This window comes from Pontibacter indicus, assembly GCF_900156345.1.
GTDB classification, from domain to species: Bacteria; Bacteroidota; Bacteroidia; order Cytophagales; family Hymenobacteraceae; genus Pontibacter; species Pontibacter indicus.
In genome coordinates, this window is record NZ_FTPP01000002.1 from 403,701 (window position 1) to 519,043 (window position 115,343).

General features: G+C 53.0%; 105 protein-coding genes and 1 tRNA gene (2 of these 106 cut by a window edge). 67 read left to right on the forward strand and 39 right to left on the reverse strand.

The features are described from left to right. From B0B12_RS10375 to B0B12_RS10400, 5 genes are all read left to right on the forward strand, one after another. Positions 1–22, forward strand: the final stretch of a protein-coding gene (locus B0B12_RS10375) for a cystathionine gamma-synthase family protein (RefSeq protein WP_076668618.1). Its footprint begins 1,286 nt before the window's first position; 22 of the gene's 1,308 nt are visible here — the last part of the coding sequence; the start codon falls outside the window, past its left edge; its stop codon occupies positions 20–22. An 840-nt stretch (positions 23–862) separates the two neighbouring features. Next, on the forward strand, positions 863–2,632 hold the full coding sequence (locus B0B12_RS10385) for an ABC transporter ATP-binding protein (RefSeq protein ID WP_076668624.1): 1,770 nt from the start codon (positions 863–865) through the stop codon (positions 2,630–2,632). Continuing rightward, positions 2,629–3,150 carry a GyrI-like domain-containing protein gene (locus tag B0B12_RS10390; protein ID WP_076668626.1) on the forward strand — a complete coding sequence of 174 codons (522 nt, stop codon included), beginning with the start codon at positions 2,629–2,631 and terminating at the stop codon, positions 3,148–3,150. Before B0B12_RS10385 ends, B0B12_RS10390 begins: the two co-directional genes overlap by 4 nt. Before the next feature lie 80 nt (positions 3,151–3,230). Beyond that, a complete protein-coding gene (locus B0B12_RS10395; protein WP_076668628.1) occupies positions 3,231–3,842 on the forward strand; it encodes a TetR/AcrR family transcriptional regulator in 612 nt (203 codons plus the stop codon). 61 nt (positions 3,843–3,903) lie between these two features. Continuing rightward, a complete protein-coding gene (locus B0B12_RS10400) occupies positions 3,904–4,569 on the forward strand; it encodes a hypothetical protein (protein WP_076668630.1) in 666 nt (221 codons plus the stop codon). A gap of 146 nt (positions 4,570–4,715) precedes the next feature. On the opposite strand, the gene B0B12_RS10405 is transcribed toward B0B12_RS10400, so the two are convergent. Together B0B12_RS10405 and B0B12_RS10410 are read right to left on the reverse strand one after the other, a co-directional pair. Further along, the gene (locus B0B12_RS10405) at positions 4,716–5,135 is read right to left on the reverse strand and encodes a hypothetical protein (protein ID WP_076668632.1); all 420 of its coding nucleotides are present in this window, start codon (positions 5,133–5,135) and stop codon (positions 4,716–4,718) included. Between the two features lie 136 nt (positions 5,136–5,271). Beyond that, positions 5,272–7,056 (reverse strand): ABC transporter ATP-binding protein, encoded by a 1,785-nt coding sequence (locus B0B12_RS10410; RefSeq protein WP_076668634.1) that lies wholly within the window; start codon positions 7,054–7,056, stop codon positions 5,272–5,274. Positions 7,057–7,205: 149 nt separating this feature from the next. Here B0B12_RS10410 and B0B12_RS10415 point away from each other — a divergent pair, with 149 nt between their 5' ends. The 9 genes from B0B12_RS10415 to B0B12_RS10455 all read left to right on the forward strand — a co-directional run bounded on the left by B0B12_RS10415 (position 7,206) and on the right by B0B12_RS10455 (position 14,183). Next, entirely contained in the window at positions 7,206–8,306 is a 1,101-nt protein-coding gene (locus B0B12_RS10415) for a Glu/Leu/Phe/Val family dehydrogenase (RefSeq protein ID WP_076668636.1), read from the forward strand. 199 nt (positions 8,307–8,505) lie between these two features. Next, complete coding sequence (nusB, locus tag B0B12_RS10420) at positions 8,506–9,678, forward strand: transcription antitermination factor NusB (protein ID WP_076668638.1); 1,173 nt, start codon at positions 8,506–8,508, stop codon at positions 9,676–9,678. A gap of 80 nt (positions 9,679–9,758) precedes the next feature. Then, on the forward strand, positions 9,759–10,064 hold the full coding sequence (locus tag B0B12_RS10425) for a YtxH domain-containing protein (protein WP_076668640.1): 306 nt from the start codon (positions 9,759–9,761) through the stop codon (positions 10,062–10,064). 2 nt (positions 10,065–10,066) lie between these two features. Next, positions 10,067–11,065 carry an isocitrate/isopropylmalate dehydrogenase family protein gene (locus B0B12_RS10430; RefSeq protein WP_076668642.1) on the forward strand — a complete coding sequence of 333 codons (999 nt, stop codon included), beginning with the start codon at positions 10,067–10,069 and terminating at the stop codon, positions 11,063–11,065. A gap of 25 nt (positions 11,066–11,090) precedes the next feature. Next, complete coding sequence (locus B0B12_RS10435; RefSeq protein ID WP_076668644.1) at positions 11,091–11,630, forward strand: DUF1573 domain-containing protein; 540 nt, start codon at positions 11,091–11,093, stop codon at positions 11,628–11,630. Positions 11,631–11,663: 33 nt separating this feature from the next. Next, positions 11,664–11,966, forward strand: coding sequence for a preprotein translocase subunit YajC (gene yajC / locus B0B12_RS10440; protein WP_076668646.1), 303 nt, complete (start codon positions 11,664–11,666; stop codon positions 11,964–11,966). A gap of 12 nt (positions 11,967–11,978) precedes the next feature. Beyond that, complete coding sequence (locus tag B0B12_RS10445; protein WP_076668648.1) at positions 11,979–12,956, forward strand: YbbR-like domain-containing protein; 978 nt, start codon at positions 11,979–11,981, stop codon at positions 12,954–12,956. A 4-nt stretch (positions 12,957–12,960) separates the two neighbouring features. Beyond that, positions 12,961–13,566: a dephospho-CoA kinase gene (gene coaE / locus B0B12_RS10450; RefSeq protein ID WP_076668650.1), complete on the forward strand. Its 606-nt coding sequence runs from the start codon at positions 12,961–12,963 to the stop codon at positions 13,564–13,566. Between the two features lie 146 nt (positions 13,567–13,712). Beyond that, positions 13,713–14,183, forward strand: coding sequence for a hypothetical protein (locus B0B12_RS10455; protein WP_076668652.1), 471 nt, complete (start codon positions 13,713–13,715; stop codon positions 14,181–14,183). Between the two features lie 228 nt (positions 14,184–14,411). Here the strand turns inward: B0B12_RS10455 and B0B12_RS10460 are convergent. Continuing rightward, positions 14,412–14,486, reverse strand: a tRNA-Val gene (locus tag B0B12_RS10460). A 203-nt stretch (positions 14,487–14,689) separates the two neighbouring features. Here B0B12_RS10460 and B0B12_RS10465 point away from each other — a divergent pair. Next, on the forward strand, positions 14,690–17,188 hold the full coding sequence (locus B0B12_RS10465) for an AsmA-like C-terminal region-containing protein (RefSeq protein ID WP_076668654.1): 2,499 nt from the start codon (positions 14,690–14,692) through the stop codon (positions 17,186–17,188). A 403-nt stretch (positions 17,189–17,591) separates the two neighbouring features. Here B0B12_RS10465 and B0B12_RS10470 read toward each other — a convergent pair whose 3' ends face one another. Beyond that, positions 17,592–18,818, reverse strand: coding sequence for a Glu/Leu/Phe/Val dehydrogenase dimerization domain-containing protein (locus tag B0B12_RS10470; RefSeq protein ID WP_076668656.1), 1,227 nt, complete (start codon positions 18,816–18,818; stop codon positions 17,592–17,594). Positions 18,819–19,268: 450 nt separating this feature from the next. Here B0B12_RS10470 and B0B12_RS10475 point away from each other — a divergent pair, with 450 nt between their 5' ends. Continuing rightward, positions 19,269–19,565, forward strand: a complete 297-nt coding sequence (locus tag B0B12_RS10475; RefSeq protein WP_244554675.1) for an ArsR/SmtB family transcription factor — start codon at positions 19,269–19,271, stop codon at positions 19,563–19,565. A gap of 157 nt (positions 19,566–19,722) precedes the next feature. Here the strand turns inward: B0B12_RS10475 and B0B12_RS10480 are convergent, their stop codons facing one another. Next, positions 19,723–20,130 carry a hypothetical protein gene (locus B0B12_RS10480; protein WP_170871848.1) on the reverse strand — a complete coding sequence of 136 codons (408 nt, stop codon included), beginning with the start codon at positions 20,128–20,130 and terminating at the stop codon, positions 19,723–19,725. 289 nt (positions 20,131–20,419) lie between these two features. Between B0B12_RS10480 and B0B12_RS10485 the strand changes: the two genes are divergently transcribed. Continuing rightward, complete coding sequence (locus tag B0B12_RS10485) at positions 20,420–20,713, forward strand: Bor family protein (RefSeq protein ID WP_076668661.1); 294 nt, start codon at positions 20,420–20,422, stop codon at positions 20,711–20,713. 43 nt (positions 20,714–20,756) lie between these two features. After that, positions 20,757–20,942 (forward strand): hypothetical protein, encoded by a 186-nt coding sequence (locus B0B12_RS10490; RefSeq protein ID WP_076668664.1) that lies wholly within the window; start codon positions 20,757–20,759, stop codon positions 20,940–20,942. Between the two features lie 73 nt (positions 20,943–21,015). Here B0B12_RS10490 and hemA read toward each other — a convergent pair whose 3' ends face one another. Next, positions 21,016–22,290, reverse strand: coding sequence for a glutamyl-tRNA reductase (gene hemA, locus B0B12_RS10495; protein WP_076668665.1), 1,275 nt, complete (start codon positions 22,288–22,290; stop codon positions 21,016–21,018). 212 nt (positions 22,291–22,502) lie between these two features. Between hemA and B0B12_RS10500 the strand changes: the two genes are divergently transcribed. After that, positions 22,503–23,579 (forward strand): ATP-binding protein, encoded by a 1,077-nt coding sequence (locus B0B12_RS10500; RefSeq protein ID WP_342039366.1) that lies wholly within the window; start codon positions 22,503–22,505, stop codon positions 23,577–23,579. Between the two features lie 256 nt (positions 23,580–23,835). Further along, positions 23,836–24,771 (forward strand): GNAT family N-acetyltransferase, encoded by a 936-nt coding sequence (locus B0B12_RS10505; protein ID WP_076668669.1) that lies wholly within the window; start codon positions 23,836–23,838, stop codon positions 24,769–24,771. A gap of 31 nt (positions 24,772–24,802) precedes the next feature. Here the strand turns inward: B0B12_RS10505 and B0B12_RS10510 are convergent, their stop codons facing one another. The 3 genes from B0B12_RS10510 to dusB form a co-directional block, all read right to left on the reverse strand. Then, positions 24,803–25,255, reverse strand: coding sequence for a hypothetical protein (locus B0B12_RS10510; protein ID WP_076668671.1), 453 nt, complete (start codon positions 25,253–25,255; stop codon positions 24,803–24,805). A 189-nt stretch (positions 25,256–25,444) separates the two neighbouring features. Beyond that, a complete protein-coding gene (locus B0B12_RS10515) occupies positions 25,445–26,287 on the reverse strand; it encodes a DMT family transporter (protein WP_244554676.1) in 843 nt (280 codons plus the stop codon). A gap of 233 nt (positions 26,288–26,520) precedes the next feature. Continuing rightward, positions 26,521–27,516: a tRNA dihydrouridine synthase DusB gene (dusB, locus tag B0B12_RS10520; RefSeq protein WP_076668675.1), complete on the reverse strand. Its 996-nt coding sequence runs from the start codon at positions 27,514–27,516 to the stop codon at positions 26,521–26,523. A gap of 53 nt (positions 27,517–27,569) precedes the next feature. Here dusB and B0B12_RS10525 point away from each other — a divergent pair, with 53 nt between their 5' ends. The 6 genes from B0B12_RS10525 to B0B12_RS10550 all read left to right on the forward strand — a co-directional run bounded on the left by B0B12_RS10525 (position 27,570) and on the right by B0B12_RS10550 (position 33,231). Continuing rightward, positions 27,570–28,535 (forward strand): CPBP family intramembrane glutamic endopeptidase, encoded by a 966-nt coding sequence (locus B0B12_RS10525; protein ID WP_076668677.1) that lies wholly within the window; start codon positions 27,570–27,572, stop codon positions 28,533–28,535. 47 nt (positions 28,536–28,582) lie between these two features. Further along, the gene (locus B0B12_RS10530) at positions 28,583–29,410 is read left to right on the forward strand and encodes a phosphatidate cytidylyltransferase (protein WP_076668679.1); all 828 of its coding nucleotides are present in this window, start codon (positions 28,583–28,585) and stop codon (positions 29,408–29,410) included. 95 nt (positions 29,411–29,505) lie between these two features. Further along, positions 29,506–30,780 (forward strand): Glu/Leu/Phe/Val family dehydrogenase, encoded by a 1,275-nt coding sequence (locus B0B12_RS10535; RefSeq protein WP_076668681.1) that lies wholly within the window; start codon positions 29,506–29,508, stop codon positions 30,778–30,780. Positions 30,781–30,900: 120 nt separating this feature from the next. Further along, complete coding sequence (locus B0B12_RS10540; protein WP_076668683.1) at positions 30,901–31,584, forward strand: phosphatidylserine decarboxylase family protein; 684 nt, start codon at positions 30,901–30,903, stop codon at positions 31,582–31,584. Positions 31,585–31,832: 248 nt separating this feature from the next. Continuing rightward, positions 31,833–32,645, forward strand: a complete 813-nt coding sequence (locus tag B0B12_RS10545) for a metallophosphoesterase family protein (protein ID WP_076668685.1) — start codon at positions 31,833–31,835, stop codon at positions 32,643–32,645. A gap of 1 nt (position 32,646) precedes the next feature. Next, a complete protein-coding gene (locus B0B12_RS10550; RefSeq protein ID WP_076668687.1) occupies positions 32,647–33,231 on the forward strand; it encodes a hypothetical protein in 585 nt (194 codons plus the stop codon). Between the two features lie 78 nt (positions 33,232–33,309). On the opposite strand, the gene B0B12_RS10555 is transcribed toward B0B12_RS10550, so the two are convergent. After that, positions 33,310–33,792, reverse strand: a complete 483-nt coding sequence (locus B0B12_RS10555; protein ID WP_076668689.1) for a GAF domain-containing protein — start codon at positions 33,790–33,792, stop codon at positions 33,310–33,312. Positions 33,793–33,877: 85 nt separating this feature from the next. Then, entirely contained in the window at positions 33,878–34,930 is a 1,053-nt protein-coding gene (ribD, locus tag B0B12_RS10560) for a bifunctional diaminohydroxyphosphoribosylaminopyrimidine deaminase/5-amino-6-(5-phosphoribosylamino)uracil reductase RibD (RefSeq protein WP_076670232.1), read from the reverse strand. A 226-nt stretch (positions 34,931–35,156) separates the two neighbouring features. On the opposite strand from ribD, the gene prmC reads away from it, so the two are divergent. The 5 genes from prmC (at position 35,157) to rfbA (ending at position 39,773) form a co-directional block, all read left to right on the forward strand. Beyond that, positions 35,157–36,011, forward strand: a complete 855-nt coding sequence (prmC, locus tag B0B12_RS10565) for a peptide chain release factor N(5)-glutamine methyltransferase (protein WP_083704183.1) — start codon at positions 35,157–35,159, stop codon at positions 36,009–36,011. Positions 36,012–36,304: 293 nt separating this feature from the next. Further along, positions 36,305–36,613, forward strand: a complete 309-nt coding sequence (locus B0B12_RS10570) for a PH domain-containing protein (protein ID WP_212564613.1) — start codon at positions 36,305–36,307, stop codon at positions 36,611–36,613. A gap of 51 nt (positions 36,614–36,664) precedes the next feature. Continuing rightward, positions 36,665–37,696: a UDP-glucose 4-epimerase GalE gene (galE, locus tag B0B12_RS10575; RefSeq protein WP_076668691.1), complete on the forward strand. Its 1,032-nt coding sequence runs from the start codon at positions 36,665–36,667 to the stop codon at positions 37,694–37,696. A 2-nt stretch (positions 37,697–37,698) separates the two neighbouring features. Then, positions 37,699–38,748, forward strand: coding sequence for a dTDP-glucose 4,6-dehydratase (gene rfbB / locus B0B12_RS10580; RefSeq protein WP_076668693.1), 1,050 nt, complete (start codon positions 37,699–37,701; stop codon positions 38,746–38,748). Between the two features lie 158 nt (positions 38,749–38,906). Further along, entirely contained in the window at positions 38,907–39,773 is an 867-nt protein-coding gene (rfbA, locus tag B0B12_RS10585; protein ID WP_076668695.1) for a glucose-1-phosphate thymidylyltransferase RfbA, read from the forward strand. 107 nt (positions 39,774–39,880) lie between these two features. Here the strand turns inward: rfbA and chrA are convergent, their stop codons facing one another. Continuing rightward, a complete protein-coding gene (gene chrA / locus B0B12_RS10590) occupies positions 39,881–41,050 on the reverse strand; it encodes a chromate efflux transporter (RefSeq protein ID WP_076668697.1) in 1,170 nt (389 codons plus the stop codon). A gap of 136 nt (positions 41,051–41,186) precedes the next feature. Next, entirely contained in the window at positions 41,187–42,170 is a 984-nt protein-coding gene (locus B0B12_RS10595; protein ID WP_076668699.1) for an isopenicillin N synthase family dioxygenase, read from the reverse strand. Between the two features lie 98 nt (positions 42,171–42,268). Here B0B12_RS10595 and B0B12_RS10600 point away from each other — a divergent pair, with 98 nt between their 5' ends. Together B0B12_RS10600 and B0B12_RS10605 are read left to right on the forward strand one after the other, a co-directional pair. Continuing rightward, a complete protein-coding gene (locus tag B0B12_RS10600; protein WP_076668701.1) occupies positions 42,269–43,105 on the forward strand; it encodes a hypothetical protein in 837 nt (278 codons plus the stop codon). A gap of 155 nt (positions 43,106–43,260) precedes the next feature. Next, a complete protein-coding gene (locus tag B0B12_RS10605; RefSeq protein WP_076668703.1) occupies positions 43,261–44,004 on the forward strand; it encodes a PKD domain-containing protein in 744 nt (247 codons plus the stop codon). A gap of 61 nt (positions 44,005–44,065) precedes the next feature. Here B0B12_RS10605 and floA read toward each other — a convergent pair whose 3' ends face one another. The 3 genes from floA to proS all read right to left on the reverse strand — a co-directional run bounded on the left by floA (position 44,066) and on the right by proS (position 47,211). Next, a complete protein-coding gene (gene floA, locus B0B12_RS10610; protein WP_076668705.1) occupies positions 44,066–45,052 on the reverse strand; it encodes a flotillin-like protein FloA in 987 nt (328 codons plus the stop codon). A gap of 9 nt (positions 45,053–45,061) precedes the next feature. After that, positions 45,062–45,535 (reverse strand): NfeD family protein, encoded by a 474-nt coding sequence (locus B0B12_RS10615; protein WP_076668707.1) that lies wholly within the window; start codon positions 45,533–45,535, stop codon positions 45,062–45,064. A 197-nt stretch (positions 45,536–45,732) separates the two neighbouring features. Continuing rightward, entirely contained in the window at positions 45,733–47,211 is a 1,479-nt protein-coding gene (gene proS, locus B0B12_RS10620) for a proline--tRNA ligase (RefSeq protein WP_076668709.1), read from the reverse strand. A 263-nt stretch (positions 47,212–47,474) separates the two neighbouring features. On the opposite strand from proS, the gene B0B12_RS10625 reads away from it, so the two are divergent. From B0B12_RS10625 to B0B12_RS10640, 4 genes are all read left to right on the forward strand, one after another. Beyond that, positions 47,475–48,665, forward strand: coding sequence for a hypothetical protein (locus B0B12_RS10625; protein WP_244554677.1), 1,191 nt, complete (start codon positions 47,475–47,477; stop codon positions 48,663–48,665). Positions 48,666–48,682: 17 nt separating this feature from the next. Further along, positions 48,683–50,185, forward strand: coding sequence for an OmpP1/FadL family transporter (locus B0B12_RS10630; RefSeq protein WP_076668714.1), 1,503 nt, complete (start codon positions 48,683–48,685; stop codon positions 50,183–50,185). A gap of 162 nt (positions 50,186–50,347) precedes the next feature. Continuing rightward, a complete protein-coding gene (locus tag B0B12_RS10635) occupies positions 50,348–52,582 on the forward strand; it encodes a S9 family peptidase (protein ID WP_076668716.1) in 2,235 nt (744 codons plus the stop codon). Between the two features lie 212 nt (positions 52,583–52,794). Next, on the forward strand, positions 52,795–53,598 hold the full coding sequence (locus tag B0B12_RS10640; RefSeq protein ID WP_076668718.1) for a YybH family protein: 804 nt from the start codon (positions 52,795–52,797) through the stop codon (positions 53,596–53,598). 17 nt (positions 53,599–53,615) lie between these two features. Here the strand turns inward: B0B12_RS10640 and B0B12_RS10645 are convergent, their stop codons facing one another. The 3 genes from B0B12_RS10645 to B0B12_RS10660 all read right to left on the reverse strand — a co-directional run bounded on the left by B0B12_RS10645 (position 53,616) and on the right by B0B12_RS10660 (position 57,117). Beyond that, complete coding sequence (locus tag B0B12_RS10645) at positions 53,616–54,485, reverse strand: RelA/SpoT domain-containing protein (RefSeq protein ID WP_076668720.1); 870 nt, start codon at positions 54,483–54,485, stop codon at positions 53,616–53,618. A gap of 57 nt (positions 54,486–54,542) precedes the next feature. Continuing rightward, positions 54,543–55,988 (reverse strand): aldehyde dehydrogenase, encoded by a 1,446-nt coding sequence (locus B0B12_RS10650; protein ID WP_076668722.1) that lies wholly within the window; start codon positions 55,986–55,988, stop codon positions 54,543–54,545. Between the two features lie 340 nt (positions 55,989–56,328). Next, on the reverse strand, positions 56,329–57,117 hold the full coding sequence (locus tag B0B12_RS10660) for an SDR family oxidoreductase (protein ID WP_076668726.1): 789 nt from the start codon (positions 57,115–57,117) through the stop codon (positions 56,329–56,331). A 120-nt stretch (positions 57,118–57,237) separates the two neighbouring features. Between B0B12_RS10660 and B0B12_RS10665 the strand changes: the two genes are divergently transcribed. From B0B12_RS10665 to B0B12_RS10710, 10 genes are all read left to right on the forward strand, one after another. Next, on the forward strand, positions 57,238–57,777 hold the full coding sequence (locus B0B12_RS10665) for a 3-hydroxyanthranilate 3,4-dioxygenase (protein WP_076668728.1): 540 nt from the start codon (positions 57,238–57,240) through the stop codon (positions 57,775–57,777). Positions 57,778–57,791: 14 nt separating this feature from the next. Continuing rightward, positions 57,792–58,325 (forward strand): GNAT family N-acetyltransferase, encoded by a 534-nt coding sequence (locus B0B12_RS10670; protein WP_076668730.1) that lies wholly within the window; start codon positions 57,792–57,794, stop codon positions 58,323–58,325. Between the two features lie 124 nt (positions 58,326–58,449). After that, positions 58,450–59,538: an amidohydrolase family protein gene (locus tag B0B12_RS10675; protein WP_076668732.1), complete on the forward strand. Its 1,089-nt coding sequence runs from the start codon at positions 58,450–58,452 to the stop codon at positions 59,536–59,538. A gap of 87 nt (positions 59,539–59,625) precedes the next feature. Beyond that, positions 59,626–59,865, forward strand: coding sequence for a hypothetical protein (locus B0B12_RS10680; RefSeq protein ID WP_076668734.1), 240 nt, complete (start codon positions 59,626–59,628; stop codon positions 59,863–59,865). Continuing rightward, entirely contained in the window at positions 59,853–60,149 is a 297-nt protein-coding gene (locus B0B12_RS10685) for a type II toxin-antitoxin system RelE/ParE family toxin (protein ID WP_076668736.1), read from the forward strand. Before B0B12_RS10680 ends, B0B12_RS10685 begins: the two co-directional genes overlap by 13 nt. A gap of 65 nt (positions 60,150–60,214) precedes the next feature. After that, on the forward strand, positions 60,215–60,595 hold the full coding sequence (locus B0B12_RS10690) for a hypothetical protein (RefSeq protein ID WP_076668738.1): 381 nt from the start codon (positions 60,215–60,217) through the stop codon (positions 60,593–60,595). A 141-nt stretch (positions 60,596–60,736) separates the two neighbouring features. Beyond that, positions 60,737–62,014: a kynureninase gene (gene kynU / locus B0B12_RS10695; protein ID WP_076668740.1), complete on the forward strand. Its 1,278-nt coding sequence runs from the start codon at positions 60,737–60,739 to the stop codon at positions 62,012–62,014. Positions 62,015–62,400: 386 nt separating this feature from the next. Continuing rightward, positions 62,401–63,726: a mechanosensitive ion channel family protein gene (locus B0B12_RS10700; protein ID WP_076668742.1), complete on the forward strand. Its 1,326-nt coding sequence runs from the start codon at positions 62,401–62,403 to the stop codon at positions 63,724–63,726. A gap of 182 nt (positions 63,727–63,908) precedes the next feature. After that, positions 63,909–66,149 (forward strand): monovalent cation:proton antiporter family protein, encoded by a 2,241-nt coding sequence (locus tag B0B12_RS10705; protein ID WP_076668744.1) that lies wholly within the window; start codon positions 63,909–63,911, stop codon positions 66,147–66,149. Between the two features lie 47 nt (positions 66,150–66,196). Continuing rightward, on the forward strand, positions 66,197–67,138 hold the full coding sequence (locus B0B12_RS10710; RefSeq protein ID WP_076668746.1) for a mechanosensitive ion channel family protein: 942 nt from the start codon (positions 66,197–66,199) through the stop codon (positions 67,136–67,138). Positions 67,139–67,199: 61 nt separating this feature from the next. Here the strand turns inward: B0B12_RS10710 and B0B12_RS10715 are convergent, their stop codons facing one another. Continuing rightward, complete coding sequence (locus B0B12_RS10715; RefSeq protein WP_076668748.1) at positions 67,200–67,631, reverse strand: SRPBCC domain-containing protein; 432 nt, start codon at positions 67,629–67,631, stop codon at positions 67,200–67,202. 157 nt (positions 67,632–67,788) lie between these two features. Beyond that, the gene (locus B0B12_RS10720) at positions 67,789–69,177 is read right to left on the reverse strand and encodes an alanine/glycine:cation symporter family protein (RefSeq protein WP_076670238.1); all 1,389 of its coding nucleotides are present in this window, start codon (positions 69,175–69,177) and stop codon (positions 67,789–67,791) included. A gap of 243 nt (positions 69,178–69,420) precedes the next feature. Here B0B12_RS10720 and B0B12_RS10725 point away from each other — a divergent pair, with 243 nt between their 5' ends. From B0B12_RS10725 to B0B12_RS10735, 3 genes are all read left to right on the forward strand, one after another. Then, positions 69,421–71,133, forward strand: coding sequence for a cation:proton antiporter (locus B0B12_RS10725; RefSeq protein ID WP_076668750.1), 1,713 nt, complete (start codon positions 69,421–69,423; stop codon positions 71,131–71,133). Next, positions 71,102–71,713 carry an alpha-ketoglutarate-dependent dioxygenase AlkB family protein gene (locus tag B0B12_RS10730; protein WP_076668752.1) on the forward strand — a complete coding sequence of 204 codons (612 nt, stop codon included), beginning with the start codon at positions 71,102–71,104 and terminating at the stop codon, positions 71,711–71,713. The genes B0B12_RS10725 and B0B12_RS10730 overlap by 32 nt, the downstream gene beginning before the upstream one ends. Before the next feature lie 77 nt (positions 71,714–71,790). Continuing rightward, positions 71,791–73,176, forward strand: a complete 1,386-nt coding sequence (locus tag B0B12_RS10735) for an FAD-dependent oxidoreductase (protein ID WP_076668754.1) — start codon at positions 71,791–71,793, stop codon at positions 73,174–73,176. A gap of 129 nt (positions 73,177–73,305) precedes the next feature. Here B0B12_RS10735 and B0B12_RS10740 read toward each other — a convergent pair whose 3' ends face one another. After that, the gene (locus tag B0B12_RS10740) at positions 73,306–74,580 is read right to left on the reverse strand and encodes a porin family protein (protein WP_076668756.1); all 1,275 of its coding nucleotides are present in this window, start codon (positions 74,578–74,580) and stop codon (positions 73,306–73,308) included. A gap of 197 nt (positions 74,581–74,777) precedes the next feature. Then, positions 74,778–76,040, reverse strand: a complete 1,263-nt coding sequence (locus B0B12_RS10745; protein ID WP_076668758.1) for an outer membrane beta-barrel protein — start codon at positions 76,038–76,040, stop codon at positions 74,778–74,780. A gap of 277 nt (positions 76,041–76,317) precedes the next feature. Here B0B12_RS10745 and B0B12_RS10750 point away from each other — a divergent pair, with 277 nt between their 5' ends. Then, the gene (locus tag B0B12_RS10750) at positions 76,318–76,812 is read left to right on the forward strand and encodes a DUF4168 domain-containing protein (RefSeq protein WP_076668760.1); all 495 of its coding nucleotides are present in this window, start codon (positions 76,318–76,320) and stop codon (positions 76,810–76,812) included. Positions 76,813–76,875: 63 nt separating this feature from the next. On the opposite strand, the gene B0B12_RS10755 is transcribed toward B0B12_RS10750, so the two are convergent. The 3 genes from B0B12_RS10755 to asnS all read right to left on the reverse strand — a co-directional run bounded on the left by B0B12_RS10755 (position 76,876) and on the right by asnS (position 80,761). Continuing rightward, on the reverse strand, positions 76,876–78,411 hold the full coding sequence (locus tag B0B12_RS10755) for a hypothetical protein (protein WP_244554678.1): 1,536 nt from the start codon (positions 78,409–78,411) through the stop codon (positions 76,876–76,878). Between the two features lie 72 nt (positions 78,412–78,483). Next, positions 78,484–79,056 (reverse strand): porin family protein, encoded by a 573-nt coding sequence (locus B0B12_RS10760; protein ID WP_076668762.1) that lies wholly within the window; start codon positions 79,054–79,056, stop codon positions 78,484–78,486. Positions 79,057–79,321: 265 nt separating this feature from the next. Next, positions 79,322–80,761, reverse strand: a complete 1,440-nt coding sequence (asnS, locus tag B0B12_RS10765) for an asparagine--tRNA ligase (RefSeq protein WP_076668764.1) — start codon at positions 80,759–80,761, stop codon at positions 79,322–79,324. 283 nt (positions 80,762–81,044) lie between these two features. On the opposite strand from asnS, the gene rpoN reads away from it, so the two are divergent. The 3 genes from rpoN to B0B12_RS10780 all read left to right on the forward strand — a co-directional run bounded on the left by rpoN (position 81,045) and on the right by B0B12_RS10780 (position 84,083). After that, complete coding sequence (gene rpoN, locus B0B12_RS10770; RefSeq protein WP_076668766.1) at positions 81,045–82,490, forward strand: RNA polymerase factor sigma-54; 1,446 nt, start codon at positions 81,045–81,047, stop codon at positions 82,488–82,490. A gap of 175 nt (positions 82,491–82,665) precedes the next feature. Further along, positions 82,666–83,235, forward strand: a complete 570-nt coding sequence (locus B0B12_RS10775) for a hypothetical protein (RefSeq protein WP_244554679.1) — start codon at positions 82,666–82,668, stop codon at positions 83,233–83,235. A gap of 65 nt (positions 83,236–83,300) precedes the next feature. Next, the gene (locus B0B12_RS10780; protein WP_076668770.1) at positions 83,301–84,083 is read left to right on the forward strand and encodes an enoyl-CoA hydratase-related protein; all 783 of its coding nucleotides are present in this window, start codon (positions 83,301–83,303) and stop codon (positions 84,081–84,083) included. Positions 84,084–84,188: 105 nt separating this feature from the next. On the opposite strand, the gene B0B12_RS10785 is transcribed toward B0B12_RS10780, so the two are convergent. Continuing rightward, complete coding sequence (locus B0B12_RS10785) at positions 84,189–84,887, reverse strand: ABC transporter ATP-binding protein (protein WP_076668772.1); 699 nt, start codon at positions 84,885–84,887, stop codon at positions 84,189–84,191. Between the two features lie 233 nt (positions 84,888–85,120). On the opposite strand from B0B12_RS10785, the gene B0B12_RS10790 reads away from it, so the two are divergent. After that, the gene (locus B0B12_RS10790; RefSeq protein WP_076668774.1) at positions 85,121–85,702 is read left to right on the forward strand and encodes a DUF4142 domain-containing protein; all 582 of its coding nucleotides are present in this window, start codon (positions 85,121–85,123) and stop codon (positions 85,700–85,702) included. A gap of 100 nt (positions 85,703–85,802) precedes the next feature. Beyond that, positions 85,803–86,375 (forward strand): DUF4142 domain-containing protein, encoded by a 573-nt coding sequence (locus B0B12_RS10795; RefSeq protein ID WP_076668776.1) that lies wholly within the window; start codon positions 85,803–85,805, stop codon positions 86,373–86,375. 57 nt (positions 86,376–86,432) lie between these two features. Here B0B12_RS10795 and uvrA read toward each other — a convergent pair whose 3' ends face one another. The 3 genes from uvrA to B0B12_RS10810 form a co-directional block, all read right to left on the reverse strand. Beyond that, positions 86,433–89,327 carry an excinuclease ABC subunit UvrA gene (uvrA, locus tag B0B12_RS10800; RefSeq protein WP_076668778.1) on the reverse strand — a complete coding sequence of 965 codons (2,895 nt, stop codon included), beginning with the start codon at positions 89,325–89,327 and terminating at the stop codon, positions 86,433–86,435. A 130-nt stretch (positions 89,328–89,457) separates the two neighbouring features. Continuing rightward, positions 89,458–89,754, reverse strand: coding sequence for a YidH family protein (locus B0B12_RS10805; protein ID WP_244554680.1), 297 nt, complete (start codon positions 89,752–89,754; stop codon positions 89,458–89,460). A gap of 166 nt (positions 89,755–89,920) precedes the next feature. After that, positions 89,921–90,316, reverse strand: a complete 396-nt coding sequence (locus B0B12_RS10810) for a DUF202 domain-containing protein (RefSeq protein WP_076668781.1) — start codon at positions 90,314–90,316, stop codon at positions 89,921–89,923. A gap of 177 nt (positions 90,317–90,493) precedes the next feature. Here B0B12_RS10810 and B0B12_RS10815 point away from each other — a divergent pair, with 177 nt between their 5' ends. Genes B0B12_RS10815 through B0B12_RS10825 form a run of 3 tightly spaced genes read left to right on the forward strand, consistent with a single transcriptional unit; the run spans position 90,494 to position 96,399 of the window. Then, positions 90,494–93,178, forward strand: a complete 2,685-nt coding sequence (locus B0B12_RS10815; RefSeq protein WP_076668783.1) for a TonB-dependent receptor — start codon at positions 90,494–90,496, stop codon at positions 93,176–93,178. Positions 93,179–93,237: 59 nt separating this feature from the next. Then, positions 93,238–94,299, forward strand: coding sequence for a DUF4249 domain-containing protein (locus B0B12_RS10820; protein WP_076668785.1), 1,062 nt, complete (start codon positions 93,238–93,240; stop codon positions 94,297–94,299). A 15-nt stretch (positions 94,300–94,314) separates the two neighbouring features. After that, positions 94,315–96,399: a carboxypeptidase regulatory-like domain-containing protein gene (locus B0B12_RS10825; RefSeq protein ID WP_076668787.1), complete on the forward strand. Its 2,085-nt coding sequence runs from the start codon at positions 94,315–94,317 to the stop codon at positions 96,397–96,399. Between the two features lie 94 nt (positions 96,400–96,493). Here B0B12_RS10825 and B0B12_RS10830 read toward each other — a convergent pair whose 3' ends face one another. Next, the gene (locus B0B12_RS10830; RefSeq protein ID WP_139337792.1) at positions 96,494–97,357 is read right to left on the reverse strand and encodes an LOG family protein; all 864 of its coding nucleotides are present in this window, start codon (positions 97,355–97,357) and stop codon (positions 96,494–96,496) included. A 140-nt stretch (positions 97,358–97,497) separates the two neighbouring features. Further along, positions 97,498–98,745 carry an ABC transporter permease gene (locus B0B12_RS10835; RefSeq protein WP_076668789.1) on the reverse strand — a complete coding sequence of 416 codons (1,248 nt, stop codon included), beginning with the start codon at positions 98,743–98,745 and terminating at the stop codon, positions 97,498–97,500. Between the two features lie 181 nt (positions 98,746–98,926). On the opposite strand from B0B12_RS10835, the gene queA reads away from it, so the two are divergent. The 3 genes from queA (at position 98,927) to B0B12_RS10850 (ending at position 101,421) form a co-directional block, all read left to right on the forward strand. After that, a complete protein-coding gene (queA, locus tag B0B12_RS10840; protein ID WP_076668791.1) occupies positions 98,927–99,973 on the forward strand; it encodes a tRNA preQ1(34) S-adenosylmethionine ribosyltransferase-isomerase QueA in 1,047 nt (348 codons plus the stop codon). 93 nt (positions 99,974–100,066) lie between these two features. Continuing rightward, positions 100,067–100,699, forward strand: coding sequence for a CatB-related O-acetyltransferase (locus B0B12_RS10845; RefSeq protein ID WP_076668793.1), 633 nt, complete (start codon positions 100,067–100,069; stop codon positions 100,697–100,699). 29 nt (positions 100,700–100,728) lie between these two features. Beyond that, entirely contained in the window at positions 100,729–101,421 is a 693-nt protein-coding gene (locus B0B12_RS10850; RefSeq protein ID WP_083704185.1) for a 2-C-methyl-D-erythritol 4-phosphate cytidylyltransferase, read from the forward strand. On the opposite strand, the gene B0B12_RS10855 is transcribed toward B0B12_RS10850, so the two are convergent. From B0B12_RS10855 to B0B12_RS10865, 3 genes are all read right to left on the reverse strand, one after another. Further along, a complete protein-coding gene (locus B0B12_RS10855; RefSeq protein ID WP_076668795.1) occupies positions 101,418–102,146 on the reverse strand; it encodes an ABC transporter ATP-binding protein in 729 nt (242 codons plus the stop codon). The genes B0B12_RS10850 and B0B12_RS10855 overlap by 4 nt on opposite strands. A 75-nt stretch (positions 102,147–102,221) precedes the next feature. Beyond that, the gene (locus tag B0B12_RS10860) at positions 102,222–102,443 is read right to left on the reverse strand and encodes a DUF2795 domain-containing protein (RefSeq protein WP_007652164.1); all 222 of its coding nucleotides are present in this window, start codon (positions 102,441–102,443) and stop codon (positions 102,222–102,224) included. A 274-nt stretch (positions 102,444–102,717) separates the two neighbouring features. Then, positions 102,718–104,031: a DUF349 domain-containing protein gene (locus B0B12_RS10865; protein ID WP_076668797.1), complete on the reverse strand. Its 1,314-nt coding sequence runs from the start codon at positions 104,029–104,031 to the stop codon at positions 102,718–102,720. Positions 104,032–104,396: 365 nt separating this feature from the next. Here B0B12_RS10865 and ettA point away from each other — a divergent pair, with 365 nt between their 5' ends. Then, positions 104,397–106,067, forward strand: a complete 1,671-nt coding sequence (gene ettA, locus B0B12_RS10870; RefSeq protein ID WP_076668799.1) for an energy-dependent translational throttle protein EttA — start codon at positions 104,397–104,399, stop codon at positions 106,065–106,067. Between the two features lie 998 nt (positions 106,068–107,065). On the opposite strand, the gene B0B12_RS10875 is transcribed toward ettA, so the two are convergent. Next, positions 107,066–108,634, reverse strand: a complete 1,569-nt coding sequence (locus B0B12_RS10875) for a serine hydrolase (RefSeq protein WP_076668801.1) — start codon at positions 108,632–108,634, stop codon at positions 107,066–107,068. A 121-nt stretch (positions 108,635–108,755) separates the two neighbouring features. Next, complete coding sequence (locus B0B12_RS10880; protein WP_076668803.1) at positions 108,756–109,769, reverse strand: zinc dependent phospholipase C family protein; 1,014 nt, start codon at positions 109,767–109,769, stop codon at positions 108,756–108,758. 99 nt (positions 109,770–109,868) lie between these two features. Between B0B12_RS10880 and B0B12_RS10885 the strand changes: the two genes are divergently transcribed. The 3 genes from B0B12_RS10885 (at position 109,869) to B0B12_RS10895 (ending at position 112,527) form a co-directional block, all read left to right on the forward strand. Beyond that, on the forward strand, positions 109,869–110,291 hold the full coding sequence (locus tag B0B12_RS10885) for a DUF1810 domain-containing protein (protein ID WP_076668805.1): 423 nt from the start codon (positions 109,869–109,871) through the stop codon (positions 110,289–110,291). Between the two features lie 154 nt (positions 110,292–110,445). Beyond that, positions 110,446–111,528, forward strand: coding sequence for a signal peptidase I (lepB, locus tag B0B12_RS10890; RefSeq protein ID WP_076670251.1), 1,083 nt, complete (start codon positions 110,446–110,448; stop codon positions 111,526–111,528). A 117-nt stretch (positions 111,529–111,645) separates the two neighbouring features. Then, a complete protein-coding gene (locus B0B12_RS10895; RefSeq protein WP_076668807.1) occupies positions 111,646–112,527 on the forward strand; it encodes a hypothetical protein in 882 nt (293 codons plus the stop codon). 76 nt (positions 112,528–112,603) lie between these two features. On the opposite strand, the gene def is transcribed toward B0B12_RS10895, so the two are convergent. Together def and ruvX are read right to left on the reverse strand one after the other, a co-directional pair. Beyond that, a complete protein-coding gene (gene def / locus B0B12_RS10900) occupies positions 112,604–113,164 on the reverse strand; it encodes a peptide deformylase (RefSeq protein WP_076668809.1) in 561 nt (186 codons plus the stop codon). Then, a complete protein-coding gene (gene ruvX, locus B0B12_RS10905) occupies positions 113,161–113,577 on the reverse strand; it encodes a Holliday junction resolvase RuvX (protein ID WP_076668811.1) in 417 nt (138 codons plus the stop codon). The genes def and ruvX overlap by 4 nt, the downstream gene beginning before the upstream one ends. A gap of 933 nt (positions 113,578–114,510) precedes the next feature. Between ruvX and B0B12_RS10910 the strand changes: the two genes are divergently transcribed. Next, on the forward strand, positions 114,511–115,343 hold the 5' portion of the coding sequence (locus B0B12_RS10910; RefSeq protein WP_076668813.1) for a S41 family peptidase. It continues 853 nt past the right edge of the window; the window shows 833 of its 1,686 coding nt (coding positions 1–833); the start codon lies at positions 114,511–114,513; the stop codon falls past the right edge of the window.

Sequence of the window (115,343 nt, forward strand, 5' to 3'; positions counted from 1 at the left end):
ACCTGTGGAAGTAGAGGTATAAGTATAAGATTCTTGTTTAAGCCCTCCTCTGCCAAACAGGGGAGGGCTTTTTGTGTTTTAAGGAGTAGTCGCTATACCTGAGAAATCCCGAAAAACCTGATGCAAAAAGCATTAACTTTGCAGGCGGTTACGGAGTGATGACCGTATAGAAGGTTTTGCTGTTTGTACCGCAGGTATAGCTGCAGCGTAACTGGCTTTGTGTTATGGCGCGAGCGTCCACGCTCGTGAGGTCTCTGGCCTAGTTGTCACAGCTTACAGGTATAGCATCTGAGTTGTTGTATAGCTTCGCCTGTGCGGCGGGCACTTACTTTTTTCCTTGATGAAAAAAGTAAGCAAAAAAATCAAGACGCTCCAAACTCGCTGAATGCTCAAACAGTGGAGCGTCGAATGGTGCACCTGGCTGTGGTTGTTGCTTTGTAGCTGAGGTTGTAAGTATGTCGGTGCTATACCTGCCAATTGCTTTTACTACAGGGCTTATACCTAAGAACTGGCAGTTCAGCCTCCCCTCCTGGGGGTGGGGGCCCTCTTTAAAGGACAAGGAGGGGCAGGGGTAGTTTGACCCGGTATAGCTAGACAACTTAGCTACAGCGCCCATACCTATTGATTGGCTATGGCCAAAAAGTCCCCCTTCGAAGGGGGCAGGGGGATGACGGTATTCAGCAGGTAAGTAGCTACAACGCCCATACCTGTGGATGTGCAGCAGCCTGAGCTCCCTCCTCTGTTGTGGGGTAGAGGCCCTCGATAAAAGGGGAAGGTTGGGGTAGGGGGACACACAGGGTGGTCCCAGGTAGATTATACCTGAAACGCCTCCCGAAAACGAACAAAACCTGATAGAACAAACTTGGAAGATAAACCACAAAATACAGGCAAGGTATTCGATGCGGAGGTGATCCGGCGGCTCTTCACCTTCGTGAAGCCGTACATCCGGATCTTCTACTTCATCGTGTTCCTGACCTTCGCCTCGGCTATACTGGCTGCGGTGCGGCCTTTCCTGATTCAGTATACCGTGGACCAGGAGATTCTGCAGAACGACTGGGAAGGACTGAACAAAATGTTCGTGATCCTGGCCGTGCTGCTGGTGGGGCATGCCATTGTGCAGTACCTGCATACCTATTTTGCCGGTTGGCTCGGGCAGCACGTGGTGCGCGACATCCGGGTGCAACTTTACCGCCACATCCTCAATCTGCGCCTCAAGTTCTTCGACCGCACGCCCATCGGCACGCTCGTGACCCGCAACGTGTCGGATGTGGAAACGCTTTCCGACGTATTCAGCGAAGGCCTGGCCGCGATGATCGGCGATATCCTGCAGCTCGTGTTCATCCTGGGCTTCATGTTCTACATCGACTGGGAGCTGGCGCTGGTCAGCCTTTCTACTTTCCCGATCATGCTCATCAGTACCTACATCTTCAAAGAGAAAATTAAAGACACTTTTCAGGATGTGCGGACGGCCGTGGCGCGTCTCAACTCCTTTGTGCAGGAGCACATCACGGGTATGAGCATCGTGCAGATCTTCAACAACGAGAAGCGCGAGATGGAGAAGTTCCGCGAGATCAACAAGGAGCACACCCGTGCCAACATCCGTTCGGTGCTGTACTACTCGGTGTATTTCCCGGTGGCGGAGATCATTGGCGCGGCCGGCCTGGGTCTGCTCGTGTGGTATGGCGCCCACGGTGTGATCGACAACGACGTGTCGCTGGGTACGCTGATGGCCTTTATCCTCTACATCCAGATGTTCTTCCGCCCGATCCGCATGATCGCCGACCGTTTCAACACGCTGCAGCTGGGCGTGGTGAGCACCGAGCGCCTCATGCGCCTGCTCGACAACAAAGAAATGATTCCGGACAATGGCACCTACGCCCCGGAGAAGATAAAAGGCAATGTGAACTTCAAGGATGTGTGGTTTGCCTACAAGGACGAGGAGTGGGTGCTGCGTAATATCTCGCTCAACGTGAAGGCCGGCGAATCGGTGGCTTTTGTGGGCGCGACGGGTGCGGGCAAGACCTCAGTCATCAACCTGCTCAATCGCTTCTACGAGATCAACAGCGGCCAGATCCTGATCGACGGGCACGACATCAAGGCGTACGACCTGAGCGTGCTGCGCCATCACATCGGCGTGGTGTTGCAGGATGTGTTTCTTTTCTCGGGCACCATCGCCGACAACATCAGCCTGGGCAACAAGTCTATTACCGAAGAGCAGATGTGGCACGCCGCCGACCTGGTGGGCGCCCGTAAGTTCATCGAGCGACTGCCGGGCAGGCTGCACTACCAGGTGATGGAGCGTGGGGCTACCCTTTCGGTGGGTCAGCGTCAGCTCATCTCCTTCGTGCGGGCCATGGTCTACAATCCTGAGATCATCATCCTTGACGAGGCCACTTCCAGCGTCGACTCCGAGACCGAAGAGCTCATCCAATACGCCATCGACCAGATCATGCACGGGCGCACGTCCATCGTCATCGCGCACCGTTTGTCTACCATCCAGAAGGCGGACAAGATCATTGTGATGGACCGGGGCGAGATAAAAGAAATGGGTAACCACGAGGAATTACTGCGCCGCGACGGTTACTATGCACAACTCTACCACATGCAGTACAAAAACATGATCGACCTATGAACAAGAAATTCTTGTTAGTGATGCTGGTGCTCTCCTTTATCGTGGCTGCTTTTTATGCTTATCTGGGAGGCTTCAGCTCGGCCAGTGTATCGGAGGTGAACTCCGAGCAACTTTATGTGGCGGGACGCGCCTTCAACGGATCTGTAAACGACAGCGGCATCAACGACGCTTTCCGGCGGGCTGCCGAGGTGCTTGACAAAAAGGAGCTGGAAGGTATGCTGGGCAACATTTACTACAACAACCCCGAGGGGCGTGGCGACAGTGTGAAGGCTTTTATCGGGGTGGTTATACCTGACAGCACCGTGCAGCTGCCGGCCGACTACGAACTGCGGGTGGTGCCGGGTGGCCGCCGTGCCCTGCGCGCCGACGTGAACGCCCATTACATGCTGGCGCCCAATAGACTCTACGAAGCCATTTTTGACTATGCCAAAGAGCAGAATCTGGAGCTGGAAACATTCTACGTGGAGTGGTTCCCCGAGGACCATCGAGGTATAGTGGAGGTTCCGATCAAGGAGTAGCTTGCAGGTATAGATTATCTCTCTATATTTGATGCAGCGGGATTGATCATACCTTTCCCCGTGGAACAACAGAAAAGGAATTGGGCAAAAAGGCAGAGGCAAAAAAAGAGCTGATACTGGAGGCAGCCAAGTCGGTGTTCGGCAAACTGGGCTACAGCAAAGCCACGCTGGACGATATCGCCCATGCCATCGGCCTCAAAAAGCCCACGCTCTACTATTACTACAAAAGCAAGGAGGTGCTCTTTATCGAGGCCTTTTCGCAGGAGTGGAAGGACAGCCTGTACCGTATCAAAAAGATAGCGGAGCAGGAAAAAGACCCCCGTGAGCGCCTGTTGCTCTACATCCGTTCCTCGCTGCGCTACTACCAGGAAATCGTAACGCAGCACACCATCTCCATCCAGGTGCTCATCGAGACACGCACCATGTTCCAGGAACTCTTCAAAGAGTCGCGCGCCAAGGAGACGAACTTCTATGCCTCCGTCATCAAAGAAGGTATAGCCAACGGCACCTTTATCAATTGCGAAGCCGATCGGGTGGGCTACTCCATCATGGTTGTCAAAGACCTTATCCAGTTCGAAGAATTTCAGCGCGCCCAGTTCCACAACCTGCCTTCCATCGATTTTGAGAGAATAGAACGCGAGGTGCTCTATACCGTCAACCTGATTCTGGAAGGTATACGGGTGAAGGTATAGCAGCACAGAGCTGCGTGATAGTCAATTGAGTTCACCCAAGCTTACCTTTTAACAGCTACACATGTATTTCCGGAAAGCTACTGCCATCCTGTTTCTCTTTTTGATGCTAGTCGGTTGCATTGGCTCGACCCGTCATACGGCTATACCTGGCGGTTGCCCCAAAGCATTTCAGGCGAGTGACCGCATATTGGTCAGCTCCATCCCTGGACTTTCAGCGCACCGCTCGCATCAACTTTATCAGCAATTGGAGCAGTCCTTTGCTCAAAAGGGGATAAGAACGGCCTATGTGGTAGAGCAGGAGTATGACCTGGCTCAACAAGGTATTCAACCCAATCCAGCACCAGATTCAGCTACTTTGGCGCAAATGCGAAAGTCAGGCTATACCTACTACCTGGAGCTGGCCATAGCAGATGTTGCTTCAGGCATGGGCTACGCACGCACAAGCGCGCAGGAGCAGAGGGAAATACAGCAAGGCTACGGCACAGTCGGGGTAGATGATTCGAAGGCCACGGTGCACTTCAAACTTTATTCAACGGATCAGAAAAAGCAAACCTATACCCTGGCTACAACCACCAAACTGAGCCCGCTAACATTGCCTGGCAACAAGTACGAAGATGGGTATAGGAGCAGTAGCACAGTGAATCTTGCCACGGAATCGCGTGCCTCGGAAAGGGCACTCAAGAAAGGAGTGGTAGAGCTACTGGATCATTGTAAAGTAAGCCAGTAAGGTATAGCCAGCCCTGCTAAACGCAACATGCCCCCATGCAAACTGCTTACATGGGGGCATGTTTATAACTGGCCTGCTCAGGCGAAAGGTTTATCAAACAGAAGGGTGCGTGAGGTGGGCGGTTGGTCGCCCAGAAATTCAGGAGCCTAGTCCTGTGAGTGGCTGGCTTTGTATGCTTCCAGCTTGGCTTTGAGGGCTTCTACATCGGCGTGGTGGCCTTTGGCTACTTCGGCAGCGTCGAGCTCGATGAGCATGTTCTGCATCTGCCTCAGGTAAGCGGCTCTGTCTTTTTTGAGGCAGGCTTTCGGGTTGTCTTTGCAGGTACCGTCCTCGTCCATGGGTTTGAACATACTGCCTTCCCCATAAATAAGCCACTGCGTGTTCAGGTCCTGAAAATTTTTCACGATCGCTACCAACTCATCAAGCAGGTAATTTTTGCCACAAAGGATATTCGAAAGCACCGTTTCGTTGCTACCCGTCATCTCGAGGAGCTGCGGCATTTCCAGTTCTTTGATGCTGGTATAGAAACGAAACCTTTTGCCGATTTGCTGTATGTCAATAGCCATAGATAGAGATTTAGGAGTTGATTAAACTTGCTATACGTACCTATAACAGTTTCTGGATCAAAAAATTCCCCTCACGCGAAATGCATGGCTCCTAAATGACTGGTTTTCAATTAAAAATCAGTGATGTGGCGCCCTGTTACTGTGAGTCCTCGGCCTGCAACTGCCTTTCGTAAAGCACCTTATAGAGCCCCTGCTGCTGAATCAGTTCCTCGTGCGTGCCGTGCTGCACGATCTCCCCATCGTCCAGCACCAAAATCTTGTCCGCCAGCTTTACCGACGACACCCGGTGCGAAATGATGATCGACGTGCGGTCCACCATGATGCGGCGCAGGCTGTTGAGGATGGCATTTTCAGTCTTGGTGTCCACGGCTGAGAGGGAGTCGTCGAGGATGAGGATGCTGGGCTCGCGCACCAAGGCACGGGCAATGGACACGCGCTGCTTCTGCCCACCCGAAAGCGTGATGCCGCGCTCGCCCAGCTTGGTTTCGAACTGCTCCGGAAAGCGCATGATGTTTTCGTACACGTCGGCGTCTTTGGCCGACTGCACCATCTGCTCCTCCGTGATGCTCGGCAAACCGAAGCCGATGTTGTTGCGGATGGAGTCGGAGAAGAGGAACACGTCCTGTGGCACGTAGCCGATCTGGCTGCGGAGGCTCTCCAGGTTATAGTCGCGCACATCCACGCCGTCGATCAGGATGCGTCCGCTCGTCACGTCGTACATGCGCGGCAGCAGGTTGGCGATGGTGCTCTTGCCCGAGCCCGTGTTGCCGATCACAGCCAGTGTCTCGCCATGTCGGATGTTAAACGACACGTTTTTGAGGGCGTGTATACCTGTGTCGGGGTATACGAAGTCCACCTTCTCGAACACAATGTCGCCTTTGATCGGGCGGGTGATGTTCTCACGGGAAATAATGTCGGTTTTGGTGTGCAGGAATTCGTTGATGCGGGCCTGGGAAGCTGCGGCGCGCTGCACGAGACTGGCCGTCCAGCCCAGCGAGGTCACCGGCCAGGTGAGCATGTTCACGTAGATGATGAACTCGGCGATGTTACCTGTGGTGATGCTGCCGTTCATCACCTCCTGACCGCCGATGTAGACGGTGATGATCGTACTCAGACCCACTAAAAACAGCACCAGCGGAAAGAAGAGCGAGTTGACAAAGTTGAGTTCCAGTGACTTGTCCTTGTAGGTGTTGCTGGCTTTGGTGAAGTTGTTGTGCGAGTCGTCCTCCCGCACAAAGGACTTGAGCACCCGTATACCTGAGAAAGCCTCCTGCACAAAGGTGGTGATGCCGGAGAGGCTGCGCTGTATCTCGTCGGACTTTCGCTCGATGATGTTGTTGACGTAATAGATGCTGATGGCCAGGATCGGCAGCGGGATCAAGGTATAGAGCGTCAGTTTCACGTTTACCGACAGCATGTACGGGATCACCATCAGGAACAGGATAACCAGGTTGAGGCCATACATGATGGCAGGCCCGAGGTACATGCGCACGCGGCTCACGTCCTCGGAGATGCGTGACATGAGGTCGCCGGTGTTGTTTTTACGGTAGAAGCTGAGCGGCAGGCTTTGGTAGTGCGCGTAAATTTCGTTTTTGAGGTCGTTCTCGATCAGGCGGCTCATCACAATGATGGTCTGCCGCACAAAGAACAGGAAAAGGCCCCGCAGCAGCGCCATCACCAGAATCACCACCCCGTACACCAGGATGCTACTGGCAAAAGAGTCGTATACCGTTTCCTGCTGCGCCATGCCCTCGAAGAGGTTGTGCAGGTTGATGCCCTCCCTGATCAGGTTGAAGGCGTGGCGCACCACTTGGGCAGGCAGAATCTGGAAAAAGTTGGAAATGATAATAAACACCAAACCCCACAGAAGGCGGTATTTATACTTGATGAGGTATTTGTTGAGGTAGCGGAGTGATTTCACAGCAAGAATATGAAGCTCAGAGGCTTTTACGTAGAGTTAGCGGGTACAAATTGAATTAATCAAAAAAAGAATTAATTTTGCAGCACGAAACGGGAGGCATTCCTCCCTATCTTCTACAAAGATAGAATAACCCTTAATCAAAATCATAAATGGTCGAACTAAAAGAAGTTGAGCTGAAGAAAGACAAGTCGGTCTTCGGCCAGATATCAGAGTATAACCATGAGAAAGTAGTTTTCTGCCACGACCACGAGACTGGCTTGAAAGCGATCATCGGTATCCACAACACAGTACTTGGCCCTGCCCTGGGTGGTACCCGTATGTGGGCGTATGCTTCTGAGGCCGAGGCGATTGACGATGTGCTGCGTCTTTCAAGAGGTATGACTTACAAGGCTGCTATCTCTGGTCTGAACCTGGGTGGCGGTAAAGCCGTGATCATCGGTGATGCCAAAAAAGACAAGAGCGAAGCGCTGATGCGCCGTTATGGCCGTTTTGTGAAAAACCTGAATGGTGCCTATATCACTGCTGAGGACGTTGGAACGACCACGAAGGACATGGAGTACATCAAGATGGAGACAGACCACGTAGCTGGTCTGCCTGAGTCGATGGGCGGCAGCGGAGACCCGTCTCCGGTGACTGCGTACGGTACTTACATGGGTATGAAGGCGGCTGCCAAAAAAGCTTACGGTTCTGATTCGCTTGAAGGCAAGAAAATATCTGTACAGGGTGTTGGCCACGTAGGTGGTTACCTGGTAGAGCTGCTGGCCAAAGAAAACGCCCAGATTTTCATCACTGACATCTACGAAGACCGTCTGCGCGACATCTCCTCTAAATACAAAGCCAAAGTGGTAGGTATGGACGAGATCTATGACCTGGACGTAGACATCTACTCTCCTTGCGCATTGGGTGGTACCGTGAACGATGACACCATCAACCGTCTGAAGTGCCAGATCATTGCGGGCTCGGCTAACAACCAGCTGCGCGAAGAGACCGTGCACGGCCCGGCGCTGGTGAAGAAAGGCATCCTGTACGCACCAGACTTCCTGATCAACGCAGGTGGCCTGATCAACGTGTACTCTGAGTTGCAGGGCTACAACCGCGAGAGCGCCTATGCCCAGACAGAGCGCATCTACGGCTATACCCTCGACATCTTCGACAAGTCCGAGAACGAAGGCATCCATACGCAGCTGGCCGCTACCAAAATGGCTGAGCAGCGCATCCACAGCATTGGCAAGGTGAAGTCTACTTACTAGACGCTGCCTTCCTGATCATATTCAAAACAAAAGTGCTGCATTAACCTGTGGCACTTTTGTTTTACTACAGTTCATAATTTAAGCGCACTGGCCTGCCTTTGCGTATACCTTTACCGGCGGCTATACCTGCCACTTCTGGTGCCACGGCGCCAAACACAGTAGAAACAATATCAACCAACACGTTCTTTAAAATACCATTATGCTCAACCGCAGAACACTTCGCATCAAGGCTATGCAAGCCATTTATGCCTACAAACAGGCCGAAGGTTCGGATTACCAGCTGGCACTCGACCAGATAGCAGACGACTTTGCGCCCGACCTGAACTCGATGGAAGTGCAGGACCGCAAACTGCTGGAAGGCCGCAAGCAAATTGCCCAGCTGCTCTTTAAGGAATGGCACGAAACAGGCCAGTTCGAAACTGAGGAAACCGACAAGGAGACAATTGATGCGGTAAACAGAGCCACTGTGGCTTACAAGAACCTCACCAAGAAGGACTATAAGCACTACAGCAACCAGATGATGAGTGCCGTGGAGCGTATCTATGACCACTACCTGGGCACCCTGCAGATTCTGGAGCTGATCAACGAGCTGGTGAAAGACGAAGAGGAGAAAAAAGAAAAGCGCTATACCGCCGCCACTGGCCCCGATGTAAAGCGCTTCCTCAACAACCGCGTAGTGCAGCGCATCCTGGGCAACACATCCTACCAGCAGCACATCATCCGCCGCAACATCAGCTGGGGCTCTGACATCAGCGAAATCCGCCTAGTGTACAAGAACATTTTGAAGCAAGACGAGGTGTTTTTGAACTATCTGGCACTGCCCGAGCCCACCCTCGAGGAGGACCTGGAAGTGGTGAAACATATTTTCAAAAACATTATTTTTAAAGAAAAAAACTTACAATCTTTGTTTGAAGAGCAGGATTTGAACTGGGTGGAGAACAAATCCATCGTGAAAAGCCTGGTCAACAAAACCGTCAAGATGTTTGGCGAAGAGACAGAGGAAGAACCCGTATTGCTCGACCTTTCCGCGAATTGGGAAGACGACAAGGCCTTCTTCGAAGAGCTCTACCACCAGACGCTTCAGGAAGACGAAAAGTACGAGGCCATGATTGCCGCAAGCGTGAAGAACTGGGATGTGGAGCGTGTGGCCCTGCTTGACAAGATCATCCTGAAAATGGCGCTTTGCGAAATGCACATCTTCCGCAGCATTCCCGTCAAAGTGACCATCAACGAATACATCGAGATCTCGAAGCTGTACAGCACGCCAAAAAGCAAGCAGTTTGTGAACGGTGTACTGGACAAGATGGCACAGGAGCTGACCACCAAAGGAGACATTCGCAAATCAGGCCGTGGTTTGATCGACAACAAATAAGGTATAGTCCGTCTTTAAGCCCCGATCTACCGTAATAGGGAAAAACGACATGCCGAATATATAAGTATAGAGATAAACCTATGAGTAAGAAGACGAGCAACATACTATTTTTCGTGTCTGGTGCTGCTGTAGGAGCCGCAGCAGGCATCCTGTTTGCACCAGAGAAAGGTAGGGAGACACGCAGCTGGCTAAGCTACCGCCTGGAGAAATACCGCGACACACTATCGGACCTGCTGGAAGAACTGGTAGAGGACCGTGGCCGCGTAACTTCAAGTGCAAAATCAGAAGGGCAGCGCGTGATACAGGACGCAAAAGACAAAGCCGAGAAACTGCTGGGCGATGTCGATTCACTTATCAACGAGATTAACAGCAGGAAAGAAATATAATCATGAGAGAGATTACACTGATTCCCGGCGACGGGATAGGACCAGAGATTACAGAAGCTGTTAAAGCCGTTTTCAGCGCCGCCAAGGTGCCTGTAACCTGGGAAGAGGAAAATGCAGGACAGACCACCTTCGACTCGATGGGTGAGCTGATTCCTTCTACACTGATTGCCTCCCTGAAAAAAAACAAAGTGGCCCTGAAAGGTCCGATCACCACGCCGGTTGGCAAAGGCTTTAAGAGCATCAACGTGCAGCTGCGCCAGATGTTCGACCTGTACTCCAACGTGCGCCCTGCCAAGACCACGCCAGGCGTGAATACCCGCTTCGATAACGTAAACCTGGTGCTGTTCCGCGAAAACACCGAAGGCCTTTATTCTGGCCTGGAGATGTTCGACGAGCGCCTGCAGATTTCTGACTCCGTGGCCCGCCTGACGCGCGTAGGCTGCCGCAAGATCATCCGTGCCGCCTTTGAGTACGCCAACAAGCACAACTGCAAGAAGGTAACGGCGGTTCATAAAGCCAACATCCTGAAAAGCGCAGGTGCCTTGTTCCTGAGCGAGGCCAGCGAGATCGCAAAAGAATACCCGCACATCCAGTACGACGACAAGATCATCGACAACATGTGCATGCAGCTGGTGATCAAGCCAGAGCAATTCGACGTGATCGTGACCACCAACCTGTTCGGCGACATCCTGTCTGACCTGTGCGCGGGTCTGGTAGGTGGACTGGGCGTTGTATCCGGTGCCAACATCGGCAACGACATGGCTATCTTTGAAGCCGTGCACGGCTCTGCCCCGGATATTGCCGGTCAAGGCAAGGCGAACCCGACTGCGCTGCTGCGCTCGGCCATTATGATGCTGCACCACATCGATCTGAAAGATGAGGCGAACCGCATTGAGGCTGCCCTGGACGCAACACTTGCCAACAGAGAGCAGTGCACTGGCGACCTGGGCGGCAAGGCCAGCACCATGGAGTTTGCACAACACATCATCGCGAAACTATAATTAAGCATAAAGCTGTTTAACTGATATGAAAAAGAATTTCCTATTAGCCCTAGCACTTGGCACTGCCATGACGGTGACCAGCTGCGACCAGAACAACACCACTGCATCGGAGGCAACTACTGCCGAAACTACTGCCACTGCAGACCAGCCGCAGGCAGTTGACAACCCGAACGTAGTACCAACCAGCCAGGAGACCAGCACCGAGAACATGGCTGTGATGAGCTTTGCCACCACGGAGTATGATTTCGGTACCATTAAAGAAGGCGAAGTAGTAGAGCATACCTTTAAATTCACCAACACAGGCAAGTCGCCGCTGGTGATCGAGAGCGCCTCTGCCTCTTGTGGCTGTACTGCCCCTGACTGGACGAAGACTCCTGTTGCTCCGGGCGAAGAAGGAGAAGTGAAGGTTCGTTTCGACAGCCGCAACAAGCCGGGCCAGCAGTCACCTACCGTAACGGTACGTGCCAACACAGAGCCTAACATTGTGCGTGTGTTCATGAAAGGCAACGTAGTTTCTTCAAGCATTCCGACTGCAGGCGCTGATGGCCCTGTAAAACTTAACTAAAAAATTGAAGCTCTAAAGAGCACAACCCTTTTTATGCAAACGATATTCCTCCAAGCCGCACCGGACGGTGGCATGCTGCCACAGCTCCTGATGTTTGGCGCCATTATCCTTGTTTTCTATTTTTTCATGATCCGTCCGCAGCAAAAAAAGGCGAAGGACCAGAAAAAATTTCGTGATGAGCTGACCAAAGGTATGCAGGTTGTAACAATAGGCGGGCTGCATGGCCGTTTAACAGCTGTAAACGATGATACCGTAGAGATAGAAGTAGACAAAGGCGTACGCCTCGTGTTCGAAAAATCTGCTATCTCGCTGGAAGCCACTGCTAAAGTGAAATAAGGATAAGATACCTTGTCGTTTGAGAAAGCCCGAAATATCATTTCATGGTTTGTAAGGCCATTTAAGCCCCAAACAGAGCACTACTGGCGAATTGTAGTGCTCTGTTTTGTGGCTGCCTCCACTTTTTGGCTGCTCAACGCCCTCAATAAAAGCTACTCTACCCAAACCACCTACCCGGTGCGCTTTGTGTACAACGATCAGCGCCTGGTTCCGATCAGCCCGCTTCCGGAGGAGGTGATGGTGAACGTGACAGGCAAAGGCTGGAAGCTGCTCCGCAAATCGCTGAAAGTAGAAGTACAGCCCGCAGAGGTCTACATCCGTAGCCTGCCCCGCAACAATTACCTGTTAGGCTCTGCCCTAAGACCCGCCCTGGTGAATGCCATGGACGGCCTGCAGCTTAACTTCGTCGTAACCGACACCCTTTTCTTTAACTTTAACGAGCAGGTGACCCGCCGCATCGCCCTGCAGCTCGACCCGAACCAGAAAGTGACCGGTGAGCGCCACGCCCTGCTGCGTCCTGTGCGCATCGACCCGGACTCGATCACGTTCCGCGGGCCTTCCTCTATGGTCGACAGCCTGCCAAGTCCCTTTGTGCTGCGCCTGCCGATCACTAACCTGACCGAATCGGCTAAGATTGCGGTGCCCATTGAGTATAGCAACAAGCCATTGGTGAGGTCGGACGTTACGGAAGCCACTGTTTCGGTGCGGATAAAGCCACTGCTGCAGCGCGAGCACCAGGTCGTGCCGGAAATGGTAAATGTGCCGTTGAACACCGAGGTAACCCTACGGCCGCAAGTGGTGCTGATACGCTACCTCGCGCTCGAGGACTCAGGGGCCGTCATCAACTCGGAGGCGTTCAAAGCCATTGTGGACTTCTCCAGGTATAGCCGCCAGGATTCTACCGTAGCGCCAGAACTGGTGCAGAAGCCTGCCGGGGCACGCAACATCACGCTCTGGCCTGAGCGCATCAAAGCTGTTCTTAAAAAATAACCGAATGCTCAGGATAGGTATAACCGGTGGGATTGGCGTAGGCAAAACGATTGTGTGCCGCCTGTTTCAGGTGCTGGGTATACCTGTGTACGACGCCGACACCCGAGCCAAGTGGGTGATGCAATATGATCTTGCGCTGAAGCAGGAATTGCAGGAAGCCTTCGGAGAGGAAGCCTATACCTCAGAGGGCCAACTGAACCGTGCCTACCTGGCATCGGTGGTATTCAACAACCAGCAGCGGCTAGACAAACTGAATGCCCTGGTGCACCCGCACGTAGGCCTTGATTTCGAGCGCTGGGCTGAGGCGAATGCCAATGCGCCATACCTGATTAAGGAGGCAGCCCTGATGTTTGAGTCGGAGTCGTGGCGGCAGATGGACGAGATCATTGTCGTGACGGCGCCGCTGGATGTGCGTCTCAAGCGCCTGCTCAAACGCGACCCGCACCGCACCGAAGCCGATATCAAGGCCATCATCAGCAAACAGCTAAGCGAAGAAGAGAAAATAGCTCGGGCGCAGCACATTGTCTATAATGATGATCAGCGGTTGATTATACCTCAGGTACTCGCCCTGCACGAGCAGTTCCTTTCCAAGTCAGGTATAGTAGATTAGTATCTCACACAAGCCTGCCTGCGCCCTGCAGGTATAGCCTACCTATTTTTGTGTGTAACTTGAGGCGAAGAGTGTGACTAAAATGTGGAGGCGTTCTCTACTGTTTTGTTCTACTTAAATCATCTTGTCACAGATAATGGCACATCATGAAAAGTCTTCTTCTTGTATGCTTCTTTTTTGCATCATCCCTGTTATCGCATGCTCAATTGCATGAGAGCAAGGCAATCTATTTGGAGGCCCTGAACCAGTACACGCTTCAATCAGATTCTTTGTATGCGGGCAACAGGAACCATGAGAGCAAAACAATCTATTTAGAGCTTCCTGGCGACCTTGACGGCTTGCCAGACAGCTTGAATGGCTACAGAATAGTCATCCTGACGCAGGAGAACATAAAGCAGGTATACCGGGCCAATAACAACAGGCTGATTCATACCAAGCTGTTCCCTTTGAGAGTTGAAACGGGGAGGATTATAATTAGCTTCATACCTTATAGTGGGGTGAGAAAGTGGAACGGAAACCTGGATTTGTCTCTTGGGGACGGGGTGCAGGTTCATTTTCAATATGACTGCCAAAGCGAAAGCTTCCAATACGAAAGGGTTGTCAGCTGGGGGATTTGATTCCTTATACCTGTGCGAATAGCCCAGGCACTGCCTACTTTGCACATCCGGATGTTGGCACGTAACGATGCTTTGCTATACCTGGCTAGCGTGTTGCCAAGCCTTCTTGGCAGGTGTATATTATATTCGCAACCAAGCCGTTATACTGAAGTCGGGGAGGGCTTTCAGGTATAGCACTTCAGAAAAGTATGGACATAAAAAAAGGACAACTTTTACGTTGTCCTTTTGTGGGGCGTACTGGATTCGAACCAGTGACCCCCTGCTTGTAAGGCAGGTGCTCTGAACCAGCTGAGCTAACACCCCTTTTTATCGTTTCGTTGACCTGTTGTCCCCGTTTGATGATGCAAATATGGGGCGATTTTTTGGAACTGCAAAACATCTGCTAAAAAAAACTTAAATTTTTTTTTCGAGCCTCGTCGCCTATTGTGCGCGTGTGAATACTGCAGTACCTTTAGCTTTTGTAAGATGCTTAAAATCTGAACTTTCTCTTGGGACGAAATCGTGTTGTGAAAAAAGTGCTATTTTATGTCGCCCTGGCAACAGTGGCGATCACGGGCATTTCGGCGGGACTGGTGTATGCGTACCAAGATAAAATAATCGCCCTTTTTGTGGCCGAGGCCAACAAGCACATCGCCAACAAGGTAGAAGTAGGCAAAATCTCGCTCTCCCTCTTCGACAAATTCCCGCAGGTGGCCGTGGCGCTCGACCAGGTAAACGTGCACGAAGGTATTGCCGAGAGCGACTCATCGCTGGCACGGGCCGAGAAGCTGTATTTCACGTTCAGTGTGTTCGACATCATCCGGGGCAAGTACGACGTGAAGCAGCTATACCTGGAAAACGGCTCCATCCATGTGCGCGTACTGAAAAACGGGCAGGTCAACTACCACATACTGGCAGTCGATTCCAGCAACACGTCCAGTGACTTTGCCTTTAACCTCGAGAAGATCAACCTGAGCCAAGTCGCACTGCGCTATACCGACCTGCACCTCAACCACTACATCGAAGCGCACGCCCCGCAATTGGTCGCCGCCATGGCGATCACCAACGACCAGATTGCCCTCGAAACGAAAGGCAATGCCGCCATAAGCACCATCCGGATAGGAGAGAGTGAATACTTCAAAGAAAAGTCGGTTGCCCTGCACACCGCCCTAACCATAGACCGCACCGCGCAGACCATCGCTTTAAAACCATCTGTGGTGCAGGTAGAGGGTGCTGCCTATGAGGTTGGCGGGCAGATCGCCTACGGTGGCACGACAGAGCTCGACTTACAACTGCAAGGGAAGGATACCAACATACAGTCGCTGTTCTCCTTGCTGCCGCAGCAGATCTCGCGTGAGTATAGCCAGTACCGCAGCGAAGGCGATGTGTTCTTCAAGGGTACCGTAAAAGGCAAGGCGTCCGGTAAGCAGAACCCAGAGGTGGCTTTTGAGTTTGGCGCCCGAAATGCCTCATTCTTTCACCCCGATACAAAGCAGAAAGTAGAAGGTCTGCACCTGGACGGATACTTCACGAACGGCGCCAGCAAGAGCGCCGCCACCTCCCTGCTGGAGTTGAAGAACCTGCGAGGCGTGCTGAACAAGCGCCCTTTTGAAGGGAGCCTCACTTACCGCAATTTCGATAACCCCTACCTGGCCTTCAATGCCAAAGGGATGATTGACGTGGGGTATGTGTTGAGCCTGCTGCAGCTGAGCGAAGTAAAGAGCGGGAGCGGACTGGCAGATGTGCACATCGCCTTTGCCGGCAACCTGAAAGAGTTTAAGGCCAAACCGGGCAACAGTACGCTCAGCACAAGCGGAGATATTACACTGCACAATGTGATGCTGAACCTGAAGGAAATGCCGCTGCCATTGAGAGGGCTGAACGGAAACTTCATTTTCAAGAAGAACGATGTCGCGGTTTCGGACTTCAAGGGGCAGCTGGGCGACTCGGATTTCGTGCTGAACGGGATGTTTCGCAACGTGATGGCCTGGTTGCTGCTCGACAAGCAACGCCTGCTCGTGGAGGCTGACTTCAGTAGCCAATACCTCAATTTTGACCAGCTGCTGAGCGAAGAGTCCAACACCCCGGCTGACGCCAGGCAGACCGGTAGTAGCGCTTACAAGTTCAACATATCACCTGATATTGCCTTCGACCTGAGTGCCACTATCCGGCAGGCGAGTTTCAGGCGGTTCAGGGCAGAGCATATCAAGGGCGAGGTGAAGCTACGCAACCAGATCGTGTCTTCCCCCAACATCTCGTTCAACGCCATCGGCGGTAACTTCGCCGTACGCGGAAACCTGGACGCCCGCAACCGCGACCACATCAAGGTGAGCACGGCCACTAAGCTGAGCAATATGAGCGTCGACAGCCTGTTCTATGTTTTTGAGAACTTCGGCCAGAACTTCATCTCCGACAAGCAGCTGCGCGGCAGGCTAACGGCCAATATTGTGTCGGATGTGTACTTCGACAGCCAGCTCAACACCAAAACAGACCTCATGCAGGCGGAAATTGCCGCCACGGTGCGCGACGGCCAGCTGATCAACTTTGCCCCGATGCAGAAGATGTCGGCTTTCGTGAAACGCTCAGAGCTGGCGAACATGAAATTTGCAGAGCTTAGCAACAATTTCTGGATACAGCAACGCACCATCTTCATTCCGGAGATGGACATCCGTTCCAACCTGTCGGCTATACCTTCGGTGTCTGTTTCGGGTACCCATACCTTCGACCAGGACATGGACTACCGCATCAAGCTGCCCCTCACTAAAAATCGCCGGCCTGACCGCGACAGCGTGTATGGTGTAGTGGCTGAGGACACCGATGCAGGGAACAGCTCGCTTTTCCTGACGCTGCGCGGCAAGGAGAGTGATTTTAAGCTGGCCTATGACAACGAGCGCGTGCGCGAGAAGATCAAGACGGACCTGAAGCAGGAAGGGCAGGAGTTGAAAGATCTGTTACGCGGCAAAAAGCCTGTGAAGCAGGAGAAGAAGGTGGAGCTGCAGGAGGGCGAATACTTCGACTTTGAGTAGGCTGGAACTGAGGCGACTATACCTGCTTAGCGACGAGGCTAAGCGATGGCATTTGTAAGGTATAGGTGAAGCGTTGTGGGGTCGAAAACACGTGTATTGTAAAAATTATATTTTACTTACGTCCTTTGTTAATGCACGTTTACCGTGCAAAAGGGCAGATTTGTTAAAAAAATGCTGTTTGTTGTATAACCTGTGTAGCGTTCGGTCGTTAGATAAAACAAAATTACAATAATGATTTGCGTTGATTTTGTGGATAGATGTGAAGATATAATGTAAGGCTCCTTGGTAAGGTCCTATCTTGTTAAGAAAGCCGATACAGCATGAAAATATAAGGGTGAAAAAAAAGCCGGAGTTTCTCCGGCTTTTTTATTTATACCTATGTCATATTGACTTTACAGCAAGCCTAAAGCAACTGGCTGAGCGCTATTTCAAAAGAGGTCTTGGCGATCTCTGTTTTCGCCTGGTTCTTCTTGTGGGTCTTCTCCAAAGCCTCCCGGATGACACGGGAAATGTCGTGGAAGATGGCGTCGTCGGTGATCTCCACTTCGTGCTCCATCAGGTAAGCGAATACACGCGCCATACCGCAGTTGGCTACAAAGTCAGGTATAACGGATATGTTGCGGTCGGCGAACTCCCCGGTAGGGCCGAAGAATATCTCCGGATCCTGGAACGGCACGTTGGCCCCGCATGAGATGACCTCCAGGCCGCTGGCGATCATTTGCTCGAGCTGTCCGCGCGTCACCAGCCGCGACGCGGCGGCAGGTATGAATATTTCGGCAGGAAGCGACCAAATGCGATTGTTCATCTCCTCGAACGGGATCAGGTTTTCGGCATAAAGCGTGTTGCCCTGTCGGGTTAGGAAAAGCTCCCGGATCTCGTCAAATGAGAAGCCTTCCTCTTTGATCAAACCGCCTGCGCGATCGATGATGCCTACAATCTTTACGCCCTTGCCGGCCAGGTAGAAGGCCGCGGCAGCGCCTACGTTACCCCAGCCCTGGATGATGGCGCGCTTGCCCTCGAATGAGCCGCCCCAGATCGTATAGTAATGGCAAACCGCCTCGGCCACGCCATAGCCCGTAATCATGTCGGCTACGGTGTACTTGCGGGCCGCCGCAGGGGTATAGGCTGGGTCCTCGATCACCTTGATCACCCCCTGGCGCAGCTGCCCGATCTTGTTGATCTTCTGCGGTTCGGTGGCGTTAAAGTGGCCGTTCACCACGCCTTCCTGGGGGTGCCACAGACCGTAGTCTTCGGTAATCGGAATTACTTCATGTATCTCGTCCACATTCAGGTCGCCGCCGGTGCCATAGTAGCTCTTGAGCAGTGGAATAACCGCCTTGTACCAGCGCTCCAGCACGCCGCGCTTGCGTGGGTCGGCCGGGTCGAAGTTTATGCCTGACTTGGCTCCGCCGATGGCCGGACCAGACACCGTGAACTTCACTTCCATGGTTTTGGCCAGGGACTCTACTTCGCGCTTGTCCAGGCCTTTGCGCATACGGGTGCCGCCACCAGCCGCGCCGCCGCGCAGCGAGTTAATCACTACCCAGCCTTCGGCCTCGGTTTCAGCGTCTTTCCACTCAAATACTATCTCAGGTCGTTTATTCTCAAATTTTTCGAGAAGCTCTTTCATGGGTTTGTTTGTGGTTAAGGGTTTACAGACCGCAAAGGTACGAAAATACATCGGAGCGAGCAGGTCGGCAAAACGGTAGCGCCTTGCAGAGGTATGGATTGGACTGTACTGGGATTGCGCGTTACGACACCGTTTTTTCGACCGGCCGCCAGTCTGTTGTACATTTCGCGGAGAGAGACAAAGAGAGCGGGTTCATATAGTAATCTAGTAACATTAAGTATTTCATATATCCAATTTTAATTTTTATACGTACACCTACTCAATTCAGCATTAAGGATGTGTCTGACAAGGAGTGTGTTGTGTTATGGCGTGCTTCAGAAGAAAATTTTAAAAATCCTTTGAAGCTACATCAGCCAAATGTCGCTGTTGCCGTATATATCTTAATATGAATTGTATTGTTTAAATGTATGTAGAAACTGTTAGGTATAATTATTAATTATGAAAAGTTTGTTGTCTAGAATTGAATCTAAGAAAATAGATAAGGCGGCGGCCATGCTGAAAGTGCTGGCGCACCCGAAAAGGCTGGCGATAGTGGACTTGCTCGGCAAGGAAGATAAAATGACTGTTACGGAAATTTACAAGTACCTGGACCTGCCACAGGCCATTGCTTCGCAGCATTTGATTACGCTGAAGGATAAGGGAGTGCTTTCTTCCTTTAAAGTAGGTACTAAAATTTATTACTCCCTTGCCATTCCGAAGCTGATCGACGTGATCGACTGCCTGGAGGAATGCTGCATTGATATCTAGTGATCCGCCCGGTGCCGTAGCACCAGATAGTACATTCATAGAAAAGCCAAAGGTCTCCGTTACCTTCTCTTGAAGAAGTAGACGGGGACCTTTGGCTTTTTCTTTACTAAATAAATCAGTCGGTTTACGAATTACCGCTTCAGGCAAATGTTGGGGCTTACAACAGGATTTTATCGCCAGTTTCTTTCTGCTTTTTTGTCTTCACGCCCTTTTTGGCGGGAGTTGCAGTTGGCTTTTCCTTTTTCATGGCTTTCTCAACCTCGCGCTTCAGAATCTCGTGCCCTTCGTGGGTAGTGGCGGCAGAAAGTGCCACGGCCTCGGTGCGGCGCACCACGCGGGAAGAAGTAGCGGCAACATGGGGTTTGGAAGTGGCCACCCATCTGGCGTCTGCATCTGTATAAGCATCCGCCGGCTTGTCGGCCACTAGTCTGTACTCTGACCGCTCAATCGGAGCGATGCCGTCGTTGGCAATATCGCGCTCTGTCAGCATAAACGAATGGCTGGTACATGAGCTGAAAAGAAGAACAACAGTGACAAAAGATAGGAATGTAGAGATGTTTTTCATTTTCGTTGCACTAAGGGTAATAAATTGAGTTTCGTTTAGCGATGTTCTCGTAGCCTGGACAGGTAATTTTCGGATTGGTTAAATATCTTGTTAGAATATTTATATGTGCAAAGATATGTATAAATATTTATATAGAGCAAATTATAAGATTATAAAAGCCAATTTTTTTGATTCAGGTTTAAAGTCAGCGTCAACAAGTATTACCAATTTTAATTAAGAATTGTATATATATAGAATTTTGTATATTCGTGAGTTCAAACATTTATATACTTTTATACTCACTTACAAAATGAAAAGAAATTTACTTTCGCTTGTTGTAGGCGCAGCTATGGCGCTTTCTATGTCTTCTTGCTATACCTACACATTCACTGTTGGTAGCGGCGCGCAGTCTAACGTGCAGGTGAAGAAAATGAACCACTACCTGATCTACGGCCTGGCTCCGATCAGCACATCAAACCCGAAAGAAATGGCTGGAGGCGCTGAGAACTACACCGTAACAGTTACGCATACCTTCGTTGACGGTCTGCTGAATGCGCTGACATGGGGTATCTACACGCCAACTACCACAATCGTTACTAAATAATTATTCCTGAAGCTTTACGCTCGTAATCCTCCAATCCGATATCATGAAGGTGTTTGTATTCTTGGTTCTGACTGTGTTGGCGATCTATTTCGGCTATGCGATTTTTTCCCTGGAGTTTGAGAAGCTTTCCGAATACGGACTGGGTTACCTGGTGGGCAACTGCATACTGTTTGCACTGGTGTTGATCAGTGCCTTTGTGGTTGGCAAAAAGCTTTTTATACAGGAATAGACAATATTTCAAGAAACGAAAAAAAGCTGGTCCGTAAGGGCCAGCTTTTTTTTATGTCTATAATTTTCTGTCGTTAATTCGCGTCCACTCCCTGTTTTTCCAGGTCGAACAGATCGTTTAGCAGATCGATCAGCGTTTCGGCTTCGCCGCGCTTGCAGGCCGCTTTCAGCTGCAGCACCGGCAGCTTAATCACTTTCTGCATCATCGATTTGGTGATATTGTCAATCAGTTTGGCTTCTTTCGGGCCGAGCTTCTTCATGTAGCGGGCCATCTCTTCCTGACGGATCGACTCCAACGCGTTCTTCAGCTTGTTAATCGTAGGCGACACCATCATCTCTTTCGACCAGTCGTTGAACTGCTCGATCGACTCTTCGACAATGGCGTGTACCTGCGGCACGGAGTTGATGCGCTGCTGAAGCGCGGCAGATGCCTTGTTTTGGATCGTGTCGATGTTGTAAACCAGCACGCCCGGCACAGCTTCTACCTCGGCCTCCACACTGCGCGGCACCGACAGGTCGATGAAGAACTTAAACGTGAGCACGTTCAGGCGCTGGATCATTTCTTTGGTGAAGAAAGGCGTTTCGCGCGCCACCGACGAGATGATCACGTCCGCCTCTTTCAGGCCCTGCACGATCTCCTCAAACGGAAGCACGGCCATGCCGCACTCGTCTGCCAGGATCTGCGCCTTGGCCATGGTGCGGTTCGTGATGGTGACATGCTGGTAGCCTTTGTCTTTGAGGTGGCGGCACACATCGGCGCCAATCTCACCTACTCCCACCACCAGGATCTTCGGCTCAGCCACCACATCGGCCGTCAGCTCCTCTATCAGCTCAATGGCGGCATAGGAGGTAGAGGCAGCCCCATCGCGGAAGGCAGTCTCCTGCACCACGCGCTTGTTGGTGAAGAAGATGGTGTGCATCAGGCGGTGCAGAAACGGACCGGCCGTTTCGTTGTCGGCCGCCCACTGGTACGACTGCTTCACCTGATTGGTGATCTGCATATCGCCCACCACCTGCGACTCGAGCCCCATGCTTACCTCAAATAAATGCTGTACGGCATCGTTGTGCTCGTTGAGGATGGTGAAATAGTCGAAGTACTGGGTGATGTTGTCGATACCCTTGGTGATGCCAAGCAGCTTGACGATTTCGGTACTATAGTCCAGGTCGGAGTTATAGTATACCTCGGTGCGGTTGCAGGTAGAGAGCACCAGTATGTCAGAAGCCTGAATAAAGCTTTTCAGTGTCTGAAGGAATTGCCTGCACGAGTTCTCATCTAAGGCAATCAGTTCCCTGATATCCAGCGGCGCTTTCTTGTACGAGAGGCTGATTGCTTTAAAGTTCTGAAGCATAACTTACTTTCGGAATACTAAAATGCAAAATTACTGCTTTGCTTATTAAAAAGAAACTTACTTGCCCTTATTAATTAATTTATACAAATTTCAGATAATTTTCGCGCCACCGCATGATTCCCATTTACGCCCAGAAAAACCGAATAAAGTTTCTCGTCGTTATTGTCGCACTCATTATTGGGGCGGTTACTATTACGTACACTAACGTATTAGTGAGCAAATTGTCTGAAAGAGAGCAGGAACTGGTGCAGCTTTATGCCAAGGGGCTGCGCTACATGATCAATGCGCCCAGCGACGATAACATCGTTTTTATCGAAGAGGAGATACTTTCCTCTAACCACACCATCCCCGTTATCCTTACGGACGAGTACGAGAATATTCTCGATTATAAGAACATCAACCTGCCTGAGAACATTTCAGAAAGCCGAAAAAATGAGCTGTTGCAGCGCGAAATCGCCCGCATGAAGGCGCAGCATGCCCCGATTGTGGTGCCTTGGGCGGAGGGCTCGGAGAACTATGTGTTCTACAAAGACTCGGACCTGCTTTCGCAGCTTCGCTACTACCCCTATGTGCAGCTGATGGTGATTGCCTGCTTTGCCCTGATGGCTTACTTTGCTTTCAGCTACTCGCGCAAGGCCGAACAGAACAGGGTATGGGTGGGCCTTGCCAAAGAAACAGCGCACCAATTGGGCACACCGCTCTCCTCTCTCATGGCTTGGTACGAGTACATGAAGGCTAGCCCGAAGTTCGAAAACGAGCCCATCACGGCCGAGCTCTGGAAGGACATCCGGCGGCTGGAGATCATCACGGAGCGCTTCTCCAACATCGGTTCAGTGCCGCTGCTGCGCGATGAGAACATCCTGCAGGTGACGGAAAACGCGATCGGCTACCTGCAAAACCGCATCTCGAGCAAGGTCGACTTTACGGTGGTGTCTAACTTTGCTCCAGAGATCACCGCCAAGGTGAACGTGCCGCTATTCGACTGGGTGATTGAGAACATCTGCAAAAATGCGGTGGATGCGATGGAGGGTCGCGGCAGCATCCGGCTACAGCTCTCACTACTGGGCAAAAGCCAGATCGCGCTCGACATCAGCGACACGGGCAAGGGTATACCCAAAAGCAAGATGGACTCGGTATTTCTGCCCGGCTTTACGACCAAAAAACGAGGCTGGGGCCTGGGCCTGGCGCTGGCCAAGCGTATCATCGACAACTACCACGAAGGCAGGCTGTATGTTAGGTCTTCCGAGATCGGCAAAGGCACCACCTTCCGGATTGTGCTAAACAGATGAGTTTAAGTTTGAAAGTTTAGAAGTTAGAAAGTTGGGGGTTGAGGGGTTTTAGAGTTTAGAAGTGGCGTTAAACAGTAATGTCGTGAGGCTACGAGCATTGCCGTTTCCCTGTAGGGACAGGGCGCGACCTGTCCGAATCGTGCGTACGGCGACCTCACAGGTATAGCGCTTATGAATTGCAGGTATAGCGACCATTCGCAGGTATACCTATCTTTGTCCCCTTGTCCAACAGTCTTTTGTCACATAGTCATCCCAAGTGGTAGCAGTAGTCAGGTATAGCGATAGGTATAAGGCGGAGTGGGATGCTTTTGTAAAGGCCTCCAAAAACGGTACGTTCCTGCTCCAGCGCGACTACATGGCCTATCATGCCGACCGCTTCGAAGACCACTCGCTGCTGTTCTACCACAAAGACAAGCTTATGGCAGTGCTCCCGGCGAATGTGGCGAACGATGAGCTGCACTCGCACGAAGGACTGAGCTATGGGGGACTGGTGAGTGGCAGGAAAATGAAGAGCCCGCTGATGCTGCAGGTGTTCGATGCCTTGGTCAGGTATAGCCAGGAGCAGCATTTCAAAACACTCTTCTACAAAGCGACACCCCACATCTACCACCAGCTGCCAGCCGAGGAAGATCTGTATGCGCTGTTCAGGTATGGCGCCACGCTCTACCGCCGCGATGTGAATTCCGTGATCGACCTGGGGCAGCCTGTCAGGTATAGCAAAGACCGCCGCTGGCGACTGTCGCAGGGGCAGCAGCGGGAGTGGCAGGTACAGCGGTCAGAGAATTACGCCGGTTTTATGCAGTTGGTGGCATCCCAGCTCCAGAGCAGGCACAAGCTGCAGCCGGTGCACACGGCGGAGGAAGTCGCGAGGCTGGCGCAACTATTTCCCGAAAACATCAGCCACTATACCATCACGGAGGGAAATGAACTGCTGACCGGTGCCCTGGTCTACGAAACGGCTATTGTGGCCCACTGCCAGTATATTGGTGCCAGCGACCGGGCGCAGGAAGAAGGCGCCGCTTACGTGCTGCTCGACCACCTGATCCGGCAGGTATACGCGCACAAAAAATACTTCAGTTTCGGCATCTCCACAGAGCAGCAGGGTCTATACCTGAACGAAGGACTGGTGAACTACAAAGAGAGCTACGGTGCCCGCACGTTAGTGCACGACTTCTACAGACTGGACTTTTAGCTTTTCAGGTATAGAAGCACCTTGTGCAAGTCTATTCCAGATCCAACTGCCGGCCTTCGGATTTGGCCTTTTCATCCAGTTTAGCACCAATGCCCATACCTATACCCATCCCAATGGGTAAGCCCAGCCCAAGTAAGGCGAAATTCTTCAGCGCCAGCGAAAACACGACCCCGAACGGCAAGCCAAATGTCGACATGCCCAGTGCCAGCCACAGTTTCAGATGATGCTTCTGCGGAACCAGGTTTAGTTGCTTCTCCACAAGCTTCAGGATAGCGCTTCGGGTTTCTTTCAGTTTGGCAGTATGCTCCTTAGCGGGAATATTGAGGCCGTTGAGTGGCTCCAGCTGCTGTGTAATAGTGGCGGCTATACCTTCCGGTATGGCTTTGCTGTTCAGCGCATCAATCAGCTGTTGCATGCGGTTAAACTCTTCGGCCAGTTTTTCAGACTGTGCTATACCTTCTATGGGCTGCAGCTTTGGGATCATTTAGGCTTTGGTTAAGGGATTGCTGATGATTGGGCGCGAAACATCCGGGCCCGACTCAATGAAATAAGCGAATTATCTCGAGACTTGAAAATCCTACTATGGCAAACCTTGCCGGATAAAATAAAACAGCCTCTGCCCGGGTAGGACAGCGGCCGCTGATGCAGGTATAGACTTGCTGATCTTTGGTAACTATTTTGCCCGGTTGACAATAAACACGCCCGCCAGGATAACGACCATGCCCACATAATGCCAAAGGTGAATGACTTCGCCGTCCAGCACACCCCACATCAGCGCCACCACAGGTATGAGGTAGGTGGTAGAGCTGGCAAACAGGGTGGTCGACATCTGGATCAGCTTATTGAAGAGCACTAAGGCAATGGCGGTGCTGAACACGGCCAGGATGGCAATATACATCAGCGCCTCCCAGGCGCCGGGCACATGCTGCAGCTTGTAAAGGAAATCGGTGGTGAGCAGGTATACGAGCGCCACAGGGCCCACCGTAAGCAGGGCCAGACTGGAGACCGCAATAGCCTTCATGCCGTGGAGGCGGAACTTGATGAGGTTGGCGCTGATGCCGTAGAAAATGGTGGCCAGCACGATGTACAGGCCATAGTACATGTTGTCGAGCTCGGCGTTGCCGTTGCCTGAGAAGATGAGCACCGCCGTACCCGCTATACCTACCACAATACCGAGCATGCGCATCCAGGTGATGGACTGACCAAACAGGGCGGCACCTACCAGCAGCGTAAATAGAGCCGTGAGCGAGTTAAGCACACCCGCCAATCCGCTGGCCAGGCGCGTCTCGGCAATGGCAAACAGAAAGGCCGGCAGGAAGTTGCCAAGAAGACCACTGCCCAAGAGATACTTCCAGCGGTGTGGCTCTACCTTGCGCACATTCTTAATGGCAAAAGGCAACAGGGCGGCGCAGGCAATCACCATGCGCAGCGCACCCAGCTCGTCCGAAGAGTAAACGACCAGGCCCTTCTTGATGAGAATAAACGAGGTGCCCCAGATCAGGGCCAGTATGATCACCAGGACCCAGGCGATGGCCGGAATACCTGTTTGCTCTTTGGTGGGAGAGGGGATGGTTTTGATAAGTTTAAGAATTTAGGAGTTAGAGAGTTTAAGAGTTGGAAGTTGAACCTCTAAACTCGTCTGCAAATATAAAAGGAGTTGAAGTCTCAACACGTATGCCGATACCCCAACTCCTTAATTAAATTTTGCATTGAGAGTTCGAAATTCTTCAACTCATCACTCTCAAACTCTTAAACTTCTTCTGCTGCGTAGCTCATCGTCTGGGCAATCTCATCCAGCGTGTCGTAAATTTCCTGGATGTCTTCGGACTGCACCAGTTTCATGCGCAGGGGCTTGAAGTGCGGCAGGCCACGGAAGTAGTTGGTGTAATGGCGGCGCATCTCAAAAATGCCCAGCTTATCGCCCTTCCACTCCAGCGAATGCGTGAAGTGCTGGCGGCAAACTTCTACGCGCTCCTCCAAAGTTGGCGGCGGCAAAAGCTCGCCAGTTGCCATGTAATGCTTGATCTCGTTGAAGATCCACGGATGGCCAATGGAGGCGCGGCCCACCATGATGCCGTCAACGCCATACCTGTTGCGGTACTCCAGCGCCTTCTCCGGTGAGTCGATGTCGCCGTTGCCGAAGATGGGGATCTTCATGCGTGGGTTGTTCTTCACCTCCGCAATCAGGCGCCAGTCGGCTTCGCCCTTGTACATCTGCACGCGGGTGCGGCCGTGTATGCTCAGCGCCTTGATGCCGATGTCCTGCAGCCTTTCAGCTGTTTCTACAATGTTTTTGGTATCCTCGTCCCAGCCCAGACGCGTCTTCACGGTCACGGGCAGGTGGGTGGCTTTCACAATCTCCTCGGTCATCTTCACCATCTTCGGGATATCGCGCAACAAGGCGGCACCGGCTCCTTTGCAGGCCACGTTCTTCACAGGGCAGCCGTAGTTGATGTCGATCAGGTCCGGGCCGGCCTGCGACGACACAATGGCGGCCTCGCGCATCGAGTCGATCTCGGATCCGAAGATCTGAATGCCGATGGGGCGCTCGTAGTCAAAAATGTCGAGTTTTTGCACACTTTTGGCGGCATCACGTATCAGTCCCTCAGAGGATATGAACTCGGTATACATCAGGTCGGCCCCGTTGGCTTTGCACACTTTCCGGAAAGGCGGATCGCTCACGTCCTCCATCGGTGCCAGCAGCAGCGGAAACTCGCCCAGTTCTATGTTCGCTATCTTTACCAAAGCAAAAGTTAATTTTTCACGTAAATTTACGTCAATTAAACCTAATCTTCTCTATGAAAGGTTTCATCTCCGAAGATCGACACCCGTTTTTAGTACTGCTGCTGTTGCTGGCGTTTATGCTGGGCGGCTATTTTGTGGCCAGTTTTATATACCTGGCGCTGGTAACGACGGTGCTCGGAATAGAGGTGATGGACCTGACCAACCTGCTGGCTAACCCAACGGAACACCCGGAGGCGGCCGATGCACTACTGCTCTTTCAGGGGCTGGTGCAATTCTGCTCTTTTGTGCTGGCGCCGCTGCTGATGCTGCGCCTGGCAAACGTGAACATCGACCATTACCTGAACTGGAAAAAACTGCCGCTGCCCATTTTGCTGCTACTCGCGGGTTTTCTGATCATCTTCATCATGCCGGCCAACTCGCTTATCATCAACTGGAACGCGGAGCTTTCGCTGCCCGGTTTTATGAAGGGTTTTGAGGAGTGGGCGCGTGCCAAGGAAGACGAGCTGGCGGAGCTTACCAAACTGATCGCCAATTTCGGGACGGTACCACGCCTGCTGGCAGGCCTTTTGGTGATTGCCGTTATACCTGCCATCGGCGAGGAGTTGGTGTTCAGGGGCGTGCTGCAACGCCAGGTGCACCGCTGGTCAGGCAATGCGCATGTGGCGGTTTGGGTGGCGGCCATCATCTTCTCGGCCATACACGTGCAGTTCTTTGGCTTTGTGCCGCGTGTGTTGCTGGGCGCTCTGTTCGGTTACTTATACCTGTGGTCGGGCAACATTTGGGTACCGATTATCGCGCACTTCTTCAACAATGGCTTTACGGTGTTTTTGCTATACCTGCAGCAGACGGGCACCATCGATTTTAATGTGGAGTCGACAGAGCCGATGCCGATCCTGACCATTTTGATCTCGGCAGTGCTGAGTGCTGCCCTAATCTATTACCTTTACAAGCAATTTATGCTCACGCCTACCCGCCCCGAAAGCATAGCCGAGGCAGCGGGAGAGCGCGAGAACACTTAATTCGAGACTAACACCCGGCTTCTGATGCTGCCGGCAACCTATATCGCATGAGCACCAAGCTATCTGCCCTTAACAATTTACAACAACGCCTGATTGTCGGAGTATTGGGGGCGGCCCTCTTCATCGGAGGCATCATTTTAAGCGAGTGGACTTTCTTTATCCTTTTTCTGGGGCTTACCGTGCTGGGCACGCTGGAGTTTTACCGGCTGGCAGCCACGGCAGGTATAAAAGCCAACAAGGTATACGGCACGCTGCTGGCAGCCGGCATTTTCATCGCCGTTTTCCTGTTTGAGCAGGCCGACGCCCCGACCGAACTGCTATACCTCTTCCTGCCGGCCCTGTTCCTGGTATTTGTGCTGGAGCTGTACCGCAAACAGGCGCAGCCGTTCACCAACATCGCCTTTACCTTGCTGGGCGTGCTCTACATCGCTGTGCCCTTTTCGCTGCTGCAGCAGCTCGGTTATTTGCAGGGTGAGTACCGCTGGCAACCTGTCCTGGGGCTGCTGCTGCTAATCTGGTCGTCTGACACGGGTGCCTACATCGCAGGAAAGAACTTCGGCAAGAACAAACTTTTCGAGCGCATCTCTCCCGGCAAAACCTGGGAAGGCTGGATTGGCGGCACCATTCTGACGCTCGTGGTGGGCTGGGTGCTGTCCATGTTCTTCCTCGATCTGGAGCTCTACCAGTGGCTGGGGGTAGCGAGCATTGTGTCGGTTTTTGGTGTGCTGGGCGACCTTGTGGAGTCGCTGCTGAAACGGAGCCTGGGCGTAAAAGACTCGGGCACGCTGCTGCCCGGCCATGGCGGCATTCTGGACCGCTTCGACAGCCTGGTGATGGCCATTCCGTTCATCGTCGCTTTCCTTAAAATATTCTAACTTAATGTTGGTGAAGGTTTAGGTGTGAGTATGTAATAATTACATAACTTTACCACCATAATTGTTACTCACTGATAAAATCAAGCTTAAAAATAATGTTATACAAAGAGCCAGCACCGATAAAGGACAGGGAAAACCCATTTGAATCGATGATGTCGCGTTTCAACATCGCGGCCGAGATTCTGGGCTTGGATGAGGAAGTTTATAACGTACTCAAAACACCGACACGTCAGGTGATCGTGAACGTGCCTGTTACAATGGACGACGGCAAAGTACGCGTGTTCGAAGGTTACCGTGTGATTCACTCCACTATCCTGGGGCCGTCTAAAGGCGGTATCCGCTTTGCCCCGGACGTGTTCCTGGACGAGGTGAAGGCGCTGGCCGCCTGGATGACCTGGAAGTGCGCCGTGGTGGACATCCCTTATGGCGGTGCCAAAGGCGGTGTCATCTGCGATCCTTTCTCGATGTCGGCCGGTGAAATGGAGCGTCTGACCAGAGCCTATACCCAGGCGTTGGTAGACACCTTCGGTCCGGATCAGGACATTCCTGCGCCAGACATGGGCACCGGTCCGCGCGAGATGGCCTGGCTAATGGACGAATACTCCCGTATGAAAGGCTCTACCATACATGCTGTGGTAACGGGCAAGCCGTTGGTACTGGGTGGTTCGCTAGGCCGTGTGGAAGCCACTGGTCGCGGTGTAATGGTATCGGCGATGGCGGCGATGGACAAACTGGGCATGGACCCGGCCAAATCAACTGCCGTGATTCAGGGATTTGGTAACGTGGGTGCCTGGGCTGCCAAACTGATGGCCGAGCGCGGTGTGAAGATCCTGGGTATAAGCGACGTGAGCGGCGCCTACTGGAACGACAACGGCATCGACATCGAAGAGGCGATCGAATACAAGAACAACAACAAAGGCCGTCTGGAAGGCTATAAGAACGCCGAGAAGATCAGCAACGATGAGCTGCTGATCTCTAAAGTGGACGTGCTGGTGCCAGCCGCCGTGGAAGACGTGATTACGATCAAGAACGTAGACCAGATTCAGGCCCGCCTGATCGTAGAGGGCGCCAATGGTCCTACTTCCTACAAAGCCGACAACATCATCAACGAGAAGGGCATCATGGTAGTGCCGGACATCCTGGCTAACTCAGGTGGCGTAACCGTGTCGTACTTCGAGTGGGTGCAGAACCGCATGGGCTTTAAGTGGACGCTGGATCGCGTAAACGAGCGTGCCGAGCGCATCATGAACGAGTCGTTTGAGCGTGTGTATGCTGCTTCGCAAAAGTACAACGTGCCAATGCGTATAGCTGCTTACATCGTGGCAATTGACAAGGTAGCCATGACGTATAAGTACCGCGGCGGCTTCTAAGAGAAGATTTTTGTTAAAATAATCGAAAGATTATATAATTTTGAAGCAGTAATAGCCCATCTAAGAAACTGGATGGGCTATTATAACTTATAAAGGACCTGTAGCATTTAGTTTTCACGGATGAAAATTCATAAAGAAGGAAGAAGGATTCTATTTTTTACTCTGTTGATTTTGGTCGTACTCAACCTGTTGCTGTACCATTTCAACGCCGATAACAAGACCTTCAACAAGATTTTCTCCGGTGTTTCAGTAGTGCTCTTCCTGCTCATCCTGCAGTTTTTCCGCAGCCCTTACCGCAACCTGCTCCTGCACGAAGACCTGATCGTGGCGCCAGCCGATGGCAAAGTGGTGGTGATCGAGGAAGTGGAGGAGACAGAGTACTTCAAAGACAAGCGCAAGCAGATCTCTATTTTCATGTCGCCGATCAACGTGCACATCACGCGCAACCCGGTGTCCGGCATTGTGAGCTATTTCAAATACCACCCGGGCAACTATTTTGTGGCCTGGCACCCGAAGTCAAGCACGCAGAACGAGCGCACCACGGTGGTGGTAGAGTCCACGGCTGGTCCGGAGGTACTGTTCCGCCAGATTGCCGGTGCGATGGCGCGCCGCATTGTGTGGTATGTGAACGAGGGCGATGAGGTAAGCCAGGGCGAGGAATTTGGCTTCATCAAGTTCGGCTCGCGCGTAGACATCTTCCTGCCGCTGGACGCGGAAGTGAAAGTAGAACTCGGCCAGAAAACCAAAGGCGGCCAGACTGTGATTGCCCAACTCAAGACAGCACCGCCGACCTTATTCGGATAGGATCAACAAAAGCTTTATAAGCGAAGACATTGCAAGAGCCATGCTGGAGACGATCTCCGGCATGGCTCTTTTGCTGGTGGGCTATACCTGTGCAAGGCCTCCAGTAAAAGATTTAGAGCTGTTTAGAAGCATGGCTGGTGTTTAAACATTAAATTTGCATCCTGAAATTGCGGCCGTAGAGCTGGTGACTAACATTCTTCCTTGAAAAGCGTTAGGACAAAAGCATGATGATGGCGCCAATTGCACCTATGAGAAAATTTTACTCCCTCTTACTCTTCCTGAGCCTAGCGCTGCTTTCGGCTTGCGAAGAGTTGTTCGAATACCATCCGAATCAGATTATATTAAACGAAGACGAGCGCAACCTCACTGCCCGCAACCTAGCGCGGCTGCAACAGCAGCAACCCGGCGACACGCTGCACCTGCTCGTGATGGGCGACACGCAACGCTTCTATGACGCGGCCGAAGCCTTTGTCGACAAAGCTAACACCTTCCCGTATATCGATTTTGTGATTCACCAGGGCGATATTTCTGACTTTGGTATGTCGCAGGAGTTCCGTTGGGTGCACGACATCATGAAAGGGCTGAAGTGGCCCTACCTGACGGTGGTGGGTAACCACGACCTGCTGGCCAACGGGCGCAAGGTATACGAGCAGATGTACGGCGCCTTCAACTACAGCTTCGACTACGGCCATACCCGCTTTATGTTCATCGACACCAACAGCATGGAGTACAACTACAACGGCAAGGTGCCCGACATCGACTGGCTGGACAAACAGCTGCTCCACCAAGAAGGTGACACGTGGCAACAGGCCATTGCCGTCTCGCACATACCACCTTACGACACCGATTTTGATGCCGATCTGGAAAAGGTCTTTCACAACACCTTAAAGGAAAGCGAACGGGTGCAGTTGAGTCTGCACGGGCACATTCACGGCTTCAGGGCCGACTTCCGTTATGATGAAGACGTGCTATACCTGGCCACTTCCACTGTAAAAGAGCGCGAATTCACTTACCTCAAGGTATGGGAAGGCGGCTATAGTTTTGAAAGGGTTGCCTACTGATATGAATCAAACATTCATCATATGGCTGGCCAGCCTGCTGCTCTTGCTGAGCCCTTTCACCTCCCATGGCCAGGACAGTGCGCTTTCGCCCTACCATGCCAAGGTGCAGTATGCGGGCAGCATTGGGTTTGTGTCGGCAGGTATAGGACGGAGCTTCTTTCAGGAAAAGCTGGAGACGGATTTGTTTGTGGGCTATCTGCCGGAGAGCATCGGCGGAGACCACATCTGGACGGCCGCGCTGAAGGCTACTGCCGTCCCTTTCAAAACGATACCTGTCAGGTCGCTGGATTGGCAGCCCTTGCGCACGGGTGTGCAGCTGGCCTATACCTTTGGGGAGCAGTATTTTATTGTGGAACCGCGCGATAAATACGAAAGGGGCTACTACGGCTTCCCGACGGCGCTGCACCTATACCTGCACCTGGGCGGTCAGGTGGACTTTGCCCGTGTGGAGAAGCTGCAGCGGCTGGCACTGTACTACGAAGTGAACACGAGTGCCGAATACCTGATCTCATACATCCAGAACCCCAAATATTTAGGTCCGGGCAAGATCTTTAACCTGGCGCTGGGCGTGCGAGTGAGGTTGTAGCGAAAATGACAGCATAGTTAAAAAAGGCCTTGTCCCGGAGAAGAGACAAGGCCTTTTCTTTTGCCAATGAGAGAGGGCTTAGTACCAGCTCTCCACCAGCTTCATCAGTTGCTCGAGGTACTTCTGATCTACTTCGTCGAAGTCGTTGAGCTTGTCGCTGTCCACGTCGAGCACGAGTTTCACCTCGCCGTCTTTTATCACTGGTATCACGATCTCAGACTTGGAGTCGCTGCTGCAGGCGATGTGTCCCGGGAAAGCCTCTACGTCCGGCACCAGGATGGTTTCGCGTCGGGTATAGCAGGCGCCGCAAACGCCTTTGTGGTATGGTATACGGGTGCAGGCCACCGGCCCCTGAAAAGGACCCAGCACCAGCTGACCCTCCTTGTTGAAGTACACGCCCACCCAAAAGAAGCCCATGCCCTGGTGTAGGGCGGCCATCATGTTGGACAGGTTGGCGATCAGGTCGGTTTCGCCGGTTACCAGCGCCTCGATCTGAGGTAAGAGCGACTTGTATTTTTCTTCTTTGCTAAGCGTCTGGTCTACTATAAGTGATTCAGCCATAATTTAGGGTAAGGTATAGGTATAAGTGCGCGGTTCGAAGAGTAGCTATACCTGCAGGACAGATCAGCACACCCACCGCGCAGGGTTAAAAGTTAAGTTCTGACATACTATTCTGGTAATGCAAAAGCCTGTCGGAGCCAAGGTTCTGTACTTCGAGCAGCTGGCTGTGCGCCATACCTGGAGCCGGAGTGCCTTCGCGCAGCACCAGGGCCTGGCTCTTGAAACAGATCGCTTCGTCCCACAGGTTCTCCTTCAACAGACTTTTAAGCAGGTAAGTGCCGCCCTCCACAAGCAGCGACAACACCTGGCGCTGGTGCAGGTCCTGCATCAGCTGCGACAGCAGGGGCTCGCCTTCGCGCAGTTGCACATACTGCAGATTCTCGTGCTGCTCACCCGGCTGCTGGTAGGTATACACCACTGTGGGTATACTTTTGTCGAACAGGTGCAGGTGCGCGGGCAGTTGCAGTTTGCGGTCGATGACCACGCGCAGCGGACTGTGGCCGGGCCAGAAACGGGTGTCCAGACGCGGGTTGTCGCCCGCTGCCGTATGGCTGCCCACCATAATGGTCTGCTCCTCGGAGCGCCACTTGTGCACCAGCCTGCGCGAGAGTGGTCCGCTGATCTGCACCTGCTGGTTGTTCGGTCCGCTGATGAACCCGTCTGCCGACTCGGCCCACTTGAGCAGAATGTAAGGCCGCTTTCGGGTATGGAAAGTAAAGAAGCGCTTGTTCAGTTCCAGTCCTTCGCTCTCCAGCACGCCTACTTTTACCTGTGCTCCCGCATCAAACAGTTTTTTGATGCCACGGCCGGCTACTTTCGGGTTGGGGTCGGTGTTGCAGATCACGACATCGCGCACGCCGCTGCTAATCAGCAGATCCGCGCAAGGCGGTGTTTTGCCAAAGTGCGAACAAGGCTCTAGTGTGACGTACACCCGGCTTTGGGGCAGCAGGCTTTTGTCCTGCACACTGGCAATGGCGTTGACTTCGGCGTGCGGCCCACCGAACACGCGGTGCCATCCCTCGCCGATAATCCTCCCCTCGTGCACGATCACACAGCCCACCATCGGATTGGGGTAGGTATAGCCGCTGCCCAGTCTAGCCAGTTCCAGCGCACGCCGCATGTACAGTTCGTCAGTCAAGTTTGGGAGTTTAGAAGTTAGAAAGGCGAAAGTTAAAAAGTTAAGCGAAAAGGTTTTCAGATATTTAGCACCGGCCTTCAATCGGGGACTTTATACGTTCCGGATGCAGGTAGCCTGATACTTAAAAGTCTTTTATCCCTTGCCTAAAGTTCTTTGGTTCGGATACTTATACGCAATAAAATTTTACTTTTGCAAAGGTACCGAAAATCACTCAAAACCTATACCTGTGGCCACCATCCAGCAAACATCGCAGTACATCCGCGAAAGTATACAAACGGCTTTCCCTGAACCGGAAGCCGGCGCCATTGCACAGCTGGTGCTGGAGCATGTGCTGCAGCTAGACCGCATGCAGCTGAGTCTGGCACAGCAGCAAGAATTAGATCCGGAGCAGGAGACGCAGGTGCAACAGGCGGTGGAGCGGTTAAAAAAACAGGAGCCGGTGCAGTACGTGCTCGGCACCGCCCACTTCTATGGCCTCGACCTGCAGGTGGACGAACGCGTGCTCATCCCCCGGCCCGAAACCGAGGAGTTGGTCGATTTGGTCGTGCGCGAGCATCGTGGCCTTAGCGGCCTGCAGGTGCTGGACATTTGTACCGGCAGCGGCTGTATACCTTTAGCCATTGCTGCTAATCTGGAGGTTGATAAGGTATATGGGCTGGAGTTGTCAGAAGGAGCGTTGCAAGTAGCCCGTGCCAATGCCCGTCAGTTAAAACTACCGGCAGCCTGGCTGCAGCAGGACGTGTTCGAGCCTGTACTAGGTATAGCGTCCCATTCCCTGGACATCATCACCAGCAACCCGCCCTATGTGAAGGAGCAGGAAAAAGCCCTGATGCGTACTAATGTGCTGGCGTTCGAGCCGCATCTGGCCCTGTTCGTGCCTGACGAAGACCCGCTGAAGTATTACAGGCGCATAGCAGAGATCGGGACAGCGCTGCTCAAAAAAGGCGGCCGGCTATACTTCGAAATAAACGAGCAGTATGGCGAAGAAGTGCGGCAATTGCTGTTACAGGCAGGTTTCACGAAGGCGCGGGTGGTGCAGGATCTTTTCGGCAAAGACAGAATCGTGACAGGGGAACTGTAGGATTTGTCAGCGCTTGCAACAGCGGCTTGCCTTGCAATACCACTCGAGCCCGGCCAGTTGTAATAAGAAATACATTTAAATATTATATTTTTGTGTGCGTCCGTTATACAACAAGCCAGTCTGCAAAGTCTGGATAGGTATAGTGGAGGTGTGGTAAATGCGTCGGGATGAATCAGCCAAAGGTATACGCCGCGAAAAGAAGTGGCCTGATCAAGTTTCTGCTAGTCGGTATGCTCTTGCTGCCGGTTGCGGTTTTTTTGCTGGACTAGGAAGCTTTTACGGCAAAACCTTACATGCTGCTACCCCTGCTGGCACCGATTGGGCTGATTGCCTGGATCTATTTTGACACCGCCTATTGGCTCGAAGACGGCAGGCTCAGGTATAAGTCCGGCCCTTGGAAAGGAGCAGTAGAGGTGGAGAAAGTAACGCAGCTAGTGGAAGGAATAACCCAGTGGGTGGGGATGAAACCGGCGCTCGCCACAAAGGGACTGGTAATCCGCTACAACCGCTTCGATGAACTATACATCGCGCCCGAAAGCAATCAGGAAGTGATCGCCGATCTGCTGGCCATCAACCGGAACATACAAGTTGTTAAAAAATAGGCAGTCAGCTGCCAAATCAAAGAGCTTCTAACAGGCTTGAAAACAAATTATATGAAGAAAATTTTAGTGACAGGAGGAGCGGGCTACATCGGTTCGCATACCGTAGTCGAGCTGGTGGAGGCGGGCTACGAGCCCATTATTATCGACAATTTTTCTAACACCGAAGAGCGCTCGCTCCAGGGTATAGCCGACATACTGGGCCGCGAGGTCATCTGCCACCGCATCGATTGTACGGATGCGGCAGCGTTGCGCCAGGTTTTTGAACAGGAAACAGGTATAGCAGGTGTCATCCACTTTGCCGCCTACAAAGCTGTGGGCGAATCGGTGGCGGAGCCGCTCAAGTACTACCACAACAACGTGGGCTCGCTGGTGGCTTTGCTGCAGGTGATGGAAGAGTTTAAAGTGGACAAATTGGTATTCTCTTCGTCCTGCACTGTGTACGGTATACCTGCCGAACTGCCCGTAACGGAGCAGACGCCGGTTCAGAAAGCCAACTCGCCTTATGGCAACACCAAGAAAATCTGCGAGGAGATTCTGACTGACCTGGCGACCAGTGGTAGCGACATACATACCATTGCCCTGCGCTACTTCAACCCGATCGGGGCACACCCATCAGCTAAAATAGGCGAACTGCCCCTTGGCGTTCCAAATAACCTGGTGCCTTTCATTACCCAGACAGCAGCAGGTATACGCCAGGAGCTGACCATTTTTGGTGATGACTACGACACGCAGGACGGTACCTGCATCCGCGACTATGTGCATGTGGTGGACTTGGCCAAAGCGCACGTGGTGGCCATCGACCGACTGCTGTCCGGCAAGGCTGATAACATCGAGTTCTTCAACGTGGGTACAGGCACAGGCAACACAGTTCTGGAAGCGGTGCAGGCTTTCGAGCGCGCCACCGGTGAGAAACTGAACTACAAAATCGGGCCTCGTCGTCCGGGCGATGTGCCCAAGATTTACGCCGACGTGACCAAAGCCACCGAAGAGTTAGGTTTTAAAACCACTAGCACGCTAGAGGAAGCCATGAAGAGCGCCTGGGACTGGCAAATGCATTTACAGAATACATCAGAGCAGGTATAGCAATGAACCTACTGATCACAGGAGGAGCGGGCTTTATCGGCTCGCACGTGGTGCGGCTGTTCGTGGAAGCTTACCCAAACTACCACGTCTTCAACCTCGACGCCCTGACCTATGCGGGCAACCTGCAGAACCTTTCGGACGTGGAGGGCAAGCCCAACTATACCTTCCTCAAGGGCGATATCACAGAAGCGGCCTTTTTGGAGCAGATCTTCCGAGCGCACAAGTTCGAGGCGGTGATCCATCTGGCGGCCGAGTCGCACGTGGACCGCTCGATTGCCGGGCCCATGGCCTTTGTCCAGACCAACGTGCTGGGCACTGTGAACCTGCTGGAGGCCTGCCGCCGCGCCTGGGCCGGTGACTACGCGGGCAAGCTCTTCTACCACGTCTCCACCGACGAGGTGTACGGCTCGCTGGGCGAGGAGGGGCTGTTTACGGAAGAGACGCCTTACGACCCGCGCTCGCCCTATTCGGCCTCCAAGGCCGCCTCGGACCACTTCGTCAGGGCCTGGCACCACACCTACGGCCTGCCGGTGAAGCTCTCCAACTGCTCCAACAACTACGGCCCCAACCACTTCCCCGAGAAGCTCATCCCGCTGGCCATCCACAATATAAAGAATGGAAAGCCGGTGCCCGTCTACGGCAAGGGCGAGAACGTGCGTGACTGGCTCTACGTGCTGGACCACGCCCGGGCCATCGACAGTATCTTCCACCGCGGGAGAGTGGGAGAGACCTACAACGTGGGCGGGGTGAACGAGTGGCGCAACCTGGATCTTGTAGAGCTCCTCTGCGATGTGATTGACGAGAAGCTGGGGAGAGAGCCGGGTTCTAGCCGGAAGCTGATCACCTTTGTGAAGGACCGCGCCGGCCACGACGCCCGCTACGCCATCGACTCCTCGAAATTGATGAACGAACTGGGCTGGAAACCATCGGTGACTTTCGAAGAGGGGCTGCGCAAGACCGTGGACTGGTACCTGGCAAGCGAGCAATGGCTGGAGGAGGTCACCTCGGGCCACTACCGCGACTACTACCGCAAGCAGTACGAGGAGAGATGAATTGCTGATTGTTGATTGCCAATTGTTTAAAGTTGGTATAAAACAACAGTTGGCTGTGGCAGCAGCTGACGACGCAGCGGCATCGATAGCAAGGAAAGAACACTGGTATTGTGGTATTGTAGAATAGCAATCAACAATCAGCAATTAACAATCAAAGCATGAAAGGCATCATCCTGGCCGGGGGCTCCGGCACGAGGCTTCACCCCCTGACGCTGGCCGTGAGCAAGCAGCTCATGCCCGTCTACGACAAGCCCATGATCTACTACCCGCTCTCGACGCTCATGCTGGCCGGGATACGGGAGATATTGATCATCTCCACGCCCCACGACCTGCCGCTCTTCGAGCGACTCTTGGGCGACGGCTCCAGGATCGGCTGCCGCTTTGAGTACAGGGTGCAGGAGGTGCCCAACGGGCTGGCGCAGGCTTTTGTGATCGGCCAGGAGTTCATCGGAGAGGACAAGGTGGCCCTGGTGCTGGGCGACAACATTTTCTACGGGGCAGGCATGGGAAGTGTGCTGCGCCAGAACGCGGACCCCGACGGGGGTGTGGTCTACGCCTACCACGTCCAGGACCCGGAGCGCTACGGGGTGGTTGAGTTCAACAATTCAGGCAGGGCCGTCTCCATCGAGGAGAAGCCAGATGTACCCAAGTCAAACTACGCCGTGCCGGGCCTCTACTTCTACGACAACGAGGTGGTGGGCATTGCCAGGAGTCTGGCGCCCAGCGCGCGGGGCGAGTACGAGATCACCGACGTCAACCGCGAGTACCTGCGCAGGGGCAAGCTGAAGGTGGGCGTGCTCAACCGCGGCACGGCCTGGCTCGACACGGGCACCATCCAGTCGCTGATGCAGGCGGCCACGTTCGTGCAGGTGATCGAGGAGCGGCAGGGCCTGAAAATCGGCTGCGTCGAGGAAGTGGCCTGGCGCATGGGCTTCATCAACGACGAGCAGCTAAAGGCCGCAGCCGAGCCCTTGCGCAAGAGCGAATACCTGCTCCGCATTATGAAGGAGAAGCAGCCTTGGTAGTAGTTTTTTTACAAGTTTGAGAGTGGGCCGGTAAGTAGGCCGGGTCAATTAGATGCTGCTAGTGGAGTATAGCAGGTGTAATACATTGTTTACTCAACATCTTTCACCTATATCACAAACCCTAGTAATAAGCCTGTCAGGATCAGGACTGGCGCAGGTATACGGGTAAACATCAGCAGGGCAAACGTAATAACCACTATACCGAAGTTGAGCAGCGTGTTATCGATCGGGTGGTAGAGCATGATGGCGGCTGCTACTACCATGCCGGAACTGACGGCACTTATACCTTCCAGCGAAGCCCGAACGACCCGGTACTTTTTAAGCCCGTCCCAAAACCGGATAACAAAGAAGATGAGGAAGGTGCCAGGTAGGAAAATACCCACTGTAGCCACAAACGAGCCTAAAAACTGACCGGCTATACCATACTCGCGCATGGCCAGGTTGCCTACAAAGGCGGTAAACGAAAAGGTCGGCCCCGGCAGTGCCTGCGCAATGGCGTAACCCGACAAAAACTCTTCTCCGGTCAGATAGCCTTTAAACTGCACAAACTCGGTATACATCAGCGGTACCAGTACCTGTCCGCCGCCAAAAACCATGCTGCCGTTACGGTAGAAGTTCTCAAATAGCCTGACGGGCAACGACGAAGTCGCCCCACCCAGCGCCGCAGCAAGTATAAACACGCCTACGTACAAAAAGAAGTTGGCCCATTGGATGTCCAACTTCTTGTCCTTTTCCTGGGGGTGTTGCTTAAAGCGCAGCGCAGTCACAGCGCCACCGGAAATCAACAGCAACGGGTATACCCACGGGGACCGGAAAAAGTACGACAGTATCGCCGCAAATACCATCAGCACAACGGCTATCTTAGTGGTGACCACTTTCACGCTGATCTTCCAGGCGGCATAGGCCACAAAGCTGACCGCCATAGGCAGTACGATGCTGAGGAAATGGAGCGAGATATTATTCTCCTGCAGGTAGGAGATCACAAAGCCAGCCAGTGCCATGGTGGTAGCGGCGGGCATAATCCAGACGAGCAGGGTGAGGTAAGCCAGGTTAGGTCCGCCGATCTTAAAACCGATGGCCGTTATGGTTTGCGTGGAGGTTGGACCGGGCAGAATCTGGCAAAGCGCATTCAGTTCTATCAGTTCCTGGTCAGAGAGATAGCGTCGCTTTTCTACGAGCAACTTAAACATCATCGCGATATGCGCCTGCGGTCCCCCAAACGCGGTAAGCGCAAGTAGCAGCACGTCTTTCAGGAAGATGTAGTAGCGCAGGCTCATAACGGGTAAAAATAAAAAAAGAGAGACAGCTTCCAGCTATCCCTCTTTTTTTATTTTAATAATAAATATATAGATATAATTAATTCACTAAACAATTCACAGGTGTTTTGCCCTTTGTTCAAATCCCTATACCTTCTTAGGCTTTCTTAAGTCCCAGTTCTACCAGGCGCTCGTTCAGGTATTCGCCTGCAGTGGCATCCGGGTAGGCTTTCGGGTTCTGCTCGTCTATGCAGCTCTCCAGGCAGGTCAGATCCATTTCGGAACGCGGGTGCATGAAGAACGGAATAGAGTAGCGGGAAGTGTGCATCAGCTCACGCGGCGGGTTCACCACCCGGTGGATGGTCGACTTCAGCTTGTTATTGGTCAGGCGGGCCAGCATGTCGCCCACGTTTACCACCACCTGCTCTGGCAGGGCCGTGATCGGGATCCATTTGCCATCGCGGCGCAGCACCTGCAGACCGTCGGCGCTGGCGCCCATCAGTAGCGTGATCAGGTTGATGTCGCCGTGCTCGGCGGCACGCACTGCATCGGCTGGCACGCTGTCCGGGTTCTCGATCGGGAAGTAGTGGATCGGGCGCAAAATGCTATTGCCGTACTTCACTTTCTCATCGAAGTAAGTCTCTTCCAGGCCCAGATGAATGGCAATGGCGCGCAGCACCTGCTTGCCAGCTGCCTCCAGCTTGGTATAGGCCTCCAGGGTGGTTTCCTGAAGCTCTGGTACTTCGGCTGGCCAGATGTTGGCCGGGTATTCTGCTTTGATCGGGTCGTTGTCAGGTATACCGCTCAGTTCCTGTCCCACGTGGTAGAACTCTTTCAGGTCGCCGGTGTTGAAGCCTTTGGCCTTTTCCTTGCCCTTGCCCACATAGCCGCGCTGGCCGGCAAGCTCCGGGTTTTCGTACTTTTGCTTCACCTCATCTGGCAAGGCAAAAAACTTCTTCACGGCTGCGTATAGTCTTTCTGTCAGGTCATCGCTCAGGCCGTGGTTTTTCAGGGCGATAAAGCCAATGTTCTGATAAGCGCTTCCCAACTGCTGCACAAACCGTGCTCTGCGTCCTTCATCTCCTGATGTAAAATCAGCTAAGTCCAATGAAGGAACTTCATCAAACAAAATCTCGCTCATATAGTCTTTTTTGTATACTTTTACGTTAATATTACGTAGTGCGCAATATACAAATAAAAACAGTATATTGGCTATTTGCTAATTCAAACCCTCTCTAGATGAAAAAAACCTACTTACTCTTTGCTTCAGCCCTTATGCTGGCTTTTGCCTCCTGCGACACCACGCGTCAGATGCAGGATGATGAAACGCGCACCCCGGTAATGGCCACCACGACAGGGCCTACTCCAACGGGAGCTGTGATGAGCAAAGGCGGATTGCGTGTTTTCGCTTTCGACGATTCGCAGAAATACCCGGAGTCTCAGCTCCGACTGAATACGCCGCCCGAGAACGGTGTGGTGCAGCCTGGCCCGGTTGAGTTTGTGTACGAACTGTCTAACTTCCAGCTCACGCGCATGACGCCTCACTCCAACTCGGAGTTTATGGCCAACTCAAAAGAAGGACAGCACATCCATAACATCGTAGACAACGAGCCTTACACTGCTCATTACGAGACTTCATTCACAAAGGAGATGGAGGAAGGCGAGCACGTGGTGCTTTCATTCATTTCACGCTCTTACCACGAAAGTTTAAAGCATAGAGGTGCCTATGACCTGCGCATGGTTACCGTGGGCAGACCACAGCAGCGCATGGAGTTCGACCTGAAGGGACAGCACATGTTCTACAGCCGTCCGAAAGGCGAGTACGTGGGCAGCGACACCCGCCGCATCATGCTGGACTTCTATCTGGTGAACACTGACCTGTCGACGACTGGCAACAAGGTACGCGCCACGATCAACGGCAACGAGTTCATCCTCGACAAGTGGATGCCGCACATCATCGAAGGCCTGCCAATGGGCGAAACGACCATCAAGCTGGAGCTGATCAACAACGCCGGCGCCGTTATACCTGGTCCTTACAACACCGTAACGCGCACCATCACGCTGAAAGAAAGCTAGGATCTTCAGAAAAAGATAAAGTAAGAAAAAGCCCGCGACCATCATCGCGGGCTTTTTTTGGTATAGTTTTGGCTATATAGCTCAAAATTAATGTTTTGCTGAGCAGTGCATTGTGTGCTGCCAAAAAACGAAACCCTTTAACCGCTTCTGATAACATGAGAAAACAACTACTTGCTGCCGTTGCGGCACTAGCTCTCTTGGCTTCCTGCAAAAAAGATGATCCCGTTGTCGTCCCCACACCTGAGTTTACTATTCCGGAAGAGTTTTATACCGCATGGGAGGGAGTTGCCTTTACGGATGTAAGCCAGGCTGATGCTTATAAGTGGGACTTTGGAAATGGCGAGACATCTACATCCCGCATCCCTGATATGTTTACCTATAAAAAGCCGGGGAGCTATACTGTAAAGCTTACAACATATACCAACGGCCAGGCCAAAACGATAATAAAAGTGGTAAAAGTGGCGCAGCTATATGCCTACGAGGTAGAGCTGCGCAGTTATCTTGAAAACTATGCCTTAGAGGGCGGCGACATATCCGCTCCTTCTGAAGGCAACCCTGATGTATACCTGCAAGTGGCTACATATGAAAACAATGCAGAGCAGGTTATATACACAAGTGATACTCAGTACAACGTATCCAGAGATCAATTGCCCTTGACCTTTGCAGTAGATCGCATACCAGTTGGTGGTGAATTCAGGCATTATAATTACCCATTCTTTAGTTTCTATGATCAAAAAGAAAACAAGGCTGACAGGCTAATCGCACATAATTATGTAGGTGGGGGCAGCTCCAGGTTTCACCTTGATAAAGAAACGAAGGAGGGCCATTTTGCATACCAGCGCGGCACAGACGACTGGGGCTCGCATCTAGTAGTAAAATTTAGAGCCGAGTTGCCTTAAAAATGAAAAAGGGCTACCCAACATATGGGTAGCCCTTTTTCATTTTTTGACTAGATATGAATTACTCCTTCGGTTTATTCTGCCCGCCCTGGCCTGGGTGGGCAATGGAGTTGCGCATGTCGGTGTCGGACTGGATGTTCTGCATTTTGTAGTAGTCCATGATGCCGAGGTTGCCGTTGCGGAAGGCCGCTGAGATGGCCTGTGGAATTTCCACTTCGGCAGCAATTACGGAGGCGCGTGCTTCTTGTGCTTTGGCTTTCATTTCCTGCTCTACGGCAACGGCCATGGCGCGACGCTCCTCTGCCTTGGCCTCGGCTACTTTCAGGTCGGCGCTTGCCTGGTCAATCTGCAGTTTGGCGCCAATGTTCTCGCCCACATCAATGTCGGCAATGTCAATGGACAGGATTTCGTAGGCTGTGCCTGCGTCCAGGCCTTTCTGCAGCACCAGTTTCGAGATGATGTCCGGGTTTTCGAGTACGCTCTTGTGCGATGCAGATGAACCGATCGAGGTCACGATACCCTCGCCCACACGGGCCAGAATGGTTTCTTCACCGGCACCACCCACCAGCTGCATGATGTTGGCGCGCACCGTCACACGGGCTTTGGCGATCAGCTGAATACCGTCCTGGGCTACGGCGGCCACATTGGGCGTATTGATCACTTTCGGGTTTACAGAAGTGGTAACGGCCTCAAACACATCACGACCGGCCAGGTCGATGGCAGTGGCCTGCTTAAAAGAAAGCGGAATGTTGGCTTTGTCTGCTGAAATGAGCGCCCGGATGACGTTCGGAACATTACCGCCGGCCAGGTAGTGGGTCTCCAGCTCGGTGGTGGTCACGTCTATACCTGCTTTGGTGGCGTTGATCATAGAGTTGACGATGAGGCTCGGTGGCACCTTACGGATACGCATGAATACCAGCTCCAGCAACCCAACCTTAACGCCTGAGAAAAGAGCCGTGATCCAGAGGCTAATGGGAACAAAGTAAAGGAAAATGAACAGCAGGATGATGCCGCCCGCAATAAGGAATAAGATTGAAAAATTTTCCATTGAGTTGTTTTAGGTAATTGCTTCGACTGTGATTTTATTCGCTACTATTTTGATGATGCGCACCGGGGTGTTGGGTGGCAGAAAAGTGCCGGCTGTCTGCACTTCGTGGCGCCGCTCCTTAAAAATGGCCGTACCCTGTGGACGCAGTGCCGATACAGTTATACCTTCTTCGCCTACTTCCAGCAGGTGAGGGTTCTCTTCGTTCACCCGGCTTTTGTTACTGTCTTTGAGTGCAAACCGTGACCAGGCGTCCGACCTGAAACTATAGAAGATCGTCAGGCCACCAGCCAGCACGGATCCCGCCAACACCAGATGACCGGTTTCGGTGCCCAAAGCGGCATAGCTGATCCAGACCCCGACGGCCACCAGTAGAAAGCCCAGAATGCCCACAATGGTAAAGCCCGGCACAAAAATGAGTTCCACTACGATCAGGACAAGACCAATGACGATGAGCAGCACTACTGTAAGCCAGTCTATGAGCATAGTTTCGGAGTAGGTTTAGGTAAATATAGTAAAATAATTGTTTATTGTTGATTGTTAATTGTTGGATGCAATTTGGGTAGAAAGTTATACGTGGCCATCGCATTAGACAAAAACTAGAATGACTTTAAAGCAAAATCGCCGCTTCCCTGTCTGGGAAGCGGCGATTTTTATGTTCGAATGCCGAAAATTATTAGCAATTAGTAAGCCTTCGCGAAGTATACCCTTCGTTTCGATGGCTTGCCCGTGATCATGTCCACGCCGTCTTCTTCCGGCGTGTCGAGGGCGATGCAGCGGATCGTGGCCTTTGTCTCTTCTTTGATGCGCTCTTCTGTCTCCGGTGTGCCATCCCAGTGGGCCAGCACAAAACCGCCCTTGGTATCGATTACCTGCTTGAACTCTTCGTAGGAGTCTACTTTGGTGGTGTTCTCCTCGCGGAAGGTCAGTGCCTTGTTGTAGATGTTTTCCTGTATCTCGTCGAGCAGGGCAGGTATAAGTGTCGCCAGGCTATCGAATTGCTGGGTGCTCTTCTCTTTGGTGTCGCGGCGGGCCACTTCGGCGGTGCCGTTCTCCAGGTCGCGGGCTCCGATGGCGATGCGCACCGGCACACCTTTCAACTCCCACTCGGCAAACTTAAAGCCAGGGCGCTCGGTGTCGCGGTTGTCGAACTTCACGCTGATGCCTTTCGCCTCGAGTTCTTTCTTCAGTTGCAGTACCTTCTCGCTGATCTGGGCCAGTTGCTCGTCGCCTTTGTAAATCGGCACGATCACTACCTGGATAGGCGCCAGCTTTGGAGGGAGTACGAGGCCTTCGTCGTCGGAGTGGGCCATTACGAGTGCGCCCATCAGGCGTGTGCTCACACCCCAGGATGTACCCCACACGTGCTCCAGGCCGCCTTCTTTCGTGGCAAACTTCACATCAAAGGCCTTGGCAAAATTCTGGCCCAGGAAGTGGGAAGTACCCGCCTGCAGCGCCTTGCCGTCCTGCATCAGTCCCTCAATACAATAGGTGTTCAGCGCGCCGGCGAAGCGCTCGCTCTCTGTCTTTACACCGCGTACCACTGGCAGGGCAATATACTGCTCAGCGAAGGTGGCGTATACCTCCAGCATCTGTTCCGCTTCGGCAACGGCCTCCTCGGAAGTGGCGTGGGCCGTGTGGCCTTCCTGCCACAGGAATTCGGCGGTACGCAGGAACAGACGCGTGCGCATTTCCCAGCGCACCACGTTCGCCCACTGGTTTACCAGGATAGGCAGGTCGCGGTAGCTCTGGATCCAGCCTTTGTAAGTGTTCCAGATCACAGCTTCTGAGGTAGGACGAACAATCAGCTCCTCTTCGAGTTTAGCATTGGGGTCCACGCGAAGTTTGCCGGGCTTGTCCGGGTCGTTCTGCAGGCGGTAATGGGTTACCACGGCGCATTCCTTGGCAAAGCCTTCAGCGTTCTGCTCCTCGGCTTCAAACAGGCTCTTGGGTACGAACAGCGGGAAATAGGCGTTTTCGTGGCCGGTTGCTTTGAACATGTCGTCCAGCTGGCGTTGCATTTTTTCCCAGATAGCGTAGCCGTACGGCTTGATCACCATGCAGCCGCGCACCGCAGAATTCTCCGCCAGACCGGCTTTTTTTACCAGTTCGTTATACCATAGCGAATAGTCCTCGCTTCTTTTTGGCAGCCCTTTGCTCATATCAGAAAAAATATTTATCTTATATCAGTAATTATTAATCTTTTTGGAATGAATATTGCTTTCAGCATAGTGAAGATTTAATATCATTCTGGCTCAAAATTACGTTAATATATTATACTATTGATAAGGTTTTGCGCTATTGTGTTTATATCTTTGATATAGAAGCATTTTATCCACAGAAGGCCATGAAAAAATTAAACATATACACCGCAATAGCCCCTGTGATTGCACTTTTCGCGGTTGGTTGCAGCAGCCCGGTTGCTATGCAGTCGACGGAATATGATGATATGTATTACAGCTCATCTGACCGAACCGAATACGTGCAGCCCCAGGCGCAGGCATCCCAGCAGCAGCAATACGCCTCCGCTGAGGATAATCAGCAGGTCGCCGCTGATGACGTAACGCAAAACTACGCTGCCGACGAGTACTACGACGGGCGTACCTATCGTCCGCAGGCAACTTGGAATACTCCCAATTATGCCTATGTGGATCCTTACTGGACAAGCAGCTACGTGCACCGCGCCAGTCCTTACTATGATCCCTTCTTCTACGATCCGTTTTACAGTTCATATTATGATCCTTTCTTCTATGACCCTTTTGTGCGCAGAAGCGGTCTGAGGGTGAGCATTGGTTTGGGTATGGGCTGGGGCTCTGGCTGGAACCGCTGGGGACACCACTATGGCATGTATGATCCGTTCTGGGGTAACCGATACTGGCCATACAATAACTACTATGCCGGTTACTACCACGGGTATAATCGTGGCTACTATGGTGGAAACCGCTTCATCTACGATCGTCCGCTAGTAGTTCAGCCGCGACAAGTGCAGTACGGACCGCGCGGTGAGCGCAGTGTGGTGCCGGCAACGGGTAACCCGGAACGCGTAAGCGGACGTCCGAACCGATCTGAGGCCATCAGCAACGAGCAGCGCGCCACACAAGGTGCAGACTACGCCCGTCCGAGCAGAACAGAGCGTGCCAATGGCAATACGAACTCAAGAAGCCAGGAAATTAACGCAGGAGATAATACGGGTCGTGCTTTGCCAGCCAGACCGGCAACTACCAACCGTGGTTACGATCCGCAGAGCGGGCAGGTGAGGCCGTCGCGCCAGCAGCCGGAAGGTCAGCAGCCTGTGCAGCGCATCAACCAGTCAAGAGAAGAATACGTGTCGCCGTCTGTGCAGCCACGTCAGCGTCAGCAGCGCATACAGCAACAGCCAACACAGCGCCAGGAGAGAATACAGCAGCCTGTGCAGCGTCAGCAGATTCAGCGCTCACAGCCAAGCTACCAGCGTAGCCAGCCGGTACAGCGTTCGCAACCAAGTTATCAGCGCAGTGAGCCCGTGCAGCGTTCGCAGCCAAGCTATTCTCCACCATCCAGAAATTCTGGTGTATCAAGCCCTCCAGTGCGTTCTAACTCAAGCGGCGGTGGCCGCGGAAGTAGAGGAGGGAACTAACCACTAACCACTAATCCATGAAAGTAAATAAGATTGTTTCCGCCAGCCTGGCGCTTATGCTGGGCTGGGGCGGAACCGCCTTTGCCCAAGACGAGGTAGACGCACTGCGCTACACCCGTTACGGACTGACAGGGTCTGCACGCATCCAAGGTATAGGAGGAGCGCAGACCGCGCTCGGAGCAGATGTATCCACAATAGCTTCCAACCCAGCAGGTCTGGGCATGTTCAGACGTTCTGAATTCAGCATCACCCCGGGTCTTGGCTTCTCCACTTCTACCGGGCGTGTTGGGGGAATCTCAACGAATGACGAGCGGAACAATGTGGGCGTACCTCACATCGGCATCGTGTTTGCCGACCGCCAGTCCAACGAGGACAGCGACTGGCGCAGCGCCACTTTTGGTTTGAGCTTTACTAGGCTCAATAATTTCAATAACCGCACTTCTTACCGCAACACAGCTGGCGGGCAAGATCCAACTATAGTAGAATACTTCACCGAGCTGGCAAACCTACGTGGACGCACCGAAACCGATCTGGACAATGAGTTCGATAACGGATTCACGACCATGGAGGGACTGGCTTATGGAACCTTCCTTTTCGATTTCGACGAAGACGGCTTTGCTATACCTACTTATCGTGAAGGTGAAATCAACCAGGCGGAGGAAATTATTAGAAGGGGTTCTCAAAACCAGATTGACATAGCCGGAGGTACCAGCTACCGTGACAAAATATACCTGGGCGCTTCACTTGGCGTGATTTCCTCGGACTTCAGGCAGGAGCGGATTTTTAGAGAAACTGAAGCCAGCACCAATTCTGATTTTACCAGCTTGGAGTTGCGTGACGAGTTTAGAACACGGGGAACGGGCGTTAACCTGAAACTGGGTGTCATCGTTCGTCCATCCGATGTCATTCGCTTGGGGGCAACGATCCAGACGCCGACGCTTTATAATTTCAATGAAACCTACCAGCGCTCGATGTATTCCCAGTTTTTGCCAGGCGAAACTTACAATGCGGCAGAGCTGCCGGGCGAGTTTAGCTATAAGCTAACTACTCCTTTCCGTGCATCGGGTGGTGCGGCTTTCTTCCTGCAGAAGTACGGTTTTATTTCGGCAGACATAGAGTATGTGAACTACGCCAACATGCGTTACTCCGAAGATGACGACTTCAGCGGAAACAGCAGCTACTTCAACAGCATAAACGACCGCATTTCCAGTACCTACCAGTCAGCGCTTAACTTCAGGATAGGGGCTGAGGGACGCTACGAAGTCTTCCGTTTCAGAGCAGGCTATGCCATTACCGGCGACCCTTATCGCAATGCTGACTTCGACGGAAAAATAAACACCTTTACGCTGGGCACAGGTATACGGCTGAACAAATACTATGCTGACGTGGCCTTTACCAGCTCCACAGCAAACAGCCTGTACAGCCCGTACAATTTTAACGATCCGTCAGTGTTTGTGCCGGTGGTAGACATCGAAGACAAGCTCAACACTGTCATGCTGACGTTCGGGTATAATTTTTAAGCAAGATTTTTTTCCTGTTTTCAGAAAGGCGGCAGATTCCGAAAGGGATGCCGCTTTTTTGTTGGGCTATACCTGTGGGAGGCATGGTTTTAGCGACAGGGTATGGCAAAACCACATAATTCTGATAAATTAGCAAACTGAATGCTAACAACCCTTATACACATGCATACTAATCTTAAAACAAATTTTCTGGCTGTAGTGCTTTTATGCTTTGCTTTTGTGGCACAGGCGCAGCAGAAAAAAGAAGTGACGCTGGAGGACATCTACCGCAAGGGCACTTTCTCGGCCAAATCGGTGTACGGCGTGAACTGGATGAACGACGGTCGCTACTACAGCGGGCAGGTGGCCGACGAGAAGAACGGCGTGAACGACATTGTGCGCTACGACGTGACGACGGGCCAGGCGGTAAACACCCTTATCGAGGGCGAAGACCTGAAGCCGGAGGGCAGCGACAAGCCGATCAAGTTCGATGGCTATACCTTTAGCTCAGACGAGAAGAAGGTGCTTTTCTCGACCGAACGCGAGCAGATCTACCGCCGCTCTTCAAAGGCTGATTTCTATGTGTATGATATCGCTTCCAAAAAGCTAACCAAGCTGAGCAACGGCGGCAAGCAGCTATACGCTACCTTCTCGCCAGATGCCAAGCGCGTGGCTTTTGCCCGCGAAGGCAACATGTTTTTCGTGGACCTGAGCAACATGCAGGAGAAGCAGATCACTAATACTGGTAAGTTCAACTCCATCATCAACGGCTATGCGGACTGGGTATACGAGGAGGAATTTTCGTTTGCGCAGGGCTTCCACTGGTCACCAGATGGCTCTAAAATCGCCTTCTATACCTTCGACGAGACCAAGGTACCGGAGTTCAACATGCAGATGTGGGGCGAGCTATACCCGCAGGACTACAAGTTCAAGTACCCGAAGGCAGGCGAGGCCAACTCCATTGTGACCGTTTCGGTGTACAATGTTGGCAACGGTCAGACCGTGAAGATGGACACCGGCAACGAGACCGACATTTACATCCCGCGCGTCAAGTGGACGAACGACAGCAACCTGCTCTCGATCCAGAAGATGAACCGCTTGCAGAACACACTCGAAATCCTGCACGCTAACGCCACAACCGGCAAAGCCAACGTGGTGCTGAAGGAAACAGACAAAGCCTACATCGACATCACCGACGACCTGACTTACCTGAAAGACGGCAAGCACTTCATTCACTCTTCGGAGAAGGACGGCTTCAACCACCTGTACCTGCACAACATGAACGGCAAACTGGTGCGCCAGATCACGAAAGGCAATTGGGAGATGAGTAGCTATATCGGTTACGACGAGAAAAACGATCGCCTGTTCTACATGTCTACAGAGGTGTCGCCGCTGGAGCGCCACCTGTACAGCATCAACAGCAAAGGTAAGAAGAAGACCCGCCTGACGGAGAAAGCCGGTACGCATCGCGTGAACATGAGCAACGACTTCAAGTACTTCCTCGACTACCAGTCTGCTGCCAACGAAGTGCCAACTGTAGCGCTGCACACAGCCAACAACGGCAAACTGATTAAAGTGCTGGAGGACAACCAGGCGCTGCGCAACCGCCTGAACGAGTACAACATTGCCAAGCAGGAGTTCTTCACCATGAAGACCTCTGACGGCACGCAGCTGAACGGCTGGATGATCAAGCCAACCAACTTCGACCCGAACAAGAAATACCCGGTGCTGATGTTTGTATACGGCGGTCCAGGCTCGCAGACGGTGAACAACAGCTGGGGTGGCGCCAACTACTTGTGGTACCAGGTGCTGGCCAACAAAGGAGCCATTGTGGTGAGCGTGGATAACCGCGGTACCGGTGCCCGTGGCGCTGAGTTCAAAAAAGTGACTTATGCCAACCTGGGCAAGTACGAGATCGAAGACCAGATTGAAGCGGCCAAGTGGCTGGGCAACCAGTCGTACGTGGACAAAAACCGCATCGGCATCTGGGGACACAGCTACGGCGGCTACATGACGCTCCTCGGCCTGACCAAAGGCAACGGTGTGTTCGCAGCAGGTATATCGGTAGCTCCGGTGACCAACTGGCGCTATTACGACACGATCTATACTGAGCGCTACCTGAAGACTCCACAGGAAAATGCCTCTGGCTACGACGACAACTCCCCGCTGTTCTTTGCCGACAAACTGCAGGGCAAGCTGTTGCTCATCCACGGTACCGGCGATGACAACGTGCATTTCCAGAACGCGGTAGAGATGCAAGACGCCCTGATCAGCGCCAACAAGCAGTTCGAGAGCTTCTATTACCCGAACCGTAACCACGGCGTGGGCGGCGGCATCACCAGCCTGCACCGCTTCACCATGATGACCGATTTCCTGGAGCGCAACCTGATCAACCCGACTACTGAGAAGAACCAGTAATTGGTTTTCGACAAAAGACTGATAGGTATAGCGGGTTGCTATACCTAGGTAAAGTCCGAAACCTATACCTGAACAGAAAGGCCCGCCAGCAATGGCGGGCCTTTCTGTTTTTAGCGAGTGAAAATATAAGTGAAGCACTGGTTAAAATGAGTGACTAGCAGCGGACACTCAGCATATATCCACTAAATTTAGGATAGCTATACCTGTTCACTATGAAAAAATCATTTCCCCTGTCCCTACTGCTGATGCTGCTATGTGCTTTCCAGAGCCCGGGGCAAGACCGTGATAAAGCACTCGCCAGTCTGGTCGAAGCTGAGACACGTTTTGCAACAGCCTCTGTGGAGAAAGGTATACGAGCGGCCTTTATAGAGAACCTGGCAGATGACGCGGTTGTGTTCCTGCCTGAACCGGTAAACGGCAAAAAAGGCTATGGCAGTAGACCGGAGAGCAGCGCTAAGCTCTCTTGGTACCCCGCCTATGCTGATATTTCCAGCTCACTGGACTGGGGCTATACGACTGGGCCCTACGAGTTCAGGGCAAAGCCTGATGATGCAAACCCGGCAGGCGCTGGCTTTTACTTGTCGGTATGGAAGAAGCAGCCGGACGGGCAGTGGAAAGTGGCCATCGACCAGGGAAGCTCGTATCCGGTTGAGCTGATAAAACCGGAGGCCTACCAGCCCGCTGCAAAGACAGAAACGGGCGCGGGAACAGAGCAGGATTTGTTAGCAAGGGATTCGCAACAGGTACAGCCTTATCACGAGGAGACCTTGGTCTACCGTGCGGGACATTATCCGGTCAGGTATAAAGACCTTATCATAGAACCAGCCGCCAATATCTATTACACCACAATTGGTTCTGACATCTCATCCGCAGCGGATATGGCCTATACCTACGGCAGCTATACCCGGGGAAAAAATCATGATGCAGAGACAGGTTATTATCTGAAGGTATGGAAAGTGCTCGACGGGCAGTGGCGACTGGTGGCGCATAACCTGGTGCCAAACAGAAAGTCATAAAAGGGCATAGGCCAGCACTAAGGAGTCTGATCACCTGCTGAAAGCCGTTTGAGGTGCTGGAGGAGCTTCTGCCTTTCCTCCTCCGTAATGGGAAGTGCCGCAAGCTGATCTTGGAGAAGGTGATGCTGCTCCATAGAAAGCGGTATACGGGTCTGAATCTGCTCCAGCATGATCTGGATGAATGTGGCGATGCTGTCTGCCTGACCCGTGAAGCGGTTGAGTATGGTAAGCAGATCCCTGACAATGGCATTGCAATGCTGGTCTGGGTAGCGAATAGCATGGTCAATCTCGCTCCAGCCTTCCTCGAAGAGGGTGCGCAGCTGTATCTCGATATAATAGCGCTGTTTGTAAGGCTGGGTGCTGATGACGTAATGCAAGGCGCGGTAGCCGTTGCTGTGGGGCCTGATGTCGAAACCTGCCTCCTGATACTGTTGCACAACAGCCTTGTCCTCCTCAGGGTGTACATAGGCAATCGGAGGCCGTTTCAGTTCCCACACGTCTTGTATGAACTGCCCCGTTGTTCGCCAAGCCTCTTTGTACAGGTGTATGGCCCGCACGCCTACCAGGTCGTTGATCCAATCCATGTAGTTTAGCCCGTCAATGGAGCGCTCGGGGTATTCGTCCTTCTTCCGAATGACCTTGCGGAGCAGGTGGAGCGGGTCTTTTACCCTATACCGTAGCACATGCACTTCCCTTGCCTGCTGCAACGTGGCAATAACCTGTGCACCGATGGTATTCAGCTCCTGTTGCCGCTGCACAAAGTCGTTATAAATAGTAGCCAGCGTCTCCGGGGCTATACCTTGCGCACGCAGCCTCTCTTCCTCTACACCGAGCGCTGTCAGTATAAAGGGCACTGTGGCTTTGTCAGGTAGGTTGTGGTTGGTCATCCGAAGCGTATTGTCTTATTTGATAAAACGCTTCGGATGGGGGAAAGGGTTAAGTGCCTACAGCTTCACACAAACATTCTGCGGCTCCGTGAAGAAGCGCAGCGCCTCAAAGCCGCCCTCACGCCCCACACCGGAGTTCTTCATGCCGCCAAACGGCGTGCGCAGGTCGCGGAGGAGCCAGGTGTTGACCCAGATGATTCCGGAATGGACCTGGTGCGCGACGCGGTGTGCACGCGGCAGGTTCTGCGTCCAGATGGTGGCGGAGAGGCCGTAGTCGGTACAGTTGGCGTACTGGATCACCTCCTCTTCAGTATCAAAAGGGGTGAGCGTAACGACCGGGCCGAAGATCTCCTCGGTGTTGGTGCGGCAATTGTAGGGCAGCCCCTCGATGATGGTCGGGGCGATGAACCAGCCGTTCCGGCAGCGTCCCTCGACCTGCACCTGGTGCCCACCCGTGAGGATAGTGCCGCCCTCCTGCTTGGCCAGCTCAATGTAGGAGAGCACCTTCTGCATGTGCTGCTCCGACACGACCGCGCCCATTTTCGAGTTTTCCTCCATCGGGTCGTCCACCTGTATGGCCTTTACTTTCTCCACAAAAGCGTCGCGGAACTTCTCGTACAGAGGCCGCTCAATAAAGATGCGGGAACCGCAGAGGCAGATCTGTCCCTGATTGGCGAAAGAAGAGTGAATGGAGGTATGCAAGGCATTGTTGAAGTCGCAGTCGGAAAAGATGATGTTGGGGTTCTTGCCGCCCAGTTCCAGCGACAGTTTCTTGAACATCGGGGCCGCTACAGACGCAATAGTGCGACCCGTGGCCGTGCCGCCCGTGAATGAAATGACGGGTACTTTGGGGTGCGCCGTCATGGCAGCGCCTACTTTGTGCCCGTAACCATGTACAATGTTGAGTACGCCTGCCGGCAAACCCGCTTCTATGCAAATTTCTGACAGCATGTAAGCCGTCATGGGCGTTACTTCCGATGGCTTGGCCACCACGCAGTTGCCTGCGGCCAGGGCAGGGGCTATCTTCCAGGTGAACAGGTATAGCGGCAGGTTCCAGGGCGAAATGCAGCCCACCACCCCATGCGGATGACGCACGGTGTAGTTGAAGGCGTTGGTGCCCTCCATGTAATGCGCCTCCGAAGCGAAATGCTGGATAGCCGTGCCATAGAAGCGCATGTTGCTACTCGCCCTGGGTATGTCCACCGACTTCGCCAGCTTCAGTGGCTTGCCATTGTCAATAGACTCGGCTTCGGCCAATTTATCCATGTTCTGGTCAATCAGGTCGGCAATGCGCATTAGAATCTGACCCCGCTTCTCGGCAGGCGTGTTCGACCAGGCAGGAAAAGCCTTTAGCGCCGCCTGTACCGCCTGTCCCACGTCCTGTTCGTCAGAGTCAGGTATAAGCGAGTATACTTCGCCGATAGCAGGGTTGTAGTTGTCGATGTACTGCCCTGCCACAGGCATCACCAACTGGCCGTCGATGTAGTTATGGATGTGCTGCAAAGCTTGAGAATTAATAATAAATAATGAGTAATGAATAATTTTTAGCGCCTAAATTTCTCTAAAGTAAACCTAAGTTGCTTCAGGATAACTTTTCTGAAAGGCTCCGCTAAAATGTAAACAACCGCAAGTGACACGAAGTACTTAACTGACATCGGATACTCCACGAGTATGTCAAAATAATTGCAGACATACATTAGAGCGGCCACCAGATTCAGGCATATCAGATTGAATAGATAATCTTCCAATCTAAGTTTATAAAAGCTGGATAAGCTCAATAGGACTGCCATAAAACTGAAATTCAAGAAAACTATTACAAAGAGCGCTGCCATATAAATAATTCCTACAAGCTCCCCGTCCTACCACCGTCAACCGGCACATTAATACCGTTGATATAGGCCGCAGCCGGAGTCGCCAGAAAAGCTGCCGCAGCCGCTACTTCTTCGGGGTCGGCAAAGCGACGAGCCGGGATTTCGGACATCATCTCTTCTTCTACCTTGTCCACAGCGCTGTCGGTTTTCTTCGCCTTGTTCTCGATGATGGACTCCAGACGGCCCGTGCGGGTAGCGCCAGGGAGTACGTTGTTCACTGTGATGCCGAATTGCCCCAGCTCGTTGGCCATGGTCTTGGCCCAGCTGGCCACGGCACCGCGTATGGTATTCGATACGCCCAGGCCCTGCAAAGGCTGTTTCACGGAGGTGCTGATGATGTTGATGATGCGGCCGTATCCTGCCTTCTTCATCAGCGGAATCACCGCCTGCGCCAGGTTGTGGTTGTTGATCAGGTGCATGTTGAAAGCGCTCAGGAACTCCTCTGGCTTGGCGTTCACAATCGGTCCGCCTGCCGGTCCGCCGGTGTTGTTGACGAGGATGTGCACCTGCTCGTGTTGCTGCAGGTATACCTGTAGCTGCTGCACCAACTCATCCGGCTTACTGAAATCGGCTACCAGGTAGTCGTGTTGCTGGCCATGGCTGTCGTCTAGTTCTTTGGCTGTTTCCTGCAGCCTGGCTTCGTTGCGGGCTACCAGTGTCACGCTGGCACCGAGTTGTGCCAGTTCCAGGGCGATGGCTTTGCCTATACCTTGCGTGCTGCCGCACACAATGGCTCTTTTGTCAGTCAGGTCTAAGTTCATGCTTAAATGTACGTAAAAGGCTTTAAACTTGCACGGCAGTCTGAGTCGGAGCTATGCCTGCGCTACCATTTCTACATACTTTTTCGTACATTCAAACAATCAACCTAACCCGATAGAACTATGGCTATACAGCGCGCTTTCAATTTCAAACAGTGGATAGAGGAACACCATCACCTGCTCAAGCCACCGGTGGGCAACCAGCAGGTATACAAAGGCAACGACGATTTCATTGTGATGGTGGTGGGCGGTCCCAATGCCCGTAAAGACTATCACTACGACGAAAGCGAGGAGTTCTTCTACCAGGTGGAAGGCGACATTGTGCTGAAAATCATAGACGACGGCAAACCCGTGGATATTCCAATAAAGGAAGGGGAAATCTTCCTGCTTCCGGCAAAAGTGCCGCACTCCCCGCAGCGCCCGGCCAATACGGTGGGTTTGGTGATCGAACGCTACCGCAAAGAAGGGGAAAAGGACGGTTTCATGTGGTTCTGCGAGAACTGCGGCAACAAACTGCACGAGGACTTTACCGAAGTGGCCGACATTGTGAAGCAGTTGCCGGTGATCATGGGCAATTTCTGGGACAACGAAGACCTGCGCACCTGCAAGAAGTGCGGTGAGGTGCTGCAGCCCCCGGTGAAGCCAGCAGAGACAGCAAAATAAGCGAACGCGACCTTATGCAGCACCCAAAGCTGGTCACCAAGCGGCTGGAGCTACGAATGATCTGGCCCGCTGATGCTGCCTTCATCCTGCAGGGCCTGTCCGACAGGCGCGTGACGGAATACTATGCCGTGCACTATGACACACCGGAGGCCGTGCAGGAGCAGATGCAGTTTTACGAAGACCTTATTAAGAATGGCACTGGCGTCTGGTGGGCTTTTTCAATCAAGGGAGAAGGGCAATTGATAGGCGCCTGCGGGCTGAACGAACTGGAGGCGGAGCACCAGAAAGCCCAGATGGGTTATTGGCTGCTACCTGCCTACTGGGGCAAAGGCTACGTGCCGGAGGCGGCCCGCGCCGTCATGCAATATGCTTTCCACGAGATGCACCTCAACCGCATAGAGGCTATTGTGGAAGGAGGTAATGCCGCCTCAGAAAAAGTGCTGCAGAAGCTGGGCTTTACCTGCGAGGGCAGGCTGCGCGAGCGGGAGATGAAGAACGGCCGGTTCATCGACCTGCTTTATTACAGCGTATTGAAAAGGGAGCTGTAAGGAATTATGCTTGCCTGTAGAGCCTTGGTAAAATCTATCATAAAAAATCCGGAAAATGTGTATCTTGTTGGATTGCCTGATTTGGCCGTATACCCTATAGCCGCTTTTTCGCCCGATTACCAGCATGCAAGACCAGAAGCCTACATCGCCTATACTTACTGAAAACAATCTGTTCAAGATTGACATTCACACGCACATCCTGCCTGCTACCTGGCCCGATCTGCGGGAGCGTTATGGCTATGGTGGCTTCATCCGGCTGGAGCACCACAAGCCCTGCTGCGCCCGCATGATGATGGATGACAAGTTCTTCCGCGAGATACAGGACAACTGCTGGGATCCCAAAGTGCGCATGCACGAGTGCAGCCAACACCAAGTAGGGGTACAGGTGCTGAGCACCGTGCCGGTCATGTTCAACTACTGGGCCAAGCCCGAGCATACCTACGACCTGTCCAGGATGCTCAACGACCACATCGCAGGCATCGTAGCCGACTATCCGGACCGCTTCATAGGGCTGGGCACCATCCCCATGCAGGACCCAGAGTTAGCTATTAAAGAGCTGGAGCGCTGCATGAAAGAACTGGGAATGGCAGGTATACAGATCGGTTCGCACATCAACGACTTGAACCTGGATGCGCCCGAGCTGTTCCCGATTTTTCAGGCGGCAGAAGAGCTGGGAGCGGCTGTGTTTGTGCACCCCTGGGACATGTACGGCAAGGAGAAAATGAGCAAGTACTGGCTGCCCTGGCTTGTAGGCATGCCCGCTGAAACAAGTCTGGCGATCTGCTCCATGATATTCGGCGGCGTGTTGGAGCGGCTGCCGAAACTGCGGGTGGCTTTTGCGCACGGCGGCGGCTCTTTCCCCGCCACGATCGGCCGTATATGCCACGGCTTTGAAGTGCGCCCCGACCTGTGCGCCGTCGATAACAACGTGAACCCGCGCGAGTACTTGGGCAAATTCTACTTCGACTCCCTCGTGCACGACCCGCAGGCGCTGGATTACCTCGTGAACCTGGTTGGCGCCAACTGCATCGCCCTCGGCACCGACTACCCTTTCCCGCTCGGCGAACTCGAGCCTGGTCAGTTGATCGAATCCATGCCCTACGACCGCGCCACCAAAGACCGCATGCTGCACGGCACGGCGCTGGAGTGGCTGAATCTGGAGAAGAGTCGGTTTGTGAAAGAAGTGCCGGGTGTGGTGCGGGCAAAGGTATAGGGTGTTTGTTTTGCCATTTAGTTGTGCGAATGTAAGTCAAAGAGGGTATGAATTGAATTTCGTCGTATATTTATAAAAAGAAAAGCAATGGCAGCTATAAAAGATGATTTGCATAAACTGATTGATACCACTACTGATGAAAAGTTATTAGAGGACATTTTCATGATTCTCTCCAGCAGAAGTGATTATAAACCTAAAAGCCTGTGGAGCGGCTTAACAGATGAGCAAAAGCAGCAAACTTTGGCAAGTGAGGGTGAGATTGGTGATGAATCAGCGTGGGAATCTCATGAAGAAATGAAAACAAAGAATGCTAAATGGCTCAAATAGTCTGGAACAAGCGAGCCAGTAAACACCTGGACGAGCTGCAGCGCTATTTGCAGAACGAGTTTGGAGAAAAGACCGCGCAGACATTCACATACAGAATATTCAAGTTTCTGGAGTTACTCAGCAAGTACCCACAAATAGGAACTTTGGAAAATCCTGAAAAAGATATCAGAGGTTTTTTGCTGCACCGTCATACCACCATTCTTTATAAACAGCAAAAAGACACCATTTACATTCTCGCATTATTCGACAACAGGCAGCGCCCTGATAAGAAACGAACCGGTTAAAACCATACGCTTGCAACCCTTTAGGTAAAGGAAGGGTCATCTTGGTAAACAATCATTTTGACAAGATGAAAAACAGGATCACTACGGTACTATGCATATGCTTTTTTTTCTTCAGTACAAGCTGCAAAAAAGAGGCTGATGAACTAATAATGGAGTCTAAGCTAGCAAGCGAATGTACTTTTGATGAGCGAAAAACTGTAAGTAGATTTGACAATGAACAAGGAACAGTCACTTACTGGCAGGAGTATGATATTTACATGATAATGGTTAGTCAACCAAGCGGCAATACGCCGGTAGGATCATTGGAGCCCTGTAATTTGCCAGCGGAATTCAAAAAGGATAACCTGAAAGTTATCTTTAGTGGAGAGTTAAAGCAAACATATTCAACTGAATATAGATTAGGCTGGCCTTTAAAACTGGCGAAAATCAAGCTGGCCGAAAATTAAGGATGGCTCTTGCATTTACATGTTTAACTTTTTACCTCCGACTTTCTCCACACCCCAACTTCCTGTTCATTTTCTTATCTTGCAGGATATTAGCGCATAGCCTTTAAGGTATAGCGCCCGAATCTTACCCGCACCAGAAAAATGAACTACCAAAATACCCTTGCCTTCGCGCAGGAACAAGATAACCTCGACCCACTCAAGCATTTCAAAGACCGCTTCTACTTTCCGCAGGTGAATGGCCGCGATGCAATTTACTTCTGTGGCAACTCGCTCGGCCTGCAGCCGAAGTCGGCGCAGATGTACATCGACAACGAGATGTACAAGTGGGCGAATCTGGCGGTGGAAGGCCACTTCAAAGGCGAGGAGCCCTGGTTCAACTATCACAAACTGCTCACCAATGGCGCTGCAAGAGTCGTAGGAGCCAAGCCGCAGGAAGTCGTGATCATGAACCAGCTGACCGTGAACCTGCACCTGATGCTCGTGTCGTTTTACAGACCAGAAGGCAAGCGCATCAAAATCATCATGGAGGGTGGGGCTTTCCCGTCGGACCAGTATGCGCTGGAGACGCAGGTGAAGTTTCATGGCTATACCCCGGAGGAGGCCATCGTGGAGCTGTTTCCGAGAGAGGGCGAGCATACCCTGCGCACCGAGGACATCCTGCAAAGTATAGCGGAGCAGGGCGAGGAACTGGCGCTCGTGCTAATGGGCGGCATCAACTATTACACCGGGCAGGTATATGACATGGCGGCCATCACCGAAGCTGGCCACGAAGCGGGCGCTGTGGTAGGCTTTGACCTGGCGCATGCGGCCGGTAACGTGCCGCTGCAGCTGCACGACTGGGACGTGGATTTTGCTGTGTGGTGTACTTACAAGTACCTCAACTCCGGCCCAGGCGGCACGGCAGGAGCGTTTGTGCACGAGCGCCACGCCAACAACCCGGATCTGCCACGTTTTGCAGGCTGGTGGGGCCACGATGCGAGCGTGCGCTTCCAGATGAAAAAAGGCTTTATACCGATGCCGGGCGCCGAAGGCTGGCAGCTGAGCAACGCCCAGATCCTGCCGATGGCCGTGCACCGCGCTTCGCTGGAGCTGTTCGACGAGGCAGGTATGGAGAACCTGCGCGCCAAAAGCGAAAAGCTGACAGGATACCTCGAATACCTGATCGATGATGTGCAGGTAGGCAAAGATGTGCTGGAGATGATCACGCCGCGCGACCCGCAGGCCCGCGGCTGCCAGATATCGCTGCTGGTGAAGCAGAATGCCCGCGAGTTGTTCAACAAGCTGATGGAGGCCGGCATCATTGTAGACTTCCGGGAACCGAGTGTAATCCGGGTGGCACCGACGCCGCTTTATAACTCTTTTGAGGAGGTATACCGCTTCTCTGAGATCCTCCACGCTTGCCTGGAAGGGCATAGCTAGGCATTATTCAAGCAAAATGCTTATTTTTGTACCATGATCGTGTCTCACAGGAACGGCAACCGAATATTCTGTTTCTGTGAGACGCTATCATCGCTTTAGTATTTCTCCTGAACATGCAGCAGGCCTTCAGGTATAGTTTTAATATTTTAATTTCGGCCTATCTCGTAGTGGACTAGCCCATTCACAGGCTGTATTTTTAGTGGAAATGCTTCTGGCCAGTATCCTGCCTGCTCCCATGGTGTCGCATATACCTTAAGCAGGCTAAAAGTTTCTGCACCCAGGCCATTGAGGCATGGTAAGTGCTGTAAGTCCGGCGCGTCGAACCACTCTTTGCGAATCAGCGCGGCTTCCTTGTTCCAATCTTTTTACCTTCAAATACCCTTTTTATGGACAAAACCTATTCAAACGCCCAAATCAGTAGCTGGACAACCGACCAACTGTTACACTTTGGCGTACCTGAACAGGCTGCCACTTACATCAATCTGTTGGTGCTGATCACCATAACGGCCCTTATCGTATACCTGGTCGATTTCCTGTCCAGAAAGATATTTGTGGGCACGGCGCATAAGATCGCAGCCAAGTCCAGTACCCGCCTGGTGGAGTACATGGCGCGAAACAGGGTGATCGTATACCTGGCCCGCATCGCGCCGCTTGTGGTGGTGGAGCAGGCCATACCTGTCGTGTTTGCCGATTTCCCAACCTGGATTCCGGTCCTCAACAAATTCACCGACATATACCTGATCCTGCTGTGGATGTGGGTGGCCCGTGCGCTGCTGCGAACCTGCAAGGATTTCCTGAAAACGACCGAGACTTTCAAAGAAAAGCCGGTTGAGAGTTTCCTGCAGGTGATCACCATCTTCCTGTACTTCATAGTAGGTCTGTTTATTTTCTCTACCCTCACCGGCAAAGACGCCTGGACCTTCATCACGGCCATGGGTGCCGCCTCGGCCATTCTGATGTTGGTCTTCAAAGACACCATCATGGGTTTTGTGGCCAGCATACAGGTCTCCTCCAACGACATGGTGCGCATCGGCGACTGGGTGACCATGGAAAAATACGGCGCGGATGGGGCCGTGACCGAGATAAACCTGACAACGGTGAAGGTGCAGAACTTCGACAAGACTATTACCACCATCCCTACCTATTACCTCATCTCCGACTCGTTCAAAAACTGGCGCGGCATGCAGACCTCGGGCGGGCGCCGCATCAAGCGATCCATCTACATCAAGATATCGAGCATCCGCTACTTGTCAACCGACGAGGTTACCGAACTGAGCAAAATCCAGCTGTTGAAAAGTTACCTGGAGGAGCGCCAGAACGAAATCAACCGCTTCAACAAGGAGAATGAGATTGACAAAAGCCTGCTCATCAACGGCCGCAGCATGACCAACGTGGGCGTGTTCCGGAAGTACATCGATGCCTACATCAAGCAGCATCCGGGCACGCACAAAGACATGATCATGATGGTACGCCAGCTTGAGCCAACCACCACCGGTATGCCCATTGAGCTATACCTGTTCGCCAACAGCATTGTGTGGGTAGAGTACGAGGCGATCATGGCCGATATTTTTGACCACCTGTTGGCAGCCGTGAAGTACTTTGACCTGGAGGTATTCGAGATGCCGGCGGCGGACGATGTGCGGAGTCTGCACTTCAATACGGCTGCGTCAGCCCATGTCCGCCAGCCCCTGACAGAGCCGATGCAGAATTAAGATGCCCGCGCTTGGCAAGACACGCATCAGGAAAGAGCCGGAACAAGTATAAGAAAGAGAGCCTACTGCTAATTTCGGGGTAACCATACCTGCGTGTTAGCGTTTTTGGTATACCTTGTACGGGTTGGTCATCTAGCCAACTCCGAGCCTTTAAATCTGCTGTCTAACCATTAAGCCGCTATATGACACACCTTCCCCATTTGGTAATGGACCTGGGGCTGATACTCGGAGCAGCCGGTATCATGACATTAATATTCAAGAAGTTAAAGCAGCCGCTGGTGCTCGGCTACATCATTGCGGGTCTGCTGGTGGGGCCGCACGTAAGCTTTTTCCCGACCATTATTGAGCTGGAGAACATCAACGTATGGGCCGAGATCGGGGTGATCTTCCTGCTGTTCAGCCTGGGGCTGGAGTTCAGTTTCAAAAAGCTCGTGAAAGTCGGAGGGGCCTCTTCTATCATGGCGGGAGTGGAGGTGATCGTGATGCTCCTGCTGGGCTACCTCACGGGCAAGCTGCTGGGCTGGAGCACCATGGACAGTGTTTTTCTGGGCGGTATACTCTCCATTTCCTCCACTACTATTATCATCCGGGCCTTCGACGAGCTGGGCGTGAAATCGCAGCGCTTTGCCGGACTCGTGTTCGGGGTGCTGATCGTGGAGGACCTGGTGGCCATCCTGCTGATGGTGCTGCTCTCAACGCTGGCCGTGAGCCAGCAGTTTGCCGGCACCGAAATGCTGCTGGCCGTGCTCAAACTCGCCTTCTTTCTGGCGGTGTGGTTTCTGGCAGGCATCTTTCTTATACCTACACTCCTCAAACAGGCCAGCAAACTGATGAACGACGAGACGCTGCTGATCGTCGCCATCGCCCTCTGCTTCCTGATGGTGATCCTGGCGGCGCAGGTGGGTTTCTCGCCGGCGCTCGGGGCCTTTATCATGGGCTCCATCCTGGCCGAAACCACCAAAGCAGAGAAGATCGAGCACCTGATCATGTCCGTGAAAGACCTGTTTGGAGCCATTTTCTTTGTGTCGGTGGGCATCCTGATTAACCCGGCGATGATTGTGGAGTATGCCGGGCCGATTGCTGTAATTACAGTCGTGACGCTGGTGGGCAAGCTGGTGAGCATCAGCGGCGGCGGCCTGATAGCAGGGCAGGGACTCAAAACCTCCATCCAGTCAGGTATGAGCGTGTCGCAGATCGGGGAGTTTTCTTTCATCATTGCCACCTTGGGCCTCTCGCTCAAAGTAACCAGCGACTTCCTCTACCCGGTAGCAGTGGCAGTGTCAGCCATCACGACCTTCACCACACCTTACATGATCAGGCTGTCGGAGCCGTTCTACCAGTCGGTGGAGCGTATGCTGCCGAGGAAGTGGAAGAAGCGGCTGAACCAGTATAGCTCCGGGGCCCGGACCATCGGCACGGCCAGCGACTGGAAAATACTGCTGCGTTCCTACATGGTGAACATGGCGGTTTCCTCTGTGCTGCTGGTGGCGATTGTGCTGCTGGCAGAAAACTTCCTGTATCCTTTTATGACCGAAGAGGTCCTGCCGGGCACCTGGGGCCGCGTCGCCACGGTTAGCATTGCCTTGATCCTGATGCTGCCCTTTTTGTGGGCCATGGCCGTATACCATCCGCAGAAAGAGGCGCAGGGCCGTATCTGGGCCAACCGCAACTACCGCAGCCTAATCATCGTGCTGGAATTTACCAGGATAGGTATAGCCATTCTGGTGATCGGCTTTCTGCTCAACCGGGTGCTGTCGGTGGAGGTGGCCCTTATAGTGAGCTTGCTTATCATCGGCCTGTTGGTGCTTTTCTCCAAAAGAATTCAGAACTTCTACATTCGGATCGAGAACCGCTTCATGTCGAACCTGAACGCCCGCGAGATAGCGGCTGCCAGCAGCATGACGCATACCCTGGTGCCTTGGGATGCGCACCTGACTAGCTTTGAGGTGGCGCCAAGCGCTGTAGTGGTGGGCAAGAGCATGGGTGAGCTGCAGATACGCGAAAAATACGGCATCAATGTGGCCGTTATAGAGCGGGAAGACCGCACGATCATGGCGCCAACGCGCGACGAACGCATATTCCCGGGCGATAAAATTTACGTTTTCGGCACCGATGAGCAGCTAGCAGCTTTCGGGGATTTTGTCAACGAGGCGTCTATACCTGCTCAAAACGGCGAAACTGCCCGTGAGGAAGTCGGTTTACAGAAGGTTGTCGTGTCCTCTGATTCGATGCTGCATGGCCGCACGGTGCGTGAGTCGGGTGTGCGGGAGAAAACGAAAGGCCTGATTGTGGGTATAGAGAAGAAGGGCCGGCGCATCCTCAACCCTGACTCGGAGTTGGTGATAGAGGAGGGGGATATCGTTTGGATTGTGGGTAGCCCATGGCGCGTCAGGCAGCTGGAGGCAACCCAACAGCGGGTTTGAGAAGAGCGCCATTTTTACGATTTTAGCCTGAGAAAGAAATAAGCACTATGCGCAAGATAGAATACTGGATAGAGGAGAATTTTCACCTGTCAGCCCAAATACAGGAAAACATTTTGAAGTCGGTGATCGCCCTGCTGGTGCTCTGGATCATCAGCAGGGTACTGTTGCGCCTGGCCTCGCGGCAGCAGACCGACACCCGTAAGCTGTACCAGTGGAAGAAGACGACCAACTACGTGGTCACCGGCCTGGGCATCATCTTCCTGGCCAACATCTGGTTCGACGGCTTCAAGTCTATCACGACCTTCCTGGGTATCTTCTCAGTTGGTTTGGTGGTGGTACTCCGCGACCCGATTCTGAACATGATGGGCTGGGTGTTCCTGATCTGGAAGCGCCCCTTTAAAGTGGGCGACCGCATCAAAATTGGCCTCTATACCGGCGACGTGATCGACATTGGCTTCTTCCAGTTCACGCTAAACGAGCTGGGCGAGTGGGTGGATTCCGAACAGGCGACGGGCCGGGTGGTGCACATCCCCAATAGCCAGGTGTTCACGCAGGGGCAGATCAATTACAACTACGGTTTCCCGTTTCTGTGGCACGAGCTGCAACTGCGCATTACGTTCGAGAGCAACTGGCAAAAAGCCAAGGTCATTTTGAAGGACATCGCCCTGCGCCACTCTGAACGGCTGAACGAGGAGCAGGAGCAGCGCGTGCGCATTGAGGCCCAGCAGCACCTGATCTTTTACCGGAGTTTCGAGCCGAGGGTGTTCACCAAAGTTAGAGAGAACGGTATACAGCTCACGGTGCGCTACCTTTGCAACCTCAACGGCCGCCGCGAGAGCGAAAACAAGATCTGGGAAGATACCCTAACCGAGTTCCTGGCCAGCCCGGACATCAGGTTTGCCTACCCAACCACCCGCTTTTACAGCGCCGCCGAAGGACAGGAAAACGAGATGCAGCATATGGAAAGCGGCCGGAGGGGAATGGAATAAACAACAAAGGCCTGAGTCATCCGCCCAGGCCTTTGTTATTTACGTGCCGCTATACCAGCGTCTATACCTTTTCACACTCCTTTTTCAGCGCCTCGTTCATCAGCTCAAAGCCTGCTTTGGTTTTGTCGAGCATGCCGCCCATCAGTGCTACCAGAAAACCGCTAAATTTCTCGCCGTGGCTAAACCGGGTTGCTCCATTTCCTGCGTCAGCAAGTCGGAAGTAGTGCTCACCGTCGAAGATACCTTTAACCAGGAGTTTGCCCTTCCAACGGAATTCCTTGTTCGCTTCAAATGCCAGCACCTCAGGCTTGAATGTCATGCCACCGCCGCCTGGAGGTTGGATGGCAACTTTCAACTGCTTCCCTACGGCTTTCTCGCCTTCAATGGACTTGATGAACGGGTTCCATTTAGGGTGGTGGTCAAAATCAGTCAGGACGGCCCATACCTTCTCGGGGCTCGCATTGATTAGGATCTCTGTTTCGATGTGCTGCATGGGGTCGAACAAGTGTGGATGATCGATTGAAATGGCAATTTACAAATATTCATAATAAACAATATTTCTCTTGAATAATGCAGCGAAATCTCGTGTACAACCTATACAGCCTACTCCTTGCCATCTACCTTTCCCAAACCCCTCAACTTTCTAACTCCTAAGCTTTCTGCTTTTCTACCTCTCTAAACTCCTTCATCCGCTTGAAATAGTCCCGGGCAGCAGTCATTACTTTCGGCGAAAGCAGCAGGGCTGAGATCATGGTCGGGATGGCCATCATGGCGTACATGCCGTCGATAAGGGCGATGACGGCGGTGATGGTCGCCGTGGCTCCGAACACGATCGTGGCCACATAGAAGTAGTTATAATAGTGCTTGTACTTGGCGCCAAAAAGGTAGCTGAAGCACTTGGTGCCATAGTAAGAGTAAGAGAACAGCGAGGTAAAAGCGAAAATCAGCACGCAAATCACCAGCACGTAGCTACCAAAGCCCGGCATGGCGTTGTTGAAGGCGGTGGCCGTCATGGTCACGCCGTTGGCATCGCTGGTTTGCCAGGTTCCGGTCACGATGATGGCCAGGCCCGTGAGCGTACACACCACAATGGTATCGATGAAGGGGCCGAGCATGGCCACCAACCCTTCACGGATGGGTTCGTCGGTTTTGGCGGCGCCGTGCATCATGGAGGCTGTGCCGATGCCTGCCTCGTTAGAGAAGGCCGCCCGGCGCGCACCGGCTATGATAATGGCTCCCACAGCGCCTCCCAACATGGTCTGTGCTGTGAATGCGTCTTCAAAGATCATAGCGAAGGCACCAGGTATAGCAGTATAGTTGGTGAACATGATGTAGAACACGGACAGCATATAGAGGATTACCATGCCCGGCACCATTTTGCCCGCCACATGGCCAATGCGCTGTATACCTCCGAAGATTACCAGCGAAGTGATGAACACCAATCCTAGCCCGATGGTGAGGTTGGTATAGAACGGGTCGGTTGTGGTAAGACCGTGAGGCGCGAGCAGCACCTCGCGCACCACCTGCGTGAGTTGGTTGGCCTGGAAGATCGGCAGTGTGCCGAAAAGGCCCGCTACGGCAAAGAGCACCGCCAGCGGTTTCCATTTTTTGCCCAGGCCGGTTTCGATCACGTACATCGGGCCGCCTTCGAGGTGGCCTACGCTGTCGTGGCCGCGGTACATCACCGAGAGCGAGCAGGTAAAGAACTTGGTGGCCATCCCCACGAAGGCGCTCACCCACATCCAGAACAGTACGCCCGGTCCGCCAATGGCAATGGCCACGGCCACGCCACTGATGTTGCCCATCCCTACAGTAGCCGCCAGCGCAGCCGAGAGTGCTTCAAAGTGGTTGATGTCGCCCGGGTCGTTGGGGTCGTCGTATTTGCCGCGCAGCACATTGATGGCGTGTCGCAGGTAACGGAAGGGCAAAAAGCCCGAATAGAACATAAAGTAAAAACCACCGCCCATCAACAGGAGCAGCAAAGGCATGCCCCAGGCAGCGTCGCTAAAGGCGACAAAAAATTCTTCTAATCTTTTCAATGGAAACGAGTTACGAATGTAGAAAGCCACAAAGATACACACAGAATGTTTACCGTTAACCCTTGATAAAAAGCGCATCTTTCTTATCTTAAAGGGTTGTAAGCCGGGCAGCCTGTCTGTGTACATCAAGCCGGCCTAGGCTGTGACCTCCCGTCCGGTATAGCAGGCGGTAACCCTGCACTGTGATCCTGTGTAGAATCTTTGTGTACTGCTCCAGTGCCATGCTGACCTTAAACCTCCTATATGAACCTCAGTGAACTGATTAATGAGCAATTCTATGAGTTCGCCCTTATCATTTTCATTGCTACCGTAGCCGGTGCCATTGGGCGTGTGCTGCGGCAGCCGCTTATCGTATCTTTTATTGCGGTGGGCATAGTGGTGGGGCCCTCTGTACTCAACATTCTCAACTCCGGGCACCAGGTAGACCTGCTGGCCGAGATGGGCATCTCCATCCTGTTATTTGTGGTGGGGCTTAAGCTAGACGTCAAGCTGATCAGATCGACGGGTAGGGTGGCCCTGATGACGGGACTGGGACAGGTGATCTTCACCTCGGTCTTTGGCTTCGGCATTGCCATGGCTTTGGGCTTCGACTGGCTGGAGTCGCTGTATGTGGCAGTGGCGCTTACCTTCTCCAGTACCATCATCATCGTCAAGCTGCTCTCTGACAAAAAGGAGATCGATATGCTGCATGGGCAGATCGCGCTTGGCTTCCTGATCGTGCAGGACATCGTGGTGGTTGTGGTCATGATCGTGCTGTCGGCGCTTGGTGCTGACTCGGATCATTCTGTAGGGATGGACCTGCTCTATGTGTTCGGCAAAGGCGTCACCATGTTTGCGGTGGTGGCCGTGCTGATGAAGTATGTTATCCCCAGACTCACCAAGCAACTGGCCGACTCGCAGGAGCTGCTGGTGCTCTTTTCCATCGGCTGGGCCATACTGTTGGCCGCACTTGGCGATTACCTGGGCTTCAGCAAAGAGGTGGGGGCCTTTCTGGCAGGTATATCGCTAGCCTCCACGCAGTACCGCGAGGTGATCAGCGGCCGCCTCACCAGCGTGCGCGACTTCCTGCTACTGTTCTTTTTCCTCGACCTGGGCTCGCGGTTGAACCTGGGCCTGATGGGAGAGCAGGTCCTGTCTTCCATCGTCTTCTCCATTTTTGTGCTTATCGGCAACCCAATCATTGTGCTCATCATCATGGGCATGATGGGTTACCACAAGCGCACTTCTTTTAAGGCCGGCCTTACCGTGGCCCAGATAAGCGAGTTCTCACTAATCCTGATCAACATGGGCATGAGTGTGGGGCACATCGACGAAGAAACGCTGGGGCTGGTAACGCTGGTGGGCCTGATTACGATCACGCTCTCCACCTACATGATTATGTTCTCAGACCAGCTTTATGATATGTTGGCCCCCATGCTGGGTGTTTTTGAAAAAAGAAAGCCTAGCCAGCCTGAGGAACTGCTAACTGACGAGGGAAAAACGGATGTGCTTATTTTCGGGCTTGGGCGCTACGGCCAGCGTATAGCAACCGCGTTGGAAGCCAGGGGCCTCACCTACATCGGCGTCGACATCAACCCCGTCATTGTCAACGACTGGAGGAACCAAGGGCTTAAGGCGGTGTACTGCGACGCCGAGGACCCCGATCTGGCTGAGGTGCTCCCTGTTAAGAAGGTTTCCAATGTGATCAGCACCATTTCGGAGGTGAACGTGAACATAGGCCTGATGAGACTGCTGTGGCATCATGACTTTCAGGGGCAGGTTGCCGTAACTGCTACCAGCGACAGGGCTGTCGTGGCGCTCAGAGAGGCGGGAGCCGCGTTCATTTTGGAGCCATACAAAGACTCCGCCCAGCACGTAGCCGAGATGTTCAGCGCGTATGCTCACAAAAGAGAAGCGGAAGTGGTGCAATCAGATAAAGACAGCGATGGTAGAGAACAACAGCATGATCAAAGATAAACAAGGCTTCACGCAGCTCAACATGCCGGAGGCCGAGGTATATTACGCACCGCACTTTTTCACAAAAGCAGAAAGCGACCTATACCTGCAACGCCTGACCGAAGAGGTGGCCTGGCAACAGGAGGAGATCAGAATGTTTGGCAAACAGTTGCCCTTGCCGCGCCTCACCGCCTGGTATGGCGACAAAGGCTATACCTATTCCGGCCTCTACAATGCGCCCCAGCCCTGGCTGCCGGTGCTGCTGGAGCTAAAAGAAAAGGTGGAGGCCGCCTCCGGCGACAAGTACAACAGTGTGCTTCTCAACTACTACCGCCACGGGCAGGACAGCATGGGCTGGCACGCCGACGACGAAAAATCATTGGCACCAGGTATAGCGTCTATCAGCTTGGGAGGGGAAAGGGGCTTTGCCTTCCGGCACCGCACACGCAAGGACCTGCCCCCTGTGAAGCTCACCTTGCAGCACGGTAGTTTGTTGCTGATGCAGGGCGCCACGCAGCAACACTGGCATCACCAACTTCCCAAAACCAGCCGGCCCATCGCCCCGCGTATCAACCTGACTTTCCGCACTATTGTGGGCTAAGGTATATTGCCGCCGAGTATTGCCTTTCCCGATTGGAAAACGTTTCTTTACAAACAGGAATTCTATACCCTTGCACTATGGCCGAGAGAAAGAACATCACCATTATGGGCGCCGGACTGGTCGGTTCGCTGTTGTCGCTATACCTGGCCAAGCGCGGCCACAAAGTCGACATTTACGAGCGCCGGCCCGACATGCGCAAGACCCTGCTCGACGGTGGCCGTTCGATCAACCTGGCCCTGAGCGACCGCGGTTTTCGGGCGCTGCGCGGCATCGGTATAGAAGAGGCCGTGCGCCAGGTGGCGATCCCCATGCACGGCCGCATGATGCACGACGAGCAGGGTAACCTCACGTTTCAACCTTATGGTAAGGAGGGGCAGGCTATCTATTCGGTCTCACGGGCAGGACTGAACGCCGCCCTGATGGATTTGTCGGAGCCAAACCCGAACATCACTTACCGCTTCAACCGCCAACTCCTCGACCTGGACCTGCACCGCAACAAGGCCACGCTGCGCAACCACGAATCAGGCAAGCAGGAAGAGCTGGCAACTGAACTGCTCTTCGGAGCCGACGGTGCTTTCTCGATGGTGCGCAACGCCATGCAGAAGACCGAGCGCTACAACTACTCGCAGAGCTACCTCGAGTACGGCTACAAAGAACTGACCATACCTCCGGCGGAGGGTGGGGGCTGGCTGCTGGAGAAACATGCACTGCACATCTGGCCGCGCGGCAACTACATGATGATCGCCCTGCCCAACCTCGACGGCAGTTTCACCTGCACACTGTTCTTTCCCTACGAAGGCCCGCTCTCCTTCGAGAGCATCAAAACCGACGACGACCTGCTCAACTTTTTCCTGCAGACCTTCCCGGATGCCGTGCCGCTGATGCCTAACCTGGCGGAGGATTATTTCTCAAACCCCATCGGTTCGCTGGTGACGGTGAAGTGCTTCCCCTGGTCGTTTGAGGATAAGGCCCTGCTGATCGGCGACGCCTCCCACGCGGTGGTGCCGTTCTACGGACAAGGTATGAATGCCGGCTTTGAGGACATCACGGTGCTGGACCAGATGCTGGAGAACTTTGACGGCGACTGGGAACAGCTATTCAAGAAATTCGAGCGCAAGCGCAAGCCCGACGCCGACGCCATTGCCGACCTGGCTGTGATGAACTTCATTGAGATGCGCGACAAAGTGGCCGACCCACGCTTCCTGCTCCGCAAAAAAATCGAAGCCAAGATCAACCAACAGTACCCCGATAAATGGATCCCGCTCTATTCCATGGTGACGTTCACGGACCTGCCGTATTCCTACGCCCTGGAAACGGGTCGCCTGCAAGATGCCATCATGAAAAAGGTGATGAAGCACATCAGAACCGTGGAGGATTACGATAAGCCTGAGGTGCAGAAGTTATTGGAAAAGCAGCTGGTAGAGAAAGAGAAGCTGAGAGGCTACAGCCCGCAAGAGGTATAGGAGCTAAAACTGCCATCTACGTTTCTTTATTATACCTACCAAACACAAATGCTCTTCCGGACCGCTAACGCCGGAAGAGCATTTGTGTTTAAGGCCACTAAGTTAATGGACATAGTGGATACAGCTGATTTATTTGAACAGGTAAGCAGCCGTTAGGTAATAGCCTTGGTGCGTTTTGGCCAAATAAACTCTGGAGTCTGTATAGCTTTGGTCTGTAGCCAAATAACGGCCGTGCTCATACCTGAACTGCAGCAGCGTAGCGTGTCTTTCACTAAATTGAAATTTAGTCCCTACAGCCGCTGTCACCGCATGTGATATGTTGGTGCCGATTTCAGAATCCCTATAGTCGCTCTTGTGTACGTAGCCATTCGCGAAATACTTAGTGCTTTGAGATCCCTGCACATTACTGTCGAGTATAAAATCATTCGTTATACCTGCACCTATATAAGGTCTAAACTTGCCGTTGGTAGTTAAGGTATAGCGAAGCATAATGGGTAATGAAAACCGCGATATGTTTATCGTATAATCTCCATTGATTTCGTAAGCCTCTCTCGGAAACACATAGTTGCCCTTGTGCTGTTCTTTGCTGTACATAGGCTCCAATTGCACGGAGAACCGCTCACTTTTCTTAGGAGATGAAAAATTAAAGACCGCACCAAATACAAAATTGCTTGCTGAAGGTAGTTTCGCGCCACTGAATCTATGGGCGGAAGTACTGTGGTTAAATTGAAGAGCCGTTAAATAACTTCCTGCAAACACGCCTAGCTCCGTTTGGATCCATAATTTGTCTTTTTTGTATGAAACAGCGCTGGCTGGCTCCGCGCAGGTATTATAGTTGCGAACGATGGCCGCCACATTCGGCACATGCAGGCGCTGCCGCACTTTCAGCATCAGTTTGTCAGGTACCGGGCAGTCGAGGGTAAGGGAGTGTATCAGGATCAGGTGTTGGGCGGAGGTCATGACCGTCTGTCTTTCCCCTGTGTACATAGGCAAATCATGATTGTCGTTCTGCAGGTATAGATGTTTGAGGCCACTGTTCTCTTTCTCCAAGTATAACTGATCATCCTGGGCATAGAGCATGAGTTTTCCCTGCTCCACTACCTCCACAAAAGTAGGGCTCGACACCCCTTCGCCGCTGGGCACCACTTTTGTCCTGAAAGGAGTTTCACCCACAACGCCGTAGGCCTGGATGTCGGCCGGAAAGTATTCTTTGGTCTCTGCCTCTTCTGAAGTCTTGAAAATACAGCTTTGGTAAGTCAGTTTGCCTTCGCGGTAGCGCACCAGGCCTTTGGTTGTGTCGCCGTCGGCCTGTACGATAAAGCCCGGCCTGTAAACCTGGGCGGTAGCATGAAAAGGGATAAGCAGGGCTACCAAAGCCAGGCTGGCGAGTAAAAATTGTTTCATAAAAGATTGGGTATAGGTAGTAGAGGTATACAGGTCGGAGCTTTGGCGGGCTTCGACCCGATTTTTTTAAGGTATAGATGTTAATTATTTACTGCTTTAAAATAGAACCCAGGTATAGCGGAGGGCGCTACAGGATAAGCGCCTTACACACTGTTGATCCTTACAAAAACCATAGCATGTTCCTGAAAGCCGTCAGCCTAGAGGTATAGCCCGAGCAGTACGGAAACCGTCTTGGTACCGGAGTCGAGCGACTGACCTGTTTTGCTCATGACATCTTGTTTATGCAGGTCCAGCCCATGCTCGTAACGGGCCTCCAGCGACAGGCGGCGCTTGTTGATGTTGAGGTATGAGCCCGCTCCGATCATAAATCCTTTCTGAACATTGGCTACAAATTCGGCATCGTCGCGGTCGCGGCGGGCAGGTGTGCTGTTCTCAGTTTGGCGGAAATACTGGGTGTGCTTGTACTCGCGGCGCTGCATGAAGTTATGGAACACACCTGCGTTCACGAAAGGCTGCACTTTCTTGCCGGAAAAATCGTAGCGAAAAGCCGTGGACAGCTTAAATGCGCTCAAGTCAAAAGAAATTTCGTTGTCGTAATACGCGTCGAACCATCTGTAGCTCGGGTCTGCCTCAAACTTGTTTTGCGTATAGCGGCCCTCCAGCAGCAGCGATGCGTTCTGGTTGATGCGGGGCGAATAAAGCAGCAAAGACACGCCGAACGTAGGGTGCGTGTTGGTGTTGAACTCGGCGTGCTCGAGGTGCAGGTACCTTTCGTCTTTGGCCGAAAAATCAACCGAGGTATGGCTCATGCCCGCCACAACGCCCGGACGAATGGCAAACCATTTTTTCGACTCTTTGAACGTAGTCTGGTCGGGGTCTCCGGCGCAGCTGTTGTACTCCTTCACGAGGTCTACCAGGCTTTTTTCTGCCAGCCTCACGCGCTCTACCTTGCTCAGCATGGCAAAGCAGTCCAGCATCAGGGTGTTAAGTATGCGCACATGGTGGTTAATGTCCCGCTGGGCTGTTACCCCATACTGGTTCACGTACTCCTCTTTCGTGATGTAAAGCTTGTGCAGTTTGTCCGGATTGTCTTTCTTTTCGACAAAATAGGTGCCTTTGTACACAAAAAGGCTGACAGTGCCACGGACAAGCTCCTGCATGAACACATACTCAGCGGCCAGTGTGTCTGCGTGGTCGAGGGTTCTGGTGCGGTAGTTTCTGTCACCCGGGAAGCCGTAGCCTGACAGGTCATTGGCAGTGTAGGAGGCGGTGGCTGACTGGCCATCTTTCTTGAAGCCGATGGTTTTGCCAGACAGATCGGTGCGGTAGCTTACCTGGCCCCGCAGCGTATCGCCCTGCGGCATGACCACATAGCCCGGTTTATAGTCGCTTTGTGCCGTGGCAGGCACGGAAAATACCACTGCGATGCACAGTGTGATAAGTTTGTAAAGGTTTTTCATTTTCGCGGGTTGTTCATAAAGAGGATTGGACTATAAATATAATAGGATATACCTATATGGGCTAATATTCATTCAGAAATTTGTATCATATTTAACGAGAACATCCTCTGTTATACGGGCCGGCAGCACTTGCTTGTGGCAGGGTTATTGAATCAGGGAGTAGAAGGCAACTCAAATACTGAAAACTATTTCCCTGAAATAATGTATAGTTTAAGTGGTAATCGAGAGAACCTGCCTTTCTTTCTAATCATTTCAAATTTCTCAAACCCCGACTCTTATGAATATTCTAGATAAACTGAAGGTCACTGCTGTGGCAGGACTAATTGTAGGTTTGGCGGCAACCGGCGGCAGCGCTATGGCGCAGCAAGCCACTCCCCAAAAAGCACCGCAGCAGCAAACACAGGCTATTTCTGATCAGGACATCAAACTTTTTGTAGATGCCAGCACGCGCCTGATGGAGCTGCAGCAGGAAAGCGAAAAAGCCATGCTGGTGATTCTGGAAGAGGAAAAGCTGCCTGTGGATAGGTTTAACGCCCTGGCGCAGGCGCACCAGCAGCAGAAACTGAACGAAGCCGAAGGTACAGCCGCCGAAAAAGCCGCTTTTAACAAGGCGATTGGACGCATGATGGAAATGCAGCCCGACATTGAGAAGAACATGCAGACGGCCATCCAGAAAGACGGCATGACGGTAGAACGCTACGAGCAGATTATGCTGGCCTACCAGCAAGACCCAGCCGTGCAGGCCAAAATCCAGAAACTGATGGGCTTGTAAAGAAACAACCGCCTGAAAGTAAAAAAGCTTCGCCGAATTCCGGCGAAGCTTTTTTTATAGGGCTTAGTTCTGGGTGAACTCCAGTATCTTAAAGGTCTTACTGCGCTTGTCGAAATAGCCGTAGTGCAGCTTGTTGTTGCCGTAGCGGTACAGGGTCTTATACTCCGGCGTTTGCTTCAACTCTTCCTCATAAGCCTCTATCTTATCCTGGGCAGTGGCCGCGGTACTATCAGAAACCGCCGTACTTGCCTTTTCTAAAGTTTGGCTATCAAGCACGGCTCTGAAGTAGGTGCTGGTGCCCGGCCCTACTGACTCGCCAGCCTGGTTATAGAACGGGTCGTAATAGTAGCGGTTGTAAGGGAACATGCTATACCTGTAAGGCAGCGAATAGGCAGGTATCCAGCGGCCAGGCATCAGGAACAAGCCCCGGGAAGTCTGGATATAGCGATCCGGGGTGCGCACCAGCCGGGTCGGGTCCCCGCCAACGTTTCGGCGGCTAGGCGGCTGATACGAACCAATGGTCAGCTGCAGCGTGCTGTCGTTAAAGGCATCCACCGTAATGGCAGGCTTGCCGTTCGACAGGTTGCGCATCACTTTTGAGGTTTTCTCGATCACACTGTTTCCAGGCGCGAACAAGGTGTTCGCTCCCCGCTGGTGCACGGGTGTGGCTTTGATGTCGATGTCCTGGTCGGCCGTATACCTGTACTCTTTGATGGGCTGCAGGCTGCTGAAGTCAAAGGCCGTCAGGGTGAACACGTCCTTCTCAAGCTGTACCCGAAACAGGGTATTGGCATGGAGGAAAGAGTTAAAATTGGCCTCAGTTCTGACAGTCAGCGACGGCAGCGTGCGGTATTCGGTCTTTCCGCTTGGCCAGTCGAGTGTCATGATTTCGGTAGTCAGCTCATTTTTCTTGCCACGCAAAGAGAAGCCGTCGAACACCAGGTATAGCTTGTCGCCGCGGGTATAGATCTTGCTGCGGTGCTGGCCGGCAAACACAGTACGCTCCAGGTCCGGGTGCACAAAGATGAGCTCCTGCTGGCGCTCTCCCTTCGTGCGGGTGCGTGGCAGGTCCGCCATCGGGAAGGTCTTCTTCTCATAATAGCTCTCGTCCAGCTCGCGGTGCAGAATCAGGTTATCCTTTTTATCGGTGTAGATCATGTAAAAGTGTGCGGCATCGGCAAAGGCCCCGACAAAGGTTTCTTTTCTATCGCGGCGTAGGGGCACATCGGGCAGGCTGCGGAAAGCGCCGCTATACCTGTTCACGGCAAAGGGACGCACAAACTCCTTGTTGCCGTTGACAAAGCGGCTGTAAAACACAAACTCTGTATCGGTTACGCGGGTGCCCAGCACCTGAGGCTGCTGACCGTTACGGTAAGGGATCTCCTGTGTGGCGACCGTCTGCCCCTTGGCATTTACCAGGCTAAAGTTCAGCTTGCCACCCTGAAAAAAGTAAAGGCAAACATTGCCATCACCATCTGCCACCGACACCAAATCTTCAGCCCGGCGCAAGGGCAGCTCCAGACTGGCAAACTCCTGTTGGGCACGCACCTCGGGGGCCGCAAAACCAAGCAGGAGCAAGGCTAACAATATATATCGCATAAGTCTATTTATTAGGGGATTTAACTTATGTTAGATAGCAAATTTCTAGCCAAAAAGATAATGTTACTAACACTATTTGCTACTGATGCAATAGGATAAGGATAGCTGAAACACCTGGTTTTTAGCGTGTATGACATTGGCGAGCCCCACCTGGTGCCGAAGGCTACAGGTCAGCTTGGCTTCATCTCCGAAAGTAACCCCGTAGGCCAGTCCATAGTCGGTTCCTTCCATATTCGGCCTGGAAGAGTAGGACTCAAACTCATAACGCTCGGACAGCAACAAGCCTGCATAGGCTCCCCCCTGAAAGCTTACATTGGGTGCCACAAAAAGCTTAGCAAGCACAGGGATGTTCAGATAATGCAGCAGCAGGTGGCCTCTGTCTATCTTTGCTCCCTGTAAAGAGTATTGCGCCTCTAGCTGTATGCCTAGCCAATCGTTTTCCATGGTGAGGTAAGATATACCGGCATGGGCGCCAATCTGGCCGCCAGCCCAAGGCTCATCCTTGGGAGATAAGGTCGTGAGGCTTGGCCCAATTTTGATACTGGTATACTTCCTTTTGGCAGAAGAGGAGGATTGCTCCTGTGCTGTCACCGAGGTAGAGCAAAGCAAAAAAAGCCCTAGAAAGAGTAGGTAGAATTTATACATAGAAATCTACTAAGCTATTAGTGTCATTAAGATAGTATGAATGCATAAGCACACGATATAATTGGAATAGCTATACCATGGATTCTGAAGGTAGCAACACCAGGACGCTAACGAGAGGCAGCTTTGTGGGTGCAGCACTAATATACCGGATTCTGCTTAAAATGTTCAGTAGCGCAATTACACCTGCATTTATATCCCGAGAAGATAAAATAAGAGCCCGGCTAAGGTATAGCCGGGCTCTTAAAATTATAAGGTATAGCAAATATTAAAACTCCGCATTACCCGGCGTGCGTGGGAACGGGATCACGTCGCGGATGTTGCCCATGCCGGTCACGAACTGCACCATGCGCTCGAAGCCCAAACCGAAGCCGGCATGCGGACAGCCCCCGAAACGACGGGTATCCAGGTACCACCACAGGTCCTCTTCTTCAATGCCCACGCCCTTCATGCGCTCCACCAGTATCTCGATGCGCTCCTCGCGCTGCGAACCGCCCACAATCTCGCCGATGCCTGGCGCCAGGATGTCCATGGCGGCCACGGTCTTGCCGTCGTCGTTGAGGCGCATGTAGAAGGCTTTGATGTCTTTCGGATAGTCGGTCACGATCACCGGCTTTTTGAAATGCTTCTCTACCAGGTAGCGCTCGTGCTCGCTCTGCAGGTCGATGCCCCATGATACCTCGTACTGGAACTTCTTCTTTTTGTAGGCAGGCGAGTTCATCAGGATGTCCACCGCCTCGGTATAGGTCACGCGCTCAAAGTCGTTGTTCACCACAAACTCCAGCTTCTCGAGCAGGGTCATCTCCTGGCGCTCGTTCTGCGGCTTGGCTTTGTCCTCCTCCGCCAGGCGCTGGCCCAGGAACTCGATGTCCTCGCGGTTATGCTCCAGCGCATAGCGGATGATGTACTTGATGAACTCCTCAGCCAGGTCGGCGTTCATTTTCAGGTCATAGAAAGCCATCTCCGGCTCGATCATCCAGAACTCAGCCAGGTGACGGGCCGTGTTGGAGTTCTCGGCACGGAAGGTAGGTCCGAAGGTATAGATATCGCTGAAGGCCATGGCCGCCAGTTCGCCTTCCAACTGACCCGACACGGTCAGGTTGGTCGCCTTGCCGAAGAAGTCTTCTTCGTAGTTGATCTTGCCGTCCTCAGTGCGCGGAATATTGTCCAGGTCGAAGTTAGTCACATGGAACATTTCGCCTGCACCCTCTGCGTCGGAAGCGGTGATGATCGGCGTGTTCATGTACACGAAGCCTTTCTCGTTGAAAAACTTATGCACGGCGAAGGCCAGCGTGTTGCGCACGCGGAACACCGCGCCGAAGGTGTTGGTACGGAAGCGCAGGTGCGCGATTTCACGCAAAAACTCCAGCGAGTGCGCCTTCTTCTGCAGCGGGTAGGTTTCCGGATCGGCCTTGCCCAGCACCTCGATGGTGTTGGCCATGATCTCATAGGCTTGTCCTTTGCCTTGCGAGGCCACCAGCTGACCCGTAATGGCCACAGCGGCACCGGTTGTCACATCTTTCAGGGAGGCTTCGCCAAACTTTTCGGCATCGGCCACTACCTGCAGGTTTTGTATCGTGGAGCCGTCGTTTACGGCGATGAAATTCACAAACTTATTGCCGCGCTTGGTGCGCACCCAGCCCTTCAATAATACCTCTTTGCCTTCCTGGGCACCCGTTAACAGTTCTTTTACTTTCGTGCGTTGCATGTTATATCTCTAGCGTAATATGTCTGAACAGATTATGGGGAAGGTGTAATTTTCTGCCTTCCGGAGAAAGCCGGAAAAGTCGTTCTGCCGCCCTGTGCCAACCGTCCTAACTTACTTAAAGAAAGTCCTGTAACGGGCAATTGAGCCGCAGTTGACACGCTTAGGCAGCCGTCTTCCCAATAATCCCTCAAAGTAACGATATTTTAACCTTTTTTGTAAATGCAAGTAAAATTATCCTAAATTTGAACGTGCACTAAGCGGCACGAATATCCGTTTTTCTACTATGCAGCGACTCGATTTAAGACAACTCTTATCCCAGAAGTTATCGCCGCAGCAGATACAATTTATCAAGCTGCTGCAGATACCTACTGTTGAGCTCGAAGCGCGCATCAAAGAGGAAATGGAGGTAAACCCCGCCCTGGAAGAAGGCCGTGAGGAGCCCGAGAGCGAATACAGCGACTCTGAGTCAGACGACTACGACAGCGACGATGACTACGGCAAGGACGAAGTCGACATCAACGATTACCTGAACGACGACGAGATAAGCGGCTACAAGATGCAGGGCGACCGCGGCGGCGATGAAGAGGATCGCGAGATGCCGATCGCCATGACGTCCTCGCTCACCGACAACCTGATGGACCAGCTCGGTTTCCTGGAGCTCGACGACAAGCAGTATACCATCGGGATGCAGCTCATCGGCAGCATCGACAGCGACGGTTACATCCGCCGTGAGCTGAGCTCCATTGTCAACGATCTGGCTTTTTCGCAGAACGTGATGACAAGCGAAGAGGAGATTGAGCAGGTGCTGCACATGATCCAGACCTTCGACCCGGCAGGTATAGCCGCCCGCGATTTGCCGGAATGCCTCTTGCTGCAACTCGAGCGACGCGAGCAGGACGCCACTACCGTGCTGGCCGAACGCATCATCCGGGAGTCGTTCGACGAATTCACCAAGAAACACTACCAGAAAATACAGAGCAAGTTTGGCGTAACGGAAGAGGAGCTGAAAAAAGCCGTCGACGTGATCATCAAGCTCAACCCGAAGCCGGGCGGAAGCGGAGCCGGTATGACGCGGGTGCAGTACATTATACCTGATTTCATCCTGACCAACGAAAACGGGCAGCTGCAGCTCTCGCTTAACTCCCGCAATGCCCCAGACCTGCGCATCAGCCGCTCATACGCCGACATGTTCGACGCCTACGACAAGTCGGACAAGAAAGACAAGAAGCTTAAGGAGACGGTGGCTTTTGTGAAGCAGAAACTCGACGCGGCCAAGTGGTTTATCGATGCCATCCGCCAGCGGCAGAACACGCTGCTGCGCACCATGGAGTCCATCATCAAGTACCAGCACGAGTTTTTCCTGGAGGGGGATGAAAGCAAGCTGCGCCCGATGATTCTGAAGGACATTGCCGAAGACATTGGCATGGACATCAGTACCGTGAGCCGCGTAGCCAACAGCAAAGCCGTGCAGACCGAGTTCGGCATCTACCCGCTCAAGTACTTCTTCTCCGAAGGCATCGCCACCGACTCCGGCGAGGACGCCAGCAGCCGCGAGGTGAAGCACATCCTCAAAGAGATCATCGACAAGGAAAACAAGCGCAAACCGCTCTCGGATGAGAAGATCGAAAAGATGCTCAACGAGAAAGGCTATAACATTGCGCGCCGCACCGTGGCCAAATACCGCGAGCAACTCAACATACCAGTCGCGCGTCTGCGGAAGGAGCTTTAGATGAATGAGTAATTATTAATGACCAATGAATAATGATCAATTAATAATAAGGTGCATACCTGTGAGTCAATTCAAAATTTAGAATATTAGTCATTCATCATTATTCATTAATAATTAGTTATTCTTGAGCCGCTCCCTTGCCCGCTTGTTGTCCGTTGCGTTTCACCCACTGCTGATGCCGACGTACCTGTTTGCCATCATCCTTTATTTTCTGCCGGTTTCTGCCATTTCGCTTCCGCTGCAAAGCCGCTGGATCGTGCTGAGCATGATTTTCTTTACCACGTTCATGGTGCCCGGACTAGGGGCTTACGCTATGTTCCGAACCGGCTTTATCGATTCCTATGAAATCGACCGGCGGGAGCAGCGTAGCCGGCCGCTTTTGTTTACCGCCCTTTGCTACGCCGTCACGACCTACCTGTTTTACTCAGAGGCGGTGTTCGATCAGCTGTTCTATTTTGTGATGGGCGTGGTCACGGCTTCTGTGCTGGTGGCTTGGTGCGTCTCTTTTTTCTGGAAGATCAGTGCGCATGGCATTGGGCTGGGAGGTGCTTTGGGAGTGTTGTTGCTGATGAACAAGCTGCTGCCTGAGTCGGGATTGCTCATACCTATTGTGCTAATGGTGCTGGTATCGGGAGCAGTGCTGTCGGCGAGGCTGGCCCTACACGCCCATACTCCCGCGCAGGCTTATGCGGGCTTTTTGACGGGACTTTTGCTGGTGCTGGCGGCGGGTTTTGTAGCCCTCTAGGTGGTTTTGCTCTTCAGGGTGATTATCTATACCTTTGATTGTCTCTACTTAAAACAAACGACAAAATGAACTACGAATGCTTGCTATATGATGTGCAGGATGGCATCGCGACCATCACGCTGAACAGACCCGATGTTTTCAATGCCTTTAACGACAAGCAGAGCTACGAGCTGCAGGATGCCCTGAAACAGGTGACACGCGATGACAGCGTGCGCGTGGTGATTCTGACGGGTGCCGGCAAGGCTTTCTGCTCAGGTCAGGACCTCAAAGCCATTGCCAGCGCTGACAAGCGCGACCTGTCGGAGTCCCTCGAGAAAAGGTATAACCCGATTATCCGGGCCATGCGCAACCTCCCAAAGCCGATTATCTGCAAGCTGAACGGCGTAGCGGCCGGCGCCGGCTGCTCCCTGGCTCTAGCCTGCGACCTGATCGTGGCCTCCACCGCTGCTAGCATGATCGAGGTGTTCGTGAACGTGGGACTGGTGCTCGACTCGGGTTCTTCTTTCTTCCTTCCACGCGTGGTAGGCTCGCTCAAAGCTTTTGAACTGAGTACGCTGGGTTCTAAAGTGAGTGCTGAGGAAGCCCTGCAGCTGGGCATGGTCAACAAGGTGGTAGCACCGGAAGAGTTGGACGCGGCCGTAGCCGAGCTGGCAGCCCGTTACGCCGTAGCTCCGACCAAAGCCATTGGCCTGATGAAGAAGATGCTCAACAAGTCCTTTAACTCCACCCTGGATGATATGCTGGACTACGAGGCGCATTGCCAGAAAATAGCAGGTAACTCCGCCGACTACAAAGAGGGTGTGACCGCCTTTAATGAAAAACGCAAGCCGCAATTCAAGGGCGCTTAAGGCACTGCGCCTTATAACCTATACCTACAAGCCGGACCACTGTCCGGCTTTTTTATGCCTGGTAATCTTGTGGCACGACCGTCCGGGGGTAGGCCCAGCAAGTAATTAGAAAGAGTAGCCGATCGAGAAATTAAGCTGCGGGGAAGGGCCGACTGTCACGACGGCCCCGTCATCGGAGTGCACCACGTGGCCGATGATGTTCTGCTCGATGAGATCGCCGCCGTTGGTCGCGTTGGCGATTTTGATGCGCCCTCCCAGCCCCCCGGAGAGCTCTGTGGTGAAGTGACGCCCCAGCTGAAACTGGTAGCCCAGATGGTAACTCAGGTCCACCGCGTTCTGGTAGAGCCGGCCCACATACCTGAAGTCGGGGTCGCTGGGCGGCACGTCTGGCAGGTCGAACACGTTGCGCTCAAACACAATGAAGCGGTAGCTGAACATGGGCCCGTGAAAGAAGCCAAAAGGGGCGGACTTCTTTTTGGAGGTATAGTAACGTTGGCTCATCCGGAGGCCGATGCCCATCACGTCCCTGGCTTCCGTAAGCCAGCCGTCGTCCTTCAGGTGGATTTTATAGAAATAACTAAGCCCGAACTCGTTGCTGATGTTAGGCGAGCGCACCTTCTCGTACGACACAAACACCTCCCCGTAATGCAGCGGATGAATTTTGATCGTCTTGTCATGATCACGGTCTATGTTCATCATAAGCATGCGGTCTTCCCGCTCCTGTTCCGTATCCTGCGCATGGGCTACAGAGCAAATCAGAAAGCAGCAGCTGAACAATAAAAACAGGGCAGGGCTTCGTCTCATACGATATGGCTTAAGGGAGATTTGGGCATGTATGAAGTGTATATCGTTTTATACCTGAGATAGTTGTGGGCGTATTGACTGAATGCTGCCTGCACACAGCACGTTCAGAGATACGCCTAAAGCATATTATTGCCTGCCGGCTATATATTATAGGGCTATCCTATAAACTCCATGGCTTTAGCGGCGTATACCAATTTGTTCAAACTTTTTTACTATAAACACGAGATAACACTATGAAAAGAATTACAACAACCGGATTAATGGCCTGTGCCTTTTTGTTTGGCACCATGGCTTGCGGCGGCTCTGGCAACGACAGCGTGGAGCAGGCGCAGGACGCTACAGAGCAGCGTTTCGAAGACACTGCCATGGAAGAGGAACGCGACGATCAGGCTGAGTTTATGACCAAGGCGGCCAGCAGCAGCATGATGGAAGTGGAAGCCGGCAAACTGGCGCAGGAGCGAGCCACCAATCAGCAGGTGAAGGATTTTGCCGCCATGATGGTGAAGGACCACACCGCGGCCAATAAAGAGATGAGCGACCTGGCTATGAGCAAAAACATCACGCTACCCGACAGCATGAGCAACGAGCACATGAGCCAGATGCGCGACCTCCGCGAAAAGAAGGGAGCCGATTTCGACAGAGACTACATGGATAAAATGGTGAGCGCCCACGACAGCGACATCAGCCTGTTCGAAGATGTGGTGGAAGACAACGACTACAATGACGCCGAAGTGAAGGCCTTTGCCACGAAGACGCTTCCTAAGCTGCGCGAGCACCACAAACGTGCGCAGGAGATCAAGGACGCATTGAAGTAAGAGGCATTGGCGCTAAACACGCGGCAATTCCAAAAAACTAACTATCTTGAGCATCTGCACCTTGTATGGCTGCAGATGTTCCTGTTTTAAACCCACGTGTATGATCAAAAGAGTTACCCTATACCTTGCCAGCGCCGCATTGCTGCTGGGCACTGCCAGCTGCGGCCCCGGCGACAGCATTGAGCAGGCGGCTGCCCAAAGTGTAGAACAGTTTGAGGCTGCCGGCATGCAGGGCATGAAGAACGATGCCCTTTTCATAGCCGAGGCAACCAGTGCCAATATGCTACAGGTGCAGCTAAGTGACCTGGCGCTGGAAAAAGCGGTTGGTCCTGAAGTGAAGGAGATGGCGCAGGAGATGGGCCAGGGCCACCGGCGCTTGATGGAAGACCTGCAGAACACGGCCGTACAAGGCGAGTTTGTAGTGCCCAACGAACTGGGCAGCTCGGACCAGAAAGTGTACGACGAGGTGAGCGGCCAGACAGGTATAGGTTTCGACTTGTCCTACATCAAGCGCACCCGCGAAGAGCACCAAACGCTGCTGAAGCGATACGAGGACATGGCAGAGAATGCCAAAGTGATGGAGGTAAAGCAGTTCGCCTCCAAGCAGCTCCCGCTCTTGCGGCAACATCTGCAAATGGCGGAAGCGCTGGAAGACAGACTCGGAGATATTTAAAACAAAAATGCCGCTCCCATACCTGGGAGCGGCATTTTTTATAAACTGCTATACCTGTCAGGCCTGTCCGTTTTCGCGGTAGTGGCTCGTTTTCAGCTCCTCTTTCAGGAAGCGGGCGGTATAGCCTTTGCCTTTCTTGACGATATCCTCCGGCGTGCCGGCCGCCACAATGGTACCGCCGCCCTCGCCGCCTTCCGGCCCGATGTCGATGATCCAGTCGGCGATCTTGATCAGGTCCAGGTTGTGCTCGATAATCAGTACCGAATTGCCTTTGTCAGTCAGCTTGTGCAGTACTTCGCTCAGGTGCTCGATGTCCTGGAAGTGCAGACCTGTGGTCGGTTCATCCAGAATGTAAAGCGTCTTGCCGGTGTCTTTCTTCGACAGTTCCGTAGCCAGTTTCACACGCTGCGCCTCACCACCCGATAGGGTCGTAGCTTGCTGGCCGAGTGTGATGTAGCCAAGACCCACTTCGTTCAAGGTCTGAATCTTGCGCAGGATGCGCGGCTGACTTTCAAAGAAGTCCACGGCCTGCTCCACGGTCATATCCAGTACATCGGTGATACTCTTGCCTTTGAAGCGTACTTCCAGCGTTTCGCGGTTATAGCGCTTGCCTTTGCAGACCTCACAGGGCACGTATACATCCGGCAAAAAGTTCATCTCGATGGTACGCATACCTGCTCCTTCGCATGCCTCACAGCGGCCACCCTTTACGTTGAAAGAGAAGCGTCCCGGATTATACCCCCTGATCTTAGCCTCCGGCAGCTGTGCAAACAGTGTACGGATGTCGGTGAACACACCAGTATAAGTAGCCGGGTTGGAGCGCGGCGTACGGCCAATCGGCGACTGGTCCACTTCAATCACCTTGTCAATATGCTCCAGCCCCTCGATGCTCTTGTAAGGCAGCGGATCGCGTTTGGCCCGGAAGAAATGCGTGTTCAGGATCGGGTAGAGCGTATCGTGGATGAGCGAAGACTTGCCACTGCCCGACACGCCGGTTACGCATACCATCTTGCCGAGCGGCAGTTCCAAGGTCACGTTCTTCAGGTTGTGGCCAGTGGCGCCTTTCAGTTTGAGCACTTCGCCGGTACCGGGACGCTTCACGCGCGGCACGGCTATACCTCGGCGGTTGCTCAAAAAGTCGGCGGTGGTCGTGCCGGCGTTCATCATGTCTTCCGGCGTGCCGGCAGTTACTACCTGGCCCCCGTGTATACCTGCGCCCGGCCCAATGTCTACCACATAGTCCGCCTGCAGAATCATGTCCTTGTCGTGCTCTACTACAATAATGGAGTTGCCCAGGTCGCGGAGATCCTGCAGAGCTTTGATGAGTCGCTCGTTGTCGCGCTGGTGCAGGCCGATGCTCGGCTCGTCCATGATGTAAAGCACGCCCACCAACTGCGTACCGATCTGCGTGGCCAGCCGGATGCGCTGGCTCTCGCCGCCCGAAAGTGTTTTCACGGGGCGGTGCAGGCTCAGGTAGTCCAGCCCCACGTCCAGCAGAAAGCCGATGCGCTTGCGGATTTCCTTTAGTAACTCCCGGGCGATCACGTTCTGGCGCTCGCTCATGCGCTCTTCCACCCCTTCAAACCAGGCAGCCAGTTTATTGATGTCGAGTACCGATAGCTCACCGATGTTGGTGTTATCGATCTTGAAATGCAGCGATTCTTTCTTGAGTCGGTAGCCGTTACACTCCGGACAGGTCGTGGTCTGTGCAAAGTCCTCCACCCAGGAGCGGATGTTGTCGGAGTCCGATTCCATCTGGCTTTTCAGGAAGTTCACGATGCCCTCAAACTCCACCACGTAGTTGCCCTTTTTGGTGTTCACTTCGAGCTCCTCATCCAGACCATAGAGCAGCACTTTCATCACATCCTCCGGCAAATCTTTGAGCGGCGTCGAAACCGATACCTTGAAGTGCTTGAACAGTGCTTCGATCTGCTTGAAAATCCAGATATCGCGGTACTCGCCAAGTGGGGCGATGCCGCCACGGCGTATGCTCAGGCTCTTGTCAGGTATAACGGATTCTTCCGTGATCTCCTGAATCTCGCCCAAACCATTACACACCGGGCAGGCGCCATACGGGGAGTTGAAGGAGAAGGAATTCGGGGCCGGATCGTCGTAGGCGATGCCGGTGGCCGGGTCCATGAGGTGGCGCGAGAAGAAGTGCGTCTTGTCAGCATCCACATCCAAAATCAGCGCGGTGCCCTTACCGTGCGTGAGCGCGTTCTGGATCGAGCCTGACAGACGGAAGCGGTCTTCTTCCTTCACTACAATCTTATCAATCACGATCTCGATATCATGGATCTTATACCTATCCACCTGCATCTTCGGATCGATTTCGAGCAATTCACCGTCCACACGGGCGCGGATAAAGCCCATCTTGCGGATTTGCTGGAAGAGCTCGCGGTAATGGCCTTTACGACCTTTCACGACCGGAGCCAGCACCACAATGCGCTTGCCGTCGAAGTTCTCCAGGATGTGGTTCACGATCTGGTCGTCGCTCTGGCGCACCATTTTCTCGCCGGTCACATAGCTGTATGCCTCGGCCGTGCGTGCCCAAAGCAGACGCATAAAGTCGTAGATCTCGGTGATGGTGCCCACGGTGGAGCGCGGGTTGCGGCTGGTAGTCTTCTGCTCGATGGAGATCACCGGCGAGAGGCCTTCGATCTTGTCCACGTCGGGGCGCTCGAGTCCGCCCATAAAGGAGCGGGCGTAGGCCGAGAAGGTTTCCATGTAGCGGCGCTGTCCTTCGGCATAGATCGTGTCGAAAGCCAGCGAGGACTTGCCCGAGCCACTGATGCCGGTAAAGACAACCAGCTTGTAGCGGGGCAGCTTGATGGAAATGTTTTTGAGGTTATGTTCGCGGGCACCGTATACTTCGATCTGCTGTGTTTCGCCATTTTGCGAAAAGGCAGTGTCGGTGCCGGTTGCTGTTTCTTGCGCTTGGTTAAAAGCCATTCAGGAATGCTTGATTTTAAATAGCAAAGGTATAAAAATATCAGCGCCTCCGTACCCGAAGATGCTAACCCTTCTTAACAGCAATCGGCGCTAAATGGTTTAGTTTTGGAGATTATCTCTGGTATATACCTCAATCGATGTTTCCGTAGCGCGAGGCCTGCTTTTCGTAGAGTTCTTCGCGATGCTGGCTAGTGGATTGGAAACTCTGCTGATGGCGCCTGATCAGTTTCTGTTTGTTGAGGTAGCGCACAAAGCTGTAAACGGCCATGAGAACGCCGAGCGGCATCAGCGTGAGGCCGATAAACTCCATGTACACATGATGTGAGAGCTTGATGGCGGCGAAACCACCGGCAACAAGCGCGATGGCAGTACGCAGGTAGGCCATCAGGGTGCGCTCGTTGGCGAAGATGGTGCGCTGTACGGCCATGTCATCCCGTATCTCGGTGTTCTTCTTCTCCAGCTTTTGGATTTTTTCTTCAGCCGTTTGATTTCGTCTTGATCGGGCGCCTGCATTTATTTCGTTTTTTGGAAATATACGAAACTAAAAGGACGAAAAACACAGCTACAGCCAGCCTACTGAGGAGCAATTTACGCTAAACGGAGGTCTGTTTGCCGTTTCCGCCGGGTTGGGGCAGTTCGTTGTGCGCCCGCTCGTGCTCGTGGCTGGTGGGGCAGTAGTCCTGGTGGTGGCCCTCGATGATGCGCTGCTTGTGCCTATACCTGACAAAGCTGTAAATGGCCAGTATGATGCCAATAGGGATCAGAATGATACCAATGATGTCAAGGTACAGGTCGTCGGAAAGTTTGATGGCCACAAAGCCGCCCACGGAGATGGTCATGGCGGTGCGCAGGTAGGCCATCAGGGTGCGCTCGTTGGCGAAGATGGTGCGCTCGGCTGCCATGTGGTCCCGTATCTCCGCGTTCTTCTGCTCCTGCACTCTCAGCTTTTTCTTCAGCTTCTTTATCGTCTCTTTGTCGGTGTCTGACATAGGCCTGACTCTCTTGTTATTATGTACGATTCTGTTGGATTTAAGTAAAGGCGCAAAGCTTTTGGGAGCGGGCGAGTTTAAGATTTTCAAATTCAATGGTAAAACTATATATTGCTATGGTGCAAAGTAAACTCCTTTTATACCTGCTGCGCACATACGCCAACCGCCCCCTGTTTTATGAAAAGACGCTACCATTACCTTCTGCTTTCTGTCCTTATGCTGCTATCGGGCTATGCCTGGGCACAGGACACCGGGCAGCCGCGCATTACGGCCAGCTACCAGAACCAGCCCCTGCAGGCCGTGCTCCACGACCTGCAGCAGAAGCACCGGCTGCGCGTGTTCTACCAGCCCGAGTGGGTGGAAGGCGTGCAGATCACCCAGACATTTGAGCAGGAACCGATCGCGAGCGCATTGCAAAAACTCCTGGAAAAAGCCCGCCTGTCCTTCGTGCTCTACGATGACCGTACCGTCGTGCTGGTGCCCCAGTCTGCCGCCTCGCTCTTTCGCACCGACACCGTGTCGTCCGGCGCCGTTGTTGCGGGACAGGCTACGGAGCGCATCGTGACCCTGAGCGGACAGGTGCGCAGCGCCAAAACAGGCGAGCCCTTTATCGGAGCCACCGTGCTGCTTGTCGAGACCGGAAAAGGTACCGTGGCCGACGAACAGGGCCGCTATACCTTGTCGGTGCCGGCGGGGAATTATACCTTGCGGGTGCGAGCCATTGGTATGGTGGAGGACCAGCGGCGGGTGAGCCTGCAGCAGAGCCGCACCATGCACGTCGAACTGTTCGAGGTGAGCAACCAACTGCGCGAAGTGGAGGTGTCAGCCAAAGCGCCCGATCATAACGTGGAGAGCCTGGAGATGGGTGTGGCCCGTTTGTCGATACAGGAGGTGCGCAAGATGCCCAACTTCCTGGGCGAGGTGGACGTGCTGCGCAGCATCATTACACTGCCGGGCGTGACCACGGTAGGCGAGGGGGCCAGCGGGTTCAACGTGCGCGGCGGCAGCATCGACCAGAACCTGGTGCTGCAGGATCAGGCCCCGCTTTTCAGCTCTTCCCACCTCTTTGGTTTCTTCTCGGTCTTCAACCCGGATATGGTGCAGGACGTAACCTTGTACCGCGGCGGTATACCTGCCCGGTATGGCGGGCGCATCTCGTCGGTGCTGGATGTGGAGTTGAAAGAGGGCAATAAGAAAGCGCCCATCCTGAGCGGCGGTATTGGCTTGCTAGCCAGCCGCCTGATGGTGGAAGCGCCGCTGCTGAAAGACAAGGCCTCCTTTGTGATCGGTGCCCGCGGCGCCTACCCCGGACTGGCCATGCGCTATGTACCCGACAAAGCAGTGCGCGACAGCGACGGTTATTTCTATGACTTCAACGCCAAGGTCGACTACACGATCAGCGCCAAAGACCAACTGATGGTATCCGGCTACATGAGCCGCGACGGCTTCCGGTTCGGGGCCGACACTACCTATACCTGGGGCACCGCCACCGGCACCCTCCGCTGGAACCATACCTTCAGCGACAAGCTGCTGTCCAGCGTGACCGGTGTGGTGGGCGACTACGACTATGGCGTGGAGGCCGAAACAGAACCTTACAGCTATACCCTCGACTCGGAGATCAAGTACAAGCAGATCAAAGTAGACCTGAATTACGACCCCTCTGTGCGGCATAAAATAGGCTTGGGTGCTTCCTCGTCCTGGTATGAGTTTAGTCCTGGCACCCTGACTCCTGGCTCGGAGCAGTCCAGCCTGCTGCCTGTTAACATGCCGCGCGAACGCTCCGTGGAAGCCGCCTTATACCTGGACCACGAGTACACGATCAGCCCAAAGGTATCAGTCAGCCTCGGGCTGCGCTACTCTTCATACTTTAACCTGGGGCCGGGCGATGTGTATGTGTACGACCCGGAGTCGCCACGGCGCGAGTCCACGATCATCGACACGCTCAGCTACAGCAATGGCGGTGTGATTCAAAGGTATGGCAATCTGGAACCACGCGCTTCGCTAAAGATAAGCCTGAGCGAGAACAGCTCGGTGAAGGTGGGCTACAACCGCATGGCGCAGTACATTCACCTGATCTCCAACACAGCGGCTGCTTCCCCGGTGGACATCTGGAAAACGAGCAACCCGAACCTGCGACCGCAGCTCGGGGACCAGGTGGCGCTCGGCTTTTTCAAAAACCTGCAGGATAACACCATCGAGCTCTCGGCGGAGGCCTACTATAAAAAACTGTACGACCTGGTGGAGTATAAGGACGGCGCCCGCCTGCTGCTCAACAGCACCCTCGATGCAGACCTGCTGCCAGGCGAGGGCAAAGCCTACGGGCTGGAGTTGATGATGCGCCGCAAGAGCAAAAAGCTGACGGGCTGGGCCAGCTATACCTACTCCAGGTCGCTGCGCCGCGTCAACGGCCCCACGCCCGAAGAGCGCATCAACAACGGCAATTTCTTTCCGGCAAACTTCGACAAGCCACACGACCTCAGCCTGGTCCTGAACCAGCAGCTGTCCCGTTTGATCAGCCTGTCGGCCAACTTCACTTACAGCACGGGACGGCCCATCACTTACCCGGAGTCTGTGGGCTACATCGACGGTCTGCTGATGGTGAACTACAGCGACCGCAACCAGCACCGCATACCCGACTACCACCGACTGGACCTGGCCTTTGTGATAGACGGCACCAACAAGCGCAATGCGAATTGGGTGAGCAGCTGGGCTTTCTCGGTGTACAACGTGTACGGGCGCAAAAACCCTTACTCGGTGTTCTTCAAGCCTGCCTATGGCGGCACCATCCCGCAGGCCTACCGGCTGGCGGTGATCGGCTCGGCCGTACCGGCTATTACTTACAATTTCAAGATCACCAGATGAGGAGGCTAGTCAAGAAAGAACACTCAGACAAGGCACAGGCAACTAAACTATACCTGCAAATGCAAATTACTTTACAAAAATACCGGTTGTTGGCCATACTGCTCGTAGTGGCTTGTCTCCAGGCCTGTGTGGATCCGCTGGAACTTCAGATCGACACCGGACAAAAGTCGCTGGTGGTGAGCGGGATGGTGACAGACCAGAACGATTCGACGCTGAACAAAGTGACGCTGACCTGGACCTCCCCCTTCGACAGCGAAAAACAGCAGGTAGTGGTAGAGCGTGTGCGTAACGCCACTGTCACGGTGCAGGACAATCTCGGCAACAGCATGCCTTTGTATGAAGGGCCTGCCTATGGCGTGTATACCTTGAGCAGAGAAGACTTCCGGGTAGAGCAGGGGCGCAGCTATACCTTGCACATCAGGCTACCCGATGGCAGGGAGTACGCCTCACGTCCGGAGCTACTCCGGCCTGTGCCCGCCCTACAAGGTATAGGCTATGAGTTCAAGGAGTTTATCGATGTGGTGCGCAACTCAGCAGGTATGCTGATCGAGCGCAGGTCGGTGGGTTTTGAGGTGAAGGCCAAGGTGCAGGATCCGTCCGAGCGGGGCAACTACTACCGCTGGGATACAGAGGGTGTGTTTGAGTTTTACACCAATACGGGCGATAAGCCCGATCCTTCGGTATGCTGGGCCAACATGGGGAGCATCAGCACCAAAGTGGTTGCAAGCGATGACCGGCTGGTGAACGGCCGCTATTTTGAGCAGCCCGTGGCGGTGGTGCCCGCCGACATCCCGACCAAGTACCGCATCAAGATCAGGCAGTTCTCGCTGACAGGCGAAGCATATGAATTCTGGCGCCTGTTCAACCAGCAGCAGTCCAGCGTCGGTAGCATCTTTGATCCGCCTCCGGCACGCATTAACGGCAACATGTACAGTGTTAACAACCCCGACGAACGGGTGGTGGGGTATTTCACCGCTTCTGCCATGGTCGAGGACTTTATCGTGATCCCACGCATGTTCTACGCTCCCTTCCCGGGGCTGCCGTACGAGATGCCTATAGGAGACTGCCGCTTTACCTTCCTGTACCCGAATGTAACTGACGAACGGCCAATCGGCTTCTAAAATCTGAAAGAACTGATGCATATATCCTTTGATAGCCTCCACAAACGCGCAGCTGGTCTGCTTCTGGCAGCAGCAACCTGTCTTAGCCTGCCCGCCTTCGCCCAGCAGGAACAGGTTGCAAAAGCCGCTGCCGCCCAGGTGCAGCGCCAACTCTCAGACGAGCAGGTGCAGCTGACGCACAGTCAGCCCTGGTACATGGCAGGAGAGCGCCTGTGGTACTGCGCTGCTGTCCAGAAGCGCTCAACCGAACCGGCCAGCCGGGTGCTTTATGTCGAGTTGCTCGACGCAAAAGGCGCCACTCTGATCAACCAACGGCTGGTGATCGAAGACGGGGAAGCGCAGGGAGACTTTCTGTTGCCTAAAGGCTTGCCTTCGGGCAGGTATACGCTGCAGGCGGCCACCAACTGGATGCGGAACTTTAGCACGCAGCAGCACTGGCGCGAGCAGCTCCTAATCGTGAACCCGGATGAAGTTAAAGCGCTGCAGGCTCAGCCCATGAAAACCAGGCCGCTACAGGTGCGCTTCTTCCCGGAGTCCGGCGTTTGGCCGACCGGTATACCTGCCAAAATGGTGGCGACCGTTACCAATGCCGCAGGTATAGGTATAGCAGCCCAGGGCACTGTGCTTGATACGGCTGGGCAGGTTATCACGACCTTCAAAAGCGATGAAACAGGTATAGCCGTGTTTGAACTGAACACCTCCGGGCAGCAGGAACTGGTGGCACAGCTACAGACGGCTGGCTATGCACCGCAGCAGGTCAAGCTGCCGGAACCAAAGCCCCAAGGTATAGCCCTGGCAGTTGGCAAGGTGAGCGACGCAGGTATAGAGGTAAGCGTGCAGGGTAAATCGGCAATAGGGCATGTGCTGGTGGCTGTCTCCGGCGGAACGGTATACTTCGCGCAGCCTATCGCGAGGTCCGGTTCGGTCACGGTGCCGTGGCTAAAGTCCGCACAGTCTGACTGCCAGTTGCTGCTGCTCAACACGGGTGGCCTGGTGGAAGCGGAGCAACGAGTAAAGTTAGCCCACGCCGCAGGTATAGCAGTGCAGCCCGACCGCAATCAGTATGGCACCCGTCAGCAGGTTACCGTTACGGTTGCAGGCCTACAACCCGCCACCTGGCTTGCTGCCTCCGTGGCCGAGCGCCGTGCGGCCCTTCAGCAACCTGTTGGCTTTGTAACTACTAATGCAACGCAACTGGGCTATGAAACAGACCAGGAGCTATGGGAAGCCATCGCCAGAAGCGGAAACGAGGCACGCTTCCAAAAAGAGCCTTTGGTAGAGCCCATGCGGCAGGAAGCGGTAAAGGCTCCTTTTCAACAGGAAAACATTGCAAAACAGACAGACACCGCCTTTGTGCAGGCATTGCCACAACACGTAGTAAGCGCTGCACTGAAACACCATACCCGCGCCAACATCCACGAGATCTACGGCCTGACAGAGCCACACGCCACAGCCCCTGTGCCGCGATTACCGGTCGACCGGGTGTTCAAGCTGGATAATTATGTTGCTTTTCATGACGTGGAGGAGGCCATCCGGGAGGTGACCACCAACCTGCGCATGCGCAAGAAGAAAGGGAAGCAAACCGTGCGCCTGCTCTACGTGTCCTCCGAAACCAAGCGCATGATGAAAGAGGAGCCGCTATACCTGCTGGACGGCGTTATACTGGAGAACATGGACGAGATCATGGCCCTCGACCTGAATGACATCGCCTCGATTGAGATTGCCTGGTCAGAAGAGAAACTGTACGCTGGCAACCTGGGGCGTCTGGTCGACAATGGTATGTTTGCCGTCTACACCAAAAGCGGGGAGAGTCGGGAGCGGCTCAGGGAAAAGGGCCTGCCTGTGCTGTACGAGCAATACAACCTGCCCCGGCATTTCGTGGTGCCCGCCCCTGACGATGCAACCCAAACCCAGCTGCCCGACTTCCGGCAGCAGCTCTACTGGCAGCCATACCTGCAAACTAACGCCGACGGCACTGCTACCTTCACGTTCTATACCTCCGACGAAACTGGCCTGTTCGAAGTGAAAGTACAAGGCCAGACAGCCGAAGGTATACCTGTAAGCGGAAGCACCTCCTTTGAAGTAAAGCTGGTAAACTAGAACCAGGGCCAATTAAGAAGAGGCCTTTGATTTTTCTGAATAAAAAAGCCCCACCGGAAATCGGCGGAGCTTTTTTGTAGAGAGTTCTTTTTTCCTAGAAGTTTGGAGACAGCAGGTATTTGCTGTAGAAGTCGTCGATCACTTTCACTGCTTCGGTGGCATCGTCCACGATGTGCACCAGGTTCAGGTCTTCCGGGCTGATGTTGCTTTCTTCCTTCAGCATCACGTCCTCCACCCACTTGAACAGGCCCTCCCAGTAAGAGCGACCTACCAGCACGATCGGGAACGCCCCGATTTTCTTCGTCTGAATCAGCGTGATCGCCTCAAACAGCTCGTCGAGCGTGCCGAAGCCGCCTGGCAGTACCACAAAGCCCTGCGCATACTTCACAAACATCACCTTGCGCACAAAGAAGTAGTCGAAGTTGATGAGCTTGTCGGAGTCGATGTAGATGTTGTTGAACTGCTCGAATGGCAGGTGGATGTTGAGACCCACCGATTTGCCGCCCTCAGAGTGAGCGCCTTTGTTACCGGCCTCCATAATGCCCGGACCGCCGCCTGTGATCACACCGTAGCCGTGACGCACCAGCTTGGCAGCGATTTCCTCGGCCATCACATAGTACTTGTGGGTGTTCTTGGTACGGGCCGAGCCGAAAATAGAAACGCATGGGCCAATCTTGGCCAGCTTCTCAAAGCCCTCCACAAATTCCGACATCACCTTGAAGATCTGCCAGGAGTCGGCGATCTTGATCTCATTCCAGTCCTTGTCTACAAAGGCCTTGCGGATTTTGATGTCTTCTGCAGAGGCGGGTGGTGCCTGCACGTGTCCTGCCTCGCGCAGGTCGGTAATGGATTTTGCTTTATTCTCGTTTACGTCCGGGTTTAGGATCGTTTGTCCGCTGCCGCTGTTGTGCGACTCGTCGTTAAGTTTCGTTTTGCTTGTCTTTCTAAGCTTTGCCATAAATTTCTCTTCGTCTTCTTCAGGAGGCAGGCCTCCTGCGGCGCACTCATACGGAGCACGCCTTCTTCATTTAGTAACTATTTTAAAGGATGTGTGTCTGCAGCGCGGAGGTTAAACTTTGCAGCCACGGTTGTGTTTTTCTATTTGGAGCGAATCGCTATCACCGGGTCCAGGTTGGAGGCAAGCACCGCCGGAATGATGCCCGACAGCATACCTATCACCGCCGATACGCCAAGCCCCAGAATAATGTTGCCCATCGAGAGCGATATCTTCATCATGTCCTGCGGTATGAGCGTGAGCAGGAAGACGAGCATGATGCCGATGCCGCCGCCAATAACGCTCAAAAATACGGACTCAAACAAGAACTGGAACAGGATGAAATAGTTTTTGGCGCCCAGCGATTTCTGTATACCGATGATGTTGGTCCGCTCTTTCACCGACACGAACATGATGTTGGCAATGCCGAAGCCGCCTACCAGAATCGCGAAGCCGCCGATCACCCAGCCAGCCAGACCGATTACCTCAAACAGTCCGGTGATAGCCTGGGTCGCCATTTCGGGGCGGTTGATGGCGAAGCTGTCCTCGTCGCGTGGTTTCAGGCCACGGATGTTGCGCATCATGCCGCGCACCTCGTACTCCAGTTCCATCAGGCCCAGGTCGTCGTCGCGGCCTTTTACCGCAATCGTCGAGCCGATGCCGTTGGGGCCGGTGGCGTACATCTTGCTAAACGAGCCGTAGGGGATGATGCCCATTTGGTCGAAGTTAGGCATGCCAAACATGTTTTCGCCCTGTTTCTCCATCACCCCGATGACCGTGAACTTGTGCCCGCTCACCCGGAGTTCCTGCCCAATGGCCGATTGGCCCGGGTAAAGTGTGCTGGCCACCTCGTCGCCGATGATCATCACGTTCCGGGCAGCGTCCACCTCCAGCGGCACGAAGTAGCGGCCCTCGGCCACCGGTATCTCGGTCACTTTGTTGTAGTCGTAGGTGACGCCCATCAGGCCGGCATCCTTGAAGCTGTTGTTACGGTGCTTGAACAGGCTGCTGCCTCTGTTAGCAAAAATGGCCACACCCGCATCGTTTGTCAGGTTGCGGTCCAGCTGGCGGTATTCGTGGATGTTAGGCTGCGGACGCTTGAAGTACTTCCACCATGGGTATTCTCCGCCAAAGCTCCAGGGCCACTTCTCCACATACAGCACCTTGTCGCCAATAAAGCTCATGCTGTCGCGCACGTTGCGCTCGAGCGAGTCGACCAGCGTGAAAACCGAGATGATGGCGAAAATGCCTATCGTAACGCCCAGCAGGGAGAGGATCGTCCGGAGCAGGTTGGCACGTAGCGCCTGCCATGCAAAGCGGAAACTTTCAGCTATTAGGCGGAGGTAGATCATAGATTGGCGTATAGGAAAGTAATTTTTTTAAAAGTAATAATATTTCGGGCAAACTAAGTAAATTTGCGGTTTGATTTTTTAGTTGTATCATGGGTAAGCCATACCGAATTTTTCGGAAACCGGCCTCTGCCCTAAAAAGGCCATTCCAAATCCGCACGATTTATACCGTAATATAAAAAGTATGAAGTTATCAGAATTTAAGTTTGAACTACCTGAAAACCTGCTAGCAACGCATCCTTCCGCCAACCGCGACGAGTCACGCATGATGGTGCTGCACCGCGACACAGGCAAGATCGAGCATCGCATTTTCAAAGACATCCTCGAGTATTTTGACGAAGGCGATGTGATGGTAGTGAACGACACCAAGGTGTTTCCGGCTCGCCTCTATGGCAACAAAGAGAAAACCGGCGCCAAGATCGAAGTGTTTTTGCTTCGTGAGCTTAACAAGGACATTCACCTGTGGGACGTGCTGGTAGACCCGGCCCGTAAGATCCGTGTGGGCAACAAGCTATACTTTGGCGAGAGCGACCTGGTAGCCGAAGTAATCGACAACACAACTTCCCGCGGCCGCACGATCAAGTTTTTGTTCGACGGTCCGGACGAGGAGTTTTACAAGACCATCAACGAGCTGGGCGAGACGCCGCTTCCAAAGTACATCAAGCGCGAAGCCGAGCCGGAAGACAAAGAGCGTTACCAGACGGTGTATGCTAAAAACGTGGGTGCCGTAGCGGCCCCGACTGCCGGCCTGCACTTTACCAGAGAGGTGCTGAAGCGCCTAGAGATCAAAGGAGTGGACGTGACGCCACTTACGCTGCACGTGGGCCTGGGCACTTTCCGCCCGGTAGACGTGGAGGACCTGACCAAGCACAAGATGGACTCAGAGAACTTCATGGTGCCATCCGAGACTGCTGAGATGGTGAACAAAGCCCTGGACAACAAAAAGCGTGTGTGCGCCATCGGTACCACTACCATGCGTGCGCTGGAGTCGTCGGTGTCGGCCAGCAACCGCCTGAAGCCAAACGAGGGCTGGACGGACCGTTTCATCTTCCCTCCGTATGACTTCAAAATCGCCAATGCACTGGTAACCAACTTCCACATGCCGGAGAGCACGCTGCTGATGATGACAGCTGCTTTTGGTGGCTACGACCTGGTGATGAAAGCCTACGAGGAGGCCGTGAAAGAGAAATACCGCTTCTTCAGCTACGGCGACGTGATGCTGATTCTGTAAGCACAGGTATAAGTTTTAGAAAAGCCCCGGCCCGCAAAGTCGGGGCTTTTTGCTTTATTTGCAGCATTATGTACTTCTTAGCAGCCTGAAGGTATGACCGGTCCAGATCCAACAAATACGTATCCGCTTCCGCATCACCACAACCTGGTTTTTCTGAAGAACATCATCCGGAACCCCAACATTGTGGTCGGGGACTATACCTATTACCATGATATGGAGGATCCGCACAATTTCGAGAAGAATGTGCTGTACCATTTCGACTTCATCGGGGATAAGCTTCGCATCGGGAAATTCTGCGCCATTGCCTCCGGCGTAAAGTTCATCATGAATGGGGGCAATCACGAGACCCGGCCCGTCTCCACCTTCCCTTTTGAAATCTTCGGCAACGGCTGGGAGCAGGCGAATGGTAGCGCAGACCAGTATCCTTACAAAGGCGACACGGTGGTGGAGAACGATGTCTGGATTGGGTACGAAGCGGTTATCATGCCCGGTGTGCGAATTGGGAACGGGGCCATTGTAGCAACCAAAGCGGTGGTCACCAAGGATGTGCCGGATTACGCAATTGTAGCAGGAAACCCGGCGCAAGTGGTGAAAATGCGTTTCCCGGAAAGCGACATTGCGCAGCTGCTCCAAATTGCCTGGTGGGACTGGAGTGTCGAAAAAATCACCCGAAACTTAGCTTTTGTCAAATCAGCAGATGTGTCCCGGCTGGCTGATTGCCAGTAGCGAAACTATCTTAACAGAACACCCTTTACATGGAAAAAGCCTTGCAGGAATACGCCATCATTGTAGCCGGTGGAACGGGCAGCCGCATGCAGCACAGTTTGCCCAAGCAGTTCATTGAACTGGCCGGGAAGCCCATCCTGATGCACACCATCGAGCGGTTCCATACCTATAATCCGGATATACGCATTGTGGTGGTGCTGCCGGAGGACCAGCTGCAGGTATGGCGGAGTCTGTGTAAGCAGCATAAATTTGCTGTTTTCCATATGGCGGTACTAGGCGGCAAGACGCGCTTCGGATCCGTGAAGAACGGATTGGCTGCCGTGCAGGGTGAGGCGTTGGTAGCGGTGCACGACGGCGTTCGGCCTTTCGTGAGCACAGGCATCATCAAGGCAGCCTTCGAGCAGGCAGCTGAGTCGGGCGCTGCTGTGGTGGCCGTTTCACCCAAAGACTCTATCCGGGAGTTGACCGATAACGGAAGCCGTGCCGTGCCGCGCACCAGGTATAGACTCGTGCAGACACCCCAGTGTTTTAAGGCGAGCTTATTGCGGGAAGCGTACGAACAACCCGAGCAGGAGTACTTCACGGACGATGCCTCGGTAGTAGAGCAGCTGGGTGCAGGTATAGCACTGGTGGAGGGCAGCTATAGCAACATCAAGATCACGACGCCGGAGGACCTGCTGCTGGCCGAAGTACTCGTGAAACAGTTTGAGGAGATGCCTTAGCGCACAACGCGCTGCGCTTCGAGGTAATCCTGGTTGTGCTGAACGGTTTCCGGGGAGAGCAGCTCGAGTGTGGGGTCGGGTTTGGAGAGGTTGAGCAGATAGCCCTGTAGGGGTTGCAGGTTGTAGAGATCATGTGTTATGCAGAACACCGTTTTACCTTTCTGCTGCACCCATTGCTGCAGCAGTTGGAACACCTGCTTCTTGTAGTATACATCCAGTTGCTGGGTAGGCTCGTCGAGCAGCACCACGTCTGCATCCTGCAGCATGAGTTGCGCCAGCCACACCATTTGCTGCTCACCTCCTGACAGCGTGGTAAAGTCCTGCTCCTGCAGGTGTGTCAGCTCCAGTTGCGCCAGAGTAGCGCGAGCCTGCTCATAATCCTGGGCAGTGTAGTTTTCAAAAAAGCTCTTCTTACGGAAAAGGCCCATCACGACCAGGTCAAGCACACTGATCGAGAAAGAGACGATGTTCTTCTGGGGGAGGTAGGAGAGGAGGCCGGAGGCTGCTGCGTCTTTGGTATGGCGTAAATCCTGGCCCTGCAGCAGGAGCTGCCCCTGGTAAGGGATTTTTTGCTGGAAAGCTCTGAAGAGCGTTGTTTTGCCCGCGCCGTTATGACCCACAATTGCCACAAATGCCTGCGCAGGCACAGAAAAAGAAAGGTTGCGGATCAGAGTACGATGCTCATAACCCGCAACCAGATTTTTTACCTCAACGATGTTTTTCAATGAATAATGGCTAATGATTAATGAATAATTAAAAGAGTTAATTACTCATTCATCATTCGTAATTAATCATTAATGTTAGTACTCGTCTTCGTTGAACATGAAGTCTTCCTTGGTAGGATAGTCAGGCCAGATCTCCTCGATGTTCTCGTAAGGTTGTCCGTCATCTTCCAGGGCCTGCAGGTTCTCTACCACCTCCATAGGGGCGCCTGAGCGGATAGAATAGTCAATCAGCTCGTCCTTCGTAGCTGGCCAGGGTGCGTCCTCCAGGTATGATGCTAATTCCAGTGTCCAATACATAGTATGTGTCTCCTTATTAATAGCGTTTATAAAATGTTCGCAAAAGTATGAATTAAATCACAAACTAAAATTTTTTTGAAATATTTATTGCTTTTTGTGATTGTTTTTACCAAAACAACGCAAATACACAGTAATTGTTCATTCTGAGTCAAATTTTTTCAGACTCCGTTTTTTACCGCAATCTGCCTTATTTGGGCTCTATGTAAATATAGAAAGCGTCTGTCACATTAGCAACAGACGCCTTCCCAAACAATATAGTTAAATCTTTATTTTTCTATTTACTGATCGTGCTCAACTGCTCCTGAAACATCTCGATCAGCGCCTGCTTCGTGGCTATCTTACGGTTGAAGTTACGGATCTTGCCCAAGAGCATGTTGCGGAACGAGTCGTTGCTCGGTGCCTCGCTCAGCTTGCCCAGGTTCGTTTCGAGCACTTCCAGCTCCTGGCGGTCAGACTTAATGAAGTCACGCAGGGCGTTGATGCGGGCATGCAGCCCCTCTTCATGGCCGTAGGTTTCGTTGGCGTTCTGCTGGCGCTTGCGGATGTAGTGCTCCAGGCTGCTCATCTCAAACACGCGGTCACAGGCCTTGATAAAGCGTTCCCATACTGCATCCGACACATCAGGGCGTACCGGGCCTACTTTTTTCCACTCTGCCTGCAGTTCCTTGGCGCGCTTCACGGCGTCGTTCAGGCTGTTGTGCTGGAGCAGTTGCTCGGCCTGGCTTACCAGTTCCTGCTTGCGCTCCAGGTTAGTTTCGTAGTATTTCTCTTTCGAGTCGGTCTTCTCGTTGGTGATCTTTACTTTGAGACGCTCGAAGAAGTGGTTGTGCGCTTTTCTGAACTCGGTCCATAGCTTATTGGTGGTGGCACGCGGCAACGATCCGCCAATCTGTTTCCACTGCGTTTGCAGGTCTTTCAATTTAGCCGTCGTGGCTTCCCACTCTTCGGAGTTCTGCAGCGCCACCGACTTCGCGATCAGGTCTCTATACCTGTCGTAGGTGCGGTTCTGCATCATCTTCTTGTCGTTGAAGAAGGACTTTTTGCGCTCGAAGAAAGCCTCCAAAGCTGTTTTAAAGCGCTCTTCTATCTCTTCGGTCAGGTCTTTCTCCACAGGGCCCGTCTTGATCCAGGTGGCCCGGAGGTCCTTCATCTTGTCAGATGTCTCTTTCCACTCCAGACTGTCCTGCAGCGACTCCGCCTCCTGAATAAGCCCGATCTTGATGCTCAGGTTCTTCTCGCGGTTCTGCTTGATGGTTTCGTTTATGTCCTCCTCGGCCTTGCTCAGGGTATGGTAGATAGACTCAAAATTGCCCAGTGCATCGTAATTGCCTACCTGGTCCTTCATGTGCAGCACCTTCATCAGGAAAGAGCCTTTGTTTTCGGAAGACGCAATGCGTTCGAGGAGGGCGTTGACTTTGTCGCTGAACATGTGGAAGCGCCTGGCAAAATACACCAGCGAGTCTTCTTCTGATTCTTTCACTTCGCCCACCTTGCGGTCGGGGTAAGTCATAAAAGCTTTCAGCCATACTTGCTGGTCCTGAATAAAGCCATACTTTCTGGCTTCTTCCAATAGGTCGTTGTTTTCCATTTAAGGATCGGGTTAGAATCGGAACATAAAAGGGCAAAGGTCCAAAATTTAGACTAACCTTAGCATACGCAAGTCAGGGTGTAGCGTTGACGGTCTGCAGTTTAGCTGCAGAACTGCGCCGGTTTTAACCTGATCTGGTGCCACGATAAGTCTGCGCGGACTTCTCCCATACAGTTTTTCTACAAGTTTAGTGATTTCAAAAGACTTTTGTGAACCATAAAGACATGAATTTTTACGATATTTGTAATTGGCGTCATAAATAAGTGTTAATCCGGTCGCAATTGTCGGGTAGGGCACTTTAAACGCCGTTCCTGTTTAAACTAAAACTGCTGTCTGCGGACAGTATTAAACTGATATACAGTCAAATGAGCAACGAAACCATTATTTTCTCCATGGCCGGGGTCAGCAAGATCTACCCGCCACAGAAGCAAGTACTCAAAAATATCTACCTCTCCTTTTTCTACGGTGCCAAGATCGGTGTGCTGGGCCTGAACGGTTCCGGTAAGTCGAGCCTGCTCAAGATCATCGCTGGCGTAGACAAGGAAATTCGTGGCGAAGTAGTATGGTCGCCGGGCTACTCGGTAGGCTACCTGGAGCAGGAGCCGCAGCTGGACCCGACCAAAACCGTGCGCGAAGTGGTAGAGGAAGGTGTGAGCGAAATCGTTGGGCTGCTGAAGGAGTTCGACGAGATCAACATGAAGTTCGCCGAGGAGATGACGGACGATGAGATGAACAAGCTCATCGAACGCCAGGGCGAGGTGCAGGAACGCCTGGACCAGCTTAACGCCTGGGAACTGGATAACCGCCTGGAGCGTGCCATGGATGCGCTGCGCACGCCACCGGAAGATGCCGTGATCGGCAATCTGTCGGGTGGTGAGAAGCGTCGCGTGGCCCTTTGCCGCCTGCTGCTGCAGGAACCGGACGTACTGTTACTGGACGAGCCGACCAACCACTTGGACGCTGAGTCGGTGGACTGGCTGGAGCAGCACCTGCAGCACTACAAAGGCACTGTGATCGCCGTAACCCACGACCGTTACTTCCTCGATAACGTGGCCGGCTGGATTCTGGAACTGGACCGCGGGGAAGGCATTCCGTGGAAAGGCAATTACAGCAGCTGGCTGGAGCAGAAGGCTGCCCGCTTGGCGAAAGAAGAGAAGTCGGAGAGCAAGCGCCAGAAAACGCTGCAGCGCGAGTTGGAGTGGGTGCGCATGGCTCCGAAAGCCCGTCACGCCAAGTCCAAAGCCCGTATCAGCCAGTACGATAAACTGGCCAGCGAGGAAGCTTCAAAGAAAGAAGAGAAACTGGAGCTCTTTATACCGGATGGCCCGCGTTTGGGCGCACAGGTAATTGAAGCCCACAACATCAGCAAGGCCTACGGCGACAAACTGTTGTTCGAGAACCTGAGCTTTGCCCTGCCACAGGGTGGCATTGTGGGCATCATCGGACCGAACGGCGCCGGTAAGACTACACTGTTTAAACTGATCACCGGTCAGGAAAAACCGGATGCTGGTGAGTTCACTGTGGGCTCTACTGTGCAAATATCCTACGTAGACCAGGAACACGCGAACCTCGATCCGAGCAAATCGGTGTTTGAGGTGATCTCTGGCGGAACGGAGCACATGATGATGGCCGGCCGTCAGGTAAACTCCCGTGCTTACGTGAGCAAGTTCAACTTCTCGGGCGGTGACCAGGAGAAGAAGGTTGAAAAACTGTCAGGTGGGGAGCGCAACCGCGTACACCTGGCCATGACGCTGAAAGAAGGCGGCAACCTGCTGCTCCTCGACGAACCGACCAACGACCTGGACGTGAACGCGATCCGTGCATTGGAGGACGCGTTGGAAAACTTCGCCGGTTGTGCCGTGATCATTTCGCACGACCGCTGGTTCCTGGACCGTATCTGTACCCACATCCTGGCCTTTGAAGGAGACTCGCAGGTATATTGGTTTGAGGGTAACTACACGGATTACGAAGAGAATAAGAAGAAGCGTCTGGGCGATGTAGAGCCAAAGCGTATCCGTTATAAGAAACTGGTATAAATGGCACTGTAATAGGCTAAATATCAAAAGTCTTTTCCTGCAAAATCCCCTGCCGGCCATATGGCCGGCAGGGGATTTTGCTTTTTAAAACCCTAGCTAGGTATAGTGCACTGCAATGTCTGTAAATATTTTGTTTAAATATTGGCTGAAAATTATATTGTATTATGTTTATAATGAATTTATAAATTGTATATGATTGACCAGTAGTTAATTGCAATTTAAGTAGAAGGGTATAGCGTTAAAAGGTGCAGGTATAGTGATAATGAATAGAAATTATATTCAATTATTTGCATATAATATTTATTTAATATTTATTTGCAACATCTTCAAGTGAAAATATGAATATGTTTTACTAGAAGTGAATTTTTTTATGCTTACAATAATAAAGTCTAACCTAAACCTTAAAAAAAGCTATTGTCATGAAAAAATTTACCCTTAACGAGTCAGTTGCTAATGTAATTGTTGCTGCTTATTTTGTACTAGGTGGAGCGCTGAGTACTTTCCTGGTAGCAGTAGTGTAGATTAGCTTGTAACATACCATTGCGCAAGGGCGATGCATATTTGCATCGCCCTTGCTATTTAAAGTAAGTATAGATTTCTGCGTAAAACATCCTGTAAATGCCCCAATACGTTATTCTAAAAGGAGACCAACCAAGTATATAAGTAACTGGCAACAAGGAACGTATTAATATTTATATATTTATATATATAAAATCATATCATTTTTTTAAATAGTACAACATTTGAATACTCATCACGTACAAATAGACAACGGCAGCCAAAGGTAATTTTAAAGTATTCTCAATTTTAAAAGGTTGTCACTCATGAAAAAACTTTACTACGATGATGATGCGCTCGCTTACATTGTAATCGCTGGATATTTTGCTATTGCTAGCATTATATCAGTGGTGGTAGCATACTAGGCTAGTTAAACGCACAAAAAGAAACGGGCCATACCTTGCAGGAGGTATGGCCCGTTTTGATGATGGTGATTGGGGTTACTTGACTTTCTTGAACTCGAGCTCGCTGAAATGGAAATCCGGGTTGTTAGCATCGAGTCGCATCTCAGAGATTTTGCCGTCCGGGCCTATAATGAAGCGCACCTTGGTAGGTGTGAGCAAGGCGAAATTGTTTTTCCACTCCAAGTTAAAGATGTCGTGCTGCCAGTGTGTGAGCTTGCCGCCTAGAGCCGGAGCAGGAGCTAGGTCCAGCACCAGTTGTTTGTTCTCCACCCTGATGGTGGCGTCGCCATAAAGCGGGCTGTTGTACGTGCCGGTATAGGCCTCCAGTTCCATTGTTGGCTTACTTTTGCGCGACTTTTCTTTCGGAGCTTTGGCAGCTGCTTCTTCCTGTGCTTTGCGCGCTTTGGCCATGTTGTCGAGTGAGAATTGGCTCCAGTCGCGTCCGTTCTGCACCCCGAAGAACTGGTCCAAGGTATAGTTGGCCAGCGGCGACATAATGCTGCTCATGCTGTTGGTCAGGATCACGATGCCCAGGTTCTCTTCCGGCACCAGCACCGTGCGGCTGTTCATACCTTCGTGGCCGCCACCGTGGGCAATTATTTTGCGACCTTCGTAGTCGTTCATCATCCAGCCCAGGCCAGCGGCCGAAAAGTGCGTGGAGGGCACGTTGGCTTCAGCTTGTTTGGAGATAGGCAGGGCGTTGTGCGCCGTCCACATCATGCGGCTGGCGTCTTCGCTGAAAATCTTCTGACCCTTGTAAGTGCCGCGGTTGAGCTGCAGCCGCATCCACTGGGCCTGCTGGTTCACGCTCGTGAATATACCGGCCGCCGGGTTCCAGTTGTCCCATGCTGTGAAAGTAGTGGGGTAAGGTTTGTTGTTTTCGTCGTTTCCATGCGGAGAAGCGACATTGTCCTTGCCTGTTAACTCGTTTACAGAGGTATAGGAGCGGTTCATGCCCAGCGGCGCAAAGAACCGCTGCTTGATAAAATCTTCCCATTTTTGGCCAGACACGGCTTCAATCACTTCGCCGGCAGCAATGAACATGATGTTAGAGTAGCCATACCCATCGCGGAAGCTGTAGGCGGGCTGCAGGTGGCGGGCGCGCTCCAAAATTTCGCGGCGGCTGAAGGTCGTGTTGTACCAAAGCAGGTCTCCGCTGAAAGTACGGAAGCCGGCGCGGTGGCTGAGCAGGTCTTCGATGTTGAGCTCCTGCGTTACGTAAGGATCATAGAGCTGCAGCCAGGGCAGGTGTTTAGTTACTTTGTCGTTCCAGTTGAGTTTGCCTTCGTCTACCAGGATGCCGAGAGCGGCGGCGGTATAGGCTTTGGAGTTAGAGGCGATGCCAAACACCGTGTTGGCGTCTACCTGCCCGCCCGCTTTCAGGTCGCGCACACCATAGCCTTTGGCAAAAATCACGGAGTCGTTGCGCACGATGGCAATAGCCATGCCGGGCACATCCCAGTCCTTGAGCGCTTTCTGATAGTAGGCGTCGAGCTTTTGCAGTGTAGCGGCCGTGTTTTGCTGTGCCGAAGCCTGCAGGCTAAGAATGGTGGCGAGTGTAAAGAACAGCGCAAAGCGCTTTAAAAAGGTACAGGTATAGCTCATAGGTGAGTGAATAGGTTGCAGGGGCAAGTTATGCAATTTTACATCCTTTGCATAACGCCGTTTGTCGGTTGTTGTCTATACCTTAATGGACAGACTAAGGCTTCTGCGGTAAGCTGCCAGCCTACTCTTTGCGCCCTGAAATCCAGAGACTTTGGGGCTGGTGCGTTTCGCCTTCTTCGCGCGGCAGGTGCGGGCCCTGTTCGTATTCCTTCAGCTCCATACGCAGGCGCTCTTGCTCTTCAGCCGAGAGGGTAGAGGCTAGCCCGCGCAGGTCGGGCTGCCCCGCATCGACCCAGGCTGTGAACCAGTAGCTGGCCACCGAGTGGATGGCCAGGCGCATCTGGCGCTCGACCTGCCCGCTCAGCCGGCGGTGGTAGGCCTCCGAAAACTCCCTGGAGTAGACCCGGGTGGTGAGGTTGCCACGCACTTCGTAGCTGTACTTCTTCTCTTCGTCAAATTCCAGTGTCAGTTCCCGCTCAAAACCCAGTACCGAGTCGAGGGCCAGATGGGCGCTGGCGACAATATCCCATGCTGTAAGCTGCGGCTGTTCGATGTAGCGGGCCTGGCCCACAAAGAAGTCGTAGTTGTCGGAGAGGAGCTCGGGCAGGCGGCTTTCCCAGAAGGCGTGGATGCCACGCTGGTTTGTCAGTTGCCCGTTGTAGTTGCGGGTGGTGTGCAGCGGTACGCAGGCGTCAGCAATGTAGTGGCCTATGTCGGCGGAGAGGCGCAGGATCTGGTCGAGGTTACGCTCTTTGAAGGCCTGCGTGAGCTGGAACTTCATGCGGTTGATGTGCCAGGGCACAATGCCGTGCGTCATCAAAGTGTCCTCGCCATACCGCTCCACGGCCTGCTGCCAGAAGCGCGGCATCTTGTAAAGGGCGCTGTCGCCGTACACGTCCAGGTCGATGTAGTGGCGGGGTGCCTCGCCGGCCACGGCATACCTGCGCCGGTCGGGGTTTACGGCGTTCTCGGTAATGTAGCGGATGTGCTTTTTGTAGAAGCCCACCATCTCAGGCGGCAAGGTATAGACGGCCAGCCGGTTGATGCGCTGGTGCGCAAAAAAGCCCCAGCTATACCCGGTAAACGGCAGCAAGAGTATAAAAAGCAGCAGTACAGCAATTTGTCGGAAAGCCATACCTGCGGTGTACGGAAAATCGTGGAATTTGTATATTGCTCGTTGTGCAGGGCTAGCGAAACTGCGTAAAAGGAAAGGCTATACCTGAAACCCTACAATATGAAAACACACACCAGCCTCAACCGCTTCCTCGACGCGCAGGCCACCTGTTACGAGCAGGCGCTTTCTGAAATAAAGAGCGGGCGCAAGCGCAGCCACTGGATGTGGTTTATCTTCCCGCAGCTACAAGGCCTGGGCTACAGCGAAACTGCCCGCTTCTACGCCATCAACGATCTGCAGGAAGCCGCGCTATACCTGCAGCACCCTGTACTCGGCCCGCGCCTGATCGAAATCTCAAAAGCCATGCTGGCACTGGAGGGAAAAACAGCCAACCAGGTGCTGGGCAACCCCGATGACCTAAAGCTCAAATCGAGCATGACGCTGTTTGCAGCCGTTCCCGGCGCCGACCCGGTCTTTAAAGCAGTGCTTGACAAATATTATAGGGGCGAAGAGGACCAAAGAACACTACAACTTTTGAAGTAGCATGGCCTCCTGTTGCTGCGCGCATCTCGCCTCTTTGTCTGTTTTGAGTAGCGCTACTCGCTCTTATCCGTGGTCTGCTAATTTTCTTTGCAGCTAGTATAATTTCCTGAAGCTGACTACAGTTAAAGTATAGTAAACCTACTATACTTTGATGATGCAGCTAAGATTCTGGAAGAAGAAACCGGCTAAGGGGGCGGCCCGGAAAAGTGCCCTGCGCGAATGGGGTAACGCGCTGATGTTCGCCGTGGTGGTATCCACGTTTTTCCGTTGGGCAACTTTTGAGGCCTATGCCATCCCTACCTCCTCCATGGAGAAATCGATGCTGGTGGGCGACCGCTTGTTTGTGAGCAAGCTGCACTATGGTCCCCGCACGTCCACCACGCCGCTGCAGGTGCCGCTCACGCACCAGACTATTTGGGGCACCGATCTGCCGGCCTACTCCGATGCGTTACAGCTGGAGTCGCTCCGCCTGCCCGGCTTTTCCGAAATCAGGCGCAACGACCCCGTGGTGTTTAACCTGCCCGTGGAGGACGAGCACCCGCTGGACCAGCGCACGCACTACGTGAAGCGCTGCGTAGGTATAGCCGGCGATACACTCGAGATCCGCAGCCGGCAGGTATACCTGAACGGCCAGCCGCTCGACAACCCGGAGCAGATGCAGTATGCTTATTTTATGTCGACTGATAAAGTGCTGCAGCCAAAGTTCTTCCAGGAGCGTGCTATCACGGACTTATACCCTGTGCCGGGCGGCTACATGCTGCACACCACGCCTGCCAAGGCACAGGCGCTGGCCTCGCTCGATTTTATCCGGGAGGTAGAGCTACAGCAAATGCAGGCCGGCGATACGGAGCCGGGAATTTTCGGCCACCATGGTTGGAACCGCGACCACTACGGCCCACTCTACATCCCGAAGCAAGGCGCCACCGTGGCCATCACCCCCGAAACGCTGCCGCTCTACGAGAAAATCATCCTCAGCTACGAGCGAAACAAAAACGCCGAAGTGCGCAATGGCAGGCTATACCTGAACGGGCAGGAAACGAAAAGCTATACCTTCCGACAGAACTACTACTTCATGATGGGCGACAACCGCCATAACTCCCTCGACTCGCGCTACTGGGGCTTTGTGCCAGAAGACCACATCGTCGGCAAGCCCCTGTTTACCTGGTTTTCCGTGGACGACAAGGCCCCACTGTCCGAAAAAGTGCGCTGGGACAGGGTTTTCAGTTGGATAGAATAAATTATAGGTAAATATACAAGATATAGCGAATATGGTATAGATATTGCTTGTTAGAACATTGTCTCTTAGAAATATATATTTAAACCAATGTTTTCTAACCGCTAATATCTACTGCCTATGAAACTCAAAGTATTACTCTGTCTGGGCTTATGCCTGAGCATTTTTTTAACCAGCTGCAAGGAGGATGAACCCGTTACTCCTATTGAGAAAATGCAGGTGAAAATATCAAGCAACAGCCAAACGCTGGTGGAAGGGGGAGATGAAGTGGAGGTGACAGTTGAACTGAACCGGGAATACGACGAAATAAAATACCTGTACCTGGATTATGGCGACGTAGAAGGGGAGTATCCTAATTTCTTTGAGAGCAGCCTGCGCAAAGACAGTATACAGGTCAGGAGGTATGGCGTTGACAGGCCGGTACGGCTGCTCCGGATTCCTTTCCTGGCTGGCGAAAAGCAAAAGGTGGTACGCCTGAAGTCTGTGGAAGACAACATGTTCCGCGGTAACCGTCCGTTCGAGCTGAAAGTGATGGCTTATGAGAATGGCGCCATCCAGCACAAAACGGAAATGAAGCTGAATTTCGAGGAAAAAACGCCGAAACCCGTCTTCGGTATACCTGCCGATTTTGCATCCAGAACGATAGTTGTCAACTCCAAAGATGGTTCAACGGCTATGATTCTGCCTATAACTGTAAACGGGTTTTTTCAATTTCCTCAAACCGTCAAGCTCGCTTTTTCCGGATCAGCCAAAATGGGCACCGACTACGAAACAAGCGAAGGCGTTTTTGTGCTGCCGCCCAATACCATCTCACCGATAGTAACAAGCCATTACGGGTTTCTGGGTGTATTCCACAGCCGTGATTACAGCACGCCAAAGACGATTCAAGTCACGCTTGTGGAGGCTGAAGAAGGAGAGATCGCTAGTGGGCAGGAGTTTGACTACCATCGAGGCGAAAAGATTGTGTTGAACGATACCTATACCGTCACTATTACTGAGTAAGCATTGTGCATCAGGTATAAAAAGCGCCTGCCTCATTTCTGGGGCAGGCGCTTTTTTGTCTCTGGACAGGTATAGCCTATCGCTTCGCCGGGAACTTCATGCGGTAGTCGGCGTCCACTTCTCCCTTGGAGATCTTGGTGAGCTTGTTTTTGATCAGGCGCTTTTTCAGTCCGGTCAGGTGGTCGGTGAACAGGATGCCCTCGATGTGGTCGTACTCGTGCTGAATCACGCGGGCCGTCATGCCATCGTAAGTGTCGGTGTGCTCGTTCCAGTCCTGGTCAAAGTAGCGGATCACGATGCGCTCGGGGCGGTACACTACTTCGCGCACGCCCGGTATGCTCAGGCAGCCTTCTTCAAAGCCCCATTCCTCGCCGTCTTCCTCGATTATCTCCGGGTTGATGAATGCCTTTTTCACGCCTTTGCCTTCGTCGCCCTCGTCCATCATCGGCTCCGAGTCGATCACAAACAGGCGGATGCTCTTGCTGATCTGCGGGGCAGCCAGGCCCACGCCGTGCGCGTGGTACATGGTGGTGAACATGTCCTCGATAAGTGTGTTCAGCCCTTCGTAGTCTTTCGGGATGTCCTGCGCCGGCTCTTTTAGCACCGGGTCGCCATAGGCGGTAATTGGGTAAATCATATTGCTCTGCTTTCTAGATACGACTGTAAAATAATGGCGGCGCTCACGCGGTCTACGGTGCCTTTGTCCTGTCGGTCCTTTTTCTTGAGTCCGCCGGCCAGCATCGCCTTCTGAGCCATGCTGGAGGTAAAGCGCTCGTCCACGGTATGCACCGGTATACCCGGAAACTCCTTTTGCAGCTTACGTACAAAACCGATGACGTGTGGCGTGGCGTCCGTCGCCTCTCCCGTCAGGCGGCGCGGCATGCCCACGACGATGGCCTCCACGGGTTCGCGCTGGGTATAGGCTTTCAGGTAGGAGAGGATGTCCTTGGCATGTATGGTCTCGAGGGGTGAGGCAATGATCTGGAGCGCGTCTGTCGCTGCCAGCCCCACCCGCTTGTTGCCATAGTCTATACCTAAAATCCTCGCCATTCTACCTGATTAATTGCCGCTGTCACTGATTAACAGGCGGTCTGTGCATAAAAGTACAAAGTTAAGTGATTTAATCGGGATTTGCAGAGGCTTGTCGGGATTAGGGGGTTTACACGAAAGCTGGAGTAGCTACAGTCTAGCTATATCGAACTTGCGTTGCTTTGTAGCTTGCCCTGGCCGGGCGGGCCTTACTTTTTTCCTTGATGAAAAAAGTAAGCAAAAAAATCAAGACCCTCCAAACTCGCTGACCGCTCAAACAGTGGAGTGTCATAAAGCGCACCTGGCACCGGTGTCTGTTATATAGGCGACGTGCAAGTTAGCCTTCCTTTACCTGCCAGTGTTATGTACAGTCACAAAAACTACAAAGCTTATACTTGTGAATTGGAAGTGGCCAAAAGTCCCCCTTCGAAGGGGGCAGGGGGATGACAATCGTGCAGAAGACAATAACCACGAAGCTATACATTTAAACTGGCAATAGCGAGTTCCCCGCCTTAGACAAGGGTGCTAGGGGTGGTTGGACCCAGCATAGCAAAGCTGTGGCTACAAGGCTTATACCTTTCTATTTGTAACAGCTAGAAGTCTCACTTTGAAGGAGACGGTTAAATAATAAGCATGTGCGCGCATCCGGTATAGGTATAGGCTACCTATACCTAGGCCAGAGGCCCCACGATAGCCGTCACAAGCGAAGACGCTTGCGCCATAAAGCACCTGCAAAACCACCATCCCCAATCAACACAAAACCCCGTTACAGCATTATTTTATACTAAAATGGAATAAAACCCGTCCAAAGCTTTGTTGATAGAATAACAAGCTCTAGAATTTGCAGGTATACCTACAAAGAAGCCCTGCATAGCAAAGTGTGAATATTTATCTCCATAAAGCTGTACAAAAGCGCTCGCTTAGCTTTATATTTAACCGTTTTTAGAGATCGAAATGAGCGAAGAAACCAAATACAGTCCGCAGGAGGAGCCGGAGGCAAGGGGGCATGACAATCCCCGCAACACGCCTTTCCAAGTGCGCCTGCCCCTTTACATTGCCCTGGCCCTGGTGGTGGGGGTGCTGATCGGCGCCAATACCTTTTCTCCCTCCGATACCAACCCGCAGAGCACGGCCAAGGCTTACCTCAAGTTCCGCGACGTGCTCAGCTACATCGACCGCGACTACGTGGACACCGTGGACACCGAGGCGCTCACCGATCATGCCATCACCAAAATGCTCGAGAAGCTCGACCCGCATACCTCGTATATTCCGGCGGCTGACCTGGCCATGGCCCGATCATATCTCGAAGGCGATTTCGAGGGCGTTGGCGTGGAGTTCAATATCTTTAAAGACACGATCTATGTAATTACGCCCTTGAGCGGAGGTCCGTCGGAGGCGGCAGGTATACAGGCAGGCGACAAAATCATTGCGGTAGATGGGCAGAACGTAGCCGGCAACGGCATCACCAACGAAGGAGTGTTCAAGCGTCTGCGCGGTCCGAAAGGCACTACCGTGGAGCTGGAGGTGCTGCGCAAGAGCAGCAAGAAACCACTTGAGTTTACTATCACCCGCAACAAAATCCCGACCGTATCGGTGGATGTGAGCTACATGGTGAACAACAACACGGGCTACATCAAAGTGAGCCGCTTCGCCTCCAACACCTTCGACGAGTTTAAGGTGGCGCTTGCGGCCCTGAAGAAGAAAGGCATGCAACAGCTGATCCTCGACCTGCGCGGAAACCCCGGCGGCTACATGGACCACGCCACCCGCATGGCCGACGAATTCAT

What these genes read in the sequence shown, in the direction of transcription:
- B0B12_RS10665 (WP_076668728.1), top strand. Translation starts at nt 57,238, where the DNA reads ATGGCTATACAGCGCGCTTTCAATTTCAAACAGTGGATAGAGGAACAC.
- kynU (WP_076668740.1), top strand. Translation starts at nt 60,737, where the DNA reads ATGAACTACCAAAATACCCTTGCCTTCGCGCAGGAACAAGATAACCTC.
- B0B12_RS10625 (WP_244554677.1), top strand. Translation starts at nt 47,475, where the DNA reads ATGCAGTCGACGGAATATGATGATATGTATTACAGCTCATCTGACCGA.
- B0B12_RS10835 (WP_076668789.1), bottom strand. Translation starts at nt 98,745, where the DNA reads ATGATCTACCTCCGCCTAATAGCTGAAAGTTTCCGCTTTGCATGGCAG.
- asnS (WP_076668764.1), bottom strand. Translation starts at nt 80,761, where the DNA reads ATGCAACGCACGAAAGTAAAAGAACTGTTAACGGGTGCCCAGGAAGGC.
- floA (WP_076668705.1), bottom strand. Translation starts at nt 45,052, where the DNA reads ATGGAAAATTTTTCAATCTTATTCCTTATTGCGGGCGGCATCATCCTG.
- B0B12_RS10875 (WP_076668801.1), bottom strand. Translation starts at nt 108,634, where the DNA reads ATGAGCTATACCTGTACCTTTTTAAAGCGCTTTGCGCTGTTCTTTACA.
- B0B12_RS10865 (WP_076668797.1), bottom strand. Translation starts at nt 104,031, where the DNA reads ATGGAAAACAACGACCTATTGGAAGAAGCCAGAAAGTATGGCTTTATT.
- galE (WP_076668691.1), top strand. Translation starts at nt 36,665, where the DNA reads ATGAAGAAAATTTTAGTGACAGGAGGAGCGGGCTACATCGGTTCGCAT.
- B0B12_RS10530 (WP_076668679.1), top strand. Translation starts at nt 28,583, where the DNA reads ATGAGCACCAAGCTATCTGCCCTTAACAATTTACAACAACGCCTGATT.
- B0B12_RS10570 (WP_212564613.1), top strand. Translation starts at nt 36,305, where the DNA reads ATGCTGCTACCCCTGCTGGCACCGATTGGGCTGATTGCCTGGATCTAT.
- B0B12_RS10455 (WP_076668652.1), top strand. Translation starts at nt 13,713, where the DNA reads ATGAAAAGTCTTCTTCTTGTATGCTTCTTTTTTGCATCATCCCTGTTA.
- proS (WP_076668709.1), bottom strand. Translation starts at nt 47,211, where the DNA reads ATGAGCAAAGGGCTGCCAAAAAGAAGCGAGGACTATTCGCTATGGTAT.
- B0B12_RS10775 (WP_244554679.1), top strand. Translation starts at nt 82,666, where the DNA reads ATGCCGACGTACCTGTTTGCCATCATCCTTTATTTTCTGCCGGTTTCT.
- B0B12_RS10830 (WP_139337792.1), bottom strand. Translation starts at nt 97,357, where the DNA reads ATGGCAAAGCTTAGAAAGACAAGCAAAACGAAACTTAACGACGAGTCG.
- B0B12_RS10860 (WP_007652164.1), bottom strand. Translation starts at nt 102,443, where the DNA reads ATGTATTGGACACTGGAATTAGCATCATACCTGGAGGACGCACCCTGG.
- B0B12_RS10480 (WP_170871848.1), bottom strand. Translation starts at nt 20,130, where the DNA reads ATGAAAAACATCTCTACATTCCTATCTTTTGTCACTGTTGTTCTTCTT.
- B0B12_RS10825 (WP_076668787.1), top strand. Translation starts at nt 94,315, where the DNA reads ATGCATATATCCTTTGATAGCCTCCACAAACGCGCAGCTGGTCTGCTT.
- B0B12_RS10710 (WP_076668746.1), top strand. Translation starts at nt 66,197, where the DNA reads ATGCGCAAGATAGAATACTGGATAGAGGAGAATTTTCACCTGTCAGCC.
- B0B12_RS10630 (WP_076668714.1), top strand. Translation starts at nt 48,683, where the DNA reads ATGAAAGTAAATAAGATTGTTTCCGCCAGCCTGGCGCTTATGCTGGGC.
- B0B12_RS10705 (WP_076668744.1), top strand. Translation starts at nt 63,909, where the DNA reads ATGACACACCTTCCCCATTTGGTAATGGACCTGGGGCTGATACTCGGA.
- B0B12_RS10850 (WP_083704185.1), top strand. Translation starts at nt 100,729, where the DNA reads ATGGAAAAAGCCTTGCAGGAATACGCCATCATTGTAGCCGGTGGAACG.
- B0B12_RS10405 (WP_076668632.1), bottom strand. Translation starts at nt 5,135, where the DNA reads ATGGCTATTGACATACAGCAAATCGGCAAAAGGTTTCGTTTCTATACC.
- nusB (WP_076668638.1), top strand. Translation starts at nt 8,506, where the DNA reads ATGCTCAACCGCAGAACACTTCGCATCAAGGCTATGCAAGCCATTTAT.
- B0B12_RS10880 (WP_076668803.1), bottom strand. Translation starts at nt 109,769, where the DNA reads ATGGCTTTCCGACAAATTGCTGTACTGCTGCTTTTTATACTCTTGCTG.
- B0B12_RS10510 (WP_076668671.1), bottom strand. Translation starts at nt 25,255, where the DNA reads ATGATCCCAAAGCTGCAGCCCATAGAAGGTATAGCACAGTCTGAAAAA.
- yajC (WP_076668646.1), top strand. Translation starts at nt 11,664, where the DNA reads ATGCAAACGATATTCCTCCAAGCCGCACCGGACGGTGGCATGCTGCCA.
- B0B12_RS10845 (WP_076668793.1), top strand. Translation starts at nt 100,067, where the DNA reads ATGACCGGTCCAGATCCAACAAATACGTATCCGCTTCCGCATCACCAC.
- B0B12_RS10525 (WP_076668677.1), top strand. Translation starts at nt 27,570, where the DNA reads ATGAAAGGTTTCATCTCCGAAGATCGACACCCGTTTTTAGTACTGCTG.
- B0B12_RS10760 (WP_076668762.1), bottom strand. Translation starts at nt 79,056, where the DNA reads ATGTATAAATTCTACCTACTCTTTCTAGGGCTTTTTTTGCTTTGCTCT.
- B0B12_RS10750 (WP_076668760.1), top strand. Translation starts at nt 76,318, where the DNA reads ATGAATATTCTAGATAAACTGAAGGTCACTGCTGTGGCAGGACTAATT.
- B0B12_RS10485 (WP_076668661.1), top strand. Translation starts at nt 20,420, where the DNA reads ATGAAAAGAAATTTACTTTCGCTTGTTGTAGGCGCAGCTATGGCGCTT.
- B0B12_RS10535 (WP_076668681.1), top strand. Translation starts at nt 29,506, where the DNA reads ATGTTATACAAAGAGCCAGCACCGATAAAGGACAGGGAAAACCCATTT.
- B0B12_RS10715 (WP_076668748.1), bottom strand. Translation starts at nt 67,631, where the DNA reads ATGCAGCACATCGAAACAGAGATCCTAATCAATGCGAGCCCCGAGAAG.
- B0B12_RS10740 (WP_076668756.1), bottom strand. Translation starts at nt 74,580, where the DNA reads ATGAAACAATTTTTACTCGCCAGCCTGGCTTTGGTAGCCCTGCTTATC.
- B0B12_RS10730 (WP_076668752.1), top strand. Translation starts at nt 71,102, where the DNA reads ATGGTAGAGAACAACAGCATGATCAAAGATAAACAAGGCTTCACGCAG.
- B0B12_RS10470 (WP_076668656.1), bottom strand. Translation starts at nt 18,818, where the DNA reads ATGAAAGAGCTTCTCGAAAAATTTGAGAATAAACGACCTGAGATAGTA.
- B0B12_RS10415 (WP_076668636.1), top strand. Translation starts at nt 7,206, where the DNA reads ATGGTCGAACTAAAAGAAGTTGAGCTGAAGAAAGACAAGTCGGTCTTC.
- B0B12_RS10660 (WP_076668726.1), bottom strand. Translation starts at nt 57,117, where the DNA reads ATGAACTTAGACCTGACTGACAAAAGAGCCATTGTGTGCGGCAGCACG.
- B0B12_RS10675 (WP_076668732.1), top strand. Translation starts at nt 58,450, where the DNA reads ATGCAAGACCAGAAGCCTACATCGCCTATACTTACTGAAAACAATCTG.
- B0B12_RS10635 (WP_076668716.1), top strand. Translation starts at nt 50,348, where the DNA reads ATGCATACTAATCTTAAAACAAATTTTCTGGCTGTAGTGCTTTTATGC.
- B0B12_RS10490 (WP_076668664.1), top strand. Translation starts at nt 20,757, where the DNA reads ATGAAGGTGTTTGTATTCTTGGTTCTGACTGTGTTGGCGATCTATTTC.
- B0B12_RS10780 (WP_076668770.1), top strand. Translation starts at nt 83,301, where the DNA reads ATGAACTACGAATGCTTGCTATATGATGTGCAGGATGGCATCGCGACC.
- uvrA (WP_076668778.1), bottom strand. Translation starts at nt 89,327, where the DNA reads ATGGCTTTTAACCAAGCGCAAGAAACAGCAACCGGCACCGACACTGCC.
- B0B12_RS10700 (WP_076668742.1), top strand. Translation starts at nt 62,401, where the DNA reads ATGGACAAAACCTATTCAAACGCCCAAATCAGTAGCTGGACAACCGAC.
- B0B12_RS10885 (WP_076668805.1), top strand. Translation starts at nt 109,869, where the DNA reads ATGAAAACACACACCAGCCTCAACCGCTTCCTCGACGCGCAGGCCACC.
- B0B12_RS10755 (WP_244554678.1), bottom strand. Translation starts at nt 78,411, where the DNA reads ATGCGATATATATTGTTAGCCTTGCTCCTGCTTGGTTTTGCGGCCCCC.
- queA (WP_076668791.1), top strand. Translation starts at nt 98,927, where the DNA reads ATGAAGTTATCAGAATTTAAGTTTGAACTACCTGAAAACCTGCTAGCA.
- B0B12_RS10605 (WP_076668703.1), top strand. Translation starts at nt 43,261, where the DNA reads ATGAGAAAACAACTACTTGCTGCCGTTGCGGCACTAGCTCTCTTGGCT.
- B0B12_RS10540 (WP_076668683.1), top strand. Translation starts at nt 30,901, where the DNA reads ATGAAAATTCATAAAGAAGGAAGAAGGATTCTATTTTTTACTCTGTTG.
- ruvX (WP_076668811.1), bottom strand. Translation starts at nt 113,577, where the DNA reads ATGGCGAGGATTTTAGGTATAGACTATGGCAACAAGCGGGTGGGGCTG.
- B0B12_RS10810 (WP_076668781.1), bottom strand. Translation starts at nt 90,316, where the DNA reads ATGTCAGACACCGACAAAGAGACGATAAAGAAGCTGAAGAAAAAGCTG.
- B0B12_RS10745 (WP_076668758.1), bottom strand. Translation starts at nt 76,040, where the DNA reads ATGAAAAACCTTTACAAACTTATCACACTGTGCATCGCAGTGGTATTT.
- B0B12_RS10690 (WP_076668738.1), top strand. Translation starts at nt 60,215, where the DNA reads ATGAAAAACAGGATCACTACGGTACTATGCATATGCTTTTTTTTCTTC.
- B0B12_RS10815 (WP_076668783.1), top strand. Translation starts at nt 90,494, where the DNA reads ATGAAAAGACGCTACCATTACCTTCTGCTTTCTGTCCTTATGCTGCTA.
- B0B12_RS10725 (WP_076668750.1), top strand. Translation starts at nt 69,421, where the DNA reads ATGAACCTCAGTGAACTGATTAATGAGCAATTCTATGAGTTCGCCCTT.
- B0B12_RS10600 (WP_076668701.1), top strand. Translation starts at nt 42,269, where the DNA reads ATGAAAAAAACCTACTTACTCTTTGCTTCAGCCCTTATGCTGGCTTTT.
- lepB (WP_076670251.1), top strand. Translation starts at nt 110,446, where the DNA reads ATGCAGCTAAGATTCTGGAAGAAGAAACCGGCTAAGGGGGCGGCCCGG.
- B0B12_RS10615 (WP_076668707.1), bottom strand. Translation starts at nt 45,535, where the DNA reads ATGCTCATAGACTGGCTTACAGTAGTGCTGCTCATCGTCATTGGTCTT.
- hemA (WP_076668665.1), bottom strand. Translation starts at nt 22,290, where the DNA reads ATGCTTCAGAACTTTAAAGCAATCAGCCTCTCGTACAAGAAAGCGCCG.
- B0B12_RS10545 (WP_076668685.1), top strand. Translation starts at nt 31,833, where the DNA reads ATGAGAAAATTTTACTCCCTCTTACTCTTCCTGAGCCTAGCGCTGCTT.
- B0B12_RS10795 (WP_076668776.1), top strand. Translation starts at nt 85,803, where the DNA reads ATGATCAAAAGAGTTACCCTATACCTTGCCAGCGCCGCATTGCTGCTG.
- def (WP_076668809.1), bottom strand. Translation starts at nt 113,164, where the DNA reads ATGATTTACCCAATTACCGCCTATGGCGACCCGGTGCTAAAAGAGCCG.
- B0B12_RS10785 (WP_076668772.1), bottom strand. Translation starts at nt 84,887, where the DNA reads ATGAGACGAAGCCCTGCCCTGTTTTTATTGTTCAGCTGCTGCTTTCTG.
- B0B12_RS10735 (WP_076668754.1), top strand. Translation starts at nt 71,791, where the DNA reads ATGGCCGAGAGAAAGAACATCACCATTATGGGCGCCGGACTGGTCGGT.
- B0B12_RS10805 (WP_244554680.1), bottom strand. Translation starts at nt 89,754, where the DNA reads ATGGCCGTACAGCGCACCATCTTCGCCAACGAGCGCACCCTGATGGCC.
- rfbB (WP_076668693.1), top strand. Translation starts at nt 37,699, where the DNA reads ATGAACCTACTGATCACAGGAGGAGCGGGCTTTATCGGCTCGCACGTG.
- B0B12_RS10685 (WP_076668736.1), top strand. Translation starts at nt 59,853, where the DNA reads ATGGCTCAAATAGTCTGGAACAAGCGAGCCAGTAAACACCTGGACGAG.
- ettA (WP_076668799.1), top strand. Translation starts at nt 104,397, where the DNA reads ATGAGCAACGAAACCATTATTTTCTCCATGGCCGGGGTCAGCAAGATC.
- B0B12_RS10680 (WP_076668734.1), top strand. Translation starts at nt 59,626, where the DNA reads ATGGCAGCTATAAAAGATGATTTGCATAAACTGATTGATACCACTACT.
- B0B12_RS10790 (WP_076668774.1), top strand. Translation starts at nt 85,121, where the DNA reads ATGAAAAGAATTACAACAACCGGATTAATGGCCTGTGCCTTTTTGTTT.
- rfbA (WP_076668695.1), top strand. Translation starts at nt 38,907, where the DNA reads ATGAAAGGCATCATCCTGGCCGGGGGCTCCGGCACGAGGCTTCACCCC.
- B0B12_RS10555 (WP_076668689.1), bottom strand. Translation starts at nt 33,792, where the DNA reads ATGGCTGAATCACTTATAGTAGACCAGACGCTTAGCAAAGAAGAAAAA.
- B0B12_RS10400 (WP_076668630.1), top strand. Translation starts at nt 3,904, where the DNA reads ATGTATTTCCGGAAAGCTACTGCCATCCTGTTTCTCTTTTTGATGCTA.
- coaE (WP_076668650.1), top strand. Translation starts at nt 12,961, where the DNA reads ATGCTCAGGATAGGTATAACCGGTGGGATTGGCGTAGGCAAAACGATT.
- B0B12_RS10595 (WP_076668699.1), bottom strand. Translation starts at nt 42,170, where the DNA reads ATGAGCGAGATTTTGTTTGATGAAGTTCCTTCATTGGACTTAGCTGAT.
- B0B12_RS10820 (WP_076668785.1), top strand. Translation starts at nt 93,238, where the DNA reads ATGCAAATTACTTTACAAAAATACCGGTTGTTGGCCATACTGCTCGTA.
- B0B12_RS10390 (WP_076668626.1), top strand. Translation starts at nt 2,629, where the DNA reads ATGAACAAGAAATTCTTGTTAGTGATGCTGGTGCTCTCCTTTATCGTG.
- B0B12_RS10435 (WP_076668644.1), top strand. Translation starts at nt 11,091, where the DNA reads ATGAAAAAGAATTTCCTATTAGCCCTAGCACTTGGCACTGCCATGACG.
- B0B12_RS10670 (WP_076668730.1), top strand. Translation starts at nt 57,792, where the DNA reads ATGCAGCACCCAAAGCTGGTCACCAAGCGGCTGGAGCTACGAATGATC.
- B0B12_RS10640 (WP_076668718.1), top strand. Translation starts at nt 52,795, where the DNA reads ATGAAAAAATCATTTCCCCTGTCCCTACTGCTGATGCTGCTATGTGCT.
- rpoN (WP_076668766.1), top strand. Translation starts at nt 81,045, where the DNA reads ATGCAGCGACTCGATTTAAGACAACTCTTATCCCAGAAGTTATCGCCG.
- B0B12_RS10425 (WP_076668640.1), top strand. Translation starts at nt 9,759, where the DNA reads ATGAGTAAGAAGACGAGCAACATACTATTTTTCGTGTCTGGTGCTGCT.
- B0B12_RS10895 (WP_076668807.1), top strand. Translation starts at nt 111,646, where the DNA reads ATGAAACTCAAAGTATTACTCTGTCTGGGCTTATGCCTGAGCATTTTT.
- B0B12_RS10430 (WP_076668642.1), top strand. Translation starts at nt 10,067, where the DNA reads ATGAGAGAGATTACACTGATTCCCGGCGACGGGATAGGACCAGAGATT.
- B0B12_RS10550 (WP_076668687.1), top strand. Translation starts at nt 32,647, where the DNA reads ATGAATCAAACATTCATCATATGGCTGGCCAGCCTGCTGCTCTTGCTG.
- chrA (WP_076668697.1), bottom strand. Translation starts at nt 41,050, where the DNA reads ATGAGCCTGCGCTACTACATCTTCCTGAAAGACGTGCTGCTACTTGCG.
- B0B12_RS10645 (WP_076668720.1), bottom strand. Translation starts at nt 54,485, where the DNA reads ATGACCAACCACAACCTACCTGACAAAGCCACAGTGCCCTTTATACTG.